89 protein-coding genes and 7 pseudogenes are annotated in these 81,396 nt (G+C 69.3%); 54 read left to right on the forward strand and 42 right to left on the reverse strand.

From position 1 onward, the window contains the following. Positions 1-386: 386 nt before the first annotated feature. Both ACFV9H_RS15580 and ACFV9H_RS15585 read right to left on the reverse strand, forming a co-directional pair. Positions 387-548, reverse strand: coding sequence for a hypothetical protein (locus ACFV9H_RS15580; protein ID WP_385397978.1), 162 nt, complete (start codon positions 546-548; stop codon positions 387-389). A 346-nt stretch (positions 549-894) separates the two neighbouring features. Next, complete coding sequence (locus ACFV9H_RS15585; RefSeq protein WP_385397980.1) at positions 895-1,182, reverse strand: hypothetical protein; 288 nt, start codon at positions 1,180-1,182, stop codon at positions 895-897. Between the two features lie 204 nt (positions 1,183-1,386). On the opposite strand from ACFV9H_RS15585, the gene ACFV9H_RS15590 reads away from it, so the two are divergent. The 3 genes from ACFV9H_RS15590 (at position 1,387) to ACFV9H_RS15600 (ending at position 2,880) form a co-directional block, all read left to right on the forward strand. After that, a complete protein-coding gene (locus ACFV9H_RS15590) occupies positions 1,387-1,575 on the forward strand; it encodes a hypothetical protein (protein ID WP_385397982.1) in 189 nt (62 codons plus the stop codon). Positions 1,576-1,610: 35 nt separating this feature from the next. After that, positions 1,611-2,294: a maleylpyruvate isomerase N-terminal domain-containing protein gene (locus tag ACFV9H_RS15595; protein WP_385397984.1), complete on the forward strand. Its 684-nt coding sequence runs from the start codon at positions 1,611-1,613 to the stop codon at positions 2,292-2,294. 97 nt (positions 2,295-2,391) lie between these two features. Then, positions 2,392-2,880, forward strand: coding sequence for a type II toxin-antitoxin system PemK/MazF family toxin (locus tag ACFV9H_RS15600; protein WP_385397986.1), 489 nt, complete (start codon positions 2,392-2,394; stop codon positions 2,878-2,880). A 171-nt stretch (positions 2,881-3,051) separates the two neighbouring features. On the opposite strand, the pseudogene ACFV9H_RS15605 reads toward ACFV9H_RS15600, so the two are convergent. Continuing rightward, positions 3,052-3,165: pseudogene (locus ACFV9H_RS15605) on the reverse strand (transposase domain-containing protein); the annotation flags it as partial. Positions 3,166-3,517: 352 nt separating this feature from the next. Between ACFV9H_RS15605 and ACFV9H_RS15610 the strand changes: the two are divergent. Continuing rightward, entirely contained in the window at positions 3,518-4,630 is a 1,113-nt protein-coding gene (locus ACFV9H_RS15610; RefSeq protein ID WP_385397988.1) for an MBL fold metallo-hydrolase, read from the forward strand. A gap of 699 nt (positions 4,631-5,329) precedes the next feature. On the opposite strand, the gene ACFV9H_RS15615 is transcribed toward ACFV9H_RS15610, so the two are convergent. Beyond that, a complete protein-coding gene (locus ACFV9H_RS15615) occupies positions 5,330-5,656 on the reverse strand; it encodes a hypothetical protein (protein ID WP_385397990.1) in 327 nt (108 codons plus the stop codon). Positions 5,657-6,051: 395 nt separating this feature from the next. On the opposite strand from ACFV9H_RS15615, the gene ACFV9H_RS15620 reads away from it, so the two are divergent. From ACFV9H_RS15620 to ACFV9H_RS15630, 3 genes are all read left to right on the forward strand, one after another. Continuing rightward, a complete protein-coding gene (locus ACFV9H_RS15620) occupies positions 6,052-7,188 on the forward strand; it encodes a Kelch repeat-containing protein (protein ID WP_385398140.1) in 1,137 nt (378 codons plus the stop codon). A gap of 1,020 nt (positions 7,189-8,208) precedes the next feature. Then, positions 8,209-8,511, forward strand: coding sequence for a hypothetical protein (locus ACFV9H_RS15625; RefSeq protein WP_385397992.1), 303 nt, complete (start codon positions 8,209-8,211; stop codon positions 8,509-8,511). Between the two features lie 308 nt (positions 8,512-8,819). After that, a complete protein-coding gene (locus ACFV9H_RS15630; protein ID WP_385397994.1) occupies positions 8,820-8,942 on the forward strand; it encodes a hypothetical protein in 123 nt (40 codons plus the stop codon). A gap of 35 nt (positions 8,943-8,977) precedes the next feature. On the opposite strand, the gene ACFV9H_RS15635 is transcribed toward ACFV9H_RS15630, so the two are convergent. Together ACFV9H_RS15635 and ACFV9H_RS15640 are read right to left on the reverse strand one after the other, a co-directional pair. Continuing rightward, the gene (locus ACFV9H_RS15635) at positions 8,978-9,235 is read right to left on the reverse strand and encodes a hypothetical protein (RefSeq protein ID WP_385397996.1); all 258 of its coding nucleotides are present in this window, start codon (positions 9,233-9,235) and stop codon (positions 8,978-8,980) included. Between the two features lie 332 nt (positions 9,236-9,567). Continuing rightward, complete coding sequence (locus ACFV9H_RS15640) at positions 9,568-10,434, reverse strand: SDR family oxidoreductase (RefSeq protein ID WP_385397998.1); 867 nt, start codon at positions 10,432-10,434, stop codon at positions 9,568-9,570. Between the two features lie 595 nt (positions 10,435-11,029). On the opposite strand from ACFV9H_RS15640, the gene ACFV9H_RS15645 reads away from it, so the two are divergent. Next, positions 11,030-11,410 carry a hypothetical protein gene (locus ACFV9H_RS15645; RefSeq protein WP_385398000.1) on the forward strand — a complete coding sequence of 127 codons (381 nt, stop codon included), beginning with the start codon at positions 11,030-11,032 and terminating at the stop codon, positions 11,408-11,410. Positions 11,411-11,824: 414 nt separating this feature from the next. On the opposite strand, the gene ACFV9H_RS15650 is transcribed toward ACFV9H_RS15645, so the two are convergent. Further along, complete coding sequence (locus tag ACFV9H_RS15650; RefSeq protein WP_385398002.1) at positions 11,825-12,037, reverse strand: hypothetical protein; 213 nt, start codon at positions 12,035-12,037, stop codon at positions 11,825-11,827. 424 nt (positions 12,038-12,461) lie between these two features. Between ACFV9H_RS15650 and ACFV9H_RS15655 the strand changes: the two genes are divergently transcribed. Together ACFV9H_RS15655 and ACFV9H_RS15660 are read left to right on the forward strand one after the other, a co-directional pair. Next, positions 12,462-13,310, forward strand: coding sequence for a hypothetical protein (locus tag ACFV9H_RS15655; protein ID WP_385398004.1), 849 nt, complete (start codon positions 12,462-12,464; stop codon positions 13,308-13,310). 269 nt (positions 13,311-13,579) lie between these two features. Then, complete coding sequence (locus ACFV9H_RS15660; protein WP_385398006.1) at positions 13,580-13,858, forward strand: hypothetical protein; 279 nt, start codon at positions 13,580-13,582, stop codon at positions 13,856-13,858. Positions 13,859-14,261: 403 nt separating this feature from the next. Here the strand turns inward: ACFV9H_RS15660 and ACFV9H_RS15665 are convergent, their stop codons facing one another. Then, positions 14,262-15,704: a PLP-dependent aminotransferase family protein gene (locus ACFV9H_RS15665; protein WP_385398008.1), complete on the reverse strand. Its 1,443-nt coding sequence runs from the start codon at positions 15,702-15,704 to the stop codon at positions 14,262-14,264. A gap of 53 nt (positions 15,705-15,757) precedes the next feature. On the opposite strand from ACFV9H_RS15665, the gene ACFV9H_RS15670 reads away from it, so the two are divergent. From ACFV9H_RS15670 to ACFV9H_RS15680, 3 genes and pseudogenes are all read left to right on the forward strand, one after another. Then, positions 15,758-17,296 (forward strand): DUF885 family protein, encoded by a 1,539-nt coding sequence (locus ACFV9H_RS15670; protein WP_385398010.1) that lies wholly within the window; start codon positions 15,758-15,760, stop codon positions 17,294-17,296. Next, positions 17,293-17,910 carry a LysE family translocator gene (locus ACFV9H_RS15675; RefSeq protein ID WP_385398012.1) on the forward strand — a complete coding sequence of 206 codons (618 nt, stop codon included), beginning with the start codon at positions 17,293-17,295 and terminating at the stop codon, positions 17,908-17,910. The genes ACFV9H_RS15670 and ACFV9H_RS15675 overlap by 4 nt, the downstream gene beginning before the upstream one ends. A gap of 6 nt (positions 17,911-17,916) precedes the next feature. Further along, positions 17,917-18,336: pseudogene (locus tag ACFV9H_RS15680) on the forward strand (IS5 family transposase); the annotation flags it as partial. 19 nt (positions 18,337-18,355) lie between these two features. Here the strand turns inward: ACFV9H_RS15680 and ACFV9H_RS15685 are convergent. From ACFV9H_RS15685 to ACFV9H_RS15695, 3 genes are all read right to left on the reverse strand, one after another. Next, complete coding sequence (locus tag ACFV9H_RS15685; RefSeq protein WP_385398014.1) at positions 18,356-18,925, reverse strand: SMI1/KNR4 family protein; 570 nt, start codon at positions 18,923-18,925, stop codon at positions 18,356-18,358. Between the two features lie 138 nt (positions 18,926-19,063). Next, positions 19,064-19,393, reverse strand: a complete 330-nt coding sequence (locus ACFV9H_RS15690; protein WP_385398142.1) for a hypothetical protein — start codon at positions 19,391-19,393, stop codon at positions 19,064-19,066. A gap of 118 nt (positions 19,394-19,511) precedes the next feature. Beyond that, entirely contained in the window at positions 19,512-20,096 is a 585-nt protein-coding gene (locus tag ACFV9H_RS15695) for a DinB family protein (protein ID WP_385398016.1), read from the reverse strand. A 467-nt stretch (positions 20,097-20,563) separates the two neighbouring features. On the opposite strand from ACFV9H_RS15695, the gene ACFV9H_RS15700 reads away from it, so the two are divergent. Then, positions 20,564-20,950, forward strand: a complete 387-nt coding sequence (locus ACFV9H_RS15700; protein ID WP_385398018.1) for a hypothetical protein — start codon at positions 20,564-20,566, stop codon at positions 20,948-20,950. A gap of 60 nt (positions 20,951-21,010) precedes the next feature. Continuing rightward, a pseudogene (locus ACFV9H_RS15705) lies at positions 21,011-21,125 on the forward strand (IS5/IS1182 family transposase); the annotation flags it as partial. 121 nt (positions 21,126-21,246) lie between these two features. On the opposite strand, the gene ACFV9H_RS15710 reads toward ACFV9H_RS15705, so the two are convergent. The 3 genes from ACFV9H_RS15710 to ACFV9H_RS15720 form a co-directional block, all read right to left on the reverse strand. Continuing rightward, on the reverse strand, positions 21,247-21,729 hold the full coding sequence (locus ACFV9H_RS15710; RefSeq protein ID WP_385398148.1) for a hypothetical protein: 483 nt from the start codon (positions 21,727-21,729) through the stop codon (positions 21,247-21,249). A gap of 208 nt (positions 21,730-21,937) precedes the next feature. Continuing rightward, on the reverse strand, positions 21,938-22,630 hold the full coding sequence (locus tag ACFV9H_RS15715) for a hypothetical protein (RefSeq protein ID WP_385398020.1): 693 nt from the start codon (positions 22,628-22,630) through the stop codon (positions 21,938-21,940). A gap of 542 nt (positions 22,631-23,172) precedes the next feature. After that, a complete protein-coding gene (locus ACFV9H_RS15720; protein WP_385398022.1) occupies positions 23,173-24,156 on the reverse strand; it encodes a LuxR family transcriptional regulator in 984 nt (327 codons plus the stop codon). Between the two features lie 150 nt (positions 24,157-24,306). Between ACFV9H_RS15720 and ACFV9H_RS15725 the strand changes: the two genes are divergently transcribed. From ACFV9H_RS15725 to ACFV9H_RS15750, 6 genes are all read left to right on the forward strand, one after another. Then, the gene (locus ACFV9H_RS15725; RefSeq protein WP_385398024.1) at positions 24,307-25,719 is read left to right on the forward strand and encodes an aminopeptidase P family protein; all 1,413 of its coding nucleotides are present in this window, start codon (positions 24,307-24,309) and stop codon (positions 25,717-25,719) included. 218 nt (positions 25,720-25,937) lie between these two features. Further along, positions 25,938-26,951 carry an SPFH domain-containing protein gene (locus tag ACFV9H_RS15730; RefSeq protein ID WP_385398026.1) on the forward strand — a complete coding sequence of 338 codons (1,014 nt, stop codon included), beginning with the start codon at positions 25,938-25,940 and terminating at the stop codon, positions 26,949-26,951. Further along, positions 26,948-27,844 (forward strand): hypothetical protein, encoded by an 897-nt coding sequence (locus ACFV9H_RS15735; RefSeq protein ID WP_385398028.1) that lies wholly within the window; start codon positions 26,948-26,950, stop codon positions 27,842-27,844. The genes ACFV9H_RS15730 and ACFV9H_RS15735 overlap by 4 nt, the downstream gene beginning before the upstream one ends. 485 nt (positions 27,845-28,329) lie before the next feature. Next, a complete protein-coding gene (locus tag ACFV9H_RS15740; protein WP_385398030.1) occupies positions 28,330-29,184 on the forward strand; it encodes a metalloregulator ArsR/SmtB family transcription factor in 855 nt (284 codons plus the stop codon). After that, entirely contained in the window at positions 29,181-29,780 is a 600-nt protein-coding gene (locus ACFV9H_RS15745) for a dihydrofolate reductase family protein (RefSeq protein WP_385398032.1), read from the forward strand. The genes ACFV9H_RS15740 and ACFV9H_RS15745 overlap by 4 nt, the downstream gene beginning before the upstream one ends. A gap of 278 nt (positions 29,781-30,058) precedes the next feature. Beyond that, a complete protein-coding gene (locus ACFV9H_RS15750) occupies positions 30,059-30,553 on the forward strand; it encodes a hypothetical protein (protein ID WP_385398034.1) in 495 nt (164 codons plus the stop codon). A gap of 51 nt (positions 30,554-30,604) precedes the next feature. Here the strand turns inward: ACFV9H_RS15750 and ACFV9H_RS15755 are convergent, their stop codons facing one another. From ACFV9H_RS15755 to ACFV9H_RS15770, 4 genes are all read right to left on the reverse strand, one after another. After that, positions 30,605-30,739, reverse strand: coding sequence for a hypothetical protein (locus ACFV9H_RS15755; RefSeq protein ID WP_385398036.1), 135 nt, complete (start codon positions 30,737-30,739; stop codon positions 30,605-30,607). 216 nt (positions 30,740-30,955) lie between these two features. Then, on the reverse strand, positions 30,956-31,186 hold the full coding sequence (locus tag ACFV9H_RS15760; protein WP_385398038.1) for a hypothetical protein: 231 nt from the start codon (positions 31,184-31,186) through the stop codon (positions 30,956-30,958). Between the two features lie 554 nt (positions 31,187-31,740). Next, positions 31,741-31,893: a hypothetical protein gene (locus tag ACFV9H_RS15765; RefSeq protein WP_385398040.1), complete on the reverse strand. Its 153-nt coding sequence runs from the start codon at positions 31,891-31,893 to the stop codon at positions 31,741-31,743. Then, positions 31,890-32,693: an alpha/beta fold hydrolase gene (locus ACFV9H_RS15770; RefSeq protein WP_385398042.1), complete on the reverse strand. Its 804-nt coding sequence runs from the start codon at positions 32,691-32,693 to the stop codon at positions 31,890-31,892. Before ACFV9H_RS15770 ends, ACFV9H_RS15765 begins: the two co-directional genes overlap by 4 nt. 140 nt (positions 32,694-32,833) lie before the next feature. On the opposite strand from ACFV9H_RS15770, the gene ACFV9H_RS15775 reads away from it, so the two are divergent. Beyond that, a complete protein-coding gene (locus tag ACFV9H_RS15775; RefSeq protein ID WP_385398044.1) occupies positions 32,834-33,442 on the forward strand; it encodes a TetR/AcrR family transcriptional regulator in 609 nt (202 codons plus the stop codon). A gap of 48 nt (positions 33,443-33,490) precedes the next feature. Beyond that, positions 33,491-34,318 (forward strand): alpha/beta fold hydrolase, encoded by an 828-nt coding sequence (locus ACFV9H_RS15780; protein ID WP_385398046.1) that lies wholly within the window; start codon positions 33,491-33,493, stop codon positions 34,316-34,318. Between the two features lie 483 nt (positions 34,319-34,801). On the opposite strand, the gene ACFV9H_RS15785 is transcribed toward ACFV9H_RS15780, so the two are convergent. The 6 genes and pseudogenes from ACFV9H_RS15785 to ACFV9H_RS15810 form a co-directional block, all read right to left on the reverse strand. Further along, positions 34,802-35,185, reverse strand: coding sequence for a VOC family protein (locus tag ACFV9H_RS15785; RefSeq protein WP_385398144.1), 384 nt, complete (start codon positions 35,183-35,185; stop codon positions 34,802-34,804). 95 nt (positions 35,186-35,280) lie between these two features. Then, positions 35,281-35,400, reverse strand: a pseudogene (locus ACFV9H_RS15790) (IS3 family transposase); the annotation flags it as partial. Between the two features lie 270 nt (positions 35,401-35,670). Beyond that, complete coding sequence (locus ACFV9H_RS15795) at positions 35,671-36,183, reverse strand: GNAT family N-acetyltransferase (RefSeq protein ID WP_385398048.1); 513 nt, start codon at positions 36,181-36,183, stop codon at positions 35,671-35,673. 34 nt (positions 36,184-36,217) lie between these two features. Next, positions 36,218-36,433, reverse strand: coding sequence for a hypothetical protein (locus tag ACFV9H_RS15800; protein WP_385398050.1), 216 nt, complete (start codon positions 36,431-36,433; stop codon positions 36,218-36,220). A gap of 213 nt (positions 36,434-36,646) precedes the next feature. Continuing rightward, a complete protein-coding gene (locus tag ACFV9H_RS15805) occupies positions 36,647-36,775 on the reverse strand; it encodes a hypothetical protein (RefSeq protein ID WP_385398051.1) in 129 nt (42 codons plus the stop codon). A gap of 82 nt (positions 36,776-36,857) precedes the next feature. Then, positions 36,858-37,805: an AraC family transcriptional regulator gene (locus ACFV9H_RS15810; RefSeq protein ID WP_385398053.1), complete on the reverse strand. Its 948-nt coding sequence runs from the start codon at positions 37,803-37,805 to the stop codon at positions 36,858-36,860. 95 nt (positions 37,806-37,900) lie between these two features. Between ACFV9H_RS15810 and ACFV9H_RS15815 the strand changes: the two genes are divergently transcribed. Both ACFV9H_RS15815 and ACFV9H_RS15820 read left to right on the forward strand, forming a co-directional pair. Then, entirely contained in the window at positions 37,901-38,671 is a 771-nt protein-coding gene (locus ACFV9H_RS15815) for an SDR family oxidoreductase (protein WP_385398055.1), read from the forward strand. Positions 38,672-39,195: 524 nt separating this feature from the next. Then, entirely contained in the window at positions 39,196-40,041 is an 846-nt protein-coding gene (locus tag ACFV9H_RS15820) for a MerR family transcriptional regulator (protein ID WP_385398057.1), read from the forward strand. A gap of 253 nt (positions 40,042-40,294) precedes the next feature. Here ACFV9H_RS15820 and ACFV9H_RS15825 read toward each other — a convergent pair whose 3' ends face one another. From ACFV9H_RS15825 to ACFV9H_RS15835, 3 genes are all read right to left on the reverse strand, one after another. Then, a complete protein-coding gene (locus ACFV9H_RS15825) occupies positions 40,295-41,401 on the reverse strand; it encodes a DUF4396 domain-containing protein (RefSeq protein ID WP_385398059.1) in 1,107 nt (368 codons plus the stop codon). A gap of 191 nt (positions 41,402-41,592) precedes the next feature. Then, entirely contained in the window at positions 41,593-41,772 is a 180-nt protein-coding gene (locus ACFV9H_RS15830) for a hypothetical protein (RefSeq protein ID WP_385398061.1), read from the reverse strand. A 191-nt stretch (positions 41,773-41,963) separates the two neighbouring features. Next, entirely contained in the window at positions 41,964-42,272 is a 309-nt protein-coding gene (locus ACFV9H_RS15835) for a transposase (protein WP_385398063.1), read from the reverse strand. 116 nt (positions 42,273-42,388) lie between these two features. Here ACFV9H_RS15835 and ACFV9H_RS15840 point away from each other — a divergent pair, with 116 nt between their 5' ends. From ACFV9H_RS15840 to ACFV9H_RS15850, 3 genes and pseudogenes are all read left to right on the forward strand, one after another. Continuing rightward, on the forward strand, positions 42,389-42,769 hold the full coding sequence (locus ACFV9H_RS15840; RefSeq protein WP_385398065.1) for an ArsR/SmtB family transcription factor: 381 nt from the start codon (positions 42,389-42,391) through the stop codon (positions 42,767-42,769). A gap of 199 nt (positions 42,770-42,968) precedes the next feature. Continuing rightward, entirely contained in the window at positions 42,969-43,343 is a 375-nt protein-coding gene (locus ACFV9H_RS15845; protein ID WP_385398067.1) for a hypothetical protein, read from the forward strand. Between the two features lie 161 nt (positions 43,344-43,504). Further along, positions 43,505-43,796, forward strand: a pseudogene (locus ACFV9H_RS15850) (hypothetical protein); the annotation flags it as partial. 7 nt (positions 43,797-43,803) lie between these two features. Here the strand turns inward: ACFV9H_RS15850 and ACFV9H_RS15855 are convergent. Next, on the reverse strand, positions 43,804-44,094 hold the full coding sequence (locus ACFV9H_RS15855) for a hypothetical protein (protein ID WP_385398069.1): 291 nt from the start codon (positions 44,092-44,094) through the stop codon (positions 43,804-43,806). 81 nt (positions 44,095-44,175) lie between these two features. Between ACFV9H_RS15855 and ACFV9H_RS15860 the strand changes: the two genes are divergently transcribed. From ACFV9H_RS15860 to ACFV9H_RS15910, 11 genes are all read left to right on the forward strand, one after another. Then, positions 44,176-44,901, forward strand: coding sequence for a hypothetical protein (locus ACFV9H_RS15860; RefSeq protein ID WP_385398071.1), 726 nt, complete (start codon positions 44,176-44,178; stop codon positions 44,899-44,901). 336 nt (positions 44,902-45,237) lie between these two features. Then, positions 45,238-45,387 carry a hypothetical protein gene (locus tag ACFV9H_RS15865; RefSeq protein WP_385398073.1) on the forward strand — a complete coding sequence of 50 codons (150 nt, stop codon included), beginning with the start codon at positions 45,238-45,240 and terminating at the stop codon, positions 45,385-45,387. A gap of 205 nt (positions 45,388-45,592) precedes the next feature. Next, a complete protein-coding gene (locus ACFV9H_RS15870) occupies positions 45,593-46,753 on the forward strand; it encodes a cytochrome P450 (protein ID WP_385398075.1) in 1,161 nt (386 codons plus the stop codon). 41 nt (positions 46,754-46,794) lie between these two features. Further along, entirely contained in the window at positions 46,795-48,096 is a 1,302-nt protein-coding gene (locus ACFV9H_RS15875; protein WP_385398077.1) for an MFS transporter, read from the forward strand. A gap of 1 nt (position 48,097) precedes the next feature. Next, positions 48,098-49,363 carry a glycine amidinotransferase gene (locus ACFV9H_RS15880; protein ID WP_385398079.1) on the forward strand — a complete coding sequence of 422 codons (1,266 nt, stop codon included), beginning with the start codon at positions 48,098-48,100 and terminating at the stop codon, positions 49,361-49,363. 12 nt (positions 49,364-49,375) lie between these two features. Then, on the forward strand, positions 49,376-50,692 hold the full coding sequence (locus tag ACFV9H_RS15885; protein WP_385398081.1) for an acetyl-CoA carboxylase biotin carboxylase subunit family protein: 1,317 nt from the start codon (positions 49,376-49,378) through the stop codon (positions 50,690-50,692). Further along, positions 50,689-51,996 (forward strand): peptide ligase PGM1-related protein, encoded by a 1,308-nt coding sequence (locus ACFV9H_RS15890; protein WP_385398083.1) that lies wholly within the window; start codon positions 50,689-50,691, stop codon positions 51,994-51,996. The genes ACFV9H_RS15885 and ACFV9H_RS15890 overlap by 4 nt, the downstream gene beginning before the upstream one ends. A 40-nt stretch (positions 51,997-52,036) precedes the next feature. Next, positions 52,037-53,044 carry a serine O-acetyltransferase gene (locus ACFV9H_RS15895; RefSeq protein ID WP_385398085.1) on the forward strand — a complete coding sequence of 336 codons (1,008 nt, stop codon included), beginning with the start codon at positions 52,037-52,039 and terminating at the stop codon, positions 53,042-53,044. A 5-nt stretch (positions 53,045-53,049) separates the two neighbouring features. Further along, the gene (locus ACFV9H_RS15900) at positions 53,050-54,012 is read left to right on the forward strand and encodes a PLP-dependent cysteine synthase family protein (protein ID WP_385398087.1); all 963 of its coding nucleotides are present in this window, start codon (positions 53,050-53,052) and stop codon (positions 54,010-54,012) included. Then, a complete protein-coding gene (locus tag ACFV9H_RS15905) occupies positions 54,009-54,797 on the forward strand; it encodes a methyltransferase domain-containing protein (protein ID WP_385398089.1) in 789 nt (262 codons plus the stop codon). The genes ACFV9H_RS15900 and ACFV9H_RS15905 overlap by 4 nt, the downstream gene beginning before the upstream one ends. Positions 54,798-55,039: 242 nt before the next feature. Next, positions 55,040-55,483 (forward strand): hypothetical protein, encoded by a 444-nt coding sequence (locus ACFV9H_RS15910; protein WP_385398091.1) that lies wholly within the window; start codon positions 55,040-55,042, stop codon positions 55,481-55,483. A 185-nt stretch (positions 55,484-55,668) separates the two neighbouring features. On the opposite strand, the gene ACFV9H_RS15915 is transcribed toward ACFV9H_RS15910, so the two are convergent. Both ACFV9H_RS15915 and ACFV9H_RS15920 read right to left on the reverse strand, forming a co-directional pair. After that, the gene (locus ACFV9H_RS15915) at positions 55,669-56,229 is read right to left on the reverse strand and encodes a DUF6817 domain-containing protein (protein WP_385398093.1); all 561 of its coding nucleotides are present in this window, start codon (positions 56,227-56,229) and stop codon (positions 55,669-55,671) included. Between the two features lie 139 nt (positions 56,230-56,368). Next, entirely contained in the window at positions 56,369-57,832 is a 1,464-nt protein-coding gene (locus ACFV9H_RS15920; RefSeq protein ID WP_385398095.1) for a hypothetical protein, read from the reverse strand. Positions 57,833-57,881: 49 nt separating this feature from the next. On the opposite strand from ACFV9H_RS15920, the gene ACFV9H_RS15925 reads away from it, so the two are divergent. From ACFV9H_RS15925 to ACFV9H_RS15935, 3 genes are all read left to right on the forward strand, one after another. Continuing rightward, the gene (locus ACFV9H_RS15925) at positions 57,882-58,367 is read left to right on the forward strand and encodes an RpiB/LacA/LacB family sugar-phosphate isomerase (RefSeq protein ID WP_385398097.1); all 486 of its coding nucleotides are present in this window, start codon (positions 57,882-57,884) and stop codon (positions 58,365-58,367) included. A 321-nt stretch (positions 58,368-58,688) separates the two neighbouring features. Next, complete coding sequence (locus tag ACFV9H_RS15930; RefSeq protein ID WP_385398146.1) at positions 58,689-58,988, forward strand: DUF1330 domain-containing protein; 300 nt, start codon at positions 58,689-58,691, stop codon at positions 58,986-58,988. A 191-nt stretch (positions 58,989-59,179) separates the two neighbouring features. Continuing rightward, entirely contained in the window at positions 59,180-59,671 is a 492-nt protein-coding gene (locus ACFV9H_RS15935) for a 2'-5' RNA ligase family protein (RefSeq protein ID WP_385398099.1), read from the forward strand. Between the two features lie 340 nt (positions 59,672-60,011). Here ACFV9H_RS15935 and ACFV9H_RS15940 read toward each other — a convergent pair whose 3' ends face one another. After that, positions 60,012-61,520: a DUF4246 domain-containing protein gene (locus tag ACFV9H_RS15940; protein ID WP_385398101.1), complete on the reverse strand. Its 1,509-nt coding sequence runs from the start codon at positions 61,518-61,520 to the stop codon at positions 60,012-60,014. Between the two features lie 1,096 nt (positions 61,521-62,616). Between ACFV9H_RS15940 and ACFV9H_RS15945 the strand changes: the two genes are divergently transcribed. Together ACFV9H_RS15945 and ACFV9H_RS15950 are read left to right on the forward strand one after the other, a co-directional pair. Continuing rightward, positions 62,617-63,030, forward strand: a complete 414-nt coding sequence (locus ACFV9H_RS15945) for a VOC family protein (protein WP_385398103.1) — start codon at positions 62,617-62,619, stop codon at positions 63,028-63,030. Between the two features lie 156 nt (positions 63,031-63,186). Then, on the forward strand, positions 63,187-63,621 hold the full coding sequence (locus ACFV9H_RS15950) for a YdeI/OmpD-associated family protein (protein WP_385398105.1): 435 nt from the start codon (positions 63,187-63,189) through the stop codon (positions 63,619-63,621). A 354-nt stretch (positions 63,622-63,975) separates the two neighbouring features. Here ACFV9H_RS15950 and ACFV9H_RS15955 read toward each other — a convergent pair whose 3' ends face one another. Then, entirely contained in the window at positions 63,976-64,629 is a 654-nt protein-coding gene (locus tag ACFV9H_RS15955; RefSeq protein ID WP_385398107.1) for a response regulator, read from the reverse strand. Further along, positions 64,626-65,771, reverse strand: a complete 1,146-nt coding sequence (locus ACFV9H_RS15960; RefSeq protein ID WP_385398109.1) for a sensor histidine kinase — start codon at positions 65,769-65,771, stop codon at positions 64,626-64,628. Before ACFV9H_RS15960 ends, ACFV9H_RS15955 begins: the two co-directional genes overlap by 4 nt. 178 nt (positions 65,772-65,949) lie before the next feature. On the opposite strand from ACFV9H_RS15960, the gene ACFV9H_RS15965 reads away from it, so the two are divergent. Together ACFV9H_RS15965 and ACFV9H_RS15970 are read left to right on the forward strand one after the other, a co-directional pair. After that, positions 65,950-66,912, forward strand: a complete 963-nt coding sequence (locus ACFV9H_RS15965; protein ID WP_385398111.1) for an SDR family NAD(P)-dependent oxidoreductase — start codon at positions 65,950-65,952, stop codon at positions 66,910-66,912. Between the two features lie 104 nt (positions 66,913-67,016). Next, positions 67,017-67,202 (forward strand): hypothetical protein, encoded by a 186-nt coding sequence (locus ACFV9H_RS15970; RefSeq protein ID WP_385398113.1) that lies wholly within the window; start codon positions 67,017-67,019, stop codon positions 67,200-67,202. Between the two features lie 377 nt (positions 67,203-67,579). Here the strand turns inward: ACFV9H_RS15970 and ACFV9H_RS15975 are convergent, their stop codons facing one another. Then, positions 67,580-67,864, reverse strand: a complete 285-nt coding sequence (locus tag ACFV9H_RS15975; RefSeq protein ID WP_385398115.1) for a hypothetical protein — start codon at positions 67,862-67,864, stop codon at positions 67,580-67,582. Between the two features lie 125 nt (positions 67,865-67,989). Here ACFV9H_RS15975 and ACFV9H_RS15980 point away from each other — a divergent pair, with 125 nt between their 5' ends. Next, the gene (locus tag ACFV9H_RS15980) at positions 67,990-68,616 is read left to right on the forward strand and encodes a hypothetical protein (RefSeq protein WP_385398117.1); all 627 of its coding nucleotides are present in this window, start codon (positions 67,990-67,992) and stop codon (positions 68,614-68,616) included. Positions 68,617-68,761: 145 nt separating this feature from the next. Here ACFV9H_RS15980 and ACFV9H_RS15985 read toward each other — a convergent pair whose 3' ends face one another. Continuing rightward, positions 68,762-69,058, reverse strand: coding sequence for a hypothetical protein (locus ACFV9H_RS15985; protein WP_385398119.1), 297 nt, complete (start codon positions 69,056-69,058; stop codon positions 68,762-68,764). Between the two features lie 1,013 nt (positions 69,059-70,071). Between ACFV9H_RS15985 and ACFV9H_RS15990 the strand changes: the two genes are divergently transcribed. Further along, on the forward strand, positions 70,072-70,581 hold the full coding sequence (locus ACFV9H_RS15990) for a hypothetical protein (RefSeq protein WP_385398150.1): 510 nt from the start codon (positions 70,072-70,074) through the stop codon (positions 70,579-70,581). Positions 70,582-70,653: 72 nt separating this feature from the next. Here the strand turns inward: ACFV9H_RS15990 and ACFV9H_RS15995 are convergent. Further along, positions 70,654-70,734: pseudogene (locus ACFV9H_RS15995) on the reverse strand (HNH endonuclease); the annotation flags it as partial. A 227-nt stretch (positions 70,735-70,961) separates the two neighbouring features. Between ACFV9H_RS15995 and ACFV9H_RS16000 the strand changes: the two are divergent. Together ACFV9H_RS16000 and ACFV9H_RS16005 are read left to right on the forward strand one after the other, a co-directional pair. Beyond that, a complete protein-coding gene (locus ACFV9H_RS16000) occupies positions 70,962-71,372 on the forward strand; it encodes a hypothetical protein (RefSeq protein WP_385398121.1) in 411 nt (136 codons plus the stop codon). 209 nt (positions 71,373-71,581) lie between these two features. After that, the gene (locus ACFV9H_RS16005; protein WP_385398123.1) at positions 71,582-73,078 is read left to right on the forward strand and encodes an IMP dehydrogenase; all 1,497 of its coding nucleotides are present in this window, start codon (positions 71,582-71,584) and stop codon (positions 73,076-73,078) included. 413 nt (positions 73,079-73,491) lie between these two features. Here the strand turns inward: ACFV9H_RS16005 and ACFV9H_RS16010 are convergent, their stop codons facing one another. The 6 genes from ACFV9H_RS16010 to ACFV9H_RS16035 all read right to left on the reverse strand — a co-directional run bounded on the left by ACFV9H_RS16010 (position 73,492) and on the right by ACFV9H_RS16035 (position 79,231). After that, positions 73,492-74,145 (reverse strand): response regulator, encoded by a 654-nt coding sequence (locus ACFV9H_RS16010; RefSeq protein WP_385398125.1) that lies wholly within the window; start codon positions 74,143-74,145, stop codon positions 73,492-73,494. Next, the gene (locus ACFV9H_RS16015; protein WP_385398127.1) at positions 74,138-75,397 is read right to left on the reverse strand and encodes a sensor histidine kinase; all 1,260 of its coding nucleotides are present in this window, start codon (positions 75,395-75,397) and stop codon (positions 74,138-74,140) included. The genes ACFV9H_RS16010 and ACFV9H_RS16015 overlap by 8 nt, the downstream gene beginning before the upstream one ends. Before the next feature lie 71 nt (positions 75,398-75,468). Further along, the gene (locus tag ACFV9H_RS16020; protein WP_385398129.1) at positions 75,469-76,251 is read right to left on the reverse strand and encodes an ABC transporter permease; all 783 of its coding nucleotides are present in this window, start codon (positions 76,249-76,251) and stop codon (positions 75,469-75,471) included. Between the two features lies 1 nt (position 76,252). Then, positions 76,253-77,155 (reverse strand): ATP-binding cassette domain-containing protein, encoded by a 903-nt coding sequence (locus ACFV9H_RS16025; RefSeq protein ID WP_385398131.1) that lies wholly within the window; start codon positions 77,153-77,155, stop codon positions 76,253-76,255. Positions 77,156-77,835: 680 nt separating this feature from the next. Continuing rightward, complete coding sequence (locus tag ACFV9H_RS16030) at positions 77,836-78,243, reverse strand: hypothetical protein (RefSeq protein WP_385398133.1); 408 nt, start codon at positions 78,241-78,243, stop codon at positions 77,836-77,838. Between the two features lie 460 nt (positions 78,244-78,703). Continuing rightward, entirely contained in the window at positions 78,704-79,231 is a 528-nt protein-coding gene (locus ACFV9H_RS16035; protein WP_385398134.1) for a hypothetical protein, read from the reverse strand. A gap of 282 nt (positions 79,232-79,513) precedes the next feature. Between ACFV9H_RS16035 and ACFV9H_RS16040 the strand changes: the two genes are divergently transcribed. The 4 genes and pseudogenes from ACFV9H_RS16040 (at position 79,514) to ACFV9H_RS16055 (ending at position 81,305) form a co-directional block, all read left to right on the forward strand. Next, the gene (locus ACFV9H_RS16040; protein ID WP_385398135.1) at positions 79,514-79,693 is read left to right on the forward strand and encodes a hypothetical protein; all 180 of its coding nucleotides are present in this window, start codon (positions 79,514-79,516) and stop codon (positions 79,691-79,693) included. Positions 79,694-79,858: 165 nt separating this feature from the next. Next, entirely contained in the window at positions 79,859-80,359 is a 501-nt protein-coding gene (locus ACFV9H_RS16045; RefSeq protein WP_385398136.1) for a hypothetical protein, read from the forward strand. 173 nt (positions 80,360-80,532) lie between these two features. Continuing rightward, positions 80,533-80,750 (forward strand): annotated as a pseudogene (locus tag ACFV9H_RS16050) (IS110 family transposase); the annotation flags it as partial. A 48-nt stretch (positions 80,751-80,798) separates the two neighbouring features. Next, positions 80,799-81,305, forward strand: a complete 507-nt coding sequence (locus tag ACFV9H_RS16055) for a DinB family protein (protein ID WP_385398138.1) — start codon at positions 80,799-80,801, stop codon at positions 81,303-81,305. The last annotated feature ends 91 nt before the right edge of the window (positions 81,306-81,396 follow it).

Here is an 81,396-nt window from a genome sequence, read left to right on the forward strand (position 1 = left end):
CGGTCCTTGTGCCCGTTCCGCGACCGCCAGCCGTCCCCAGCCTCTCCTCTCCCAGCAGCACCTCTGAGACCTGCGAATACCGTTTCAGAGACAGGTGCTACGGGGCAGGCGTGAACTCCGGCTCGGTACCGCCGCAACCCGCCGGCTGACACCGGGACGACGCCGCCGCAGTCGTGCCGCTTGCGCACCCAGTCCTCCCCCGTCCTCGCGTGCGGGACCCCGTGGCGGACCACCCCGCCCGCCGGCCTCTGTGAGGCGGGTGCCCCGCAGGCGGGCAGGCCGCTCCAGTACGGCCCGCAGGCCGCCCGCCCCTGACTGGAACCGGTCGGTCACCCGGACCGCGCCCAGCACCGCGAGCGGGCCCGTGCCGGGCGCGGTCGGCCGGGTCATAGGGCCCCCAACTCCCCCGCCGCCAGGGCGGCCAGAGCGTCGGCGTCCCCGTCGGTGGACCAGCCCGACAGCTCGTCCTGGCCCTCGACATCGTCGGCGAGGCCCAGCCACGGGGCATCGAGCCGGAACCGTCGCGCACCGCCCCCAGCACAACGCACCCGCAGCGAGGCCGCTGCCGCCCCGGTGAGAATCGCGATCTTGTCGTTTGCGAGCAGCCGGGCGGCGACTGCGGACGCTCGAGCTCCGGATGCCTGTCAGTCCCGCCGGTCGGGGTGGGGAAGTCGGCGTGGCGGCGGCGCCAGTTGACCACCGCCGCCCGCCCCATACACACGCGATCTGGCCCTCGGCGAGCAGGACCCGGTCCGTGTCCGGGGTGACAGGGGGTGAGGGCGGCGAGCTGGGAGCGTCGGCCCCGACGGGTCTCCCGCACCGCCCGCCAGTCCATCCGAGGACGGGCGACGTCCAGGAGGGCGATGGTCTCGCCGCTGTAGAGCGGGACGGTGGTCACGCCGCCGTGGTGCTTGCAGTCGACCTGTTAAGGAGCGCGCGCAGGTCCCGGCGGCGGGCCGGCGCTGCCACCTGCTCCGGGTGGACCTCGGGGAACTCCGCCTCGCCGCCGAGGTGGACCAGGAGGCCGGCGCGGACGAGGTGTCCGATGGCGGCCGCGGTCACCCTCGGCCGCATCGGGGGCAACGGGATCCCCAGCGCCTGCGTCAGCCGCTCCGCCGCCACCCCTGCCCCGATCGGGCCCCGCAGCGCGGCACGCACCGCCTCGGGATCGGCGGCCTCCACGACCGCCCGCGATGGCAGTCTTGACGATCTTTCTCCCGGCGGGCGCAACCGGCACCCCGCCAGAGCGCGTGTCGGCAGTCGAAGAAGTACGCAAGCGTTGCCCGTCGTGGCCGTGCGGAATCGAACCGCTCGGCCCGGGAGGATCAGGAGCCGTACCGTGTCGGACGAGATCACGTTGCGCCCGTCGCCGCCGACGACCTCGCCGTGTGGAAGCCGGAGTTCACTGGGCCGGAGGGCTGGGGCATCCACCAGTGGTTCGGCTACCGGTCGACGGCCGACCTGCGCCGCCGATTCGCGGAGAACGGCCTGCTCGATCCCGACGGCGGGCAGTGGCACGACCTGATGATCTACTCCATACTCCGCGCGGAGCGGACCGGCGGGACCGCGAAGTGAGCGCGGGACGCCGAACGGACGGAAGGCGACGCAGCATGGATCACGACCAGGTACTCGAAGCGTTTCAGCTGGAATGCGGAGCCCTCGGCGACGCCGTGGCCGGACTCTCCGAGGCCGAGTGGAACCTCCCGACGCGCTGCACTCCCTGGGCCGTACGCGACCTGCTCGGGCACGTATGCGTGGTGATCGACTGGCTTCCGGCCATGCTGGACGCGCCGGCGCCCGGCGAGGCGGAGATCTCCGCGGTGGAGTACTACCGGCCGGACGACCGCTTCTCACCGCAGACCAATGGCAAGCGGATCGCCTTGGCCCAGGACCGTGCGGCGGGGCCGGCCGACGGCACCGCCTTCACCGAGGACTTCGCCGCGACCTGGCGGCGGGTCGACCGGCTGTGCCGGGTCCAGCCGGCCGGTCGGACCGTGCGGACACGCCATGGCGACGCCATGCTCCTGTCGGAGTTCCTCCTCACCCGCGTCGTGGAAGTCGCCGTCCACGGCCTCGATCTGGCCGACGCACTCGGACGTGAAGCTTGGCTCACCCCGGCCGCCGGTGACGCCGTGACGGAGCTGCTTCTCGGCCCGGAGCACACCGCGGCGGCCGACAAACTGGGGTGGAGCCGTCCCCACTTCCTGCGCAAGGCCACCGGCCGAGAGCCCCTGAACGAAGCGGAGGCCGCACAGGTCGAACAGCTCGGCATCCGCTGGCTCGCCCTGGGCTGACGTCCGCCCCTGCCCGTAATCCCGCGAAACCGTGAATCACCCAGTACTCGGGCGCACGGCGTGTGCGTCCACCCGGCATCTTGTATCAGGAGGAGTTGTGCGACGTGGCGAAGTCTGGTGGGTCGAGTTCGACGAGCGGCGGCCGGCCGTACTCCTGTCGGGAGACAGCGCGTCCGGGATCCGGGCGATGCAGGTCGTCGCCCCGGCGGGCGTCGACATCAGCGGTCTGGGGGTCGAAGTGGCCGTGGGTGCCATGGAGGGACTGCCCTTTGAGGGTGTGCTGAGGGTCGCGTTCCCGCGCCCGGGCTTTACCCCCTGCACGTGGCTGACCACCGTGTCCCGGGACGACCTGATCGAGCCGGCAGGCGTACTGCCCTCCGCGAAGCTCAGCGAGATCGAGGATGCCATCCAACTCACCGAACAGGCGAGTGAGTGGACCCCGGCGACGACCGCGAAGCTCAGCGACATAAGAGACGCCCTCCGTCTCAGCGGCGGCGAGCAGGGCCCGGGCGCCGCACTCGACGATCACGAGCAGGCGCAGCAACGGGTATCCGAACTCCCGCTCGTCCCCGGCGGTTTGGGATAGCGCCTGGTGCCGTCCACCGCGACGGTGCGCAAGCCCCGGTAGTGCACACCTGGCTGGCCACGCCCACCGACCTGACCGGACCGGCCAGGGTCTGGAACAACAGCTTGCGCGGGCGTGCCCCCAGGCGGCGCCGGGCCCGGGCGAGGGAGGAGACAGTCGGGCGGACGAGGACGCGGCGGGCAGCTGCGCGATCAGCTTGCCCCACACCGCTCGGTAGGAGCAGCGCTCGAACAAAGCCAAGGCCAGGACGAAGTAGACCATGACGCGCGCGGGCAGTAGCCGCACCCGCTTCCGCCACAGCCTGAGCAGCAGGCAGCCGACCCCCTCTCCCGCCCTGACGCAGCATCAGCCGATCGCGCAACGGCAACGTGACAGTTCCCCCAAACGGGCGGCGCGGTCCTGTTGGCGGTCGTCGTCCGCTTCCTTCTCGGCAGGGTGCCGTCCGATGGTGTGGGTGATCCGCATTGCTGCACAGCTTGGAAATCCGGCTCAGCGTGGCTCATCGATGAAGCGCGGTGCAGCACCTAGATTTGCCCCGCCCTTCCAGTTTGCGTCGGCTACGGGTTGCAGTGGGCTGCTCTGACGGCAGGAGGGCTGCCACACCCGTCGATTCGGACGCACACCTCTGGGAGAGGCCATGACGACAACTCCTGGTGGGGAACCCATTCCCCCCGTCGCTCACGACCCGGCAAGCCGTCGCAGCTTCCTGAAGTACTCGGCACTGGCGGCGTCGGTACCCGCGCTGCAGTCCGTACTCGCAAACCCCGCCGCGGCCGCTGCCGCACCGAGCGCGTACGCGCCCGTTCCGCCCACCGCGATCGGTCCGCAGATCCCCGCGAAGGGCTATCTGGTCCAGGAGATCGGCGAGCGGCTGTACTGGCTGACGGACGGCTTCTACCAGATCATGTTCCTGGTGACCGAACGTCACCACCGCAAGAAGCAGCGTGTCATCGTCGTGGACGCTCCCCCGACGCTGGGGGGCAACATCCTCCGCGCGATCGAGGAGGTGGCACCGGGTGCCCGTATCAGCCACCTGGTGTACACCCACTACCACGCGGACCACATCGGTGCGGCGGACAAGCTCCGCGACGCGAGCCTCCCGAAGCTCGTGATCATCGCTCACGAGCAGACCGCCCACCTGCTGAAGCAGGTACCCGAGTCCAGCCGGCCGCCGTTGCCGAACCGCACCGTCTCCAGCCACTACCGTCTGGAGGTGGACGACCAGGTCCTGGAGATCCACTACAAGGGCCCCAACCACAGCCAGGACAACCTGTTCATCTACGCGCCGCGGCAGAAGGTCCTGAACGTCGTGGACATCGTCTACCCCGGCTGGGTCCCGTTCAGGAACCTCGTCGTGTCCACCAACATCCCCGGCTGGATCAACGCGCACAACCAGCTCCTGGAGTTCGACTTCGAGACCCACATCGCCGGGCACCTGACCCGACTGGGTACCCGGGAGGACATCAAGATCCAGCAGGAGTACCTGCGCGACCTGGAGCACTACGGCAGGAAGGCGATCACCGAATTCGTCAACGTGGGACCCCTCTTCGCCAAGTACCCGGGCAACGCCTGGGCCGTGTTCAAGGAGTACCTCGACATCCTCACCCAGACCACGGCCGACGCCGTCACCCCGGCCTGGATCAGCCGGCTCGGCGGTGCCGATGTCTTCACCTTCGACAACGCCTGGACCATGGTCGAATCCCTGCGGCTCGACCACAAAGTCCTCGGCCCCTTCGGCACCCGCCCCTGAGCCCGACTCTGCCAGGGATCGCTGCGTCCCCGGTGCGACAGCGGCCGGACCTCATGGACCGCGCTCCCGGCCGATCTTCCCGTCGAGGTGCCGGGCCGGCTCCGTTCGGACCAGGTGATGCGCAAGCCCGTCCCCGTGCCGTGGATCTGCCCGCCGCAGGGCGGACGCCCGCCCAAGCATGCCGTGAGTTCGTCTTCGGCAAGCCCGAGACCTGGGGCGAGGTCACCACAGTGACCGTCAGGTACGGGGCGGCGACCGCGCAGGCGTGGAACCGGCTCCATCCCCGGCCAACCCGCCGGGCCGCCTGGATCGACCACGACGGACCGCTGCCCATCATCGAGGGCACCGTGGTCCGCCTGACGGTCGAGAAGCTGCCCAGCGGCGGTGCGAACAAGGCCGTCTGGCTGTGGTGGTCGGTCACCGGCACCGCCACGGACGACGTTGACCGGCGCTGGTGGTCGTTCCTGCGATGCGGAGGTTCGACGTGGAGCACACCTTTCGCCTCCTCAAGCAGACCCTTGGCTGGACCCGCCGGGAGCTGCGGGACTCGCGGGCCGCCGACCGCTGGACCCGGCTCGTCCTGGCCGAGCGCTCGGCTCGAAGAACCAGCGGCCCGCCACGACATCGGGCGGGTCCTCGCCACCGGCGAGGCATACAGTCGCCCAGTCCACCATCAAAGGGGAACGAAGCCCAGACGCGTCACGACTGACGCAACAACGCGGCAGGCGGATCTCGCCCGTCCAGTACATCAACCCAGGTGACTACAGACTGAGACGAATCAACACCCAGCAGAAACACCGTCTCCGCTTCACGTTCCAGTGCGATGACCCACGGCGATGGTGTCCCCTCTGGAGCCGTCAGTACGTAGTCGCGGCAGATCCCGTGAAAGGGCAGGCACGAGATCGAGTCCGCGATCGGGTCTCCAGGATGTGAGTCCCGCAGTAGGGCAACTATCTCGCCAACGAGATCAGGACAGACATCCACCAGGCGCAACAGGCTCTTCTCGGGACTCTCGCGGGACACCATGCCGCGAAGCTTGTCAGGTCCTGCTCCAGAGCACCTACTCGACCGAAGCAGCAGCGCGCATGTTAAACGGCAAGGTGTCTGCTTCTGAGCCGCGCATGACAGATATCCATGGGGGCTTCCTCCGCCACCAGTGTTCAAGCCGACGACCAGCGGTGCGGCCGGGACTCGGCGCCGGCGAACCTAGTCGGCCATTCGGCGGCGCTGAGGTGACAGCGCCTGCACGCGATCCTGTACGAATGGGCACATAGTGGCCAGCCGGTCACAACATGTTGCTGCGCGGGCAAGGGAAGAGGCATTCGATGCGAAGTGACCAGTCGGGCCTCCCGAGAGCGATCCTCGGGATCTTGTCCCCGCACCGCCGCGCTGGCCGGGTTCCGCCGCCCGCGCCCGCACCCATGCCGGCCGGCCGGCCGCTGCCGCGTCGGCGTTCACGGTGGTTTGCGGCCGTTGCGCTGGCGCCCGTGCTGGCTCTGACGGCCACTGCAGCGCATGCCCAGGGCGCCTGGCTGACGCTGCCCGACCTGCCCACTGCCCGCTACGGTCCTGCCAGCGCGACCGCGCCTTGCCCTGAAGGGGTTGAGGGGCTCAGGGGAAACTGCGTATATGCCCTCGGCGGCCGGATCGGCTCGGAAGCCCAGAATGCAGTGGAGGCTTACAGCCCCTCCACGAACGCGTGGAAGAAACTCCGGGGTCTGCCCACCGCCCGTTACGCCCCCACGGCGGCGACCGCACCCTGCCCCAAGGACATCGCAGGACTCAAGGGGATCTGCGTGTACGCCATCGGCGGCCGGATCGGCTCCGATGATGTGAGCACGGTCGAGGCGTACAGCCCGGCCACCAACACGTGGAAGGCGCTGCCGGCCCTGCCCGCCGCCCGTAGCTTTGCGGCGGCGGCGACCGCACCCTGCCCCAAGGACGTCGTAGGGCTGAGGGGAATCTGCGTGTATGCGGTGGGTGGCGGCTTCTCGGACACCGTGACGGCGTACAGCCCGGCCACGAACATGTGGCAGACGCTGCCCTCGCTCGACGCCCCCCGCGACGCCCCGGCGGCGGCGACCGCGCCGTGTCCCAAGGGTGTGAAAGGACTTCATGGCACTTGCGTGTACGCCACGGGCGGCTTCGACATCAACACCGAGGAGGTTCTGAGCTCGGTGGAGGCCTACAGCCCGGCGACGAACACGTGGACGACGCTGACCTCGTTGGACACCCGCCGCGTCGCGCACGCGGGGGCGAGTGCACCCTGCCCCGAGGGCGTCGAAGGGCTGAAGGGGATCTGCGTATACGCCGTCGGCGGCTTCAACTTCACCGACGAGGTCCTGAACTCGGTGGAGGCCTACAGTCCGGCCACGGACACATGGCGGACGCTGCATTCCCTGCCTACCGCTCGGTTCGAGCTGGCGGGTACGAGCGCTCCCTGCCCCAAGGACACCCGAGGGCTGAACGGAATCTGCGTCTACGCCCTCGGCGGCGCAAGTGGCTTCCCCCACAATGCCCTGAGCACCGCGGAGGCCTTCGCTGTTGGAGAGCGGTAGATGAACCAGCGGAGCCGGGATCGTGACTCCGAGCCCGGCTCGCGGCCCCGGGAGGAGATCCGCCTGCCACCGGCTGCGTGAGCGCAGCCGTGCCCGTACCAGTTCCGCAGCAGGCCTCCGTCGCCGTCGGGGGACGAAGGGGGCGTTGCGCTTGCCCGATAGGCGCGTAGTCCGGGTGTCCGACAGCCCCTAGCGCGGAGGTGGCTCGTGCCACCATCGAAGGAGTCGCTGAATTGCTGGTGAGCACGTCATCCACGGTGCACACGGCGGCGTTCGAGGCGATGACGACCGGCCGGTGGGAGCCCGCGGCGCGGTGGAGCAGGAGACCGACCTGCTGCTCTGGAAGCCCCCGGCGGCCTGGTTCGCCTGCGACATGGAATTCACTCCGCTCAACCCCTCCTCCGGGCCGGCATCACCTAGACCGGCAGCCCAAGTTGACGGCCCCCGTCGCTGCGGGCCTTGAGCGAGCACGCAATTGCGCGGAGCAGCGGTCGAGGCCTTGGCTCGCGGGCGCGGAGGTGAGGTGTCGCAGTCCGACGTCTGCGAGTTCGTTGCCGAGGTCCTCAAGGACGCCACGGGCTGAGGCCCAGGCAGAGAACGCCGCCGGCGGCGATCCTTCGGGCTGTCGGCCTACACGCCGATAACCCGCCGACGTACGGCTGAACGTGCTCATCGGCCGGGATGTACTCCACCCGCGTGAGGGACGCGGTCGCCCCGTCGGTGACGGGCTGGTCCTCGACCGCCGGGGCATCGGCGTGCGAGCTGTCGTGCCCGCTCCCCCCTCGATCCTGCTGTCGCCGACGACTTGAAACCCGACACGGCCGGTCGTCCAGCAGGGGGCCAGCGGCAGTGCGAAGGCCGACCCTCTCGCCGCGCCGGACACGGCCGGCACAGCGAGGTCTCCTGGCATTTCACGCGTCCCCTATTTCACCTCCACACATCCCCTCACAGTGAGTAGTACTGTCCTACCCTCAGTGACGGCAATGGTTGCGGCAAGATGAAAGAGGCAGGTGGACCGGGATGCGCGAGACACGACGAGTGGCGCGGGTATTGGGGGCGTGCGCGGCGGCGCTGACGATGGCGCTGGCGGCGCCGGGTACGGCACAGGCGGCGGAAGGGGTGCTGTTCATCGATCGGGCGCCGGTGCACGACCCGTCCGGCTGCTATCCGTTGGGCGACTTCGTGCCCTCGGAGGTGGCCAACTTCACGGACGAGACCGCCTTCGTGTGGTCGGGCCCCAACTGCGACGGGCACGTGACGGGCGCCGTCCCGCCGGGGCAGGTCGTTCGACCCGCTCCCGGCATGAGCCTGTTCATCCAGTAGCAGCACGTCCGGTGACAGAGCGGCGCGGATCCCCCTCGCCGCTCGGCAGGATGGGAACCGGGTCCAGGCCCTGGTGCAGGCGAAGGCGGCCAGGGAGGTGGTGGAGAAGGCCGAACCGGCGGCGGAGCCGACCGGCGCCGTCGACCCGATGGCGGCCTTGCGCGCCGGCGTGGAGCGGGCCAGGAGTCTCAAGGGCACCGGGACAAGGCCGCCTTCCCCAGCGCCCGGGCGGTGCCGGGGGGAAGAAGCCGGCCCCAAGGAAGCGGGCGCGCTCCGGCCGGGCAGCCGAAGGCCGGGAGCTAGTGTCGGTGCCGAAGGCCGAGCTGTACGAGAAGGCGGCCGCGGCCGGCATCCCGGGCCGCTCGTCGATGAACCACGACCAGCTCGCCGAGGCCCTTGCCGACGCCGGCCGTGGCCGGCGCAGGGCCTGACCCACCCCATGGCGGGACGTCCTGCGCGGGCGCGGTCAGGCCACCGTGACGCGCAGGGCGTACGGCTCGCCCGCGCTGATGGCTTCTGCCTGTTCGCGGGGGTCCGCGTCCGTGAAGCCCAGCAGTGCCTCGTCGGCGGCCCGGCGGAGAAGCGGAAGGATCTCGGCGACGGGCCGGCCGCGACGCGCTTCGGCGAGCTCGGCGAAAGCCTGCTGGTAGGGGGCTCCGTACGTGCTCGCGCTGTCGGCCAGCGGCCGGTCAAGGTGCTGCCTGTCAACGCTGATCTCGCCCATGGCCTGCTCCTCACGTCCTCAGCGGTCCCGATCCGTACCCGCGCCTTCGACGCTACGAGGCGAGTCTGACATCGGCCCCAGCCCGGGCACCGGGCACGTTCCGGCGATGAGGTCTGCGAAGGAGCTCGCGGGTGGGCGGCGGCATCATCCCCTCGGCGTCGAAGAGGTACCACTGGCAGCCGAGAACGACGGGGTCAAGACGAGTGTGTTCGAGCAGCATCGGATCTCGTCATGGCCAGGGCGATGCGTATCAAGCGTTGCCCGTCTGCGCACCAGCGCCACGGCGCAGCGCCTGGGCGGGCTCGTGGCGTCCTGCCGGCGCTGAGGAGGTGTTATTCGCCGACCAGCAAGGGGGCCGCCCAGCGGGCGAACTCCTCGAAGCCGCGCGGCTCACGGCCCGTCAGTTCCCGCACCGAGCTGGTGGTGGACGCGTTCTCACCGCCGCGCAGCGCCTCGAAAACGTCCACCACCTGCTCCGCGATCCACTGCGGCAGGCCGGCCTGGGCCATCCCCGCGACCGCCGCGTCGTCCGGGACGTCCACGTACTCGATCGGGCGGCCCAGGACATTCGACAGCAGCCGCGCGACCTCGGCGTAGGTGATCGCCTCCGGGCCGGTGAGCACGTGAGTCCGGCCGTCATGCCCGGACGTGACCAGCACCGCGGCAGCGGCGGTGGCGACGTCATGCGGATCGACCATTGCGATTCGCGCGTCACCGGCGGGGAGGAAGAAGCGGCCGGCCTGCCGGATGGTCGTGGCAGAACCGAGGATGTTCGACATCATGTGGCTTGAGCGCAACACCACCGCCGGGATGCCCGAGCCGCGCAGGTGCTCCTCAATGCGGCCGTGCTGGTCGAAGAAGACCGTCGAGGAACCGGCCCCTGCCCCAATCGTGGACAGCATGACCACCTGCCGGACACCCGCGGCCGCTGCCGCGTCGATCGCGTTCGTCCCGTACTCCACCTGCCTGGGGTCGTTCGCGCAGAGAAGGAACATCCGCTCGACACCGTCGAGCGCCCGCCGGACAGACGCCGGCTCTGCGAAGTCGCCGTGCGCCATCTCGGTCTTGCCGCCGAGAACGGCGGCCGCACGATCCAGGTCACGGACGAAGGAACGGACCGAAATGCCCCGCGCACACAGCTCCGTGGCGACCTTCGAACCGACGTTCCCTGTCGCGCCCGTCACCAGCACCGTCGCCATAATCGCTCATTCCCCGAGGTCGGCTCGCATCAGCCCAAAGTATCCGAATGGCGACACTTAGTCGCGGAACGAGGCCGCCTAGCACTCTCTTCCGTGCCCTTGCGCGGCGAGTACCCGCGATGCTCCGCCGTCGGTTTCCGGGATGTCGAGGCATTCGCGGCTCGGCTCGGCGAGCTCGGTGTGAAAGCGGCCGTCCGGGCCCGCAAGGCGACCGTGAAGACAGCGATGAGAGGCTCCCAGATCGCGGTGAGCACCGGCCTGGGGCCTGGATCGCCAAGCAGAAAGCCCGCCGCGACCGCCTCGACCCCGGGCAGCTCGCCGCGCTCGCCGAGCTGGGTGGCTCCCACTCCCGCACTCGCGCCCCGTGTCCTCGATCATGGGCACTCGTCAGTGAAACGCGCACCGCACCGGCACGAAACTTTCTGCGGAGCACCGGTGCGCAGCCCACGCTGCCCGTAGCCGGCGTGATCGCAGGAAGCAAATCGACCCGGGTCGCGACCATAGACGGCAACCGGGAACCGGGAACCGACAATCAGCCACAGATCATCAACCGCCCAGCGGACCATCCGCCTTGCCGAATTCCTTGGAGTATCGAATGTCGAAGATCATCAGCTGGGGCAGTGCCCGAACGTTCACCGTGTGGCAGTACGGAATCGGCCACTCCCAGCTCCTCCTGTCGGGCAGGGGAACGGGCACGGAGCCCGACCTCGGAGTTCACTTCGAGGGCGTCGAGTTCATGCGGCTCATCCGGGTCTTCAGGAACCTCCGCATCGCCACAGCTGACGAGCACCACATACGCGAGATTGAAAACTCCGGCATCCCCTCCCTCCGCCCCCTGCTCATGCTGGCGCTCCACCACGACGAAGGGGTGGGACTCGTCGCCTGCTCCCGACTGCGGATTGGACAGACCCCAGCCAACGGCAAGCCCACATGGAACCTCACCGACATCCAACTGCACGCCTCCGCAACCGGGTAACGAGAGAGCCCTCATGCCTCGCACCCACACGATCATCCTTCGGCCGCACCAGGAAGAGCCGTCGAAGCAGCCGTACGCGGACTGGACATTCCGCTGGGGAAGCGGATTCCACTGGCGGGGCTGAGGGCGACGGTGGTGGCGTACGGGACCGGCAAGGCGTTCATGGCGGCCACGGCCGCGCTCCGGCTCGCCCGGGGGTGCTGATGCTCCTGCCGACCCTGGACCTGCTCATCCAGACCGTGAGGGAGTGACGGGCCGCCGGCCACATCGGACCTGTGGTCGCGGTCTGCTCACTGGAGGACGAGGTCCAGCTGTGGCAGCTCGATGTCCGTTCCACCACCTCGGCGCCCCAACTCGCCCTGTGGTACGGCCACGGCCCGATCACCATCTACGCCACCTACCAATCCCCAATCCCTACCCGTACTCGCCGAGGCTCACTGCGGGAAGTACGGACTGTCGATAGGAGGTCATCCCGGCGATGCGCCAGCCGTACATGACCGCCAGGCCCCGGATCTGGAGGGAGCGCCACCGAGGACCCGCAAGGAACGCGACCTGTACGAAGCGCCGCTCGTCTACGAGCTGTCCCTCGCACGGCGGCGAGCACCGCACCGGCGTGTGGATCGCCAACCAAAAAGAACCCCGCGACCACTTCCACCCCGACCAACTCCGCGCACTTGCCGAACTTGGCCCGTAATGGGCGTAGATCAGATCCGTGTCTGCCCTGGCGGGCAAGCGATAGAACGGGCAGCAGCGCACCCCCGCTCCCCTGGCCGGGACCGTTCCCGTGCAGCCCCTGGCTCCGGCGACGCCGGCAGGGTAACCGCAATATCGGGCCCACGGACCCTGGATGGGTCAGACTCGGCCGGCTCGGCGGTGCCGGGCCGCGCCCGTCACCCGGTCAGCACCCATTCGTGGGCGTACCACTGGTCCGATCCGTTGACGCGTCCGCGAGGCGTCCCACTCTCTCGTGATCGCAATCTCCACGATGACCGAAGTGATCCGAAAATCCCACTAGGCATCGTTCGATCCGGTACGAGAAGGAGCGGCATACATGAGCCCCGAGCACAGCACCGGGTCCAGACTCGGCCCGTTGCCCCGGCGGAGCAGCTGGCTGACCGGCGGAACCCTCGCCTCGCTGGCCCTGGTGCTGATGGGAGTCGCCACCCCCACACTCGCCGTAGGCCAGAACATCCACGCCACGCAGTCCGTCCGCGCAGCAAACCCTCCGGGTGACGGCTGCGACGAGGACCACGACGATCCGTGGGGAGCGGACGCCCGGCTCGACGGGCCCCACGGCGACGACGAGTGCGACGACGGGGGCAACCCCGGCGCCACCGGCGCGACCGGGGCCACGGGCGCTACGGGCGCTACGGGCGCTACGGGCGCTACGGGCCAGCAGGGTCTCCCCGGAGCGACGGGTGCCACGGGTGCGACCGGAGCCACCGGCCCGACGGGTGCGACCGGAGCCACGGGTGCGACCGGCGTGGACGGTGCGGACGGTCAGCCGGGTGCCGATGGCGCAACGGGTGCGACCGGAGCCACCGGAGCCACGGGAGCGACCGGAGCCACCGGAGCCACGGGGGCGACCGGAGCCACCGGAGCCACGGGGGCGACCGGAGCCACCGGAGCCACCGGAGCCACCGGGACCGTCAACACCATTCCTACCCAGGGGCCGGGAACCCGGGTTGTAGCGGGCGGCCCGATCGCTGCTGACACAGCAACCTGTCAACCCGGCCAAAAGGCAGTCGCCGGCGGGTTCTACGGGGGGGCCTACATCATCCCGATTTCCTCCCAGCAGGCAACCGTGACCACCCCCTACGACAGCTGGATCGTTCAGTTCCAGAACACCAACCCCATCAACGACGGTGTTGGTACAGCCATTGCGTATTGCCAACCGTGAACGAATAGCCGCACCAGGTGCCAAGAAGATCAGCCGCTCGCCGAAAGGCGGCCTACAGCCGGCTTGTGGGTCGCCTTTCGCACCTCGACCGCCTGATCGCCACGGCGTTGGGCCCGTACCCGGGCGAGGCCCATGAGGCGCACGCGACTCTGGCCGGGCTGAACCGCCCGGGCAACAGGCGTGGGAACGGGGATGACCGCCCGACCTCCGGGGTACCCCAGGTCGATTCGCGGGGCCTGGTCGAAGAAAGTCGCCAGGGTCCGGCGCCCATGGACCAGCACCGCGTCCAAGACGTCACGGCTCCCCCACGCCGCCGTGAGCCGCACCCTCTCGAAGGGGTGGCCAAGGCCGGCCGCGGCGCCGCCAGGTGGACGGACCTGCCCGCGGTCCTGGCTGCCGCCCTCGCCTACGACCCTTACGGCCGCCACCCCGCCACCACCGACTTCGCCCACGCCCTCCACCACACCATGACACCCGCAGCTCACCTGCCCGCAGGCACCCATCGCGTGCTCGGCCCGCCGGCCGCCGACAGGCGAGCCGCAGGCTGACGCACTGGACTTGCGACGGTGTCGGAGGACGCCGGCCCGGGCAGCCTGCCCATCCCTGCAAGCAGGGCGGCGGGCGAGGTGAGACGGCTGCGGCTGACTGAGCCCGGCACCCATGAGGGGCCGGGCGAAGGAAGCCGATCGTAGAGGTCAGTACCCGACGCCGATCACGTGGTCCGCAAAGGTTCTCCACCACGGAGCTCCGGAGCTCGAATCCCCGTGCTGGAGCGGAGGCGTGGACGTGGCGATGAGGGCGGCCCGGCCAGCAGGCAGCTACTCGACGGCCGCCGCGACGAGGTCGGGGAATCAACGACACAGCCCAGCACGGCCGGCTCATTCCGGCCCAGCGCACGGCTCTCGCCCGGAGTCCAGGACTATGCCCGAACGGGAGCCCAGACGAACCCGACTAGATCGCGGCCCAGGCTGCCGCGAGGCGGCCGACGAGTTCTGCCGCGGTCTCCGGGGCGAAGGAGTAGGGGAGGCGGAGGTAGTTGTCGTGGGTGCCGGTCGGATCCATCGTGGCACCGGGGATGACCTCCGCGCCGTGGCGCAGTGCCAGCTGCGCGTAGATCTGGGCATCCGTGCCCGGCGGCAGCCGGATCCACAGGACGGAGCCTCCTTGCGGTTCCTGCCAGCGCCAGTCCGGAAGCTGCTGGGCCAGCAGCCGGGTCATGGTGGCAAGCCGCTCTCGGAGGATGCGGTCCCGTTCGGGTGCGAGGGCGGGGAGCTCGGGCAGCAGGCGGGCGGCGAGGGCCTGGTCGAGGACGGGGCTGCCGAGGTCGCCCAGCGCCTTGAGGCGGGCCAGGGGTGCCACGGTGTCCTGCGGCGCGCGGATCCAACCGATCCGCAGGCCGCCCCAGACCGCCTTGGACAGTGAACCCACCGTCAGCACCGTTCCCCCGGCGGGGTTCGCGGCGATCGGCGGCGGAGCCTGCCCCGGAGCGAGAGCCGCGGCGTGGGCGCTGTCCTCAAGGACGGTGACGCCGTGTTCGGCGGCGAGCTCGGCGACCCGGCGACGGCGTCCGGCGGACATCAGGGTGCCGGTCGGGTTGTGGTAGGTGGGCATGACGTAGAGCAGCGCGGGCCGGTGTTCGGCGAGTGCGGCGGCAAGCCGGTCGATCCGGATGCCGTCCGGGTCCAGCGGGACGCCGACCAGCCGGGAGCCGGCCGCCCTGAAGACATCCAGGCAGCCCGGCCACCCGGGGGATTCCACGATCGTGGTCGACCCGCGCCCGAGGTACAGCTGGGCGCTCAGGGTGACGGCCTGCGTGGCGCCGGTCGTCACCACCACCTGGTCCGGCGTGGTCGGCAGCCCGTGCGCGGTGTGGTGGGCGGCGATCGCCGCCCGCAGCGCGGGTAGCCCGGCCGGGTGGTAGCCCGCGTCACCGATTAGCCCGGGCAGGTCCTCACGGACGAGGTCGAGCAACGCCCGGGCCAGATCCGGACCGCCGGCCTCGGCCGCCTGCCCCAGGGAGATGAGGTTCGGTGGCTGTGCCACCAGCCGTTGGATGACCCCGCCGGCCCGGCCGCCGCGCACCCGCCCGTCCACAGGCACCCGGTGGACGACGGCGCCTCCCGACACCTGTGTGCCGCTGCCCCGGCGGGTCTCGACCAGGCCCGACGCGCGCAGTGCGTCGTAGACGGCGACCACCGTCGCCCGGCTGACCGAGAGTGCGTCGGCGAGCCGCCGCTCGGACGGAAGGCGGTCACCGGTGCGCAGGTCCCCGGACCGTACGGCTCGGACGAACGCATCGGTGAGCCGCCGGTAGAGCGGGCCCTCGGCCGAACTCCAGTCGCCCAGCAGGTCGATCAGCCCGGCCGGCTCGGACACCTCGAGATTCCGGTCCACTTTCCCCTCCATTGGCACGGCAGTACGAGCCGCCGCCGACCGAGGCTAACGGCATGACATCCACCTCAGTCCTCGACCCCCGGCTGACCGCCATCTGTGACCTGTCCGTCTTCGCCGCGCGGGACGGCGCGGGAAGGCACGAGTACGACGGAGCCGTCCAGGACCTGTCTCCGGACGGAGTCCGGCGTGCTCTCGCCGCCCTCGGGGGCCCCGCCGGCACCGAGCCCTACGCGGACCCGCACGACGAGGCGCACGCGGCGGCTGCCGAGGAAGCCCTCCGGGTCCGCTTCGGCGAGCTCGAACTGCACCGGAGCAACCCGCTGTGGCACATCGAGAACCTCGACCTGTCCGGCTACGACCGCCCCTACGCGCCCCAGCCCGAGCGGGACGCCGCCCGGTCGGCCCAGTTGCGCCGCTGGCCGGACGCCGTGGACGCGGCGATCGCGGCACTGGACCGCGTGCCCGCGGCGCTGGCCGACGCCACGCTCCCGCTCGCCCGCGGACTGGCCGCCTTTCTCGACCCCCGGGGCGGCCCCGTCCACGCCGCCGCCGAACGGGCACACGCCCGGCTCCTGACCCACCTGGAGCGAGCCGCCCGTGAAGGCCGGCCATCGGCCGCGCTCGGCGGCCCCGCACTCGCCCGGCTCCTCGGCGCGGCCGAGGCCTGCACCGTGGACCTCACCGCGATGACCGCCAGGGTGGACGCGGAACGGGACCGCCTGCGTGCCCTGCTCGACGACTCGCTGCGCCGCATCGACCCCAAGGCCGCACCCGCCGACACCGTACGGGCCCTCCAGGCCGACCACCCCGACGCCGACGGCCTGCTGGACGAGTTCGCCGCGCTCGTCGACGAGACGGTCGCCTGGACCGCCCGGCACGATCTGGTGCCCCACCACGACGTCGAAGTGGACGTCCGGCCGATGCCCGCATCACAGCGCCGGGCGCTGGCCGGCCTCTTCGCGTCCGCGCCCCACGAGGCCGACGCACCCAGCAGCTTCCGCGTCACCCTCCCGGACCACAGCTGGAACGGGGCCGAGAGCAACCAGTGGCTGTCGACCGGCTTCAACCGGACCCTGATGCCCAACATGGCCATCCACGAGGTGGCACCCGGCCACGCCAGCCACGGCAGGGCGCTGCGCCGGGCGACGACCGACGTCCGCCGCACGCTGCACTCCGAGGCCTTCATCGAGGGCTGGGCCCACTACTGCGAGGAGCTGGCCCTGGAACAGGGATTCCGCGACGGCGACCCACGCGTCGCCGTCGCCGTCGCCCAGGACGCGCTGCGCAGGGTCACCCGCTTCGCCTGCGCGATCGGACTGCACACCGGAGCCATGACCCTTCCGGACGCGGCGGCGCGGTTCGCCGAGGACGTCTCGCTGGCCGGTCCCGCGGCCCTGCACGAGGCCGAGCGCGGGCTGTTCGACCCCACCTACGGCCGTTACACCTGGGGCAAGTTCGCCGTACTCGATCTGCGCGAGCAGGCCCGGGCACGCTGGGGCGGCGCCTTCTCACTCCGCCGGTTCCACGGCGCCCTGTTCGACCTCGGTGCCCCGCCCCTCGGCCTGTTGCACACGGCACTGGAACGCGGATGACCTCCCTCGCCGCCTTCGCCCTGGCCTCGCTGGTCCTGGTCGCCGTGCCCGGACCCAACCTGATCTACATCGTCACGCGCAGCGTGCAGGACGGACGCCGGGCCGGCATCGTCTCGGCCCTCGGCGTGGAGACCGGCACGCTCCTCCACGTCATCGCCGCCGTCTGCGGACTGGCCGCGCTCGTCGCCGACCACCCGCTCGCCCTCATCGTCCTGCGCTACGCGGGCGCCGGCTACCTCGCCTACCTGGGCGTACGGACGCTGCACCGGGACCCGCCACCCGCTGTCGGCACCGAACGGCCCCCGCAACGCCGACTGCTCCGGCTCTACGGCGACGCCATCCTCGTCAACCTGCTCAATCCCAAGGTCGTCCTGTTCTTCCTTGCCTTCCTCCCCCAGTTCCTGCCCACCGGCCTGCCTCCATCGGAGAGTCGCGCACGCATGCTCGTACTCGGCATGGTCTTCCTGTCCATCGCCCTCGCGCTGGACCTCTGCTACGCACTCATAGGCGCCGCACTCACCAGACGGCTCCGCGGGACACCGCGCCGTGCCCGCCGGCTGCCATACCTGACCGGTGGCATCTACCTCGGCCTGGCCGCCCTGGTCTTCATCTGAACGCACCGGGGATCGAAGATCCACCCGATCACCGACCGGAACGGGCTGCCTTTGCCTCTGGGCATCTCCGGTGCCAACTTGCTCGACAGCCAGGGTCTGGAACCGCTCGTGCGCGGGATCCCGCCCATCCGCTCTCGTCGAGGTCCGCGCCGCAGGCGGCCTGGAAAGTTTCACGCGGACAAGGGCTACGACTACGACCACCTGCGCCGACGGCTCCGCAAGCGCGGGATCCGCCACCGCATCGCCCACAAGGGCATCCAGTCCTCACAGAGGCTCGGCCGCCACCGATGGGTTGTGGAGAGGGCCGTGCCCTGGCCGGCCGGCTGCCGCCGACTACACCGTCGCTACGAACACAAGCCGGAACACTTCCTCGCCTTCGTAGGCATAGCCGCAGCCCGCATCTGCCACCGCCGTCTGACCTGCTGATCACGTTCTGAGCCGCAGTTCAGCAGGGCGTCACCTCGGGGTCGAAAATGCGCAGGCCCCAGGGTTCCAGTGTGTTGTCGCAGAGTTCGGCCAGGAACTGCACTGCCCCGCCCTCATCGTGCCACCAAGCTCCGCCGCGACCCGCCACGGTGACGAACCACTCCTGCGGGGTCTCTCCAGCGGTGCTCCACATGAACTTGTCACTCTCGTCCGACTCCGACCACGGCAGAAGGCCACCCGGTGCGGGATAGGCCGGCAGGTCGAGATCGGGTTCCAGCCAAGCGTCGACAAGTACCTCCAGCGTGCTCTGAAAGCCACGGTGCACGAGGTGTTCTTCGCCTGGCTCGGGCAGGCTCACCAGAATGTAGTCGCCGATGGCGAACGTCGGGTACCACTCGGCGAGGTGCTTGTAGTCGGATGGCAGTGCGGTGCCCAAGCCCTCCTCGACCAAGGCCCAGTCGAGCACAGCCGGCGCTGTTCGGCGATGGTCGACCAAACCTGGGATAGCGCGCTCAAGCGCTGCGAGGGCCTCTGCCGGATCCGTGATACGGCGCTTCGGTGTCTGTGTCTCGATGGGATCATCCGTCATGGACAGCAGCCTGCCAGGCCCGTGTGACACCCCATAAGCGGATCCACCAACCGCAGCACCTCCGTCATCGACCCGGCAATGGAGGTCAGCCAGGCACGCAGTGCCGAGGAAGGCGAGGAAGCGCGAGCCCTTTCGTTCCTATCGGACGGTGAGGCGGCGGTGGCCGAAGAGCCAGGCGATCGACCGTTCGATCTTCCAGCGGTGCCGACCGAGACGTTGGCCGGACTCGATGCCGGGCGGGCGCGATGCGCGCGACGAGCCGCGCTCGCGCAGCCGGGCCAGGTGTTCGGCGGAGAAGTACGCCTTGTCCGCGCGGAGTTTGACGGGTCGGCGCCACCGTGGTCCCCCGGCGGGACCGGACGGCGGGTATGCCGCGGATGAGCGGCTTGAGGGCGAGGCTGTCGCGCATGTTCGCGCCGGCACGGCGACGGCGAGCGGGATGCCCTGGACATCGGACAGCACGTGCAGCTTGCTGCCTGTCGCCGCGGTCGACCGGGTTCGGCCCGGTCAGCGATCCCCCCTTTTGGCGCACCCACCACTCCCCCGGCGGCATGCCGCACGAGCATCAAGTCGCGTGAGACAACCTCTAAGCCTTGATTGGTGCGGCCGACCTGGCGGCCTGCTCGATCCTCGCGCAGTAGGCCGCACGGGCTTCCTCGTCGATCTGCTTCTCGTGTTCGGCGCGCACCCCGGTCCGGCCGTCGAGGCCCTCGCGCAGGATATCGGCGTGCCCGGCATGCCGGTTGGACTCGCCGAGGACATGGACCATGATGGCGAACAGGTTCGTGTTCGGATAAGGCTCCGGCCACCACGGCACGTGGCCGGGGGCGTCGAGGGGAAGCTCGTTGATCGTCGCGTCCGAGTGCTCCCACGTGCGCCGGTAGAACCCGATGATCTGATCGCGGGTCTCGTCCTCGGTCGCCCACAGATCACTGCCGTTGTGGTCCTGCCACCGGGTCAGCGGTTCCGGGGAAGGGCGGTCGAAGACCTCTCCGAAGTACCTGGCCTCGACGGTGGCCACGTGTTTGACCAGGCCGAGGAGGTTGGTCCCGGTCGCTGTCAAAGGCCGACGGGCGTCGTATTCGGACAAGCCGTCGAGTTTCCAGAGCAGCGCCTCGCGGTCCCGCCGCAGTCTCCCGTGCAGGTTGTCTTTCGCGAATTCATCGATCATGCGGCATGAGCCTGCCATGGGCTGCTCGTGGTCTCAAGATCCCGTACGTGGTCCGCAACGACTGGCAGAGACTCCTAACAGAATGATCTTCGAGGTGGTTGGATCGCTCCGGGGTTGTTCGAGGTCTTCGCGCGACGAGGACACTTTCGGTGCTGGGAAAGGGCACCGGAGCGATGGGAGTTGCCTCATGTGACTCAAGAGACGACGCCAGGCCATTCAGAGCCTCGTTTTGGTGATGTACTACCCATCGGCAATGACCAGCCCGGCATGAAGCCCGGCCTGCGGCGGCCGGCGGACGCCGAGACGGCATGGTGCAACCCATTGCACTGCCGCGCAACCCCACCACGACCCCTCCGCCGCCCACGCACCGCAGGCACCTGCGGTCCCTCGCGTGGCGCTGCCACCGGCCTCGCACCCGCCAGGCCGCCGACTTCTCGAATCCTGCGTCCAATGACATCATCGGCCGCATGCTCGCGGAGAACACGTTGGTCGCCTGGCTCAAGGATCGGCACGGATGGCGTCATTACGACGGGCGCGTCGTCGACATCGGCTTCGCCTTCTCCGTGTCACCGCAACCTGACGCGTACCTGATGGGCGATCAGGCCGCGTTCGTCATGGGGCTGGGGCCCACCATCGTCCTCAAGCGGACCGGGGCGGTGTGGGGCACCGGGGGCAACCCGTACTTCATGCCGCTCTGGCAGGCCCGGACCGAGGAGGAGTTCGAGGCCGCGCTCCGCCGGACCCACCCGCAGGACGATCCGGCCCGCCCGCCCGAAAGCATCCCGTTCGACTACCGCCCGAAGCGCGGACGAGGCGCCCTCCGCCGACTGTTCGGGGCCTCTGAGAACTCCTAACAGAATGATCTTCGAGGTGGTCGGATCGCTCCGGGGTTGAAGATCCGGGGGTGTGGGACGGTGCGGCCGAAGCCGTGGGAAGCCGACGACGAGCTGTGGGCAGTAGTCGAGCCGCTGCTGCCGATGGTCCAGCGTTCGAGTTCGGAATCCGGAGCGCGAGCGGCATCCGGACCGGCTGGTGTTCGGGCGGACGCCTCAGGCTATCCGTCATTCTCTCCACGAGCCGGCAGGATCACCGCCCGGGCCCCCGCTGGCCACGCGGGTACGGCCACCGTCCTTCGCCGTGAAAGTCCGCATTACCAGTCGCCGAACTTTTCTTCGTCGTCTCTGGTCCATCCCTGCGGGCCGACTTGCCCGAGCCAGTCATCGAATCTGCCGGCTGCTCCGCGTTCGGCGGCAAGGTCTTCGGGGGTGGGCTGGTACCACTCGAGCCCGGTGCGGATGGTGAGCAGATCGACCATGTAGGCGCTGATGTCCACTCGGTCGTACTCGACATGGTCGCTGCCGTCCGGGGCGTAGCGGAAGCCCTTCTCGGCGACTGCGCCGACGAGTTTGGCCACCGACTTGCCGCCGATGCCACCCACACCGGCCACGGAGAGTCTGAGGCCGAAGACGTCCGCGACCTGTGCGTACCACCGTTGGAACTCACCTTCGGCAAAGGTGCAGTTCAACGCTCGTCCGACGCTCGCGGCGACCTGCTCCAGAGCCTTGACCGGCTTCTCCGGCGTCTCGTCAGTATCGACGCGAACGCTGAGACATATCTTCTGCCGCTTCTTCATCTGAACACTTTGCCTTACCAAGACTGCTCCACGCGAAGGGCTATCACGGATACGCGGCTTCAGCCAGGACAGCGACGCTCGGCGTCCGCCCTTCAGCCCTTGGCTCGGCGGCGCGCAGTCTGATGGCTGCCGCACCCGGCGGGTGCCGTTCATGTCGCGAAGTCACGGCGCGACGTCAAGCAGAGGGGTGACGGCTCGGTTGCGTTGTCTAATCCGGAAGTCGCGGGTTGTCGACGCGTTCTGGGTCGCGATCCGAAAGGGGAGCGCCGAGTAGCTGTGCGAGTGCATTGATGTGCTCCGGCTGAGCCAGGACGGACATCGCCGCTTCTTGTCGGCGATGGAGCGCGGCGGCGTTTTGACGCAACACGCGAAGGCGCACGCGCATCCACAACCGCGTCTGCCATGGGTGCCACAGCGCCCGGAGCAGGTGTTGGGCTGTCGCCTGGCGATATTCCTCACACTGCGTCATGAGTTCTTCGAGGGACTCACCCAGGACACCACCCAGGCGGAGATCGACCATTCCGATGACCTCGCATTGCAAGGCACGTTCCTCCCCGCCCCCGGCAAAGTCCAAGACCCCGCGGGGTATGCCGGCCGAGAGCGCGGCCACCACAAGATCTGAGATCGCTTCCCGCTGGGCGTGCTCAGCGTGACTGCCGTCCTCCAGAACCGCCGTGACGCCAAAACGGGCCGTGACCAGGAGTCGTGCCCCGACCGAGTGCCGCGACGGGCTCTCCCTCCGGTTCGGCATGATGTCGCAGGCCCTGTCGCGCACCGCTTGAACGCGGAGGAGCTGTTGCATGACCGCTGCGCGCAGCTGCCGGCGCTCCTGGTTCATGGAGAGGTAGTTGGTCACCGCGGCGCCGACAACACCGCCGGCCGTGGTGTACACCAAGTCCATCCATCCAGGCATCGCAACCGCCTCACCGGGCCGGGAACAAGCACATCGCCTCGCACCGAAGCGGTCCGAGCGTAAGCAGGCTCTGAGTCCGGGGGAAGAACGAAATCACGCAGCGTGGACCCGAAGCGCGTCCCTGAGCTGCTCAGGTCGGTGCCGAGCCGTTCGAGTCGGCGGTGCGGCGCCGGGTCAACGCCTGGACCATGGTCGGGTGCGCGGCCTGACGCGTGGCATCCGCCGGCACGTGCCGGCGGATCACCGCCGCCGAGGCCCCGCCTCTGATGCTGGTCTCCTACCGGTCATGGCGCCTGCACGTCCGGATCCTCGTGCACGGACAGGCTCGTCGACGCCCGCCTCGTGGACGGCGTCCCCTGCCGCCGAAGAGCGCCGGCTGCCCCGGCTGACACCGCGATTGACACCTCGGCCGGGGATGCACGGCCTGGCCCTGTTCGACCATCGGGCGTCACCCAGAACTCCAGGGGCTCCCCGGCTCGGCCCGGCGGACCGCCGGGCCCGTCTTCGCCACCGCGCAGGCTGGTCCCCGTTCACAGCCAGCCACAGCGCTGCGCCTGGAGGCCCATCTGGAAGCGGTTCTCAGCGCCCAGACGGGCCATCAGGATCTGGAGCCGTCGGAAGAACGTACGTCGGCTGACGCCCAGTTCACGGGCGATGACCTCGTCGCTCGCGCCTCCGGCGAGGAGGCGGAGCAGCCGACGGTCGGCCGGCGGCAGGCCGGCCGGGCGGGTGGCGCGGCCGTGCAGGGGCAGGGCTGCCTGCCAGGTCTGTTCGAACAGGGCGATCAGCGCCGAGAGCAGGCCGCACGGCTGTACCACCAGCATCGTGTTGTGCACGTCCGCCTCTCTGATCGACAGGGACACCAGCGCGTACGCCTCATCGATGACCACCAGCTTGACCGGCACCGACGGCGCCACCCTGGCCTGCTCGCCGGCCTCGATGCACGGTTCGATGGCCGTCTCCAGCTGCCCGGGCATCTCCAGCGACGCCTTCGAGTAGACGACCCGCTGCGTCACGCCGCGGGCGAGTGTCGCCAGTGCATCGTCGGTGGCGCCGGCCAGCGGGAAGTACGGCGGCGAGTCCAGCTGCCGGATCTGCTCGCGGGCGCTGGCCCACGCGTGGCGCATCCGCGGGCCGATGGCGTCACCGGTCACCACCTCGACGAGGTTGTCGTTGTACGCCGCGAGACGCTGGCGTCGGAACGTCTCGAACGCACCGCCCACGCTGATACGCGACTCCTCCAGCTCCGCCGCCCGGTGCCGGGCGAGGATCTCCAGGCCCGCGGCGGGCGGCACCGGCGCCACCACGTCCGCTCCCTCTCCGGCGGCGCTCGCCAGCCCGGCATCGACCAGCTCGCCGTACGCCGCGGCGAGTTCGGCGCCGTCCAGTCCGGCCGCCGCCCCGATCGCACCGAGCGGAGCGGGGGCCAGTTCCAGGAGCGCCAGGTACACGCGGCCCGCCGCTGGATCGATCCCCAGCAGCCGTAGGGCCTCGCCCAGTTTCGTGTTCGCCATGAACCGCATTATCGGCGCCCGCGAGGCGAGTATGGCCGATCAGTGCCACTGGCACGACCGACCCTCATCGTCGCGCCGTCCCGCAGTACCGTCCGGGAGTCGCCGAGGCCTCGAGCGGCAGTCGAACCCATCCGGAAGAAGGTGCACGACGTGGCGAAGGGTCGGAAGAACGGCCTCTACTCGGGGGTCTCCGAAGAACTGTCCGCTCTGATGAAGACGGGCTGGGCGAACACCGAACGGCGCGACCTCCCGCGCGACGAGCAGGCTCCGTACGCGGCCCGCCGCCGTGCCGCACTCTCCGCGCGCTTCCCCGGCGAGCGGCTGGTGATCCCGTCCGGCAACCTCAAGGTCCGCTCGAACGACGATACCTACCCGTTCCGCCCGTACTCCGGCTACGTCCACATGACCGGGGACCAAGCCCGCGACGGCGCGCTCGTCCTCGAACCGCGCCCGGACGGCGGCCACGACGCGTACTGCTACCAGCTGCCGCGGGACGGCCGGGACACGGACGAGTTCTGGCTCGGCTACACCGCCGAGCTGTGGATGGGCCGGCGTTCCTCCCTGACCGAGTCCGAGCACACGCTCGGGCTGTCCTGCCGCGACGTCCGCACCGCGGCGAGCGACCTGGCCGCCGCCCCGGACGCGCCCACCCGCATCGTCCGCGGCGTCGACCCGGCGCTGGAGGCCGCCGTCACCACCGACGCGGAGCGCGACGCCCAACTCGAGGAGGCTCTGAGCGAGCTCCGCCTCGTCAAGGACGCGTGGGAGATCAGCGAGATGCGCAAGGCGGTCGACTCCACCGTTCGCGGTTTCACCGACTGCATCGGCGAGCTCTCGCGGGCGGTCGCATCCTCCGAGCGGTGGATCGAGGGCACCTTCTTCCGCCGCGCTCGGCTGGAGGGCAACTCCGTCGGATACGGCTCGATCTGCGCCGCGGGCGACCACGCCACGATCATGCACTGGACCGACAACGACGGACCGGTGCGCCCCGGCGACCTGCTCCTGCTCGACGCCGGCGTGGAGACGCACACCCTCTACACCGCCGACATCACCCGCACCCTGCCGATCAGCGGCACATTCACGCCTGTGCAGCGCAAGGTGTACGACGCGGTGTACGAGGCCCAGGAGGCGGGCATGGCCACCGTCAAGCCGGGGGCCGCCTACCGCGACTTCCACGTGGCGGCGCAGCGGTACCTGGCGGAGAAGCTGGTCGAGTGGGGCTTCATCGAGGGCCCGGCGGACCGCGCGTACGAACTCGGTCTGCAGCGCCGCTTCACCATGGCCGGCACCGGCCACATGCTCGGCCTGGACGTCCACGACTGCGCTGAGGCCCGCAACGAGGAGTACGTCGACGGCGTGCTGGAGCCGGGCATGGTGCTCACGGTGGAGCCGGGCCTGTACTTCCAGCCGGACGACCTCACGGTGCCCGAGGAGTGGCGCGGCATCGGAGTGCGGATCGAGGACGACCTGCTGGTGACGGCCGACGGCCACGAGAACCTGTCGGCGGGTCTGCCGCGCTCGTCGGACGCGGTCGAGGCGTGGATGGCGCGCGTCGCGGGCTGACGGGAGAGCCCCGGAAGTCCCGGTGCCCGCATGATCCGCCGGCTGTCCGCCCACGGTCCGTCACAACCGGGACCGTGGGCGGCCGGAGCCTCCCGGCTTCCGGCCTCGGCCCATCGGACGACCCTCCTCGGGTGCACGACGACCCCCTTCTTTTCGTCCTCTTGACGATATCGGCACTCACGATTATCGTCATGTTGACGAAATTGAGGGGGTTCACCATGGCCGACATCACCCGGCGCTTCGGCTGGCGTCATCTGCGATCCGCGCCCACCACCCACATCCGCCACCACAAGCGCGGCCGACTCGTCCATGACGGCCGGGGGCTCAGCTTCTGGTACCGGTCGCTGTCGGCGGCGCTGTCCGAAGTACCCGTCGACGACCGTGAGCTGGCCATGGCCTTCCACGCCCGTACGGCCGACTTCCAGGACGTCACCGTGCAGGCCACCGTCACCTACCGGATCAGCGACCCGGCCGAGGCGGCGGACCGGCTCGACTTCTCCGTCGATCCGGACACCGGGAGCTGGCGCGGCGCGCCCTTGGAGCAGATCTCCACCCTCCTCACCGAGACCGCGCAGCAGCACACGCTCGACGCGCTGGCCCGGACCCCGCTGGCCGTCGCCCTGGTGGACGGCGTCGCCTCCGTACGGCGGAGCGTCGCCGCCGGTCTCGCCGCCGAGCCCAGGCTCCCGGCCACCGGCATCGAAGTGGTGGCCGTGCGCGTCGTCGCGATCCGGCCCGAAGCCGAGGTGGAGCGCGCCCTGCGCACCCCGGCCCGCGAGCAGATCCAGCAGGAGGCGGACCGGGCCACTTACGAACGGCGGGCTGTCGCCGTCGAGCGTGAACGTGCGATCGCCGAGAACGAACTGGCCAGTCAGATCGAACTGGCCCGGCGCGAGGAGCAGTTGGTCGAGCAGCGCGGCATCAACTCCCGTCGCGAGGCCGAGGAGAAGGCGGCTGCCGACAGCGTACGAACCGAGGCCGAGGCGGCCCGCAAGGTCCGTCTGGCACGCGCGGACGCCGAGGCGGCACGCGCGACGGGCTCGGCACGTGCCGAGGCCCAGGCTGCCTGGCTGCAGGTACACGGCGAGACCGGCCCGGGCACGCTGTACGCCCTGGCGGCGACCCGGCTGGCGGAGAACCTGCCGCGGATCGAGAGCATCACGCTCACCCCGGACGTCCTCACCGGCCTCCTCGGCAGGCTCGGGCGTCCGGATTCCGGGGCGGACGCATGAGCCTGGCCCCGCGAGCGGTGCTCGTACACCGCAGGACCGAGTACGAGGAACTGCTCGACCGGCACGGGACACACGGGCAAGCCGCGTTCTTCCTGTCCAGCCGGGGCCGCTCGATCGACGAGGTGGTCAACCGCCACGACCGGACCCGGCAGGCGCTGCGGGAGGTGGCGGCGGCGGTACCACTCACCTGGCGCAGCTCCCAGGTCGAGCGGGCGGACCTGGACCGCTTCCTGTTCGCGCCGGAAGACGTGGTGGTCGTGGTCGGGCAGGACGGGCTGGTCGCCAACACGGCGAAGTACCTCTCCGGGCAGCCGGTGGTCGGCATCGACACCGACCCGGGACGCAACCCCGGAGTCCTGGTACGTCACCGCTGCGCCGACACGGCCGGCCTTCTGCGTGCCGCGACCACCGGGGGACGGACGGAGGACCTGACCATGGTCGAAGCCGTAGCCGACGACACCCAGCGCCTCCTCGCACTGAACGAGATCTACCTGGGCCCGCCCGGCCATCAGACGGCCCGCTACCGCCTGGGCCCTGACGGCGAGGAAGGCCCGGGCGAGGCCCAGGCGTCCTCCGGGGTACTCGTCGGCACCGGCACCGGCGCCACCGGCTGGCTGCGCTCCCTGTGGCTGGAGCGCGGCAGCACCGCACAGCTGCCCGCTCCGTGCGACCGCCGACTCCTGTGGTTCGTGCGCGAGGCGTGGCCATCGCCCGCGACCGGAACCTCAAGGATCTCCGGCCATCTGGAACAGGAGCAAGGACTGCGACTGACCGTGGAGTCGGACCGGATCGTGGTCTTCGGCGACGGAATGGAGGCCGATGCCCTGCAGCTGACCTGGGGCCAGAGCGTACGACTGGGCATCGCAGCGACATCACTGCGCCTGCTCACGTGAGCGTCCCGCCGGGCCGGCCGTGACGGCTGCAACGCACCGGTTCGGGCTTCCTTCGCCGAGGCAACGGCCCTGGCCTGGCCTGGCAGATCACCCCCGCCCCCGGTTGCCGGCAAAGCCACGCGGCCGGCGGCTCGGCCAACCCATATTTCCCCGCCGGGACTTGGGCACGCTGGACTGGCCTGGACCGCCTCAGGGGCTGGGTCAGGGCGGGCACTCGATGTGGGCCGATCCCACCTGTCCGGCCGGCAACTGGGTGTCACCGCTTCCCGCGATGCTGTGCGGTCGCGACGGCACCGCCGCCAGCCGTCACTTGACCCTGCGGACAGACCGCGGTGTCTCCGCTGACGAACTTTCCGACCTGATGATTGATGGTCTGCTCGGTCGTGCAAACCACCAAGGGCGTCACAGTGCGCGGCCCGACGCTCACGTTGTGGACACCGTAATTATTCCTTGACAAGAATATTCACTGCAAGGAATATGTGCCCATGGACGCACTCCTCACCGCACTGGCCGACCCGGCCCGCTGGCGGCTCGTGAGACTGCTGGCCGAGCGGCCCCGCCCGGTCGGCGTCCTCGCCCAGCTCGCCGAGGCACGCCAACCACAGACGACCAAGCATCTGCAGACCCTCGAGCGCGCCGGCATCGTCACCTCCCAGCGCACGGGCCAGCGACGTATCTATGCGCTTCGGCCTGCCCCTCTGCGAGAGCTGGCAGCGGCACTCAACCGGCTCGCCGACACTGCGGACCAGGTCGGTGGCCCACGAGCGACCTACGACCGCTATGGACTCAGTCTCCGCGCGGAGCGGCTCGCCGCCGAGGAATCGGGGTGGGCCGACGGCCGCTCGTTCAGGTTCCACCGGTCGCTGGCGGGGAGCCCCGAGCTGGTCTGGCACCAGCTGACCGAGGCATCCCTGCTGGCCCGCTGGTGGACACCGGATGACCTGCGCGTCTCCGAGCTCGTCTTCGAGGCGCGACCGGGTGGGCGGATCGTCCAGGAGTACCGCGATGCCGAGGACATTGACGGCTCCGACCTCGTCGCCGGTCGGGCGGAGGGAGTCGTCGAGGACGTACGCCCCGGTGAGCGCCTGACCTACCGACTGTCTCCAGTGCTGCCCGACGGGGGCATCGCCTTCACCGCCCACGTCGACCTCGGCCTGACACCCACCGACACCGGCACGGACCTCGACGCCCACTGGCAGATCACCGACAGCACCGTCGACTCCGCGGACTACATCGCGGGCATCGAGATCGGCTTCGGCCAGAGCCTCGACCGACTCGTGGCGGCCCTCGCCGCAAACCCGCACGACACCGACAGTGCCGACACAAGGAGCGCGAAATGACCAACTCGACCGGCCGCAGGGTGACCGCGAACCTGGCCCTCAGTCTCGACGGGCGTTACAACGGTCCCGGTGGGGCCAACGACTTCGGCGCGTTCGCCCCGTACGTGACCACCGAGGTCGCTCGCGACCACCTCGCCCGCATCTGGGAAGGCGCGACGACCGCGCTGCTCGGCAGGGTCAACGCTGAGGGATTCCTGGGGTACTGGCCGTCGGTCGCCGCCGACGAGAACGCCGATCCACGTGATCGTGGATATGCGAAGTGGCTGGTCGACACGGAAAAGGTGGTCTTCTCGACCACCTTGGCCGAGGCTCCGTGGGAACACACGCGCGTGGTGAACGCCCCCGCTGCGGACGTTGTCGCCGACCTCAAGACCACCGGTGTAGGCGACATCCTCGTCAACAGCAGCGTCAGCGTGATCAAGGCGCTTCTCTCGGCGGACCTGCTGGACCGGCTGTATCTCATGATCTTCCCCGAGATCGTCGGGGGCGGGCAGCGGCTGTTCGACGACGGCCTGCCAAGCTCGAAATGGAAGCTCACCCGTCAGGAGACCGGCGATCTGGGTGAGATCGCCATGGTCTACGACCGAGTGCGCTGATCCGGCCGATCAACGTACTCAGCAGGCGAGGCGGGCGACCCGGCAGGCTGAGGGGAGTGGCGTCGGCGGTCACGCCCATCCCCCACGATCTGCCTGATCAGCGTCACGAACATCGTGGCCGCCAACAGGGACTACCCGGCGGCGGCCGGGCCGGCGTGGGATGAGGTGACGCGTGCCCGATTCCGGGCTGGTGCTCCCGACCTCGGAGCACCGCGGAGCCTCCGTCCTGCCCGATGGCGCGGGCCGAAACGATCACCCGCCCGGATCGTTGGCGGAATATGAATCACACCACGCGTGGTCTCGCCATCGGCACGCTGATGGCGACAGCCGCCCTCCTCACGGTCCCCTCCGCGAACGCCGTAGACCACAAGTTGGGGAGCGCGCGAGTCGTCGACACCTGCGGTGGCTTGCTTGCGGACTACCTCGCCACAGCCCGGGGCACTGCCGACACCGCTTTCGCCGGCACGCTGACCGTGGGCGGAGGCGCCTCACCCATCGCCATGACACTCACTCCGCAGACCTCCGCAGGGGCGATCCCCAACGGCTTCGTCCGAGCGGAGTTCTACCACCCGGTCATCTCAGATGACGCCGTAACCTCCGCCCCGACTCTGCTGGAAGACCAGCACGGCAGGAATCTGATCAGCTTCGCAACGCCGTGGGGTCCGACCCTCGCCATGGCCGGATGCAGCGATGGCACCTCCCGGGTCACCAAGCTGACCGGCAACATCGCCTCTCGCGGGGTCACCTACGAGTACACCCTCACCCGCTCGTGACCACCTGTTCCTGACGGACCCCGGGCCGGTGACGGTCCGGGGCGGCCGGGCTCAGTAGCAGGTGTCGAGCATGGTGTTCAACTGGTCGTGTTCGGCTGCGGTGACGTTCACCCCGTAGGCGGACTTGATGTGGGTCCACGACCGGGAGTACGTGCACCTGAGCGGGAGGCGGCCCGGCGCCGCCACCCTTCGAAGCTGACCGCGCCGGTCTGCGGAATCCCACACGAGCAGCTCACCGTCCAGGACCGGGCCGGTGGGCAGCTGCTCGACGGCGGCCGCGACGAGGTCGCGGAACCGGTCCTGAATCGACGATTCCCGCCGGGTCTCGCGGCGGGACCACTTCGGCGGCGTGCGCCAAGGCAGTGTTGAGCGGCCAGGGGTGGCGTCAGGCTCGGGCGGGCGTCAGCTCAGGCTTGCCATGAACCCGCCGTGGGCGGCGCCGGAGCCCAGCAAGTGGGCCCAATCGAGCACCTCGGGCAGTTCGTCGAGTGACAGGACGACCGCACCGCCGGCGCGTTCGACGTCCGCGCACCAGTCGCCCATGTCGCCAGACTCGGCGCCCCCGACGGCAGCATCGATCACCGGGGCCGCGAGGGCAGGGACGATGAGCCCAGCCTCGCCCGGCCCGTCCACGACACACAGGGTGAGTTTGGGGACGATGCTCCATCCCTCGCACCGGGGTACCGCCCCGTCAGGCGCGGTCAGAACCGGTAGAACGTCATGGACCGGGGCATCGGACAACAGGAGCACAGGGGTGGCACCCCGTACGAACCGGGTTTTCTCAGGACTCAGAAGCATCAGGCCACTCTGGCAGGCCGGCACGCCCAGTGCTTCGGCGGGGCAGCGAGAGCGCCGCGAGCAGGCCAACACCAGCCTCGGCACGTTACATGCCTAGGACGATTTGATTCGGTACGTGAGGTGGGTGACCTGGGGGGAGTCGACCACCCGTGTGGGCACGAGGTCGAGACCGGGCGAGACGCCGTCGAAGAGCCGGGCGCCCGATCCGAGTACGAGGGGCGCGAGGTGGATCTGGACGGGGTGTGGGTGAGCACGAAGACGGGGGCTCGGAAGGGCGGCGGGTCGGGCCGGCCGACCTCACCTTCGGCGAACATCTGCCGTCCCATGATGTAGGCGCCGGCGCGGGAGAAGTTCTCCTGGACGATCGCGTCGTCCTGGTTGGTCTGCCCTCAGCCGGTCTTGCGGGCGCGCCAGGTCTCGACGCCGAAGACGCATTCGTGGATGCGCGTTCCGCCATCACCGAGCGGGTTGTCGGGGCGGGAGTCGGGGCCGGCGATGAAGCCGTCCAGGGACATGCCCAGACTGGCGAAGACCTCGCTCACGCCTGCTCCCCGGTGGTGAAGAAGTCGGTCAGGACAGGGGCCAGGAGGTCCGGGCCGATGTTGTGCTCCTGGCCGGGGAAGACGTGCAGTGTGAAGTTGTCGGCCAGTGCGGCGAGTTCCCGCGCCCCGCCCAGCATCTGCGGCGCGCCCGCGTCCCCGCTGCCGACGAGGACGGGCACCGTCACGGACTGCCAGCGGTCGGCGGGCAGTGGCCGGCCGGACATGGTGTCACCCATGACCTGGCCGTCGTAGGGCAGGGTGCGCGCGGTGGCTTCCATACCGGACCAGAAGGGGGCCTGGCGCATCCCGGCGACGGCCTCGGCCGGCATACCCACGGCCGCGGTCATGAAGTAGGCCACGGCATCGCCGTACGCCCCCTGCTTCACGAGCTCCGTCAAGTGGGCGACGTAGTCGGCGGGCAGCGGAGGCCGGCTGGAGTCGGTGATGAACGGCGGCTCGTACAGGGCCAGTCGGGTCACGGCGCTGCCCCGGGCTACGGCCTCCAGCGCCAGTACGGCACCGGAGGACATGCCGAAGACCATCGCCTCGCCGCCCGCGCGCTCGATCAGCGCGTCCAGGTCCTCGACCTCGCGCTGCACGTCGTACTCCGGGCTGTCCCCGCTGTCGCCGCGGCCCCGGCGGTCGTACGTGATCACGGTGCAGTGCTCGGCCAGCAGGCCGGCGAGTTCGGCGGAATCGCCGCGCGTCATGAAAGCGCCGCCGACGAGCACCACGGCGGGGCCCGAGCCCTGCTGCTCGTATGCGAGGGCCGTGCCGTCGGCAGAGAACACCTTGTCCATGAGGAACCACTCCCATATTTCTGCGCGGTACGCAGGGCCGGAAACCCCGCTTCAGAACTAGACGGTACAGTACTCACACGGGTACTGGTCAGTCCAGTACTCTTCTCAGGGGGCTGAGACGCATGGAGAAGGAGTCGAGGGTGGACAGCCGTTCAGAGCGCAAGCACCAGGCGATCCTGGAGGCCGCGACCACAGTGTTCCTGGACAAGGGGTACTCGGGGACGAGCATGGACGACATCGCGAAGCTGGCCGCGGTGTCCAAGCAGACCGTCTACAAGCACTTCTCCGACAAGGAGAAGCTCTTCGCCGACATCGTCCTGGCCACCACCGACCGGCTCGACACCACGATCGACCTGCTGGCCGACCTCCCGACCGACGACGCCGACCTGGAAGAGAACCTGACCCGGCTCGCCCGCCGGCTCCTGACCGCCCTCACCGACCCCCGAGTGATCCAGCTCCGGCGCCTGATCATCGCCAACGCCGACGTCTTTCCCGACCTGGGAACCGAGTGGTACGAGCGGGGCTTCGAACGAGGGCTCGCCACGCTGGCGGCGACCTTCCAGCGCCTGACCGACCAGGGACTGCTCCGCATCGACGACACGCGCCTGGCCGCGAACCACTTCTCCGGACTGCTGCTGTGGATCCCGGTGAACAAGGCCATGTTCACCGGCAGCGCCCAGCACACCGACGCCGACCTCGACCGCTACGCCGCCGCCGGCACCCGCGTCTTCCTCGCCGCCTACCGCTGACCAGCACACCGCAACAGCCGATCTGCCCGACCCCGGAAAGGGGCCTTCATGACCTGGTCCGAGCGCATCGTGGAGCGCGACGGCGTCCGCCTGTCGTGCCGTGACTGGGGCGGCTCGGGGCCGCCCATCGTCCTCCTGCACGGGCTTGCCGGACACGCGGGCGAATGGGACGACCTCGCCGGGGCCCTGAGCTCCCGCTACCGGGTTGTCGCCTTCGACCAGCGTGGCCACGGCGCCAGCGAGCGCCTCCCGCACGAGGTGAGCCGTGCCGCGTACGTCACCGACGTCGTCGCCGTCCTCGAGCAGCTCAACCTGCACCGGCCCGTCCTGGCGGGGCAGTCGCTGGGTGGCCACACCGCCATGCTGACCGCCGCCGCACACCCCCACCTCGTGCGCGCTCTCGTCCTCGTCGAAGCCGGCCCCGGAGGCCCGAACCCGAACGTGCGGGCGGAGATCGGCGGATGGCTCGACGCGTGGCCGACACCGTTCCCGTCACGGGAGGCCGCAGTCGAATTCCTCGGCGGCGGCCCGGTCGGAGAGGGCTGGGCCGCCGGACTGGTGGAGCGCGACGGAGGCTGGAGGCCGCGCTTCGACCGGGATGTCATGGTCGCCTCGCTGGCCGAGAACGCCCAGCGCTCCTTCTGGGACGAGTGGGCGAGGCTCAGGTGTCCGGTCCTGGCCGTCCTGGGCCAGTCCGGCTTCATCCCTCCGCAGGAGTCCGAGGCCATGCTGCGGCAGCAATCGGGGACGACGGCCGTGAGCGTCCCCGGCACGGGGCACGACGTACACCTGGAACGCCCCGACGTCCTGCGGCACCTGTTCCAGGAGTTCCTCGACGAGGTCACCTTGTCGGCAAACGAAGGCACCCTCAAGTGACCAACTCACCGGCCGCGGATGATCATGTGGTCGTGGAGGCACAGGTGCGTGACCACGGGTCCTCGCCGGCTCGGCAGGATGAGATTTGGAGACGCCGGCGCGAGGGGCAGTCGTTCAGCTTGAGGGGGCGGGCACTCGGGGCACCGATGCATCACGTCCGCCGGTTTCCGTACCAGAGCGGTGGCGTCCGCCTGACTCCGCAGCAGCGCTCAGAGCGCCATCTGACCGGCGACGAGCGCGAAGAGAAATCCCGCGGGATCGCTGCCGGCGAGTCAGCCCGGTAGCCGGCCCGGAGGCTGGGCCGGTCGTCGCCGACTGAATCCGTGCGAGTTGCCCATAACGGCGGCCGGGACCAAAGTCGACCAGCTCGCGAACCGCCGGAGGCCCGGCGCTCGCGGTGCCGGCCGTCGACGTTCGACAAGACGTGACGTGACGTGACGTGACCAGTTGTCGCACGAAACCGGCCAGGACAGCGCGTCAGCGTCAGGAATTCATGGCGGCCAGGTCGGACTCACTGCGCAGAACGCAGAATTCGTTGCCTTCGGGATCAGCAAGGATTGCCCAGCCTGAACCATCAGGATTCCGGTGATCACCGACAAACGTGGCCCCGAGGCCCAGCAGCCGGTCCACCTCCTGATCGCGCGAGGTCTCAGGGCGCAAACACAGATGGATCCGATTCTTGATCGTCTTAGCCTCGGGCACCTGGTTGAAGTACAGCACTGGGCCCTCCGCCAGCAGCACCTGAGTCTCCCGGTCACCCGGTCTGACATCCGGATGCATCGGACGGCCGGTCACACTGCTCCAGAACCTGGCCAGCTCGTAGGCATCCGCACAGTCAATCGCCACGTTCTGCAATACCGAAACCATGCGCCCCAGCCTTCCCGACTTCCACTCCAGACGCCAACGAGCTGCGCTCATCGGTTGGGGTTGTTCCTGTTTGGCGGACAGGTTGTTTGTGTTGGTCAGGCTGCCGTGGTTTCGTACTCGGCTGGGCTTTGGTAGCCGAGGCTGGAGTGGAGTCGGCGGGTGTTGTACCAGCCCTCGATGTAGTCGAAGATCGCGGACCGGGCGACGGCCCGGGTGTGCCAGCGGCACGGGCCGTGATCGTCACGGCTACGCGGCCAAGGTGATCCGTTCCAGCGGGCCTGATGCCCTGAAGTGGCAGTCATGGGCGCTGTACGCGGGCCTGGCGGTGATCGTGGCGAGCTCACCGGCTGCGCTCACCGCCCTGACCATTTCGGGCGCCGGGTACGTGCTGTGGTTGGGCTGGGGCATTCTGAGGCAGCCGGTCGTACCGACGGCCGCTGCAGAGAGCCAGGCCCTCGCCGCCTTGGTGGAGCCGAACGTGAGACTTACTCCAGTTCCTCCGCCAACAGGTCCATCAGCAGCCCGTCGTGCCAGCTACCGTCCGGGCCGCGCTCGTACTGCCGCATGATGCCCACCGCGCGGAAGCCGACCTTGCGGTAGCACCGGATGGCGGCGGCATTGTCGGCGGCCGGGTCGATCACCAGTCGGCGGTATCCGTGATCATCGATCAAATGGCGTGCCAGGACGCGGACGGCGTCTGTGCCGAGGCCGCGGCCGTGCACCGCCGGGTCGAGATAGATGTCGATGTTGGCATGCCGGTAGTCCGGGTCGTCCTCGGCCCCCCACTGGATAGCGCCGACCACCCGGCCGCCGTGCTCGACCGCAAAGGTCCGGGTCCCGGGATCTTCGAGGTCCTCGGCCACGGCCGCCGTCAGGTCCACGCCGCCCCGCCAGCGCGCGTACACCTCAGGCGTGGTTCGGATCGCGGCCAGAGCCGGGATATCACCCACCGTCGACGGGCGAAGCGTCACCAGGGCTCCGTGCAGGACCGTCCGCATGCCACTGATCATCCCCGACTTCGGATCCATTCGTCTAGAAGCCGTCCACGCTCCCCGTGGTGGCGTTGCCCCCGTCGAAACCGGACTTCCAGACGTCCGTGTGGATGGCTTCAACGACGAGGGCGTCATTGGCGTTGAGCCGAGAACGGTCCGTGACGGGAACAGGATCAGCGGCGTGCGCGCCGGCCGCGACAGACAAGGCAGCCCCCGCGATGGCGATGGCGGCAAACATGCGCTTGGCATTGTTCATGCCTTGCCAACGATCTTGACCTGCTCGGGGACACGCACAGGCCCCGGACAGCGCCCGCATGGACCGAGCGTGGTGGGCTGATGCCGCGCCCACCACGTTCCCGCTCCCCCGCCGCGGTGGTGATCGGGGCGACGAGCCATCCGGGGATGGTCTGCACAGTCAGGTGGAAGCCGCCCCAACGGATCTCCATCTGCGGGGGTTTCACGTTCCCTGTCACCGGCCGGCGTGCTCCGCCAGTTGCCGGCAGCTCTTGCGCTCGGTCCCGGACAGCAGCCCGAGCAGACAGGTGCGGGCCGCGGCCCGAGGTTCCACTCGACCGAACAGGCCCGCGATCCGAGCCATGGCCTGGTCGAACGACGTCTGCCATCGAGCAGCGTTTGCGCTACGGCCCGCGGTTCCGCTGCCGTGATGCCCTGGCCCTCCGTCAGTTGTATCCGACTGGTTCGTCGCCTGCCGTGTTGACCTGCTTGCGGTAGGCCCCCGGCGGCGACCCGAAGTGTCGTTTGAAAGCTTTGGCAAAGGCGAACTCCGACGTGTACCCCGTGTGCTGCGCGATTGTGCTCAGCGGGGTCGGCGATCGGTGCAGCAACCGCGCCGCGGTGGCCATCCGCCAGTTGGTCAGGTAGGTCAACGGCGGCTCGCCGACCACCGAGGCGAAGCGGCGGGCGAAAGCCGCGCGGGACAGCCCGGCGCGGGTGCCCAGAGACTCCACGGTCCAGGGATGGCCGGGATCGTCGTGGATCGCCTTCAGGGCCGGGGCGACTGCCGGGTCGGTCAGCGCGGCCGCCCAACCCCGGGTCCGCTCCTTCGGTAGTTCGGCGTACCACGACCGGAGGATGTACAGCAGCAGCAGATCGATGAGCGCCGTGACGACCGCGTCCGAGCCCGGCTGCGGCGCGTGGAACTCGGCGCACAGCTGATCGACCGCCGAGCGCAGCACCGGGTGGCGGCCGGGAGCCGCGGGGAGGTGGATGACCTCCGGTAGATCGCTGAACAGCGGATGCGGGCGATCAACGTCGATCGCGTACGCGCCGCACACCAGCACCGTGTGCGGCCCTGGTCCGTCCACGGTGACCTGGCCGATCGGCGAGGAACGGTCCACGCGGTCCGGTACGAAGTCCACCGGATCGCGGTCCGGGACGTCGCACAGGGTGTGTCCGCTGCCCCGCTTCAGGAACACGATGTCGCCGGGTCCGAGCGCGAGCGGTTGGCCGTGCGGTGGCAGCAGGTGGCAGTGCCCTTCCACGACCACGTGGAATCCGGCTCCTGAGATGGGTTGGAACTTCAGGGCCCACGGGGCGTGCGCGTCGGTGCGAGTCACCATCGGGCGTCCCGTGCGCAGGACTTCGAGGGTGTCGCTCAGGATGTCCATGACGCCACTCTAGTGCCTGTACGGCGAGACGATATGACAGGGAATCGAGACTTCAAGTCATTCACCGTCTCGATGTGGAGCCGTACGTTCTTGCCATGGCGGTTGCCGAACCCCGCGACTGCATCGACGAAGACGAAGGAATGGATCCCATGTCTCTGGCCGGCAAGAAGATCGTGATCATCGGTGGAACCTCCGGCATCGGCTTCGCGGTAGCCCAACAGGCCGCGGCGGCCGGCGCGGACGTCGTGGTAGCCTCCAGCAATCAGGACCGCGTGGACGCCGCGACGAAGCGGTTGGGCGAGCCGGCCGAAGGCCGCCGCCTGGACGTCGCCGACGGCAACGCCATCGCCGCGTTCTTCGAGCAGGTCGGGGAGTTCGACCACCTCGTCTACACCGCGGGCGAATCTCTGCTGATCAAGCCGTTGGTCGACACCACCCCGCAGGAGGCCAAGGCCGTCTTTGAGCGCCGGTTCTGGGGCGCGTTCCTCTCCGCCAAGTACGCTGCACCGCGACTGCGCGACGGCGGCTCGATCACTTTCAGCTCCGGCGTCCTGGCGATCCGCCCCCTGTCCGGAACCGCGCTCACGGCAGGTATCACCGGCGGCATCGAGGCCCTGTCCCGGGCACTCGCCGTCGAACTCGCCCCTCTGCGCGTCAACGTGATCCAACCCGGTGTGATCCGTACCGAGCTGTGGGACGCCAGTGTGCCGGACCCGGAGGCTTTCCTCCAGGGCGCCGGGTCCGAGCTGCTCACGCGGCGTGTCGGCACTGCCGAGGAAGCCGCGGCGGCCTATCTCTTCGTCCTGGCCAACGCCTACGTCACCGGCACCACGCTCGCGATAGACGGCGGCGCGGCGCTGGTGTGACATGGGCGCCACACATAACAGCCAGCGGAGCAACGCCGTAGCGACGCGACGCGTTCCTTGCCGCGGCAGTCGACGACGCGAGGCCGACCAGACGTGCGGATGCGAGCCGACCGGCCCGAAGCGGAGACCCGGTCGACCTGACCGTCCCGTCCCGGAGATCCGCCGCCTGATCGGCGCACTGTTCAGCCCGCCGATCACAGCCCTGAACTCACTCCTGCGCTGGTCGAACTGGCGCAGAAGCCGCCAGGCTTCGGCACGTCGCATCCGCTAGCGGCAGCGGCTCTCCGCCTGGAGCTACACCGGGGGCTGATGCTCGCCCGCTCCGGCCACCGCACCAGGGGCATCGCCCAAGCCGCCGTCGCGATGGGCGCCCTGCCACCCGAAAAGCACAGCCTCGGTACTGGCCGGCCAGGCGCGCCCAGTCGTGGCGTAGGGATGTCCGGGCGCGCCTTGGCGATGGCGGTGAAGCCGTCATCCGAGGACGGCTTGACTCTCAGGTAACGCGAGACGGCACAGTCAATGCCGTGGATAGGAGAAACCTGCTGCCGATCGGGCAGTTCTCGCAGGCCAGCCGCCTCTCGGTCACCGCGCTTCGGCCTTACGACGCCAGTGGCGTGTGGATGCCGGCGTTCGTCGATCCGGTGAGCGGCTACCGGTACTTCGGGCGTGACCAGGTGCGTACGGCGCAGTCGATCAGGGCGCTGCGGCAGCTGGACATCCCGGTCGAGGAGGTGCGCCGGCTACTCGGCGGCGGCGAGGAGGAGCTCGCCGCCGCCCTGCAGGCGCATCTGCGGGCGGCCGAGCGGCGGCTGGAGGTGCAGCGCTCCGTGGTCCACAGCCTGTTGAGCCGACTGACCGAAGGAGCAGAGATGACCCACCGCGTCACCGTCCGCCAGGGCGCCGCCGAACGGATTCTTGTCCGCGGGGCGACCATGGACAACTCCGGGCTCGACGCCTTCCTCCGCGTCGCCTACCAGGCAATGTACGAGGTCGCCGGCCGCGGCCCGCTCACCTTCACCGGGCCCGCTTTCGTCCGATTCCACGGCGTGTGCGACGACGAGAACGAGACGCTCGTCGAGGCGTGCCTGCCGTTCTGGGAAGACGGCGCGCAGCCCACGGACCTGCCTGAGGGCATGACCGTGCGCGAGCTGCCCGAGAGCACCCTCGCCTGCACGGAGGTCGAGGGCGCGGCCGCCGCGTTCCCGCAGATCCTCGGCGCGTACGACGCCGTCGCCGACTGGATCACCGAGCACGGCTTCACCTTCGCGGGCCCGGCCCGAATGGTTTACCGCCGGTGGACCGGGACACCGGACCACCCGGACAACCGCCTGGAGATCGCCTGGCCGATCGACGAGCCTGCCGACGATTAGACACCCGCTCACAGCAGCCCGGGGCCGCCATTGTCCGCAGGCCCTGTCCGACACGACAGATCTGCTCGGCAACGTCACCCCGGACCAGCACGGGCGGCCCACGAAGGACGCCCCCGCACTCGACCCGCTCGACCGGCTGCTTCGGCCGCACGGTCTGACGGGAAGTCCGAAACAGTACGAACGGTCGTCTGAGCGGGCGCGGGTGCACGTCCTTCATGGGTCGGCACACACGTGCTCGGCTGGGAGGCGGGTGTCAGGCGAGGTGGCCGAAGAGAGCGGCCAGAAACACCCCGGAGGCGAGGAAGACAATGGTCAGGGTGGCCATGGCGGCCTTCTGCTCGCCGGTCACATCCGGTTCCGGCATGGCCATCGCGTCCATCGAGATCGGTTCCGGCGCCGAGGCCGGGAGGGTGGCGCCGCCCGCGCCAAGGGCCCGTACGGTGCCCATGCCGTGCTTGAGGTGGTTGGCTACCAGCCATACGTTGACCGGGTAAGCGAAAGCCAGGCCGGCCAGCACCGCCAGCGCGAACGTCGCCCAGAAGCGCACGTCGGCCACGTCCCGGGCCCCCGGGACGTGGCTGCGGACGATCACGTTCACGGCGACCATCGCACCCATCACGCAGTTTATCGACAGCCACTCGGCGAAGACCGTCGAGCGGACGGCGGTCGTGTAGCGTCCGCCGAGCATGTCACGCATGAACAGGGCCTGGAACACCAGGAGTCCGAAGCCGAAGCCCACCGCGTACTCCAGCAGGGCGTCGGCCCAGGGCTGTAGATCGAGCAGGGAGGCGACAACGGCCGCCACCATGATGCCCGTCGCGTCGCCGGCCACGCAGTGGATCGTCGAGCCGAGGCCCTGCTTCCACAACGGGGCCGTGAACCGCTCGTGCGTGCCGGGCCGCGGTTCCTTGCAGGACAGGACGTACAGCGCGGCACCGACGGGGCCGATGTAGAGGGTCACAAGGACCCAGCCCCACTTCATTACCGTGAGTTCGGGGTTCCTGGTGAACGCGTCGTACGCCACGTAGACCGCGGACAGGATGGCCAGGAAGAACCAGGTGTACATGAGCGCGTCGGCCGCGGTCCCGTTCATGCCGGTCATCATCGGGGCCGGGCGTCGGCCACCGTGTGAGCGACACGCTCGGCCGCGGTCGCGGCGGGCGGGCAGTGCCGGCCGCAGGGCGGCGGCCAGGCGGACGGTGTCCTCGGCGAGCCCGAACCGGTGGCCCACGATCGCCCGCGAGTGGTCGTCGATGAATGCGAACACGTCCGTCTTGCGCTCGCCGGTGCTGGGCCCGTGGATGGCGTCCCCGGTGCACAGCTCGCTGCCGCGGGTGGCCGGCGGCGACCTGCCCGACAAAACGGAGGAGCTTGCCCTTCCTCGACCAGCGGATCGTCGACCGCTGCCATCGCTATCTCAAGCTGTACACGGAGACGGTCCCAGCGGGCCGTTCAGTGACGTGGGATGGCACCGGAGCGCATCAGGTCCGGGGAAGCTGCGTTGCCTCTCCGCCCGTCTTCACGGGGTCGGCGGGAGCACCACGAAGTGGGTCACGATCTGCCGGGCTGCCGTTGATTCGGGCGCCTCCGGGTTGCCCCCTCCCCCATCTCCGCCGGCGCGGCGGCGTCGGCCTCCACCACCCAGCCGAGCGTCGCCGCGCGCGGCACGCCGGGCGCAGCGATCTTGCCGTGCGCGAGCAGCCACGTGACCACCGCCCGCCGGTCGAACACCGGGCTCGCCTCCGTACCGCCCACCGGGTCCGGGAAACCGGGCAGGCGCCGGCGTCAGTTGACGACGGCGGCGCGCAAAGCGTGCCGGCCCGGACCCGTCCCGTAGACCGCCCGCCAGTCCACATCAGGCCGCACCAGCGCCACCGGGGCGACGCCCTCCGCGGAGTGGGGCGGGTCCTATGGGTGAGGGCTCAGGACCCTGTCCCTGTTCGTCTTTCCCCAGTCCACCTCCGCCGTGCTCGGTGAAGCGCGGGCACCGGACACCACTGGAGCATCCGCTCGAAGGCCCCGTCCGCCGCCCACCGGCGGAATCGGATGTGGAGGCTGCTCCACGACCACGACCCGTATCGCTCGGGCACGTCCCGCCAGGCGACCCCGGTGCGGAACTTCCAGACGATCCCGTTGAGGACCGTCCGGTCGTGCCCGCCCCAGCACAGGCCGGGGCAGCAGCGGCTACCAGTCAATGCCACAGCCTCGAGCGCGGCGGAAACGGACAACATCCGGCCTGATTCCCGGATATCCGAGCGACTGTCCGCAACTTGCGGAAATCTGCAATCGTGGTGGTCACAGCGCGGCAGACGCCCGATAGCCGCCAGACGCCAGATGGGCCTACGCCGTGCCAGGACGCGCCAGCAATGCGAAGGATGACGAGACCCCAGAGGTCAGCACTCCCCTCTACCAGCTGAAGTCCGAGTTCTTCAAGACCCTCGGACACCCGGTACGCATCCGCGTCCTGGAACTCCTCAGCCAACGCGAACACGCCGTCTCAGAACTGCTCACCGAGGTCGGCGTGGAAGCCGCAGCCTTGTCCCAGCAACTCGCCGTGCTCCGCAAAGCCAACCTCGTCCACACCCGGCGCGAAGGCGTCAGCGTCCACTACCGCCTTGCCAGCGATGAAGTCGCCGAACTCCTGCGCGTGGCCCGCAGCATCCTCACCGGCGTCCTGCAGGGCCAGGCCAACCTGTTGGCCGACCTCACCGCCCGCCCACAGCGATAACGCGCCCCGCACGGGTCACCAGCGCGGCAGCCCGCTCCCTCCGGCGCTGCGGTCGCCTGCCCGCCCCGTGCCCTCCATCCGGATCACGCCAGTCCCACCCGAAGTTGCCGAATCCTCCACGGGCGGGGCCAGACAATCGGTAGCGTCCCGGTGACAGCCCGCACGCAGCGCGCATCCAAACGCACCGGAAGGCGACATCATGGCCAACGTGGAAACCGCCCTCAAGGACATCATGACCAGCGTCGAGGGAACCCTCGGAGCCGCAGTGGTCGACTACAGCAGCGGAATGGCGCTCGGGACCGCCGGCGGCGGACGCGACCTCGACCTCAACGTCGCCGCGGCCGGTAACACCGACGTCATCCGCGCCAAAGTCCGCACCATGGAACACCTCGGACTCACCGACACCATCGAAGACGTCCTGATCACCCTGGGCAGCCAGTACCACCTCATCCTCCTGTGCTCCGGACGCGGCAAGGAAAGCCTGTTCCTCTACCTCGTCCTCGACAAGCGCAACGCCAACCTGGCCATGGCCCGCCACCAGCTCCGGCGCATCGAAGCCGAACTCGAAATCTGACAGCGGCTCCTTTTTCACACCCAAAAGTTGCAATTTTTCGCAACTATCGACATTGGCATGTCTGGCAGTCTGCAAGCTCCCGAGGATGCCGCCAGGGCGCCGGCACCATCGTGTCGGCGCAGGCGGCGCCGGCCGCCGGGTCGACTACTCGGTGGCAGGGCCGCTTGATCTACACGCACACTGTGAGCGTTCTGGCCGAGAACGACGGCATGTTCCAGCGCGCCATGGGTGCGAATGTCAGGATCCTGCGGGTTGTGCTCACCGCCTCCGATGCCACCGCGCGTGAGCGGCTGACCGGTCGCACCCCTGGACACGGTGCGAGTGGCAACCGACGGACGTTCCGTGGTCGACATAGCGTGCGAAGTGGTGGGCGCCACCAGCTGGCTGCCCAGCACCTTCGGTTGGGTACTCCGCCGCTCAGTGTCGGGTCCGGATGAGTCCTCCTGCGGTTGAGAAGTTCCTACTGGTCGCCGGGGCTTGGGTCGCTGGAGTTCTTGCGGTGATCCGTGTCGTTCAGTGCACCTTCGACCGACAGCGAGCCCGTGAGTACGAAGGGGGCCTCGATGTCCGGATTGCCCGTCACCGTCAGATCGCCATGGTGGAAGAAGGGCTTGTCCACCCGCCGGTCGCCGACCAGGGTGCACGTCGTACCGGTGGGGCCGAGAACCTTGGTGCACAGCTTGGGCAGCAGCGGCAGCAGGTCGGCGAGATCAAGGCGGCCGCCGAGGGGCGCCACGTGTGGCCGACGCATAGCCTTGAGGTGGGGCTCGTCTGATTGTCCGGCTTGTGCGCGAGTGTGGTCGCCCGACTGCCGAGGAACAGTGACCGTCTCATGCCTTCCACGCCCGACAGGAGATCGCCGCAGGGCCGCAGTGACCGCGCTGCCGCGCTGCGTGAGCAGGCGCGTGCCGAACGCCACCGCCGACTGCGGTTCACACTGATCGTGGGCATCGTGGTGGCCATGGTCATCGCCGGGCTCACGATCGCGGCGCTCTCCACAAGCGGCGGGCCGCCCCGTTCCACGGCTCCCGAGGCCGGCATACCGGCCACTCCGATGAAGACCGCCTCGGGCCGTACTACCGAACCGCCGTGGGCCGCGCCGAGCGATGCTTCCGCGCGGGTCGCGGCAGCCGGGCTGCGGATGCTGGGCGAGGAAGGCCAGGTCGAGCACATCCACACCCACCTGGACGTCATCGTGAACGGCAAACCGGTCACCGTCCCCGGGAACATCGGCATCGACCGGAACGCGAAGCTGATCAGCCCGCTGCACACACACGCGGAGAACGGGGTGATCCACGTCGAGTCCCCGGTCAAGGCCGTCTTCACCCTCGGCCAGTTCATGACCGAATGGGACGTCGCCCTCACCCAGGACTCCATCGGCGGGCTCAAGGCCGACAGCGCCAACGAATTCCACGCCTACGTGAACGGCAAGGAGCGCCCCGGCAACCCGGCCGCGATCGAGCTCCGGGACCACGACGAGATCGCGCTCATATACGGACCGGCAGGCCTGAAGGTCGACGTGCCCAGCAGCTTCGACTGGCCGAAGAAGGCCAAGTAAGCAGCCGATACGGGAATCCGAACCACCCTTGATGGTTGCGCCGCGGGACGAGGCGACACTCACGTCCCGCTTGACCCCGTGCCGTCCACCTTTGTGATCGGACAGTGACACGTCGGTCACTTGCGGTTCCCGACATGGCGCCGCCGCCATGGCTTTTACCGAGATTACGCAAGGACGTCAAGTCACGTTCTCCAGTGACATGCCGCGTCTTGCCCGGTCGGGTTTATTTGAAGCACGGCCTCACCCAACCCCTACCCATATTGAAATACGGGGCCGAGCTTTCACCTCATTCCGCGGGACACAGAATAGAACCCGCAAAACTTGAGGGAGGATCCGATGAACGGGCATTTCTGGACACGTCGCCTGTCGGCCGCCACGGCCACGCTGGCTCTGGCCGGCGTCTTCGCGGTGGTCCCGGCCACGGCCTTCGCGTCGCCGACGGTACACACCAAGGCGATTCCGTCCGTCGCCTGTCGCGCACGTTAGCACCGGGGCCTCCTGTGCCCCGGCCGCCGAGTCCGCGGCCGATGTTTCCCACAGGGAGAGGAGGGGTCGCCATGCGGTATGACCACTGTCTTTAGCTCAAGCAGGTCGGGCCCGGGAGATGCCGGGCCCGACCTCACTTCACTTCACTTCACTTCACTTCACTTCACACATGATCCGCCGTGACCGAAAACAGGAACGAAGGCCAATGACGACATCCATCAGCTACAACCCGTTGGACTGGTCGACGATTGTCGACCCGTATCCGGTCTATGCCGAATTGCGCGCGCATGCGCCGGTGTTCTGGCACGAGCAGATGCAGTCCTGGGTGCTCACTCGATATTTCGACTGTCGAGACGTGCTGCGCAACCACGGGTTGTGGGCCCGGGACCTGCGCCGAGTCGGCGCCGACGTTCCCGAAGAGCGGCTGAACATCCAGTACCAGGACCCGCCGGAGCAGGCGAAGCTGCGCGCTCTCGTCGTCAACGCCATGCGGGCACCGGACACGAGGGACATCTGCCGACGTGCCCGGCCCGATCTCGAGGGACATTTCGAACGGCTCGGCGGTCACGAGGAGTTCGACCTCATGAGCGAGGTCGCGGCCCCGCTCGCCCTGCAGATCACCTGTGACCTGGTCGGTGTGGAACCGCCGGCGCTGGACGCGTACGTGAGGATCTTCGAAGGGCTGACCCGGCGGATGGACAGCGGGCTCGACCCGAGCCATGCGAAGCCCGGGGAGAAAGTGGGACTCGAACTCCACGCGATGATGAAGGCGTGGTTCGAGAAGACCCGGCTTCCGGGAATGATCGCGAGCCTTCGGGAGAGTCCACACACGAAGTCGATGCCGGACGCATACGTCCGGAACACGGTGAGTGCGGTCTTCAACGCCAGTTACAGCACGGTCTATGCCTCGACCGGAGCCGTCGTCCTGGCTCTGCTGGAGCGTCCACACGTGCTCGATCAGCTGCGCGAGCGCAGCCTGATGCCCACGGGGGTGGCGGAGCTGATCCGCTTCTGCAGCCCGGCCCAGGGCACGAGCCGGGTGGCCACTGAGCGCACGAGGATCGGCGATACCACGATCGAGCGGGGTGAGGCCGTCGTGACCCTTTTCGCCGCCGCCAACCGGGATCCGGAGTACTTCGACCGGCCGGATGAGCTCATTCTCGACCGTTCACCCAACCAGCATCTGGGATTCGGATGGGGTCCGCACATCTGCGCCGGCGCGCAACTCGCAACGGACTGGCTGTACGAACTCATCGACTTCCTGAACGAGCGGCCGTCGGCATTGACCTTGGCAGGCGAGCCCAGATACATGCGCTCCGCGACGCTTCGCAATCTGGAAGCGCTGCCCGTGAGATTTCTCTGTTGACATCAGGCAGGTATTCACAAGCGAGGAAGGATCCGGACGACATGGCCGGCAAGCTGATGCTCGACGTGACGCCACTGCGGAATTCGCCGGCATTCCGCCTGCTCTGGATCGGTCAAGCCGTTTCCGGCGTTGGCGGACAGATGACCGTATTCGCCGTGGCACTCCAGGTCTATCTGCTCACGAAAAGCACTCTGGCGGTCGGCGTCATCGGTTTGTGCACCGTGATTCCCACGCTGTCCATGGCGCTCGTCGGAGGCACGCTCGGCGACACGTACGACCGCAGGAAGATCGTCCTTTTCGCAGGCAGCGGCCAGGTGGCTGTGTCGCTGGCATTCGCCGTGCAGGCCATCGCCGGAAACGACCGGCTCTGGCTGCTGTATCTCCTCTGCATCGCCCAGTCGACCCTCGGTGCCATCAGCGTCCCGGCCAAACGGACCTTCATGGCGCACCTGCTGCCCAAGGACCAGATCCCGGCAGGGGCCGCCCTCACCATGCTCACCATGCATTTCGCCGGGATCGCGGGCCCGATCCTCGCCGGTGCGGTCGCCGGCGTCTGGGGACTGCAGGCGTGTTACGCCGTGGACGCTCTCAGTTTCATCGCCGCGATCTACGTCGTCGCGAAACTCCCCGCCATGCCGCCACAAGGATCGATCGCCCGCCCCGGTGCCAAGGCGATCGTCGGCGCCCTGCGCTACGTCCGCGCGAATGACGTCCTCAAGGGTGCGTTCCTCGCAGATCTCAGCCTGACGCTCCTCGCGACCCCGACGCCGCTGCTTCCGGCGATCAACGATCTGAATCTGGGCGGAGACGCCCAGACGCTCGGCATGCTGATGGCGGCGCCGGCCGTCGGAGGCGTCCTGGGATCGCTGTGCTCCGGGCGGGCGGGTCGAGTCGCCCACAAGGGCCGGGGCATGCTCCTCGCGGGCGGCGCATGGGGGACCTGCATCGCGGTCTTCGGGCTGGTCCAGGTTCCGGCACTCGCGATCGGGCTCCTGGTCGTCGCGGGTACGGCGGACGTCATCAGCGTCGTCTTCCTCACGACGATCGTCCAGACCACGGTGGACGACAACTACCGGAGCAGGGTGAGCGCGGTCGAGTTCGTCGTGGGCGCCGGAGGCCCACAGCTCGGCGGAATGCGTGCCGGCGCGCTCGGCGCGATCACCTCACCCGGCCTGTCCGCCGTCATCGGCGGCGCGACATCCGTTCTCGCGGCAGCGGTGCTGGTCGTTGCCCTGCCGAAATTCACCCGGTGGGAATCCGAGTCCTCGGTCCGCGCGACCACCGAGGAATGCGCCGGGGAGCCGTCCGAAATCAAGGCATTTACCGACTCGGAGAGGGACTGACATGACTTTGGAGATCTTTTCGCAACAGCAGGCGAACATCGACGCCGACGCGTCGAGGGTGCCCCGACCGGACGCGCCCGCCGGCCCGATCGTCAATTCGTGGAACGAATGGGACCAGCTCGAGGAGATCCTCGTCGGCCGCGCGGACGGGGCCTGCTTCGAACCGACCGAATCCGGGTACCGCCCCCAACTCCGCGGGAGCCCCAGCGGGCAGAGCTTTCCCACCGGGCCGAAGTCGCCCGACGTGGTGGCCCGAGCGAACGAGGAGCTCGAAGGGCTTGCCGAGCTCCTGCGCACGCTCGGGGTGACCGTTCGCCGTCCTGACGCCGGTGATTTCACGACAGCCGTGAAGACGCCGTCCTTCGAGGTCGCGAACCAGTACTGCTCCGTTTGTCCGCGCGACGTCCTCATCACGGTGGGAAGCCAGATCATCGAGGCCACGATGTCGCGGAGAGCCAGGTTCTTCGAGTACATGCCCTACCGGAGCCTCGTCTACCGATACTGGACCGCCGACGAGCGCGTGGTGTGGACCGCGGCGCCGAAGCCTTCCATGAGCGACACGATGTACCGCCCGGAATTCTGGGAATTGACCCTGGATGAGCGGCACGCGAGGATGCACGACTTCGAGTTCTGCGTCACGCAGGACGAAGTGATCTTCGATGCGGCCGATATCACCAGAGCGGGCCGCGACATCTTCGTGCAGGAATCCATGACGACCAACCGGATGGGTATCCGCTGGCTGCGCAGAGAACTCGAACCGCGCGGCTTGCGCGTCCATGCCCTGCATTTCCCGCTCGATTTCTTTCCCTCCCACATCGACTGCACGTTCGTCCCGCTGCGACCGGGCCTGGTGCTCACGAACCCGGACCGGCCGCTCAAGGCCGATGAGCGGGAGTTCTTCGTACACAACGGATGGCGACTCGTCGACGCGCCGACGCCGGCGTACGGCAATGACGAGATGCCCCGCTACTGCCAGTCCTCCAAATGGCTGTCGATGAACCTGCTGAGCGTCGCTCCCGACGTGGTCATCTGCGAAGCGAGCGAGAAGAACCTGCACGAGCTGCTGCGCGGGTTGGGGTTCGAGGTCCTCACGGTCCCGTTCCGCAACGTCTACGAGTTCGGCGGCTCGCTGCACTGCGCGACCTGGGACATCCGCCGGACCGGTGAGTGCCAGGAGTACTTCACCGTTCCGGATCGCACCCGGCGGCGCGCACCCGGCACCGACCCGGGCTTCGGAATTCCCCGCGGCCCGATCACCCACTCTTGACGGAGGAAGACCATGCACGTTCTGCACATAGGCGCCCATCCCAAGGCGATCCGCGGGCTCCACCGCGGTGGCCACGAGATCACGGTCCTGTACGAGGCGGCGGACGGGGACCGGATGTACCGCACCCCCGGTCTCAGGGAACTCGCGACCCGCGCCTGCGCGGTCGATTCCTACCGTCATGTGGAGGCTCTGTGGTCGGCCCTGCACCACCTCGGACCGATACCGGGAGTGGACGCCGTGCTGACGACCAACGAGTACGGCGTCGTCGGTTCCGCCATCCTCGGCAAGCAGCTGGGGGCCATTGCCCTGGACCCCGACGTCGCACTCGCCTGCCGGGACAAGGCCCTGCAGAAGACCAAGTGGCGCGAGGCAGGCGTACCGACGGCGAAGTCCGTGGTCCTTCCGGAGGCGGCGGCGCAGTCCGTCGACGCCGTGGACACGCTGCTGGCCACGGCCGGCCTCGAGTTCCCGGTCGTCATCAAGCCCACGGCCGCCGGCGGCGCGGAGTCGGTGTCCGTCGCGGAGAGCGCCCACGACATCGTGCGGGTCGCGCGGCACAACCCTCAGCTGCGCAGGCTCCTCGTCGAGGAGTTCATCGACGGCCCGGAATGGCACTTCGACGGCATCGTCCGGAACGGGTCGATCGACAGGTTGATGGTCTCCCGGTACGGCGAACCATTGCTGTGTACCAAGTGGGGCGAGCCGACCCGTTCGATGGGCCTGCCACCCGCCAGGCATCCCGGCGCGTACGCCGCCGCGAACGAGTTCGCGACGCGCGCGCTCAAGGCGCTCGGACTGGAGACCGGTGTCTTCCACTGCGAGGCGTTCGGCCAGCCGGGCGGGTTCGTCGCCAACGAACTCGCGTGCCGACCCGGCGGCAGCGGGTTGTGGACGGTGGCTGAGAAGACGATGGGCCTCGACCTGTTCGCCGCCGCCACGCAGCTGTTCACCGGGGACGAGGTGGAAACGCTCAAGGCGTCGCCGGACCAGGTCCACGGATGGGTTCACCTGCCCTCGGTGGCCGGGTTCCCGAACACCGTGCACGAGGCCGACATCAAGGCCGTGCCGGGGGTCGACGGCGTCGTTCTCGTGCCCCTGGGCGTGCCGATGCGGGACATGTCCGAGACCTCGTCCGCCGGGATCGGCTATGCGACCGTCGCCGCGGCGGACGAAGCCGAGTGCCGGGACGTCATGGCCGAGGTCGTGGCCCGCGTACGAGCGATCCACGACGAGCGCGGCCGCGCCGCACTCCGGCCCGGGAACGAGGTCGCGTCGGTCGGCGCGCCCCTCCGCCTCACCCACCGGGCACCGGCGATGGGAATGCGATGAAACTCTTGATTGCCAATGACATCGACGACACGCTCTTCCTCCGACCGGACCCTCGAGCCTGGGCGCAACGCGTGTTCTGGTTCGCGGAGGAAGGCGATCTCGTCCTCGTCTCCGACACGCCCGATCCGGCCTTCGTCCAGCACGTCGGCAGGGTCAAAGGCGCCGACATGTCCAGGGTGGAAGTCCGTGTGTGTCCCGAGGGCCTGCACGGCAGGCGACGGATCGACTTCCTCGCGCTGTTCGACCGGCGGTTCCTCGACTCGATCGCCCCGGACGTCGCCTGCGTCACCGAGGTGTTCAGCCTGTTCCCGTCCCCCCAGTTGAGCGAGTTCGCATCACAGCTCGGCATCCGGGACGGCCTGCCGGGAGCCGACTTCATCGCCCAGGGCGGCGGTGAGCTGGCCAACAGCAAGGCGACCTTCCGAGCCTTGGCCGCGGCCGGCGGCGTGCCCATCGCGGCGGGGTCGGTGTGCCGCAGCCCCCTCGAGGCGACTGCGGCGACCCACTGGCTGCTGGACGCGGGCCACGACGTGATGGTGAAGATGGCGCACCACGGGGCCGGGGCCGGCAACGAGATGGTCCTGCGGCCGGGCAGGCGCGCACCCCATGACGTCGGCGGTCGGAGCGTGCACGAGCTGGACGGCCGGCAGGACGCCGTGTCGCGGTACTGGACCGACCGGTGGGACTGGGCATCCGCGGACGGCAGGTACGCCGTCGTGGTCGAGCAGCTGCTCGATGCCAGCGCCAGTTACTACGCCGAGTACGCCGTGACCGATGCAGGGGTCAGGCTGGGGGGCGTCGGCCACCTTTCCTTCATCGACCGGAGGCTTGCCTTCGAGACGTTTCCGGCGCGCTCGCTGACCGAGTCACAACATCTGGAGCTGGTCTCCGGGGCCGAGACCCTCGCCCGTGCCTACCACGGCATCGGATACCGAGGTCAGCTCTGCGCCGACGCCGTGGCCACCGGGGACGGCCGGATCGCCTTCACCGAGGTCAACGCCCGGACGACGACGTCCACTCACCTCTACGAGACCATGGCGGGCCTGACGCCCGACGAGACGACGATGCTCAGTCAGCGGCTCACCCCCGCGACCTGGAAGCCGGTCTCCACCGCCGGCTTCCTCGAGACCGTGGCCGATGCCGGCCTCCTGTTCGACCGTGATCGACGGCGCGGCGTGCTCATGACGATGCCCGTCTCGCGGGGATCCGGGAAGGGCGGGTTCCTGTACGTGATCGTCTGCGCCGATCCGGAGGAGGAAGCGGCATACCAACGCGAACTGGAGGGGTTGTTCGATGAGGCGTAACCGTTCGCCGGGCGAGGTCGCCCCGACCCGGCTTCACCACATGACCGCCATGGGCGATGCGGAGGCCCGGGAGCGGCACGCGGCGCTGGCCGCCGCGCTGCGGGACGTCGCGCGTCCGTGGATGCGCCGGATCAGCTCGGTGCTCGGGGCGTGGAATCCGTGCTCACCGGAGCTCGTCGACCTGGTGGAAGGCGACCTGCTCGCCTTCACCCAGCGGGATCCCGCGGCCCACGGCTCATGGCACGAGGTCATGGGTTCCTACCGGTGCTTCCGGGCCGTGCTGAGCCATCGACTGGCGCATTCGCTCCTCGCCGCGCCTCGGCGCTCCGATGCCGACGGTAGTCACCTGCGGATGCTCGCGCGCTCCGTCGCCGAGCAGGCCACGGTGGAGACGGGCGTCGAAATCCACCCCGCCGCCGCGATCGGCAGGCGATTCGTCGTCGACCACGGCATGGGGACGGTCATCGGCGAGACCGCGCGCCTGGGCGATGACTGCTACGTCCTGCACGGTGTCGTCCTGGGATCGACGGGAATCGCGGACAATCCGCGAGGCCGACGACACCCGACCATCGGCTCGCGAGTCGAGATCGGTGCGTTCGCACGCGTCCTCGGCCCGATCGAGATCGGTGACGATGCCGTGATCGGCTGCCATGCCCTCGTGCAGTGCGACATCCCGGCAGGCGCCAGGGTGAGCGTGTTGAACCACCACCAAGAGATCCGAGGGGCAACCACCATCGACATCACCGCCATCGAAGTGATCGGCGAAGGCCTCCTCCTGGTGCGCGGCCGCGGTCTGGCCCATTCCGGCCTCCGCGTGGAGGGACTGTCCGGCCGCCGCCGCAGCGCCACGCCCGTCGCGGTTCTCGACCGTGGCAACCGGCATCTGCTGCTCGGGCTGGACGCACCGGCCGGCAAGCCTCCTGAACATGTCCGGCTGACCGCGCCCGACGGCACCAGTACGTCGATCCTGATACCCCGCGCCGCCGGTGTCCGGCGAACGCGCGACGCCGGATCCGGGTCCGCCGGGTCGCGGGCCGGCGCGGGGTGATGGACATGGTCACCCCCGTGATCGCCTCGTCGGTGCTGGACCTCATCGGCCGGACGCCGCTGCTCGAACTGCGCCGGCTGACCGCCGGCCTGGACCGGACCGTGTACCTGAAGCTGGAGATGCTGAACCCGGGCGGAAGCCACAAGGCGCGGGTCGCGCTCAACATGGTGCTGGCCGCCGAGCACGAGGGGCTCCTCGTCCGCGGCTCCGGGCAGACCATCCTCGAACCCACCGGTGGGAACACCGGCATCGGGCTCGCGATGGTCGCCGCATCGCTCGGATACCGCTTGGTCCTCGTCATCCCGGACAACTACAGCCCGGCCAAGCAGCGGCTCCTTCGAGCGTTCGGTGCCGAGATCGTGTTGTCCGATCACCGTCTGGGCGGAAACTCGCACGGCGAGAAGGCGATGGAGCTGCAGTTCGAGCATCCGGACTGGGTCCTGCTCAACCAGCAGGCCAACCCCGCGAACCCGGCCGTGCACGACCGGACCACCGCCATCGAGGTGTTGGAGGCGTTCTCCGGCGAGCTGCCGGACGTGATGATCGGCGGTGTCGGGACCGGCGGGCATCTCACCGGAATCGGCCGGACTTTGCGCCGGCACCGACAGGATCTGCGGATCGTCGCGGTCGCGCCTCCAGGATGCTCCTACACACAGAACAGGTTCACCACTCACCGGTTGCAAGGTCTGGCCGTCGGACTGGTGCCCGCCAACCTCGACGTCGCGCTCATCGACGAGGAGATCGTCGTCACCGAGGACGAGGCCGCGACGATGATGCGGACGCTGATGCGCGTCGAAGGCATCGCGGTCGGTCTGTCCTCCGCGGCCAACGTCGTCGCCGCACTCACCACTGCGCGGCCCTGCCGTCCCGGCACACGGATTCTGACCTTTGCCTACGACTCTGCCCAGGACTATCTCGCCGAGCTCGCGGAGCCCGGCGAGACCACTCACCCGAGGAGCACCTCATGACCGACATGCTCACCTTCAACGCGGAAGCAGCACGCAGGATCGAGCGGACCTACCGCACGCCGGATGTTGTCGCGCAGCGCCGCACCCTCCTCGACACCCTCGAGCTGCGGCCCGGCGAGCGGGTGCTCGACATCGGGTGCGGACCGGGTCTGCTCACCGAGGAGATGGCCGCGGCCGTCGGCGCGCGCGGTCACGTCATCGGCGTCGACGTGAGCGAAAGCATGCTGGCGCTGGCTCGATCCCGGGCCGCCGTGCCGGGCGGCGCCAAGGTCGACCTGCGAGCCGCGGCCGCGGATCACCTCCCGTGCGCCGATGCGAGCGTCGACGTGGCGGTGTCGACACAGGTCCTGGAATACGTCGCGGACGTGGCAGGCGCGCTCGCCGAGATCCACCGGGTGCTCGTGCCGGGCGGGCGGGTCGCGGTGCTGGACACCGACTGGGACTCCCTCGTGTGGCACTGCACCGACCGACCACGGATGACCCGCGTGCTCACCGCATGGGATCGGCATCTCGCCGATCCGCACCTCCCCCGCACCCTTCTCCCGGCATTGCGCCGTGCCGGTTTCGAGACGACCCCACCGCTCGTCATACCGCTGCTCAACGTCGGCTACCGGCGCGACACATACAGCGCGGGCCTGATCGACATCGTCGCCTCGTACGTCGTCGGGCGGGGCGGACTGACCGATGACGAGGTCGCCGCCTGGTCAAACGACCTGCGTGGACTCGGCCACGGCTACTTCTTCAGCCTGAACCGGTACCTCTTCACCGCAACGAAGCGTTCCTGAGCGGGGAATGCCGCCTCCGGTCGGGGCAACTGGCAGGGCTCGACAGACGTTGGCTTCCGAGCAGACCATCTACGGACTCTTCCGCCGCCGGCGGCGCGACGGCATCTGGCCTCTTCTGCTGACGAAGTCGGATGCCGCTGACGGCCCAACTCAACGCTGTGACCTCCGGCGGCGGTGAGGGCATCGGTCAGGCGCCCGGAAGGCTCTACCGTGGACCGCTCCGCTCGACTTAGTCTCATGCCGTGGTGGACGAACCCGTGGCGAACGACGCCTTCAAGAACCGATGCGCAAATGCGGCGCTGACGCTGAGGTCTTGCCTCAGCTACTCCATCGACCGCATCTCGTTGGACGAGTCCAACGAGGACGACAAGGACAACGCGCTGGACGTGTGGCTGCGAGAGGGGCCGTGGAAGCCTGACGTGGTCATCTCACTGTCCAACCTCTACTCCGTCCGCCCGTGGGAACCTGGGCTGGGGGCCTCCTTCATCGACGGGATCTCCCTTATCCATCTGCCGAAGATGCCGTCGCCCTGGCCCGCCGAGGCAATCGGCCGTCTCGACCGTTCCGAGGATCTGCCCGAACTGGTCTGGCTGAGGATCTTCGGGCCGATCGAGGTCGACGCTGTCGCCGCGATTGTGACTGTCTATCAGGCACAGAGCGACGATGAAGCCTCCGTGCTCCGGTGACAGTCTGAACAATCCGTGCCCAGTACTCGTTCCAGGTCGACGAGCAGTTCTTCAGTCCCTGTGGCCGCGGCGGAGACGTCACCTGCCATTCCCTGCCCTCCTGCCGGACGACTTCGGACGGACCGCGTGTCGTTATGGCTGCCGCCTGGAATCCGCTCCACCTCGGGCAGGAGTTCGGCGAGCCTTCAGCCGAGGACCGCGGTCACTTCTCGGCAGGTCGCCTCCGACAGGAGCGGAGTCCAGCGCGTGAAGAGCTCGAGCAGGTCCGCCCCGTTGCGCTCGCGGAATGACGCGTTCACCTTGGCCAGGTCCAGTTCGTTGGCCACCGTGAGCTCGGCGAAGTCACGGCGCTGCTGCAGGGACGGGGTGAACTCCTCACCGGTGAAGCGGTCCCGGAAGGTCACCGACGCCTCGTCCGGGGAGGCGAGGCTGGGGTAGGAGGCCTTGCGGTCGCAGCTGGCGTAGAAATACACGAGCTCTTCCGCCTCCGCACCGATCGCCTCGGCAAGGCGGGCACGCTCGGAGAGTTCCAGGAAACTCAAAGGCAGCCCGTCTGTGCCGTAGAAGGCGTGGCACAGGGCCGCGGTCTGCAGTGCGGGCCGTGCGCCCCATGCGGCGAGCAGCGCCTCGACGCGCAGCAGGTGCGTCAGGAGCGTACCGCCGGAGTGCTTGGTGGTCTCGGCCCCCAACTCCTTGAGCAGGGCAATCGCCGGAGAGTCAGTGTGCTTGTCGTCGCTGTGCATCATGGGCACATCATGACGAGGTCCCCGCGCCGGCGTCCGCCGGGACCGGCATCCGGACACTGGGACCACGCCTTGCGGTCCAGGTCTGCGTGGCCCTGTGGTCCCAGGCGCGCATCGAAGCGCTCGCCTTCGACCGCGAGGGCTAGTGCTGTGACAGGGCCTCCCGGACGGCGTCGATACCGAGGGCCAGGTCCGCGTGGAAGCTCTCGTGGAGGTCGAAGTTCCGTGTCATGTCTACGTAGTAGCCGTCCGGCAGGGTCGACTCGGCACGCGAGAGGTCGCTGTTCAGGTCGTCGAGCTGGTGGATCATCCGGTGGGTGTCGCTCAGGGACTGCGTGAGGGCCTCGGCGAGCGAGCCGCCGGACTGAGGGGAGGTGTCCGCACCGGGCCGGTGCGACGCGCGCAGCGCCGCCCGCACCGCCGCGCGCCGGAATTGGGCCAGGGCGAGGGACGCTTCGATCCCGTCGTAGGAGACCTCGTTCGTCCAGGGGTCGTCATGGGCGAGGCCCGCCGCCAGGAAGCCGACGCGGCGCGGGGCGTCGAGGTCCTTCACCGCGTCGAACATCGGCGCGGCCAGCGCGGCGTCCTGTGCCAGTGCGACCGCGAACGCCCGGGCGTCCTCCCTCCGGAACTCCTCCCTGGTGGCCCGTGTCCCGGACCTCTCGGCCTCCCGCCGGAATCGCTCCACCTGAAGGGCGAGCACCGCTCCGAGCCGTACGGCCGCCAGCTCGACCGCGGGAAACCCGCCGAGCGCAGCCTCGCGGCCCTGCGCGTCGCACCGGGCGAGGCCGGCCGCGTACGCCCGTACCCCGGATGGCGCGGGCTCGGCGAACGAGTGCAGCACTGGTGCGCCGAAGGGCGGCACGGGGAGGGAAGGGCCGAGGTTCCACAGCGGTGGTACGGGGGCGCGGCGAGCGGTGATCCCGTCCGCACCAATGGAGCCGCTCACCTCGTCCAGCCCGGCCCGCAGGTCGAGTACGGGATCCAGCGCGGCGACCAGCTCGCCCAGCAGCTCCGCGAACCCGACGTCTGCCTCCGGGGACCCCTCGGCCGCCCCCGGCGCCTCGGCACCTCTGGCCTGCCGTACCCCCGCCTCCGCTTCGAGCAGCATGCCGACGTGGCGCAGGGTGCGGTGCACCTTCGGCATCGACAGGCCCAGCTCGTACCCGATCGCTCCCGGCGCACAGCCGGCCAACCGAAAGGCAATGACGTTGAGTTGGCGCTCGTTCAAATCTCTCAGCGGGGCGAGCGCCACCACCGTCCGGACCTGCACCAAGGCGTCGGTGCTGCCGTTCCCCAGGAGGGCGGGCACCCTCCCGTGCGCTGGGCGGAGCGCTCCGCAGCCGCCGCCGACGATCATCCGGCACGTCCAGGACCGCAGCGCCTGCGCGGTGACCACGGGGGTCCTGATGTCCTTCGCGGCCCCGACCACGTTCGCAACCAGCAGGTCCATCCACCGCCGGGCCACTGTCATCGAGTCCTGGGCGAGTCGCGCCGCCTCCACCAGGTCCGCGCCCCGCAGGAGCGACAGGGCGACGAGCGGCCCCGCATGCGCCCGATAGTAGTCCCCGAACCCGACCAACCGCGGCAACGCCGAGGCGCTCATTCCGCGACTCGCGGTGACCGTCCGTTCCGCGGCCGGTTAGTCTCGAGGCATGCGGATCTCCGTTTCCTCGGACATGGACGAACCCGTGGCTCGCGCACTCCTCGTGCAACTGCGCGACCGCGGACACGACGTGGTGACGCACGGGGCACTGAGCCCCGGCGACGATCCGCAGTGGGCAGCCTGCTCGGAGGCGGCCGCCCGCGAGGTCGCCGCCGGGAACGCCGACCAGGCCGTCGTGTGCTGCTGGACCGGTACAGGCGCCTCGATCGCCGCGAACAAGGTTCCCGGCGTACGCGCGGCCCTGTGCACGGACGCCTACACGGCGGACGGCGCGCGCCGATGGAACGACGCCAACGTGCTCGCGCTCAGCCTGCGCCTGACCTCGGAACCGCTGCTCAAGGAGATCCTCGACGCCTGGTTCGCAGCCGAGGCGAGCTCGGACGCCGAGGACCGGGAGAACGTGGCGCGCGTCGAACGGCTCGACAGCAACAGAACCACACCCGGTTACTCAGCGCGACCGCACCACGGAATGTGAGTCGGAACCCAGGTCCGTGAACAACTGACTCACGATCCGGGCCCCGGGTTCTGGCACACATTCCGTGAGAGACAGACCGGTGGTGCGTGCGGCGGCCTCGAAGCGTTTTCCTCGACCTCGCGGCAATTACGTCTGGGGTAATCGCACCGCCCAACCCACCTCGGCTACGTTCGCGGCCATCGCTCACCCCCCGGAACGAAGGAGCCCCGTGGTGCCCGCTTACGGCTTCGCTCATCTCCGCAGCCGTCGGAATAACTCCGACGTCATCGAGTACCTGGAGCGCACCAGGCGACCCTCGACCCCTTCGCAGGCCGCTTCGTCATCCACGGTCCGCCGGCCGAAGTCGTAGAGGGCAGTTGGCCTGGCAGCATGGTGCTGATCGAGTTCCCCAGCCTTGCCGAAGCCCGTGCCTGGTACGACTCTCCGGCCTACCAGAACATCCTGCACCTGCGCACCGACCACATCGAAGGCGACCTGCTGCTCATCGAAGGCGTCGGGCCGAACTACCACCCGGCCGAACGAGCTCGCACGTTGCAAGAAGAAGCCGGCCGAGCGAGTCAGTCGACCCACTGGTCCAGCAGCCACAGGCGATGCGATGTCACAGAAGCAGAACCCCGTTGATCGCCCTCACGGAATGTGTGCCAGCACCGTGCGGGCATGTGGGATCAGCGGCCAACGCGCCGGCCGCAACCGCCTCGACCACGCCCAACTCGCCGCCCTCGCCCGCCTCGGAGTGCAATGGGCGCAGTAGCGGACCGGCCTGCGATGATGACGGCGTGCCAGATCCAGGGACCGCTGCCCTCGTCATCGTCTTGCCCGATGCCGCCCCGCTCCTCCATGCGGCGAGTCGTATCGACCCGGCTCTGGTACGTCCTGGGGTGCCGGCGCACGTCTCGCTGCTCTATCCGTTCGTGCCGCAATCGGCGCTGACAGGTCAGGACGAGGAGGGCGTGCGTTCGCTGGCCGCGAGTTTTCCGGCAGCCGATCTGCTCTTGGAGGAGGTCGTGACGGCGTCCGGCTTCGTCGCCGTCACCGTTCCGGGACTCCAACCGATCGTCGATGCGTTCCGAGCCCAGTGGCCCGCGTTGCGCCCGTACAAGGGCCGCTTCGGGGCGCGGCCCGCCGCCCATGTCACGGTCGCCATGGGTGCGGACAACCCGACAACTGCCGCCCATGTCCGCGATGCGATCGGCAACCTGCTGCCACTGCGCACCCGAGCGGCGGCGGTCCAGTTGGTGGTGCTGACGGAGGAAGGCTGGCAGTCGCGGTTCACCGCGCCGCTCGGTGTCCCGGACAGGCCGTGAACACCACCCGCCGGCCCCTCCCCCCTGCCCGCGACCACAGCCCGAGGCCGCACCCCGTCCTTGGTCACATCCCGAGGACCAGTGGAACTGCGCACACGACCAACAACCTGCACGACCCCAGGTCAGAAGCATGACGACTGCTCAGTTTCCTTGATCAGCGACACCAGCTGTCGCCGACCTGTGCGCGCAGGTTCAACCACGCACGCCGTATCGACCGCCGGGGAGGTGAACCCGTACCTCGGATGGCTGCGGGCACGAGTGGCAGCAAGGGCAGTCCGCCGGGTCGCAGTACTCAACCACCCTGCGCAACCACACCTGACCGGGTCCCCGCACCCACGGTTCAGTGCTCGCAGAGGGAGAACTCCCTTTCGTAGAGCTGCTCGTTGTGTTCGTCGACGAAGAACTTCCTTTCCTTCATGAGTTCCTCGCGGTAGGTCTTGGCCTGCTCGAGCGTCATGGTCGATGTGTCGGACCAGGGCTGCTGTGGCGGTACGTCGGAGGTCGAGACGATCTGCTCCGCCGGGTCGACCAGGAAGAACGCGAGGATCTTGCGGTGTCCCGGGCGGGTGGCGTCCGCGAGGCGGAACGCGTCCACGCGGTGCTGTAGGACGTTGGGAAACGCCAGGCAGCGTCCCGACGGGGTCGGTACCGAGCCCAGCACCTGGTTCAGCGCGTCTTCGTCCTGAAGGCCGTAGACCTCGCGCAGCCCGGCGTCGTCGTTCTGTTCATAGTGCGGGTCGTCGAGTGCGGTCCGGAATCCCAGCCGGCTCTCGGTGATGTTCTCGTTGTCCCAGTAGTAGATGCCGGTGGAGACGATCCGCTCGTTCAACATGCCCTCGACGTGCCAGGAACCGCCGGGGTATTCGGGCTTGTCCGGGGTGAGGTGGACGGTGGCGAGCTTGACGATGACCTGGAGCCGGCGGCCGCGCAGGTCGACCCGGGCGGAGGCGTCGGGCAGTGCGGGCGGGCTGAAGGCCGGGGCGTCCGGGACGATCGGGCGGCGGTTCTCCCACCAGGCCTCATAGGCCTCGTCCCAGGCAGCGCGGGCATCCATGTAGGTCGCGTTGTCACTGTAGGACGACTGGCGCGGATACTCCGGTTCCGAGTCGTACCAGCCGTAGGGATCGGCCTCGATCCGCAGGGGCCGCGGGTGCCGCAGATCGGTGAGCACGTTCTCGAACAGCGGGCGCAGGCGCGCGAACAAGTCCGGCAGGACGGACGCCAGTGCACGATGCGTCTCGGGGTGGACGTTGTTGACGTACGAGCGGAAGGTGACGGCCCCGTCGTCACTGACGTCGACGTCCGTGGGCAGCCACTGGAACCTCTCCGAGAACTCGTACTTCGAGTAGTGGTTCGTCGGGTTCTGCCAGGCTCGCTCGGGCCCTCCGCTCACATCCCTCACCAGGCAGAACAGTGAGGGGTGCACGAGATCCAACACCTGGCCGTCGGATCCGGGATGCCAGTCCCGCTCCGCTTCGGGGACCTCTTCCAGGACCCGGACCGCCTCACGCAACCGGGACCTGAGCTGCTCGTCGACGAGGGTGTCCGACTGCCAGACCCCGTCGACCGCGGACACCTCGATGCCGGTGCGCGCGTCCCGCAACGCGGCGTAGTGCCCCAGCTCGGCGAGAACGTAGCGCACCTGCGCTTCGGTCAGGCCCTGTGCCACCGCTTCCCGCGTCCACCTGGCAACGATGTCGGCGTCGTTCATCTTGTCGAACCACACGGGCTTGGCGCGCAGGTGCGAGCTGCACTGCATCATCTGCAGCTCCCGCAGCGTCCGGGGCGTCGCGAACGCCGGGGAACGGGAGGTCTGGAAGGGCAGCGGAAAAGCGGACAGGCCGGTCACTTCTGGTGGTCCTCACGATCGGTGTGCGGTGCCGGGAAGAATAGCCCGGCCCACTGACACCACAGCCGCGGCCCCCGAGTTGGGACGACGATCGCGGTCACCCCGCCCGGGGCCGCACACCGAGGGACGTCCGGCCCCCGAAACCGCGCGGCGCAGGCGTTGTCGCCGGTGTGGCCGGCGTGGACCTCGCAGGCGGCAGCCACCAGGCTCGCCAAGCACGCGCGGGTCTCGGGCCGGCCCCGGGTTTTCAGGCCCCCGGTCGGGGTTGACCCCCAGCCGTTGGGCGGGGTGGCCGCAGCTTGGGCCGCGGCCCTTCAGCAGAAGTCACGCGAGCTGGGCCGCTTCATGGCGGCGTAAGCCTGGTCAGCCAACACCCGCAAAGGGCTCGGGGGCCACCGGAAGGCGATGTCCCATGAGTTGAGCAGGACACGCTCGGCGTCCAGCCGCCCAGCCCCTGCATCCAACGCAGTCGGCCCCGGCCATCGTGCACCGGGCCTCCATCAGTACCGCCTCATCGTTCACGTCGACCGACAGCACCGCGATGTGCTCCTCCAGCCGGAGCACCATCTCTTCTCGGGTCGTCTGACGGTTTTCCCCACGTCGTAGCGGGTGGTGGGGCCGTTTGTTCTTCGAGTCGAGGAGCCTGCCGGGAACGATCACTGACAAACACGCCGCCACTCGCTTCGGACCGTTTGGGTTCCGAGTGCCACAGCAAAGCTGACCCGTTTCACTGCGGCACGCACAGTCCCCTGGCCGGCGTGAAGTGCCCTGATCCTAGTGATCTTCTCTCCCTAACATCTTGATCGCACTCCCGCGATACGACGAATCCGCCGTCACGGAAAAGCGCCCGGCCGGGACTTCGGAACGTTTCGCGAAACCCACGATCTACCGCTTCGGTGAGCGCGCGGCAACGGACGAGTCGGCTGTTCCTTCAAGCGGCTCTGGTGCTCGGCGAACCGCTAGCGCAGCCAGTCCTGCTCAACCAGCGGTCACATTCCTCCACCCTGTCCCGTCATACCGATTGACCGCCGATGTGACAGCCGGGCGCTGGCCCGGATGTCCGGCACGTTTCCATCTACAGTGCAAGGAGTAAGGCATGAAAGCGCACGTCAGCTCAATCCTCCTCGGTGTCCGGGACATGGACCGGGCCAAGCGGTTCTACACCGAGGGGCTCGGCTGGAAGATCAAGAACGACTACGGCATCTCGGTGTTCTTCGACTCGGACGGCGCCTCGCCGGTCGGCTTCTACGCTCGCGAGGGTCTGGCCGACCAGGTGGGCACGGACCCGGAAGGCAGCGGCTTCAGCGGGCTGGTTCTGACCTACGTCGTCCGCAGTGAGGCACGGGTCGAGGAGCTCATGGCGGAGGCCGAGAAGGCCGGCGCGACGATCCTGAACCCCGCCGGCGCTCTGCCGTGGGGCGGGTACGGCGGCACCTTCGCCGACCCGGACGGTTATGTCTGGAGCCTCGGCTACAGCGACCAAGGCACCGACCAGCCCTACGCGGAGTAGCCGCGATCTTTGTCTCACAGCCGTCCGGGCACGGCGCGGCGCGTGCCGCTGCCGTCCCGGACACGGCGATGGTCCCGGTGTGGGAAGCGGGAGCCTCCATCGGAGCCGGGCGGGCCGGAATCCGCGGTGAGCCGGCAGGACAACAGGAGGAAGATCATGAAGTGTCGGGCCCACGTCGAGCCACCCGAGCCCGTGCGGGGCCTGGAAGTTCCGTCCGAGGTGGTGGCAGCGCTCGGCGGGGGCGCGAGGCCGCCGGTGACGATCACGGTCAACGGGCATTCCTGGAAGAGCCGGGTCGCCATCATGCGAGGCCGCCACCTGCTCGGCCTCAGCAATGCCAACCGTCAGGCCGCGGGTGTCGCGATCGGCGAGGAGGTCGAGGTCGATGTCGAGCTCGACACCCAGCCGCGCGTCGTCGTCGAGCCCCCGGACTTCGCCCGAGCCCTGGACGACGACCCCGTCGCCCGCGCCGCATACGACAACCTTGCCCATAGCCGCAGGCAGGAGCACGTACGCGCCATCGAGAGCGCGAAGCGGCCCGACACGCGCCGACGGCGCATCGAGAAGGCCATCGCCACCCTGCGGGGCTGAAACCCGGGAAGTGCACAACCTCCGGCCTCTGGCCGCTGCTCCTCAGCCCTCTGGATCCAACGACGGCGACTCCCGCCCGTGGGGCCGGCCTGCTCGCGCAGTGGTGGGCGGCCTACGCCGCCGTCGACGCAGACGACGATGCGCTCCCGACCGAAGAACGCCTCACCGTCACGGTCCCCTTCGGCCAGATCTGGCCCGCCCTCGCTCCCAGCCGACAGACGGCAGCGAACGCGGACCGACTGGCCGCCGAGTACGCGCAGGCCTTCCTCTGTGGCCATCCCGAGTGCGCAGCCGCCCAGGCCGGCCGGCTGCGCCCCTCGCGGCGCGGCGCGGCGCTCTCGGAGCAGAGGCGGCTCAGTTCGACGTGATGCCGGTGAGGACGGCGAGAACAGCGAGACGGATGCGGTTGTCCCGGCCCGTCTTCGCCATCAGGCTGGCCACGTGCGTCTTCACCGTGGTGACCCCGAGATGCAGCCGGTCGGCGATCTCCTTGTTGGACAGGCCCACGCCGAGCAGTCCGAGCACCTCTCGCTCGCGCGGGGTGATGGCCGGCACCGGGATGTCCGTAGGAGTGTCCGAGGAGGAACGGGTCTGGAGAGCCTGGGCGACGAGGCGGTCAAGGACGTCCCGGCTGAAGGGGGCCTCTCCGTTGGCGGCCCGGCGTACGGCCTCCAGGAGTTCGGCCGGTGGGGTGTCCTTGACGAGGAAACCGCAGGCTCCGGCCGCGAGCACCGGATACAGATGGTCGTCGTCGTCGAACGTGGTGAGGGCGACGACGCGGGTGGCAGGGCGTGCGGTCAGGATGCGGCGGGTGGCCGTGATGCCGTCCATGCCGGGCATTCTCAAGTCCATGAGGACGACGTCGGGAGTCAGGCGTTCGGCCAGTCGTACCGCCTCCGCGCCGTTGTCCGCCTCGCCCAGGATCTCGATGTCCTGCGCCTGCTCGAAGAGCATGCGCAGTCCCATACGGACGAGCTGCTGGTCGTCGACGACGAGGATGCGGATCACAGCTGGGGCTCCATGTCGGATGCGAAGGCGGGAAGTTCGGCCGTGAGTCGCCAACCCTGAGCGGCGGGACCCGCATTCAGTCGGCCGCCGAGCAGGTCCACGCGTTCACGCATGCCGATCAAGCCGTGTCCGGAAGGGCCGGAGGCCGGTGGCCGGGCCCTTCCGGCGCCGTCGTCGTGGATCGTCACGTGAACGGCGTCATCGGCCATGCGCACGGCCAGCTCGGCGTGTGCGCCGGGCCCGCCGTGCTTGGCCGCGTTGGCCAGGCCCTCTTGGACCAGGCGGAGGACCGCGAGGCCACGTACCGCGTCGAGCCGCGCGACGCGGGGATCCACGGAAGCGGTTACGGTCAGCCCGATCTGGCGGCTGTGTTCCACCACCGACCCCAATGCCGCCGGCAGAGCTCCGGGCTCGACCAGGGAGCCGGTGTCGGGACCGGTCCGGTCCGGGGCTCGCAGTACGGCGACCAGGCGCCGCAGATCGGACAGTGCCGCGCCGGCGCTGGCGTGCAGGTCGTCGAGGACGTCGGTGATCCGCGGGTCAGTGGTGCTGGTGGCTGCGGTGACATGCCGGGCAACACCGACGCGCAGCACCATGGAGGAGACGTGGTGGGCCACGAGGTCGTGCAACTCGCGCGCGATGGTGGTGCGCTCCGCCGCGCGGGCGGCCAGCAGCTGTTGTTCGGCACGGAGTTCCTGCTGCTTCGCGTGTTGACGGGCATGCACCGCGGCGTCGCGGGTCACGCGTACGTACGCGCCCAGGAGCAGCGGCAGCCCTGCGACGATACCCATCTTGTAGAGCACCGGCAGGAGTTCGCCGGGCAGGTCTTCGAAGCGGTTCACGGCGACGGCAAGCGCCAGTGTCGTCGCCCCGGCGGCGAGGCGGCGTCCGGACTGCTGTACCGCCAGTTCGAAGAGAGTGACGGCGGCCAGCACCTTCAACGAAGGAACGATGCTCGCGCCCAGCGTGTGTGCGGCAACGAGCAGGACCGACTGCGCCAGGAGCGCACCGAACACCCATTTCCCCGCGGCCAGGCACAGCACGAGCCCGGCTGCGGCGAGGCCCCAGTCTCGTGCCCCGGACGGCCGCTGCAGCAGTAGGAAATAGCCGACCATTACGCCGGCAAGCGCCAGGATCCGCATGCCGGCGAATCTTCTGTCGAACGCAGGCTCGATCCAAGGTCGGTTCACACGCCCACGATAGGCGGACTCCCGTGCGCCCGGGTCCTGCCATGGGAGGAGGCCACCTCCTCCCACCGGCCGCGATGTCCGGCCCGTGGAGGGAAGCGGGAACCCGGGTCGGGCGGCGAGGGTGAGCGGCATGGATACCAATGCACATACGGCCACGAGTGCCAACGCAGACGCAGAATCCGCCGCCATGGGGCGGCGGTCCGTCCTCGGTGGTGCGGCCGCTCTGGGGCTGGGGAGCGTGGCCTTCGGCACCGCCGCCCATGCGACCGGCGCCAGGTCGAGGTCCCGCACCAAGGCCGGCCGCTTCCAGGGAAAGTCCGTGCTCATCACGGGTGGCACATCCGGCATCGGTAGGGCGGCGTTGAAGGCGTTCGCCCTTGAGGGAGCCCATGTCGGATTCTGTGGCAGACGAGCAGAGTTGGGGCGCCAGGTGGAACGCGAGATCCGGGACGCGGGCGGCGAAGCCACGTACATCGAGGCCGATGTCCGCGTGGACGCCCAGGTTCGCGGCTTCGTGGACCGAGTCGCGAGCCGTTACGGCGGCATCGACGTCGCCTTCAACAACGCCGGCATCGGCGGCGGCAAACTACCCCATGAGATGAGCGTCGAGGAGTGGGATGACGTCCAGGCAACCAACGCCCGGGGAGTGTTCCTAGCGATCAAGTACGAGATCCCGCACATGCTCAAGGCGCAGCGCGGCGTCATCATCTGCACCTCGTCATCAGCAGCCGAACACGCGCGGCCGAACGGCGCCGCGTACACCGCAAGCAAGCGGGCGGTGCAGGGCCTGGTGAAGTCCGCCGCCCTCGCGTACGGACCCAAGGGAATCAGGCTCAACTCCCTGCTGCCCGGCACCACCGACACCCCCTTCGTCCGCCCGCCGGGAATCCCGGACGCGGATTGGGCGAAGTACAAGCAGGCCTGGGGACCGCTCAACGTCGACGGTCTCGAACGGATGGCCGAAGCCGAGGAGATCGCGCGCGCGGTGCTCGGGCTCGCGTCCGACGACTTCCCCTACATGACGGGTGCGTCGATCACCGTGGACGGCGGAAGCACCGCGGGCCGGAGGATGATCCAGCCGAGCAGTACGTGAGGCTGGGGCTTCCCCCGGAGGAGCGCGCACTCATCGGAATGGGGTGAGCACGATGTCGGCCTGGGCGCCGCGGCGCCGCCCTTGCCCGCGCGCCCCAGGTGCCGGTGGCGGGCTGCGGGACCTCGGTCGCGTACGAGGCGATCGTGCCGACACCGGCCGGGGCGTCGACGGCGGCCTGCGCGCGCCGCCTTGGCTTGGCCGGCTCCCGGGTCTGCGGCCGCAGGTCGGGCTTCGGGCCGCTGGAGCCCGCGCCGCCCGCGATGGGGCCCGTCGGCTACCTCGACACGTGACCACCACCGCGCCACGCGGCGACCCGCGGTTCGACTGCGGGCCCCGCGCGGTGATCGGCTCCCGTCGAGCCGGCGCACCCACGTCGCCTACGCGGGGGCGCTGGTCATGGCCGTGCCGACGTCCGTCCAGCGGACCACCAGCCTTCCTTCGCGGCCGGGTTCGCGCTCGGAGAAGGTGCGCTGCCACACGTTCCCGGGCAGGTTCACCGCCGGCCCGTGCCCGCACGACCGGCTGTCCGCGTGCGCGAGCCGGCCCTGAAACTACTCTGCGGCCGGCGCGGCGGCCTTCGGCGACAAGCCTTCGGCCTGCAAAACGGCCGGCAGCCGACCGCCGCCCCAGTTGTAGAAGTACATGCGCTCGAGATTGAGGCTGCGCGCTACAGGCCGACCAGGAAGAACCGGACGGCGTAGTCGCGCGCCTTGGCCGGGGGCAGCCGGCCGTCCAACGGAATCGCGTACGTCGTGTCGGTGTTCCACAGCCGCGGCTGCGCTCCCGCACGGTGCAGTGCCAGATCGGCCGCAGCCTTGATCAGGCGGCTCGCGCGTCGGGTCATCTCGACCAGCGTCGACGCACTCCCGACGTAGCAGCGGTGGTCGTTCGCCACCGGCCACAGCTCGTACGCCTCGATACGCCCCCGGTACCGGGCCGCGACAGCGTACACCGGCAGAAAACGCCCAGACCAGACGGCTGACAATCCCCCAGCCTGCGCAGAGTCAACGAGCCATTGACACCTGCTGATTCCGGCGGGCCGCCGGCAGCCTGCAAGGCACGGCTAGTCTTACGATCATGGCCTTGCGACCCGATGAGTTCTACGACCACGCACGTGCGGCTGCGGATGATGAGCTTCGGCTTCCGCTGGCAAGAATGACCGGATGGGACATCAGCCCCTTCGAGGCGGATGGACTACGCGTGTCCGCGCTCCGCCCGCCCGTTCTGCCCGAGCCGCGGCGGCACGGCGAAGACCCGGCGGACTGCGGTGAGTGCGACTCCCGCAACGAAGGCATCTGGCTCAACGACCGCTGGCGACTGGCCCGGATACCAGGCGCCGGTGTGCCACTGGTGCTGATGCTGTACCCACGCGACCACTACGACATGGCCGATCTGCCCGACGAGCTGGCCGCCGAGCTGGGCGTGCTCACCACTCACATCGTCCGCCACGTGCAGGCGCTGCCCCACATCTGTCGAGCCCACGTCTACCGGTTCGGGGACGGGGCCGCACACCTGCATGTGTGGTTCTTCGCCCGTCCCGAGGGACAGGCCCAGCTGTTCGGGTCGTGGCTGCCCGTCTGGGACGACCTCCTGCCCGAATACCCGGCAGACGTAGCGGACGCAGATGCAGCCGCCGTTGCCGAAGCCCTGACTGCCTCGTACGGAGGTCGCCGCTCAGACACCAACGGGCAAATGAAGCCCTGACCCCCTCACCCTCGGGCCTACTACGGGCTCCACGGCACCCTCGCGGCACTGCTGGGCGCCGCGGGGCGCCGCGAGGAACAGCGACCGTACCTCTCTGCGCACCCGCCCGACCAGCAAGATCAATGGCAAAAACGCGTGCTGTTCTTCAGCCGGCCGACACCTGAAGCTTGTAATCCACGGAGACGGCAAAGGATCCCGATGATCCCCTGATGCCCAGTGTGTGGCTACCAGGTGCCAGCGGTTCCAGTTGTACCCAGAGGCCGCAGGCCTGGGTACGGAAGCGCCCCCCGTCCTGGGTGAGCGGATTGCCCTCCACAGCACTGATCTGCACGGCTGTCGCTTCGTATCGTTCGGGTTCCAGAGCGTGGCCGTCGAGGACGGCACTTCCCTGTGCCGAGGTCATGAACGCGGCGCAGTCGCCTGCTTCACCGACGAGGTTCACCAGAGGGAAGGCTACTGGCACCGCTGCAGGCACTGTGCACGAGCGCGTCACGGTCCCGCCAAAGGTGCCGGCCAGGAACCAGATGCCGCCTGGCTGCCCCTGAGCGCACAGGTGGCCGTCCTGATCTGAGACAGGGTTCGAGTCACTGACACTCGAAGCCGCCCAGGTCCACCAGCGGCCCTGCAGATCGGCAGCGCTCAGCTTGGCTCGCGCGCTGGGAGAACCTGCTGCCGGCAGCGCAGAGGTGGCCACTGCCCCGGCCGGGGAGCCACTTGTGTCCGTATGGGGCGGGGCAGACGTGGTCGAGCATGCGCTGACCAGGAGTGATGCGCCGATCAGCAAGGCTATGGATCTTCCGAGGTGCATGAGCGAAGAGTACGAGGCCGTGCCCCTCCGGCCCGCAGGAGGGCGGGCACCCGCGTGGTGGCGGCCCGCTCTGGAGTCGTCAGAGGCGGTCTCTCAGGCGAAGGACCGCAGGGCGGGTTTCTGCCCGTCAGCCTGCCCGCTCGAACGCTAGGTTCGCTTGCAGACAGACCGCCGCGTACCGCGGCAGCGCCTCACCCTGCGCCTGGTCCACAGCCAGGCCCCCACCGGTGCTTGATGGCCCACCAACTCGCCGATGCACCAGCAATGAAAACACCCCCCCCTCCGCTGGCGTCTACGGCGCGCAGCCGGCAGGTGGTTTCGGGTCAGGCGGTCGTCCAGCGCTGGACGGTCTCTTGGTCGTGGGTGAGCCATGTGCCGTCGCAGAGCGGGACGGCCGCAACTCCCGGGCCCGGGGGTAGTCGACTTCGGCGATGTCCCGTCGTTCACCGCCTACCGGCCGAAGGACGGCGCCCGGACCGGCATAGACCGTGACGCCGTCCGAAGCGTCCGCCGGCTCGGGACAGCCGAGGCCACCTCGGGGACAGAACAAGGGGGGCATTCGAGGCACGGGAGGTCACTTGGGAACGGCCGGCATGCCGAGATCGCGCACAGGCCGTCAAGGCCCGGCCGCAGAAGGGGAAACTGGTGTGTCCGAGAAGCAGCAGACTCCACCGGAAGACAGCGTGCCGCACTTCTTCCGCCCCGCACGGGGTCTGGTCAGGACCGGTATGGGCGGTGTCCGTGGACCAGTCGTTACTCAGGCGATTCAAGATCGTTGGCGAGGTGTGAACAACATGAAGCGCGCACTTACCGCTGTCATCCTCGCGGGTGTGGCCCTCTCGTTCCCCTCCGCTGCGAACGCCGGCGCGACCGGTTGCAATCAACGGACCTGTATCGACGTCGAGGGCAGTGGGCTGCGCGTCGAGCGGATCGGCGCGTCGACCACCTGGAACGGTGACTTCACCGGGCACTTCCACGTCTGGGGCGGCGGCATCGACCAGAACAGCCCGTCGGGGTTCTGGGGTTATCACCAGAAGTACACCGTGCCTGTTGGACGTGACCTCCCCAACGGCTCGGTAATCTGCGCCGAAGGCTGGGAACACAGCGGTGGCGGCATGCAGTCGCGGGGCCGTGCCTGTGCGGAAGTCCGGTTCTGACGGCATGCCTTCGCCGGTTGGGCGTCTCCAGAACGGCGCACCTGCGGCCCCGGAATCCTCGCGAGTCTTGAGCTTGTGGCAGCCCCGGCAGAGTGTCTGCACGTTGTTGCCCACGTCCTCGCCACCGAGGGCGAGAGGCTGCACGTGGTCCACGTCGCTAGCGGATGAAGTGCGTCCCGCAGCCAGCGGACACAGCGAGCCCGACGTGCCTCACGGATCACCCGCCGGAGATGGCAAGCACCATCGTCTTACGCCTCTAAGACCTGGTCAGGCGGCAGTCATCACATGCAGGTTGCTACGGGATTCCTGGAGGAGACCTGTGGTGCACGAGGCGTGCGTAGAAGCTTGTGCAGCTCAGCTGCAATGCGGGCCGGGATGGTGTGTCCAACAGGTATGACGCCATCACTGGCTCGAACGACACCGAGGGTGCCTGCGGACTCGGGTGTCATCTGGCGCCCGAGCACCTCAAGTTCGGCGACAAGCACGCCCACCTCGTCCTGGGCCGCCATCCCGTGCTGCTGCCTCCACGACTCGCCAAGCTCCTTCGCCGCCTTGCCGAACAACTGACCCAGAGACTGGGCCGCCACGGCATCCCGGTTCGCACCGCCCGCAACGCAGCCCTCGCCGCTCTCGCTGCCGATCTCCCCAGCCCGACCCTCGCCGACGTGACCGGGATGCACCGCCACACGGCGCTCCGCTGGGTCGCCTACGCCAGACGCTACTGGGCCGAGTACCTCGCGGCCGGGGCCGAGGACCTGCAGCGACCACCCGAGGGCCGCGGCTGCCGGTGACGGCCACGATTCGTGCAGCGGCTGTGTGATCGATAAGGTGCCAGATCACGACCGCACCCCCGTTCGATCAACGGGCCGGTCAGGGCTCTGCCGCAGTTGGTGGCACCTCCACGGCTGCCGGGCTGATCTCTGCCTGCCCGTGCCCTGGGATAGGGGGCGGTCCTCACGGCGGGGCAGTCGGGCCCCGGCCGACGGGCCAGGAGGAACAAGTGGCACAGATCATCGCCGAGGTCTCACGGACGTTCAACGAGTTTCTGCTCCTGCCGAACCGGACTCGGACCGACTGCTCGGCTGCAACGGTTGACTTGCGCACGCCCCTGGTGCGTCACATCGCGGGCGAGGCGTCGGCGATCGAGCTGCAGTCCCCGTTCACGTCCGCGATCATGCAGGCCGTCAGCACACCCGATCTCGCGATCGCGCTTGCGCGAAACGGTGGTTTCAGCTTCCTCCACCACAATCAGGCGATCCAGGACCAGGCTGCAGCGGTCCGCCAGGTGAAGAACTTCAAGGCCGGGTTCGTCACCAGCGATACCAACGTCCGCCCCGACGACAGCCTGAGCCTGCTGGTCGATGTCATGCGCCGCACCGGTCACAGCACCGCCGCGGTCACCCACGACGGGACCGCCACCGGCCGCCTGCTCGGTCTGGTGACCTCCCGGGACTTCCATCCCCAACGTCATGATCTGGACGGACCGGTCAGTGGCCGGATGACCGCTGTCGCCGACCTGGCCCATGCCGGGCCCGACATCACGCTCTCCGAAGCCAACGCACGGCTGTGGGACGAACGGCTGGACTGCCTCCCGGTGCTGGATACCGAGGGTCACCTGCAGCATCTGGTGTTCCGTTCCGACTACGCGGACAACAAGCGCTTCCCGAACCAGGTCGTGGACGCTGCCAAGCGTCTGCGTGTGGGCGCAGGTATCAACACCCACGACTATCAGGAGCGCGTCCCGGCCCTGCTGGAGGCGGGCGTGGACGCGTTGTGCTTCGACTCGTCCGACGGCTACAGCGACTGGCAGGCGCAGGCTCTGTCCTGGGTGAAGAAGCACCATCCGGAGATCCCGGTCGGCGGCGGGAACGTGGTCGACGGGGAGGCGTTCACCTTCCTCGCCGAGGCGGGGGCGGACTTCGTCAAGGTCGGGGTGGGCGGCGGCTCCATCTGCATCACTCGGGACCAGAAGGGCATCGGACGTGGCCAGGCCAGCGCGGTGCTGGACGTCGCGGCGGCCCGGGACGCCTTCCGCGAACGCACCGGCGAGTACGTGCCGATCTGCTCCGATGGCGGGCTGGTGCACGACTACCACGTGGCCCTGGCGCTGGCGATGGGGGCCGACTTCGTCATGATGGGGCGTTACTTCGCACGCTTCGACCAGGCGGCCGGCGCGAAGCTGCCCACCCGGGAGGGCTTCGTCAAGGAGTACTGGGGTGAGGGCTCGAACCGGGCCCGCAACTGGCAGCGCTACGGCCAGGGAGGCCAGGGGCTGATCTTCGAGGAAGGCGTGGACGGCTACGTCCCGTACGCCGGCGACCTCAACGAAGGTCTCGCCCTGACCATCGCCAAGCTCAAGACCACGATGGTCTCCTGCGGCTCCAATACCCTGCCGGAGTTCCAGTCCACGGCCCGGCTGACCCTCGTTTCAGACCAGAGCTTCCAGGAGAGCCACGCCAACGTCACCCTGCGGGACACCCCGGCGACGGTCTCCTGACAAGCTGCTGAGTCCCGACGTGAGCACTACTGGTCGGAGGGGAACAGCTCATGGTTGGAACAACCCCCTCCCGCCAGTAAAGACCGCACTGCCCTCCCACAGCGCGACAGCCGTCGACGAGCACGCCGCGCGGCCACGCAGCAGCCCCGGATCCACACGAGCAGGCGACGCAGAGACCCGCTGAGCAGTGGGCGACCACAGGGCTGCCGGGCTGTCGGCAGCACCTCCCCTGAATTGGCGCAGGGGCTTGGCCTCACCAGGTGGTCTCCCTCCCCAACATGGTGACGACTGGGTCCTTGAGGGTCGGACGTTGGGCAGGGGCCGGCACAGCGCACCCGGCTTCTGCTCCCGCGGCGCGGATGGGGGCGATCGGCGGGTCCTTCGGGATCAACAGTTTCGCCGAACCGGCGTGGTCAGTGCTGGTGCGCATCGCCCAGGATTCCCCGGTCGTACGCCGCAGCCACCGCGGCCGCGCGGTCGTTGACGCCCAGTTTGGCGTATAGGTGCGTGAGGTGGGTCTTGACCGTGGCCTCGCTGATGAACAAGGTACGGGCGATCTCCCGGTTCGCCGTGCCCTTGGCGACCAGTACGAGGACTTCGCGCTCGCGGGCGCTCAGGGCGGCGCGGGTGGCCGACGGGGCGCGGACCCGGGAGACCAGACGGGACGCGACGGCCGGGGACAGGACCGTGCGGCCGTCGGCGGCGGCGTGTACCGCCGTGAAGAGGTCTTCGCGCGGGGCGTCCTTGAGGAGGTAGCCGGTGGCGCCCGCCTCGATCGCGGGGAGGGTGTCGGAGTCCGTGTCGTACGTGGTGAGGACCAGGACCTTGCTCCGGGCTCCCCTACGGGCGAGTTCGGCGATTGCCTCGACTCCGCCGCCGCGCGGCATCCGCAGATCCATCAGGACGACGTCCGGGTCGAGGCGGCCGGCCAGCTCCACGGCCTCGACGCCGTTCGAGGCCTCGCCCAGGACCTCGAAGCCCGGGGCGGATTCGAACATGCCACGTAGTCCGTCTCGTACGACGGGATGGTCGTCGACAATGATGAGGGTGATCGTTCGGTCAGTCATTGCGTATCAAGGGTACGTGGGCGGAGATCGCGGTGCCGTTGCCCGGCTCGGACTCGATGTCGACGCTCCCCGCGAGGCGTTCGGCGCGGGCGCGCATCCCGCCGAGTCCGAAGCCACCCGATGCGGTGCGCGGGGGCAGGGTGAGCGGATCGAAGCCGCGGCCGTCGTCGCGTACGTCCAAGGTGACCTCGTCGTCCATGTAGGAGAGGGTGACGCCGACGCGGGTGGCGCGGGCGTGTCGGGCGGTGTTGGAGAGGGCTTCCTGGGCGATCCGCAGGAGCGTGGCCTCGATCTCGTCGTGGAGGGGCTCGACGGTACCGGTGGCGGTGAACTCGGCCCGTACACCTGCCCGTGCGGACCATTCGGTGACGGTTTTCTCCAGGGCATCGTGCAGGGCGTCGTGCTCAAGGGCGCCGGGGCTGAGGTCGTGCACCGAGCGGCGGGCCTCGCCGAGGCTCTGCCGGGCCAGGGCCTGTGCGCGTTCGAGGTGCTCGCGGGCCACGGCCGGGTCCTCGGTCGCGGTGACCACCTGGAGCTGGGTGATGATTCCGGTGAGCCCCTGGGCGATGGTGTCGTGGATCTCTGCCGCGATCCGGCGTCGTTCGTCGTCCACTCCCGCTTCCCGTGCCTGGAGCAGGAGTTGGGTGTGGAGGCCGGCGTTCTCCGCGAGGGCCTGTTCCAGGCGGGCGTTGGTCCGTTCCAGTTCGGCCAGGGTGACGGACTTGGCCCTGGCTTCCTCGGCCTCCTTCTCGCCGAGGCTGCCGAAGATCATGACCAGTGCGGCATGGAGCGCGAAGATCACCCCGAAGAGGATCCAGACGGTCGCGGACTCGGGAGGCAGCCCGCCGGACTGCGAGCCCGCCATGGTGACGGCGGTCACCAGCAGTCCGGCTTTGACCCGGCGCGGTGGCAGCAGATGGGCGGCGTCGAAGTAGCCGATCACCGCATAGATCGAGAAGAGCGGGTTCAGCCAGGTCAGGACGAAGGCGATCGCGGTGCGCACGGCGTAGTAGCGACATCCCGCCGGGGAGTGCTCGGGCAGCCCGGACTTCATCCGGCCCCACCACAACTGGAGTACGTACGCGGCCACGACGAGCGCTCCGGCCGTGTACGTCTCGCCGCGTGACATGAAGACGGTCGCGGTGGCCGCAGCGATTACCGTGGCGAGGGCGAGCAGCCCGTACGGACCCCAGCGGTAGAACTTCCCCCACCGTTCCTCGGCGCTGGGCGTCTGGCTCGTCACAGTGCTCATGGTGGGCATGGTGTCAAAGATGCCTCGTTCGCCCAGCCGGGAGCCGGTCTCGCCGACCTCGCCTTGCACGATCACTCCCAGCGGAACCAGCGGACCGCGGCGCCGATCAGCGGCACCGCCCACAGACCGGTGACCGCGAGATGCGACCAGGTGGGCCAGTCACCGGCGGCAGCCTGGTCGAGCGCTTGGGACGCTGCACCGAGCGGCGTCAGCTCGACGATGTCCCTGAGCAGGCCGGGCATGGTCTGTACGGGAGCGTAGACGCCGGCGGTGAACATCATCGGGAAGAACACGACCGTCCCGATGGTCTGCGCGATCTTCGCGGTGCGGGAGAGTGCGGAGATGGTGGCGCCGAGTGCCAGCCCGGCCAGGACGGTCAGGACGATCGCCAGGGCATAGCCGGGGAGCTGCTTCGGTAGCGCGACGTCGAAGGCGAGCCGGCCTATTGTGACCGCGAGGAGCACAGAGAGCAGGATCGCCGCTCCGTGCAGCACGATCTGTGCGGCGAGCAGGGACTTGGGGCCAGCGGGGGTGGTGGACAGCCGGCGCAGGATTCCGCGCTCGCGGTAACCGGTGAGGACCCCCGGCATGGTCTGTGCGCCCGACACGATCACGGACAGGAGTACGGCCACGGGGACGTACAGATCGATCCCCCGGCGCCCGCCGAGCGCCTCGTCCGCCTCCCGGAAGGACGGGACCAGCCCGAGGATCGTGAGCAGCAGGCTGGGAAACGCGATGATCCAGAAGAGCACGGCGGGCTCGCGGCAGAAGAGCCGCGTCTCCGAACGGAGTACGGCCGCGGAGGCGCCGGACCTGGTGGCATCGGCGGGGGCGGCCGGGGCGGCGGCAGACATGTCAGGCCTCCTGCGTGGTGAGGCCGATGAACACATCGTCCAAGGTGGCGTCCGCGACACGAAGTCGGCCCGCGGTGATGTGGTGCCTGCCGAGCAGCGACAGAACGGCGCCCACGGCTTCGTCGGTGCCGCTGATGACGAGCTTGCGGTCCGTCTCCTGTACGGAGGCCACGCCGGGCAGCTCCGCGAGCTCCCGTTCATCGAGCGGCTGCGAGGGCGTGAAGGACATGACGGTCGAGCTCGCGGCCCGGCCGATCAGGCCCGCCGGGGTGTCGAGCGCCGCGACCCGCCCCTTGTCGATGACCGCGATCCGGTCACAGAGGCGCTGCGCCTCCTCCATGAAGTGCGTGACGAGCACGACCGCGACACCCGAGTCCCTGACTTCCTCGATCAGCTGCCAGGTGTCACGACGAGCACGCGGGTCGAGCCCGGTGGTGAGTTCGTCGAGGACGACGACCCTGGGGTTGCCGACCAGGGCGAGCGCGATGAACAGGCGCTGCTTCTGGCCGCCGCTCAGCTTGCCGAAGCGCGCGCCCAGCTGGTCGGTCAGGCCGAGGCGCGCAGCGAGTTGCCGCCAGTCAGCGGGCTTGCGGTAGAAGGCGCTGTAGAGCTCCAGCGCCTCCTGCACCGTGAGTTTGGCCTGCAGCTCGCTCTCCTGAAGCTGTGCTCCCAGGAGCTGGGTGACCCGGTCGCGGTCGGCGATCGGGTCGAGGCCCGCGACCCGTACCCTGCCGGCGTCGGGGACCCGTAGGCCCTCGACGCATTCGACGGTGGTGGTCTTGCCCGCACCGTTGGGTCCGAGGATCCCGAAGATCTCACCCTCCTCGACGACGAAGTCGACACCGTCGACTACGGTCCTGCCCCCGTAGGCCTTGCGCAGGCCACTGACTTCGATGACTGACATGCTTCGATGCTCGCGTCCCACGGGGGCGCAGGACATCGCCCATCGCGCCCGAAGCGCCATCATCCGATCGGTTGATGGCGGGGTACGCCGGGATCCGCCGTACACGCGGACGCGTACTGATCGTTTCAAATGACCTGCTACAGCGGTGGCTGCCGATTGGGTGTCCGCTGCGGTCGTCTGTGGATCGGGCCTGGTCCCGGATTCCCAATTGGCAGCCGAGTCGTCGTGGGGCGTCGGACCAGAGGACTGCAGTTGCACGACGAGCCTGCGGAGGTGAGCGTGCCCCAGATCTGGGCCGTGACGTACTGGTATCGCTGAGGACTTTCTCTGGGCGGTGGATGTCAACCACGGCGGGGCCGCCTTGCTCGTCGCTTGCTACTCGGCCACAACCAGCTGATGGTCTATCTCACCAGCCTGGCCGTTCATCAGGCATTGGCCACTTACGGCGACCCGCAGGATGTATGGCTCGCCGGTGCTGATCGCGGCAGCTTGTTCGCTCAGATCCGCCTCGGTGAACCCGAGCAGATCCTGGCCCCCTCGGCTCGGCATAGGAGCGGCAGGATTCCGGCGACCGGCCGGCTGCGCTCCGGGGCCCAATGCGCCCGCTTGGCGGCACGCTGCAGGAGAGCGGCAGGAACCCACCAACGCGGCCGATCCGGTGCGTGCGAGCGGCTGCTTGGTCAGGCGGGCGGCAGTCCGGCGGCCCGCAGCAGCGTGGCGCGTTCGTCCTCACCCAGCGGCTCGCCCGCCGGGAGTCGGTCATCCGTCAGCAGCCGTCGCACCCACTGCGCGTTCGCTTCGAACGCCGCCCGGCACAGGGATCGCTCGGGGTGCTCTGCTTCGGGGCCACTGATGGCCAGGTCCCACGGGTTGTCGGGGTCGACCGGTTCGGACAGGGCTGCCGCCACCAGGACCAGGTCGAAGAGCTTGTCCCGGCAAGGCACTGTGGGATCGGCCGTGAGTCGGAGCAGGAAGGGCAGGACCGCCGGCATCACCGTGCTGATGCGCATCGGTCCCGCCATCACGAGCCAGCTCAGTGCCTGTTCCGCGGCCTCGGAAGCGTCGGGATCCACCAGGCCGTGCAACACGGCCGGGACACCCTCCGCGCCCCCGGGCAGCGCCGGCCATAAGACCTCGTCACATCCTGCCAACGCGGGATGCGAGGCGGGATCCCCCGCCAGGTGCGGGTGCGCCGCTCTCAGATCCGCGATCGCGGCCACGGCCGCCGCCTGGTGATTCACCGTGCACACCTCGGCCTCCTTCCCCCGACCACCGTGGCGGCACGGGCCCCGGGCTACAGGCCGGGCTTCACCTTCACGACCATTCGCCTGCCGTCCTGGACTCGCACCCACCTCACCCGGTAGCTCACCATCGCCACGCTCTCCCCGTCGCTCGCTGCGTACTCGACGGCATCACAGCCGCAGACCACAGCCTCACACCCCGGCACGGACAACAAGCCCCGGCCGGCCAGGACCGAAGCACGCCGCCCGCAGCCCCGCCCACCAATTCAGGTCAGGGCGGCCTGGGTCTCGGTGGCGCCGGTTCTCTTCACGCCACGCGGCGTGGCCCCGGACGGCGGGGACGGCGTCGGCCCACGGGCTCTTCGGGAGCGGCCTGGGGGGAGGAGAACCCGCCCGGGACCGCAGACCGGGCTGCCGGCGGCGCGGCCGCGTTGGCCGGTGACGCACCCGCGCGGGCCGGGCTCTGCGCTCGCGCGAGGATGGAGATGTGGGGGATCTGCGAGGCGCAGGTCTGGCACACCTCGGCCAGAGTCCAGACCTGTCCCACGGCCGGGTTGTGCACGAGGACGAGGAGCGTGGGTCCGCTGCACTGGACGTTGGTCTCGTGGAACACGCACTGTGCGGCCTGGCAGGAGCAGGCGGCGTTGGGGCGGACCACGGCGAGCCGGGCGTGGGCCTTGATGTGTTCGGCGGCGAAGCGCCGCAGGGTCATGGTGTCCTTCGAACGTGCCGGCATGCGGCAGGCCTCGGTGCTGCAGGTGACGGACACCGTGTGATCGGCATGGCCGGTGAGCCGGACGGACCAGGTCCGTCCGGGCACACGCGATCCGGGCATCAGGGTCATCGGGATTCCCGTCGTCGTCGTTCAGATGGCTCTTGGGCGCTGATGCGGCTGCGGAAGTCAGCGCCAGAGGAGGCGGTTCACCGCACGCCGAGGACGGCGCGGCGAGAGCACAGACAGCCCCGCACCCCCGGCCAGGTGGCCTCGGGCGAGCGAACTGCCAGATATGGCCTTTCTCGCACGGGGCGACCACGCTGTCAACGACGCGACAGCCCTCGGCCCAGGTAGAGGGGGCGCACCTGGTGGGGGAAACCGAGGGCGGCCTGGATGATCCGCATGGCATTTCAGAGGAACGACGAGGTGCGCAACGGATTCCGGGAACCAACGGCGCTCCCGACCGCACCGGACCCGCAGCCCGCCGCCAGGCCTTCTACGAGGCCCGCCCACATCCTGGCCCGCCTGGCCCGCCTGGCCCGCCTGGCCCGCCTGGCCCGAGCCCATACGAACGCGCCGTGACAATGCCGCCCGCCGGCAAAGGTCGGCGTGCGCATCACGAGTTCGGGCGTCCGGAATCCGCCGGTACGCTGCCTGCCCGGGGCGTCGCCGTGCGAGCATTCCCGCGTCATATGGCAACGGCCGCACCTCGACGGGCCGTCCTCGGCGAGCGGGAGGGCGAACGGCGTGAGGGACTTCTTCAGACGCGAACGCGGGACGGTGTCGCATCCTCCCGAACTCGTGGCGGCAGCGGCGGAAAATCCGGGGGGATCCGTCGCGGAGATCGACGCCGACTACGTCAGCCAGGCCGACGGCTTCGTCCCCACAGAGGCAATCCGCGGCGCGTGGCTCGTCGGCGCCGACGGAAAGCTGACCGGCGCGTTCGAGAAGAATCCGAACTACGGGCCTCCGCCCACGGACGACTTCGCGAAGCTCACCGAGAGCAAACATTGGCTCGACTGGCTGGGAGACCCGGCGGCAGCCGTACGGGACTCCATCGCCGGCTGCCTGAGCGAGCAAGTCCCGGGCGCGGTCCTGGAATGGCTCAAGATCCTCGACGAGCCCCGATACCTCACCGGGGGCCGGGTCAGACCCGACCACCAGGACCAGATGATCATCACCCGGGCCGGCCTCGCGCTGTCCTTCGCGTTGTCCGTGACGGCTCCCGAGCGCGAGCGGAGATTCTGACTGGTGTCTTCACGTGGGTCTCGGCGCCACTCGACATGCCGGACATACGGAAGGACCGGGTATGGGTGGACCTGTGGGTCGATCTGGATTGGGCGGAGAGTCAACTCCGCGACCGCATCATGGTCGTAGGCCGGCCGGCATCCTGAGACGAGACGCGGTTGGGGCAATGTCTGCCCGGCCTGCTGAGGCAATTCCACCCGTCGCTGGAACGGGTTCTCGAGCCGAGGTTGCAGCACCCGGCCGTCCTCGCGTTGCCGGAACGATTCGGGCACCGGCCCGGATCCGCAAGGCCGGCAGGGGGCGGTTGGTCACCCTGCTGAGGCCAACGGCACCGAGGATGGCCGAGCGGCTGGTCGAAGACCTCTTCGTCGCGTTGGACGAGCAGACCGTCACATAAATGCCTCGACATCGGTCGCGTTGATCGGGGACGCTTCGCGCGATGACCAGAATCGACGACACGCCGGCCGCGTGGGACGAGCGCACCCAGCTCACCACGTTTCTCGACTACACACGTGACACCGCCCGCGCCAAGTGCGCCGGCGTGTCGGCGGAGAACGCTCGCAAGGCGCTCCTGCCGGGCTCACCGCTGATGACCATGAGCGGAGTGATCAACCACCTCCGCTGGGTCGAGTACTACTGGTTCCAGGTGGTCTTCCTCGGCGAGGAAGACCGGGGCCCCTGGACCGAGGAAGACCCCGACCGCGAGATGCGCATCGCCGTCGACTTCCCGCTCGCGCAGTTGCTCGACGAATACGCCGAACAAAGCGCCCGCTACCGCGAACTGGTCGCCGGGAACCGTCTGGACGACCAGGCCAAGCGAGCCGTCCGCGACGGCCTCCACGTCGACCTGCGCTGGATCCTCCTCCACCTCACCGAGGAGACAGCCCGCCACAACGGCCACCTGGACATCCTGCGCGAGATGCTCGACGGCACGACCGGCGGCTAGTGCTGTGGCCGGAAAGGTTTGCCGGGGCGCGGTGTTCGGTGCGGTGCATCGCAAGGCGGAGGACCGCGGCTCGTACTGGACGTACTTGCGC

The organism is Streptomyces sp. NPDC059874 (assembly GCF_042731135.1).
Classification (GTDB): Bacteria; Actinomycetota; Actinomycetes; order Streptomycetales; family Streptomycetaceae; genus Streptomyces.

Excerpts from the sequence above, each read along its gene's own strand:
- ACFV9H_RS15595 (WP_385397984.1), top strand. The coding sequence starts at position 1,611 with ATGGATCACGACCAGGTACTCGAAGCGTTTCAGCTGGAATGCGGAGCC.
- ACFV9H_RS15610 (WP_385397988.1), top strand. The coding sequence starts at position 3,518 with ATGACGACAACTCCTGGTGGGGAACCCATTCCCCCCGTCGCTCACGAC.
- ACFV9H_RS15615 (WP_385397990.1), bottom strand. The coding sequence starts at position 5,656 with ATGGTGTCCCGCGAGAGTCCCGAGAAGAGCCTGTTGCGCCTGGTGGAT.
- ACFV9H_RS15620 (WP_385398140.1), top strand. The coding sequence starts at position 6,052 with ATGCCGGCCGGCCGGCCGCTGCCGCGTCGGCGTTCACGGTGGTTTGCG.
- ACFV9H_RS15625 (WP_385397992.1), top strand. The coding sequence starts at position 8,209 with ATGCGCGAGACACGACGAGTGGCGCGGGTATTGGGGGCGTGCGCGGCG.
- ACFV9H_RS15635 (WP_385397996.1), bottom strand. The coding sequence starts at position 9,235 with ATGGGCGAGATCAGCGTTGACAGGCAGCACCTTGACCGGCCGCTGGCC.
- ACFV9H_RS15640 (WP_385397998.1), bottom strand. The coding sequence starts at position 10,434 with ATGGCGACGGTGCTGGTGACGGGCGCGACAGGGAACGTCGGTTCGAAG.
- ACFV9H_RS15645 (WP_385398000.1), top strand. The coding sequence starts at position 11,030 with ATGTCGAAGATCATCAGCTGGGGCAGTGCCCGAACGTTCACCGTGTGG.
- ACFV9H_RS15655 (WP_385398004.1), top strand. The coding sequence starts at position 12,462 with ATGAGCCCCGAGCACAGCACCGGGTCCAGACTCGGCCCGTTGCCCCGG.
- ACFV9H_RS15660 (WP_385398006.1), top strand. The coding sequence starts at position 13,580 with ATGGACCAGCACCGCGTCCAAGACGTCACGGCTCCCCCACGCCGCCGT.
- ACFV9H_RS15670 (WP_385398010.1), top strand. The coding sequence starts at position 15,758 with ATGACATCCACCTCAGTCCTCGACCCCCGGCTGACCGCCATCTGTGAC.
- ACFV9H_RS15675 (WP_385398012.1), top strand. The coding sequence starts at position 17,293 with ATGACCTCCCTCGCCGCCTTCGCCCTGGCCTCGCTGGTCCTGGTCGCC.
- ACFV9H_RS15685 (WP_385398014.1), bottom strand. The coding sequence starts at position 18,925 with ATGACGGATGATCCCATCGAGACACAGACACCGAAGCGCCGTATCACG.
- ACFV9H_RS15695 (WP_385398016.1), bottom strand. The coding sequence starts at position 20,096 with ATGATCGATGAATTCGCGAAAGACAACCTGCACGGGAGACTGCGGCGG.
- ACFV9H_RS15700 (WP_385398018.1), top strand. The coding sequence starts at position 20,564 with ATGCTCGCGGAGAACACGTTGGTCGCCTGGCTCAAGGATCGGCACGGA.
- ACFV9H_RS15710 (WP_385398148.1), bottom strand. The coding sequence starts at position 21,729 with ATGAAGAAGCGGCAGAAGATATGTCTCAGCGTTCGCGTCGATACTGAC.
- ACFV9H_RS15715 (WP_385398020.1), bottom strand. The coding sequence starts at position 22,630 with ATGGACTTGGTGTACACCACGGCCGGCGGTGTTGTCGGCGCCGCGGTG.
- ACFV9H_RS15720 (WP_385398022.1), bottom strand. The coding sequence starts at position 24,156 with ATGGCGAACACGAAACTGGGCGAGGCCCTACGGCTGCTGGGGATCGAT.
- ACFV9H_RS15730 (WP_385398026.1), top strand. The coding sequence starts at position 25,938 with ATGGCCGACATCACCCGGCGCTTCGGCTGGCGTCATCTGCGATCCGCG.
- ACFV9H_RS15735 (WP_385398028.1), top strand. The coding sequence starts at position 26,948 with ATGAGCCTGGCCCCGCGAGCGGTGCTCGTACACCGCAGGACCGAGTAC.
- ACFV9H_RS15740 (WP_385398030.1), top strand. The coding sequence starts at position 28,330 with ATGGACGCACTCCTCACCGCACTGGCCGACCCGGCCCGCTGGCGGCTC.
- ACFV9H_RS15745 (WP_385398032.1), top strand. The coding sequence starts at position 29,181 with ATGACCAACTCGACCGGCCGCAGGGTGACCGCGAACCTGGCCCTCAGT.
- ACFV9H_RS15750 (WP_385398034.1), top strand. The coding sequence starts at position 30,059 with ATGAATCACACCACGCGTGGTCTCGCCATCGGCACGCTGATGGCGACA.
- ACFV9H_RS15770 (WP_385398042.1), bottom strand. The coding sequence starts at position 32,693 with ATGGACAAGGTGTTCTCTGCCGACGGCACGGCCCTCGCATACGAGCAG.
- ACFV9H_RS15780 (WP_385398046.1), top strand. The coding sequence starts at position 33,491 with ATGACCTGGTCCGAGCGCATCGTGGAGCGCGACGGCGTCCGCCTGTCG.
- ACFV9H_RS15785 (WP_385398144.1), bottom strand. The coding sequence starts at position 35,185 with ATGGTTTCGGTATTGCAGAACGTGGCGATTGACTGTGCGGATGCCTAC.
- ACFV9H_RS15795 (WP_385398048.1), bottom strand. The coding sequence starts at position 36,183 with ATGCGGACGGTCCTGCACGGAGCCCTGGTGACGCTTCGCCCGTCGACG.
- ACFV9H_RS15800 (WP_385398050.1), bottom strand. The coding sequence starts at position 36,433 with ATGAACAATGCCAAGCGCATGTTTGCCGCCATCGCCATCGCGGGGGCT.
- ACFV9H_RS15805 (WP_385398051.1), bottom strand. The coding sequence starts at position 36,775 with ATGGCTCGGATCGCGGGCCTGTTCGGTCGAGTGGAACCTCGGGCCGCG.
- ACFV9H_RS15810 (WP_385398053.1), bottom strand. The coding sequence starts at position 37,805 with ATGGACATCCTGAGCGACACCCTCGAAGTCCTGCGCACGGGACGCCCG.
- ACFV9H_RS15815 (WP_385398055.1), top strand. The coding sequence starts at position 37,901 with ATGGCGGTTGCCGAACCCCGCGACTGCATCGACGAAGACGAAGGAATG.
- ACFV9H_RS15835 (WP_385398063.1), bottom strand. The coding sequence starts at position 42,272 with ATGTTGTCCGTTTCCGCCGCGCTCGAGGCTGTGGCATTGACTGGTAGC.
- ACFV9H_RS15845 (WP_385398067.1), top strand. The coding sequence starts at position 42,969 with ATGGCCAACGTGGAAACCGCCCTCAAGGACATCATGACCAGCGTCGAG.
- ACFV9H_RS15855 (WP_385398069.1), bottom strand. The coding sequence starts at position 44,094 with ATGCGTCGGCCACACGTGGCGCCCCTCGGCGGCCGCCTTGATCTCGCC.
- ACFV9H_RS15860 (WP_385398071.1), top strand. The coding sequence starts at position 44,176 with ATGCCTTCCACGCCCGACAGGAGATCGCCGCAGGGCCGCAGTGACCGC.
- ACFV9H_RS15865 (WP_385398073.1), top strand. The coding sequence starts at position 45,238 with ATGAACGGGCATTTCTGGACACGTCGCCTGTCGGCCGCCACGGCCACG.
- ACFV9H_RS15870 (WP_385398075.1), top strand. The coding sequence starts at position 45,593 with ATGACGACATCCATCAGCTACAACCCGTTGGACTGGTCGACGATTGTC.
- ACFV9H_RS15875 (WP_385398077.1), top strand. The coding sequence starts at position 46,795 with ATGGCCGGCAAGCTGATGCTCGACGTGACGCCACTGCGGAATTCGCCG.
- ACFV9H_RS15880 (WP_385398079.1), top strand. The coding sequence starts at position 48,098 with ATGACTTTGGAGATCTTTTCGCAACAGCAGGCGAACATCGACGCCGAC.
- ACFV9H_RS15885 (WP_385398081.1), top strand. The coding sequence starts at position 49,376 with ATGCACGTTCTGCACATAGGCGCCCATCCCAAGGCGATCCGCGGGCTC.
- ACFV9H_RS15890 (WP_385398083.1), top strand. The coding sequence starts at position 50,689 with ATGAAACTCTTGATTGCCAATGACATCGACGACACGCTCTTCCTCCGA.
- ACFV9H_RS15895 (WP_385398085.1), top strand. The coding sequence starts at position 52,037 with ATGACCGCCATGGGCGATGCGGAGGCCCGGGAGCGGCACGCGGCGCTG.
- ACFV9H_RS15900 (WP_385398087.1), top strand. The coding sequence starts at position 53,050 with ATGGTCACCCCCGTGATCGCCTCGTCGGTGCTGGACCTCATCGGCCGG.
- ACFV9H_RS15905 (WP_385398089.1), top strand. The coding sequence starts at position 54,009 with ATGACCGACATGCTCACCTTCAACGCGGAAGCAGCACGCAGGATCGAG.
- ACFV9H_RS15915 (WP_385398093.1), bottom strand. The coding sequence starts at position 56,229 with ATGATGCACAGCGACGACAAGCACACTGACTCTCCGGCGATTGCCCTG.
- ACFV9H_RS15920 (WP_385398095.1), bottom strand. The coding sequence starts at position 57,832 with ATGAGCGCCTCGGCGTTGCCGCGGTTGGTCGGGTTCGGGGACTACTAT.
- ACFV9H_RS15925 (WP_385398097.1), top strand. The coding sequence starts at position 57,882 with ATGCGGATCTCCGTTTCCTCGGACATGGACGAACCCGTGGCTCGCGCA.
- ACFV9H_RS15945 (WP_385398103.1), top strand. The coding sequence starts at position 62,617 with ATGAAAGCGCACGTCAGCTCAATCCTCCTCGGTGTCCGGGACATGGAC.
- ACFV9H_RS15950 (WP_385398105.1), top strand. The coding sequence starts at position 63,187 with ATGAAGTGTCGGGCCCACGTCGAGCCACCCGAGCCCGTGCGGGGCCTG.
- ACFV9H_RS15960 (WP_385398109.1), bottom strand. The coding sequence starts at position 65,771 with ATGCGGATCCTGGCGCTTGCCGGCGTAATGGTCGGCTATTTCCTACTG.
- ACFV9H_RS15965 (WP_385398111.1), top strand. The coding sequence starts at position 65,950 with ATGGATACCAATGCACATACGGCCACGAGTGCCAACGCAGACGCAGAA.
- ACFV9H_RS15980 (WP_385398117.1), top strand. The coding sequence starts at position 67,990 with ATGGCCTTGCGACCCGATGAGTTCTACGACCACGCACGTGCGGCTGCG.
- ACFV9H_RS16010 (WP_385398125.1), bottom strand. The coding sequence starts at position 74,145 with ATGACTGACCGAACGATCACCCTCATCATTGTCGACGACCATCCCGTC.
- ACFV9H_RS16015 (WP_385398127.1), bottom strand. The coding sequence starts at position 75,397 with ATGAGCACTGTGACGAGCCAGACGCCCAGCGCCGAGGAACGGTGGGGG.
- ACFV9H_RS16020 (WP_385398129.1), bottom strand. The coding sequence starts at position 76,251 with ATGTCTGCCGCCGCCCCGGCCGCCCCCGCCGATGCCACCAGGTCCGGC.
- ACFV9H_RS16025 (WP_385398131.1), bottom strand. The coding sequence starts at position 77,155 with ATGTCAGTCATCGAAGTCAGTGGCCTGCGCAAGGCCTACGGGGGCAGG.
- ACFV9H_RS16035 (WP_385398134.1), bottom strand. The coding sequence starts at position 79,231 with ATGCCCGGATCGCGTGTGCCCGGACGGACCTGGTCCGTCCGGCTCACC.
- ACFV9H_RS16040 (WP_385398135.1), top strand. The coding sequence starts at position 79,514 with ATGGCATTTCAGAGGAACGACGAGGTGCGCAACGGATTCCGGGAACCA.
- ACFV9H_RS16055 (WP_385398138.1), top strand. The coding sequence starts at position 80,799 with ATGACCAGAATCGACGACACGCCGGCCGCGTGGGACGAGCGCACCCAG.